Genomic DNA, 115,343 nt, shown 5'->3' on the forward strand with positions numbered 1-115,343 from the left:
GATAGTATTGGTTAGAGGTGGAAGGGTAAAAGATTTACCAGGAGTTAGATATCACATTGTACGTGGTGCTTTAGACACAGCAGGTGTTTCTGGCAGAACGCAACGTAGATCTAAGTATGGTGCAAAACGCCCTAAAAAGTAATTAAAAAACTTTAAGAAGAAGACATGAGAAAAAGAGCAGCAAAAAAGAGACCGCTTTTACCGGATCCACGATTTAACGACCAGTTAGTAACACGTTTCGTTAATATGATGATGTGGGACGGAAAAAAGTCTGTCGCTTTTAAAGTATTCTACGATGCAATTGATATTGTAGATTCGAAAAAAACTGACGAAGAAAAAACAGCTTTGGAAATCTGGAAAGACGCTTTATCAAATGTGATGCCTCACGTAGAAGTACGTAGCCGTCGTGTTGGTGGTGCCACATTCCAAATCCCAATGCAAATTCGTCCAGATCGCAAAGTATCTACAGCCATGAAATGGTTAATAACCTATTCGAGAAAAAGAAACGAAAAATCAATGGCTTTACGCTTAGCTTCAGAGGTTTTGGCAGCAGCTAAAGAAGAAGGGGCAGCAGTTAAGAAAAGAGTAGATACTCATAAAATGGCTGAAGCTAACAAAGCATTCTCTCACTTTAGATTCTAATTTACGATATGGCAAGAGATTTAAAACTTACAAGAAACATAGGAATTGCAGCTCATATTGATGCTGGTAAAACAACCACAACAGAGCGAATTCTATTTTATACGGGAGTCTCACACAAAATTGGAGAAGTTCACGATGGTGCTTCTACAATGGACTGGATGGAGCAAGAAGCAGAAAGAGGTATTACTATTACTTCGGCAGCTACAACTTGCGATTGGACCTTCCCTAAAGAAAATGGTGAGCCAACCGCAGATGCTCAAGATTACCATTTTAATATTATTGACACCCCTGGTCACGTTGATTTTACGGTTGAAGTTAACCGTTCGTTACGTGTATTAGATGGTTTAGTATTCTTATTTAGTGCGGTTGATGGTGTTGAGCCACAATCTGAAACTAACTGGAGACTTGCAGACAACTATAAAGTACCAAGAATTGGTTTTGTTAATAAAATGGATCGTCAAGGATCTAACTTTTTAGGTGTTTGTCAGCAAGTAAAAGATATGTTGAAGTCCAACGCAGTACCAATTGTATTGAACATTGGTGATGAGATGGATTTTAAGGGTATCGTAGATTTAGTTAAAAACAGAGCTATTGTATGGCATGATGACAATTTCGGATCTACTTTCGATGTTGTGCCAATTCCGGAAGACATGAAAGATGAGGTGCGTAAGTATCGTGCTTTATTAATCGAGGAAGTAGCTAGCTACGATGAGGATTTATTAGAAAAATTTATGGAAGATGAAGATTCTATTACAGAAGATGAAGTGCATGCTGCACTTAGGGCTGCTGTAATGGATATGGCCATTATACCAATGGTATGTGGTTCTTCATTTAAAAATAAAGGAGTGCAGTTCTTATTAGATGCCGTGTGTCGTTATTTGCCTTCTCCAATGGATAGAGAAAGTATAATAGGTACAAATCCAGATACAGGAGCAGAAGAAATACGTAAGCCTAGTGTTAAAGACCCATTTGCAGCATTAGCTTTTAAAATTGCTACCGATCCTTTCGTAGGGCGTTTGGCATTTTTTAGAGCATACTCGGGTCGTTTAGACGCAGGGTCTTACATCTTGAATAACCGTTCAGGTAAAAAAGAACGTATTTCCCGTATCTACCAAATGCACTCTAATAAGCAAAACGCTATCGATTTTATCGAAGCAGGAGATATTGGAGCAGCAGTAGGGTTTAAAGACATCAAGACTGGTGACACCATGTCTGATGAAAAACACCCAATTGTTTTAGAGTCTATGGACTTCCCAGATCCGGTAATTGGTATCGCGGTGGAGCCTAAAACCAAAGCAGATGTTGATAAATTAGGTATGGCCTTAGCCAAATTATCTGAAGAAGATCCAACATTTACAGCGAGAACCGATGAAGCTTCAGGGCAGACTATTATTTCTGGAATGGGAGAGCTTCACTTAGATATTATTGTTGACCGTTTGAAGCGTGAGTTTAAAGTTGAAGTAAACCAAGGTCAGCCGCAAGTAGAGTACAAAGAAGCTATTACACAACGCGCTGATCACCGAGAGGTTTACAAAAAGCAATCTGGTGGACGTGGTAAATTTGCCGATATCGTATTTACTTTAGAGCCAGCAGAAGAAGGCAAAGTTGGGTTGGATTTTGTATCTGAAATTAAAGGTGGTAACGTTCCTAAAGAATTTATCCCTTCAATTGAAAAAGGATTCAAAATGGCCATGGTAAATGGACCATTGGCAGGATACGAAGTTGATGCTATGAAAGTAACATTAACAGATGGATCTTACCACGATGTGGATTCTGATCAGTTATCTTTCGAATTAGCTGCAAAAATAGGATTTAAAAATGCCGCTAAAGCTGCCAAAGCTGTAATCATGGAACCAATTATGAAACTTGAGGTAATTACACCTGAAGAAAACATGGGTGACATTGTTGGAGATTTGAACAGACGAAGAGGGCAAGTAAGTGATATGGGCGATAGAGCCGGAGCAAAAACAGTGAAAGCAACTGTGCCATTATCAGAAATGTTTGGTTATGTAACTACATTAAGAACATTGTCTTCTGGTCGTGCAACATCAACAATGGAATTTTCACACTATGCTGAAACGCCTTCAAACATATCTGAAGAAGTAATTAAAGCAGCAAAAGGCGTTGAATCGTAAATCTTAAGAAAATGAGTCAAAAAATCAGAATAAAATTAAAATCTTACGATCACAACTTAGTGGATAAGTCTGCTGAAAAGATTGTAAAAACAGTAAAAAGTACTGGCGCTGTTGTAACGGGACCAATACCATTACCAACACACAAGAAAATTTTCACTGTATTGCGTTCGCCACACGTAAACAAGAAATCAAGAGAACAATTTCAATTATCGTCTTATAAGAGGTTATTGGATATTTACTCGTCGTCATCAAAAACCATTGATGCGTTAATGAAGCTTGAATTACCAAGTGGTGTTGAAGTAGAGATAAAGGTGTAATTCCAAATTCAGGATTCTGCATTCAGAATTGCAAACATGTCCCACCGATGCGGTCGCGGGAAAAACGGTAAAAATACATTCAGGGTTGAACGTATTTCGACCCTGAGTTTTTTTAAATAAGTATGTTGAATTTTTTTTCAACGAAATAGTAATAATTAATAAATAATAAATATGTCTGGGTTAATTGGAAAAAAAATCGGTATGACCAGCATCTTCGATGAAAACGGGAAAAATATTCCTTGTACAGTAATCGAAGCTGGACCATGTATCGTTACCCAAGTCAGAACTAAAGAGGTTGACGGTTATAAAGCTGTTCAATTAGGTTTCGATGACGCGACAGAAAAAAGCGCTACTAAAGCAGACTTAGGTCATGCTAAAAAAGCGGGTACTTCTGTAAAACGCAAAATCGTCGAATTCAAAGGTTTTGATGAGGAGTACAAATTAGGAGATGCAATCACTGTTGAGCATTTCAACGAAGGAGAATTCGTTGATATCGCAGGAACTTCTAAAGGAAAAGGATTTCAAGGGGTTGTTAAACGTCATGGTTTCGGTGGTGTAGGTCAAGCTACCCACGGTCAGCATAACCGTTTAAGAGCACCGGGATCTATTGGAGCTGCATCGTACCCTGCTCGTGTTTTTAAAGGCATGAAAATGGCAGGACGCATGGGCGGTGAAAAAGTGAAAGTTCAAAATTTAAGAGTTTTAAAAGTAGTTGCTGAAAAGAATCTACTTGTGGTTAAAGGATGTGTTCCTGGTCACAAAAACGCTTATGTAATTATTAGAAAATAATGAAAGTAGCAGTTTTAGATATAAACGGAAAAGACACAGGTAGAAAGGCAGACCTTTCTAACGAAGTGTTCGCTATTGAGCCTAATAATCACGCTGTGTATTTGGATGTTAAACAATATTTGGCAAACCAACGTCAGGGAACTCACAAATCGAAAGAACGTGCTGAGATTTCTGGAAGTACACGTAAGATTAAAAAGCAAAAAGGAACTGGTACGGCAAGAGCAGGTAGTATTAAGTCTGGTATTTTTAAGGGCGGTGGTCGTATGTTCGGTCCAAGACCAAGAAATTACAGCATAAAACTTAATAAAAACCTAAAGCGTTTAGCACGTAAATCTGCCTTAAGTATCAAAGCAGGAGAGAAATCAATTACGGTTTTAGAAGACTTTAATTTTGATGCTCCAAAGACCAAGAATTTTACAGCCGTTTTAAAAGCTTTAGAGCTTGAAAAGAAAAAAACGCTGTTTGTGTTGGGTGGCTCAAATAATAACGTATATTTGTCATCGCGCAATTTAAAAACTTCAGAAGTTATAACAGCTTCAGAATTAAGCACTTACAAAATTTTAAACGCCAATCAAGTGGTGCTTTTAGAAAGTGCTTTAGAAGGAATTGAAACAAATTTAAGTAAATAGAAACCATGAGTATCTTAATTAAACCTATAATCACAGAAAAAGCGACAGCTCAAAGCGAGTTGAGAAACTGCTATACATTCTCAGTGAATACGAAGGCGAACAAGATAGAAATCAAAAAAGCGGTTGAAGCTGCTTATGGCGTTTCTGTTGAAAAAGTTCGTACTATAAATGTCCGTCCAGATCGTAATACCAAGCACACAAAAACAGGTATTCAAAATGGTAAAACAAATGCTGTTAAAAAAGCAATTGTACAGCTGGCGGAAGGTGAAATGATTGATTTATACAGTAACATGTAATTAAAGACAAATGTCAGTAAGAAAATTAAAACCAATCACACCAGGACAGCGATTTAGAGTAGTAAATGGGTATGACGCCATAACTACTGATAAGCCGGAAAAGAGTTTACTCGTTCCGAACAAAAGGTCTGGTGGTAGAAACAGTCAGGGAAAAATGACCATGCGCTACATAGGTGGCGGTCATAAGAAAAAGTATCGTATTATCGATTTTAAAAGAGACAAAGCGGGTATTCCTGCTGAAGTAGCTTCAATAGAATACGATCCAAACAGAACCGCTTTTATCGCATTATTGAATTATCAAGATGGTGAGAAAAGATACATTATCGCTCAAAATGGACTTCAGGTTGGGCAAAATGTAGTATCTGGTGCAACAGATGTGGCTCCAGAAATTGGGAACGCGATGCCGTTAAGTGAAATTCCATTAGGAACCATTATTTCTTGTGTAGAGTTACGTCCGGGACAAGGTGCCATTATGGCGCGTAGTGCAGGTGCTTTTGCACAGTTAATGGCAAGAGACGGAAAGTTTGCATCTATCAAATTACCTTCAGGAGAAACAAGATTAATTCTTGTTAACTGTATGGCTACAATAGGTGTAGTATCTAACTCAGACCACCAATTATTAGTTGGCGGTAAAGCAGGTAGAACACGCTGGTTAGGAAGAAGACCACGTACAAGACCGGTAGTAATGAATCCAGTTGATCACCCAATGGGTGGTGGTGAAGGTAAATCTTCAGGTGGACATCCTCGTTCTAGAAACGGTATTCCAGCTAAAGGCTACAGAACCCGTTCTAGAAACAAAGCGAGTAATAAATATATTGTAGAACGTAGAAAGAAATAAGACATGGCAAGATCATTAAAAAAAGGACCTTACGTTCATTATAAATTAGAAAGAAAAGTAGCTGCAAATGTTGAAGCTAACAAAAAAACGGTAATCAAAACTTGGTCTCGTGCCAGTATGATTACACCAGATTTTGTTGGACAAACCATAGCGGTACACAATGGCCGACAATTTGTTCCAGTATATGTTACTGAAAACATGGTAGGCCATAAATTAGGAGAATTTTCACCAACACGTTCATTCCGTGGACATGCAGGTGCTAAAAACAAAGGTAAAAAGTAGTAAGCTATGGGAAGTCGTAAAAAACAAATGGCAGACGCTATTAAGGAAGCAAAAAAGCACGTTGCTTTTGCAAAACTTAATAACTGTCCTACATCACCAAGAAAAATGCGTTTAGTAGCCGATTTAGTAAGAGGCGAAAAGGTAGAACATGCACTTAATATCTTAAAGTTTAACAATAAGGAAGCATCTGGCCGTTTAGAGAAGTTGTTATTATCAGCTATCGCTAACTGGCAAGCAAAAAACGAAGATGCCGATGTTGAAACTGCAGAATTATTTGTAAAAGAGATAAGAGTTGATGGCGGATCTATGTTAAAAAGATTGCGTCCAGCACCTCAAGGTCGTGCACACAGAATTAGAAAACGTTCAAACCACGTAACATTAGTGGTAGGAGCCAACAATAACACACAAGCTTAATAAGAGTATGGGACAAAAAACAAATCCAATCGGAAATCGCTTAGGAATTATCAGAGGATGGGAGTCTAACTGGTACGGAGGAAACGATTATGGTGACAAACTTGCCGAAGACGATAAGATTAGAAAATACGTTCACGCGCGTTTATCTAAAGCTAGTGTAAGTAGAGTAATCATCGAGAGAACTTTAAAACTTGTAACCGTTACTATCACTACTGCAAGACCAGGTATTATTATCGGGAAAGGCGGGCAAGAGGTAGACAAGTTAAAAGAAGAGCTTAAAAAGATTACCGGAAAAGAAGTTCAGATTAACATCTTTGAAATTAAAAGACCTGAACTGGATGCATTTTTAGTAGCATCAAGCATCGCTCGTCAAATTGAAAACAGAATTTCATACCGTCGTGCAATCAAGATGGCTATTGCTGCAACAATGCGAATGAATGCTGAAGGCATTAAAATTCAAATTAGTGGTCGTTTAAACGGGGCAGAAATGGCACGTAGCGAACATTACAAAGAAGGACGTATTCCTTTATCAACCTTTAGAGCCGATATTGATTATGCTTTAGTTGAGGCACACACTACTTACGGTAGATTGGGTGTTAAAGTATGGATCATGAAAGGTGAAGTATATGGTAAAAGAGAGCTTTCTCCGCTTGTTGGATTGTCCAAAAAGCAAGGAAAAGGTGGCCCCGGAAGAGGTGGCAACAAAGGACCTCGTCGTAGAAAGTAATTTTTTATAAAGTAAAGAAAAATGTTACAGCCTAAAAGAACAAAATTTCGTAAGCAACAAAAAGGACGTATGAAGGGGAACTCAGGTAGAGGTCACCAATTATCAAACGGAACTTTTGGAATAAAAGCATTGGACTCGAATTTTTTAACATCGCGTCAAATAGAAGCAGCACGTATTGCCGCTACACGTTACATGAAAAGAGAAGGACAACTTTGGATTAAAATTTTTCCAGACAAGCCTATTACAAAAAAGCCTCTTGAAGTACGTATGGGTAAAGGTAAAGGTGCCGTAGAATATTGGGTGGCCGTTGTTAAACCAGGACGGGTTTTATTTGAAATTGGTGGTGTGCCATTAGACGTTGCAAAAGAAGCATTGCGTTTAGCAGCACAAAAGCTACCGGTAAAAACTAAGTTTTTAATCGCTAGAGATTACGAAGCATAATTTATTTGATATTATGAAACAATCAGAAATTAAAGAATTATCTGTAGCTGAGTTACAAGAAAAACTTGGTGAAACAAAAAAGAGTTATTCAGACCTAAAATTGGCTCATGCAATATCTCCTTTAGAAAATCCAATTCAATTACGTTCAATAAGAAGAACCGTAGCCAGAATTGCGACCGAATTAACTAAAAGAGAATTACAATAATTCTGCTGAAAGATGGAAACAAGAAATTTAAGAAAAGAACGTATAGGAGTTGTTACTAGTAACAAAATGCAAAAATCAATAGTTGTTGCAGAAGTTAAAAAAGTAAAACATCCTATGTATGGAAAATTCGTATTAAAAACGAAAAAGTACGTAGCACACGACGAAACAAACGATTGCAACATTGGCGATAAGGTAAAGATCATGGAAACACGACCTTTAAGTAAATCTAAATGTTGGAGATTAGTAGAAATCCTAGAAAGAGCTAAGTAATTATGGTACAACAAGAATCAAGATTAAAAGTAGCAGACAACACTGGGGCAAAGGAAGTTTTAACTATCCGTGTTTTAGGTGGTACTAAAAGAAGGTATGCTTCTGTAGGAGACAAAATAGTTGTTTCTGTTAAAGACGCAACACCTAATGGAAGCATTAAAAAAGGTGCGGTTTCAACTGCAGTTGTTGTGCGTACTAAAAAAGAAGTAAGACGACCAGACGGATCTTATATAAGATTTGACGATAACGCCTGTGTTTTGTTAAACCCAACCGGTGAGATGAGAGGTACACGTGTATTTGGTCCTGTTGCTAGAGAACTTCGTGACAAACAATTCATGAAGATTGTATCATTAGCACCAGAGGTGCTTTAATACATAAATATTAAGATGGGAAAGCTTAAAATAAAAACTGGAGATACTGTAAAGGTAATTGCTGGAGACCACAAAGGGTCTGAAGGCAAGGTGCAAAAGGTATTTATAGCAAAGAACAAAGCGATTGTTGAGGGTGTAAACATGGTTAAGAAACATACTAAACCAAGTGCACAAAATCCTCAAGGAGGAATCGTAGAGAAAGAAGCTGCTATTCACATATCCAATTTATCGTTGTTAACCTCAAAAGGCGAAACAACAAGAATTGGCTATAGAATGGAAGGCGATAAAAAAGTAAGATTTTCAACAAAATCTAATGAAGTAATATAGTTATGGCATATTCACCAAGACTTAAAGAAGAGTATAAAAGCAGAGTAATTGCAGCTCTTACAGACGAATTTGGATATAAGAATGTAATGCAAGTTCCTAAACTTACCAAGATAGTAATATCTAAAGGTGTAGGGGCGGCAGTTGCAGACAAAAAGTTAATCGATCACGCTGTGGAAGAATTAACAACTATATCTGGACAAAAAGCTATTTCAACATTGTCTAAAAAAGACGTTGCATCGTTTAAATTGCGTAAAGGCATGCCAATTGGGGCAAAAGTAACTTTACGTGGCGAGCGCATGTACGAGTTTTTAGATCGATTGGTTACTTCGGCACTTCCACGTGTTAGGGATTTTAACGGAATTAAAGCTACAGGATTTGATGGTAGAGGTAATTACAATTTAGGAATTACCGAACAAATTATATTCCCGGAAATCAACATTGATAAAGTGAACAAGATTTCTGGTATGGATATTACATTTGTAACAACCGCAGATACCGATAAAGAAGCAAAATCATTATTAACTGAACTAGGGTTACCTTTTCAAAAGAACTAAGATATGGCTAAAGAATCAATGAAAGCCCGCGAGGTGAAAAGAGCAAAAACAGTAGCTAAATATGCCGAAAAACGCAAAGCTTTAAAAGAAGCCGGCGATTACGAAGCATTACAAAAGTTACCTAAAAACGCTTCTCCCGTACGTATGCATAACAGATGTAAACTTACTGGAAGACCTAAAGGTTATATGAGAACTTTCGGAGTGTCTCGTGTAACATTCAGAGAATTGGCTAACCAAGGTTTAATACCAGGTGTTAGAAAAGCAAGTTGGTAAAAAAAAAAGAATTATAAATTGGTATTAGGTTCAAAGGAAGAGTTCGTTTGAAAACCATTACCGCAAATTAATAAATATGTATACAGATCCAATAGCGGATTATCTTACAAGAATTAGAAACGCAGTGCGTGCCAACCATAGGGTTGTTGAGATACCGGCATCTAATTTAAAGAAAGACATCACTAAAATATTATTCGAACAAGGATATATTTTAAGCTACAAGTTCGACGATTCAACGGTACAGGGCACCATAAAAATAGCGCTTAAGTACAACAAAGAAACCAAAGAACCTGTAATTAAGAAATTGCAAAGAATTAGTAAACCAGGTTTACGTAAGTATGCTGGTTCTAACGAGTTACCTAGAATCCTTAACGGCCTTGGTATTGCCATAGTTTCTACTTCTCACGGAGTAATGACTGGTAAACAAGCCAAAAGAGATAATGTAGGTGGCGAAGTATTGTGTTACGTTTACTAATCTAAAAAGAAGAAAAACATGTCAAGAATAGGTAATAACCCAGTAGTAATTCCAGAAGGCGTTACAGTTGATATAAAAGACGGCGTAGTTACAGTAAAAGGAAAATTGGGAGAATTAACCCAAAATTTCGATTCTGTAGATATTAAAGTCGAGGATGGTAATGTAATGGTAACACGTTCTTCAGATTCTAAAGATCAAAAAGCAAAACATGGTTTATACAGATCATTAATGCACAATATGATTGAAGGTGTATCAAAGGGATGGACAAAAGAACTGGAATTGGTTGGTGTAGGTTATAGAGCATCAAACCAAGGACAAAAATTGGATTTGGCTTTAGGCTTTTCCCATAATATAGTTTTAGATGTTGCTCCAGAAGTAAAAGTGGAAACTATTTCTGAAAAAGGAAAAAATCCAATCGTAAAATTAACATCATTCGATAAACAACTTGTTGGTCAAGTAGCCGCAAAAATCCGTGGTTTTAGAAGACCAGAACCTTATAAAGGAAAAGGAATTAAGTTTGTTGGTGAAGAATTAAGAAGAAAAGCAGGTAAATCAGCTTAATAATTAAGTTATGGCATTAACAAAGAACCAAAGAAGAACAAGAATAAAAAACAGAATCCGTAAGGTTGTTTCTGGTACAGAAGCAAGACCACGATTAACTGTTTTTAGAAGTAATAAAGAAATTTATGCTCAAGTTGTCGATGATGTAAATGGTAAAACCATTAGCGCAGCATCTTCAAGAGATAAAGATATTAGTTCTGCAAAAGGAAACAAATCAGAAGTAGCAAACCTAGTAGGTAAAGCTGTTGCTGAAAAAGCTTTAAAAGCAGGCGTTGAAACTATTGCTTTCGATAGAGGTGGATATTTATACCACGGTAGAGTAAAATCATTAGCCGAAGGCGCTAGAGAAGCAGGACTTAAATTCTAAGAAATTATGTTTAAAAAATATAAAAGTGCAGAATTAGTAAAACCAGGTGGATTAGATCTTAAAGATCGTTTGGTTGGTGTACAAAGAGTTACAAAAGTAACTAAAGGTGGTAGAGCATTTGGTTTTTCGGCAATCGTTGTGGTTGGTGATGAAGCTGGTGTTGTAGGACAAGGTTTAGGAAAATCTAAAGACGTTGCTAGTGCAATTGCAAAAGCTGTTGAAGATGCCAAGAAAAACCTAGTGCGCATTCCTATTATAAAAGGAACATTGCCACACGAACAAAAAGGTAAATACGGTGGTGCAAGAGTAAACATTATTCCTGCTGCTCCCGGTACCGGAGTTATTGCTGGTGGAGCAGTGAGAACGGTTTTAGAGGCTGTTGGTGTACACGATGTATTATCAAAATCCCAAGGCTCTTCAAACCCTCATAACGTGGTTAAAGCAACCTTTGATGCTTTATTGCAATTAAGAGATGCCAACGCCATAGCAAGAGATAGAGGAATTACACTTGAACAAGTTTTTAACGCTTAAAATTGTTAAGACGTTAGTCTTTAGAGATTAGACGATAAATTATTAAAATATAAAATTTTACTTTTTAGAGTTCTAACGACTAAAAACTAACAACTAAAAACTAGAAAAAAATGGCAAAAATTAAAGTAACAAAAGTTAAAAGCGCAATCAATCGTACGCAAAGACAAAAAAGAACTTTAGAAGCTCTGGGTCTTAAAAAGATTGGTCAAGTAAAAGAGCACGAAGCTACACCTAACATATTAGGTATGGTTGCTAAAGTTTCACATTTAGTTTCTGTTGAAGAAGCTTAAAAATATAAACTGAAAAATGGATTTAAGTAATTTAAAACCTGCAGAAGGTTCAGTAAAAAACCAAGGAAAACGAGTAGGTCGCGGACAAGGTTCTGGTAAAGGTGGTACGGCAACCCGTGGTCACAAAGGAGCTAAGTCGCGTTCTGGTTATTCTAAGAAACTAGGATTTGAAGGTGGGCAAATGCCACTTCAAAGACGTGTGCCTAAATTTGGTTTTACTAACATTAACCGCGTGGAGTACCAAGGTATCAATTTAGATACGTTGCAACAATTGGTTGATGATAAGAAAATAAAAGATACCGTAGATTTTGAAACGCTATTTGCTAACCGTTTAGCTGGAAAGAACGATCTAGTTAAAATTATGGGCCGTGGCGAATTAAAAGCAAAATTAAAAGTATCTGCTCATAAGTTTACTGCTTCAGCAAAAGCTGCTATTGAAGCTGCAGGCGGAGAAGCTGTAACATTATAATATTTTATTATAAGTATGAAATTTATAGAATCAATAAAAAATGTTTGGAAAATAGAGGAACTAAGAAACCGGATCATAGTTACGCTGGGTCTGTTATTAGTTTATCGTTTTGGTGCACAAGTGGTTTTACCAGGTATTGACGCTAGCCAATTAGGAGGTTTAGCCGATTCAGCCGATGGTGGTTTATTAGGTTTACTTAATGCCTTTACCGGTGGAGCTTTTGCTAATGCCTCGGTATTTGCGTTGGGTATCATGCCATATATTTCTGCTTCTATTGTGGTACAATTAATGGGTATTGCCATTCCTTACCTTCAAAAATTACAGAAAGAAGGCGCTAGTGGACAAAAGAAAATAACTCAGATTACACGTTGGTTAACCATCGCCATCTGTTTATTGCAAGCACCAGGATACTTAGCTGCTTTACCTCAGTTGGGCATTCCACCAAGTGCATTTTTACTAGGCACTGGCTTTTTGTTCTATTTCTCATCGGTTACTATTTTGGTAACAGGTTGTATTTTTGCGATGTGGTTAGGTGAAAAAATTACCGATAAAGGTATTGGTAATGGTATTTCATTATTAATCATGGTAGGTATTATCGCTACATTACCACAGTCGTTTATACAAAATGCAGCAACTAGATTAGAAGGTAATAACGTGATGTTAATTCTTTTTGAATTGGTAATTTGGTTTGTAATTATTTTAGCTTCAATTATGTTGGTAATGGGCGTTAGAAGAATTGCAGTACAATACGCAAGACGTACAGCATCTGGTGGTTACGAGAAAAGTGCCATGGCAGGTTCAAGACAATACATTCCATTAAAGCTTAACGCTTCTGGGGTAATGCCAATTATATTTGCACAAGCTATTATGTTTGTACCGAGTTGGATTGGAGGCTCAGCCTTGTTAAAAGACTCAACGGTTGGCGCTTGGATGCAAGCAAATTATTCCGATTTATTTGGATTTTGGTACAACGTAACTTTTGCATTGTTGATTATTGTATTTACTTATTTTTATACGGCAATCACGGTACCAACCAATAAAATGGCAGACGATCTAAAACGTAGTGGTGGTTTTATACCTGGTATTCGTCCCGGTTCTGAAACCTCAGAATACCTCGATAAAATCATGTCTCAAATTACCTTACCAGGTTCTATATTTTTAGCGCTTATTGCTGTTTTTCCAGCATTTATAGTTAAGCTTATGGGCGTAAGTCAAGGTTGGGCATTGTTTTTTGGAGGAACATCACTATTAATTATGGTTGGTGTAGCAATTGATACCATGCAACAGATAAATTCTTATCTGTTAAATAGGCATTATGATGGCTTGATGAAAACAGGTAAAAATAGAAAAGCGGTAGCTTAATATTATAAACTATGGCAAAACAAGCAGCAATAGAACAAGACGGAACCATTATTGAAGCATTATCAAATGCGATGTTTCGTGTAGAATTAGAAAACGGTCACATAGTGACAGCACATATTTCTGGTAAAATGCGTATGCATTACATTAAATTATTGCCAGGAGATAAGGTTAAATTAGAAATGAGTCCTTACGATTTAACGAAGGCTCGAATAACTTATAGATATTAAAAGTTCAAAGTTCAAAGTTAGAAATTCAAAGTTTAAAGTTAAACTGAACTTGAATTTTGAATCTTGAATATTGAACCTTGAATTTAAAACTGAATAAAGATGAAAGTAAGAGCATCAGTTAAAAAAAGAAGTGCAGATTGTAAAATCGTGCGCAGAAAAGGTAGACTTTACGTAATTAACAAAAAGAATCCTAGATTCAAACAAAGACAAGGATAAGCTATGGCAAGAATTGCAGGTGTAGACATACCAAAAAACAAAAGAGGAGTTATCTCTTTAACTTATATCTACGGAGTAGGTAGAAGTAGAGCAAAAGAAATTTTAGCTGAAGCTAAAGTTGATGAAAGTATTAAAGTTCAAGATTGGACAGACGATCAAATAGCGGGCATTCGTGAAGCTGTTGGAGCATTTACCATTGAAGGTGAATTACGTTCTGAAACACAATTAAACATTAAGCGATTAATGGATATTGGATGTTACAGAGGTATTCGTCACAGATCTAGTCTTCCGTTAAGAGGGCAACGTACTAAAAACAACTCCAGAACAAGAAAAGGTAGAAGAAAAACAGTTGCCAACAAAAAGAAAGCAACTAAATAATTAATTAGTCTTTAGTATTTAGACGTTGGAAGGAATCTGTTTGAAATTTAAAAGGTTTAGGATTCTAGCGACTATCAACTAATAACTGAGAACTAAAACAATATGGCAAAAACAAGCACAAAAAAACGTAAAGTTATTGTAGATGCTGTTGGAGAAGCTCACGTAACCGCTTCTTTTAACAACATCATTATTTCACTTACCAACAAAAAAGGCGACGTAATTTCATGGTCGTCTGCGGGTAAAATGGGATTTAGAGGTTCAAAAAAGAACACACCTTACGCTGCACAATTAGCCGCTGAAGATGCTGCTGCAGTAGCGTTAGAGGCTGGATTAAAGAAAGTAAAAGTATACGTAAAAGGACCAGGAAACGGTAGGGAATCTGCTATCCGTTCTATCCACAACGCAGGTATCGAAGTAACAGAAATTATTGATGTTACACCATTACCGCACAATGGTTGTCGTCCTCCAAAACGTAGAAGGGTTTAATAGTTCTAAATTCAGAATTTTGAATTTAAAAATTAATGCCATTAGAAACTCTAATGGTGTTAATTTTTTGCATACATTTGCAAACTGAAAAAAAATAATAATCAAGTATCAATCAAGAGATAAAATGATTATCGAAGGATAAGATTAAGACCTTAATTCATAATCACTCTTAAAAACAATTTAAAATGGCAAGATATACTGGTCCTAAAACTAAAATAGCCCGAAAGTTCGGTGAAGCTATTTTTGGAGAAGATAAATCTTTCGAGAAAAGAAATTATCCTCCAGGTCAACACGGAAACGCAAGACGTCGTGGAAAAAAATCTGAATACGCAATCCAGTTAATGGAAAAACAAAAAGCTAAATATACCTATGGTATTTTAGAGCGTCAATTTAGAGGTTTGTTTAAAAAAGCAAGAGCAGCACAAGGCATTACAGGTGAGGTTTTATTACAACTTTGCGAGTCTAGATTAGACAATGTAGTTTACAGAATGGGAATTTCTCCTTCTAGAAGTGGTGCAAGACAATTGGTATCTCACAGACACATTACGGTAAACGGCGAGTTGGTAAACATACCTTCTTACCAATTAAAAGCCGGTGATGTAGTTGCTGTAAGGGAAAAATCAAAATCACTTGATGCTATTGAAAGATCGCTTTCAAACTCAAGTGCCGTTTACGAATGGATTACCTGGAACAACGAAACTAAATCTGGAACATACGTTTCTGTTCCTGCTAGAATCCAAATCCCGGAAAACATAAACGAACAATTCATCGTAGAATTATATTCTAAATAATAAATTAATCACATTGGTATTTGGCCAAAGGGTTTATTAGTCTTCTTCAAACTTATAAACCGCGCAACCAAATAACAATTAAAACGAAGAACAATATGGCAGTATTTAATTTTCAAAAGCCTGATAAGGTAATCATGATTGATTCTACTGATTTCGAAGGAAAATTCGAATTCAGACCACTAGAACCTGGTTACGGATTAACAGTTGGTAATGCATTAAGAAGAGTTTTATTATCTTCTTTAGAAGGATTTGCTATTACATCGGTTAGGATAGAAGGTGTAGATCATGAGTTTTCAGCAATCGCTGGAGTGGTTGAAGATGTAACGGAAATCATCTTAAACCTAAAACAAGTTCGTTTTAAAAGACAGATTGAAGATATTGATAACGAATCAATTTCAATTTCAATTTCTGGACAAGAACAAATTACAGCTGGCGATTTCCAAAAATTCATCTCAGGATTCCAAGTGTTAAATACAGAGTTGGTTATCTGTAACTTAGATCCTAAGGTTAACTTTAACATGGAAATTACAATTGAAAAAGGTAGAGGTTACGTGCCTGCCGAAGAAAATAAAAAGTCTTCTGCACCAATAGGCACCATCTTTACAGATTCAATTTACACACCAATAAAAAACGTAAAGTACAGTATTGAGAACTACCGTGTTGAGCAAAAAACCGATTACGAAAAATTGGTTTTTGAAATCATTACCGATGGTTCAATTACACCACAAGATGCTTTAACCGAAGGCGCTAAAACGTTAATTCACCACTTCATGTTATTCTCTGATGAGCGTATCACGCTTGAAGCTGATGAAATTGCACAAACCGAAACGTATGATGAAGAATCATTACACATGCGTCAGTTGTTAAAAACGAAATTGATCGATATGGATTTATCGGTACGTGCACTTAACTGTTTAAAAGCTGCAGAGGTTGATACTTTAGGCGACTTGGTATCATTTAACAAAAACGATTTAATGAAGTTCCGTAACTTTGGTAAAAAATCATTAACAGAGCTTGAAGAGCTTGTAAACGTTAAAGGTTTAAACTTCGGAATGGACTTATCAAAATACAAATTAGATAAAGATTAATTAATCATATTTTGCTCCTCGCTAGTCGAGTATGGTAGCAAGATGATAAAACAAATGTCATGAGACACGGAAAAAAAATCAATCACTTAGGCAGAAAAACTGCACACAGAAAATCAATGTTGGCAAATATGGCTTGCTCTTTAATCGAGCATAAGCGTATTAACACAACAGTAGCTAAAGCAAAAGCATTAAAGCAATTTGTTGAGCCCATGATTACTAAATCTAAAGAAGATACAACACATAACAGACGTATTGTTATGGCTCGCTTAAGACAAAAAGACGCTGTAGCGGAATTGTTTAGAGATGTAGCGACTAAGGTTGGTGACAGACCGGGAGGTTACACAAGAATTATAAAGCTTGGTAATCGTTTAGGTGATAATGCTGATATGGCTATGATTGAACTTGTAGATTATAACGAAATTTATAACGCTGGCAAGAAAGAGAAGAAAACAACTCGTAGAAGCAGAAGAGGAGGTTCAAAACCTGTTGTTGCTCCAGTTGCAGAAAATAAAACAACAAACGAGGAAGAAGAATAAATGTTAATAAGCATTTTAAATATAAAGGATAAACTATTTTAGTTTATCCTTTTTTTTATGCAATTTTGTAAAACCCTGTTTCCGCGCAGGCGGAAATCTTATGAATTTAAGTATTAGATGAAATATCAAAAAAGACAAAAAGCCATCGTACTTCTGGCCGATGGTACTATTTTTTACGGTAAAGCTGTAGGTAACAAACAAGGCACTGCATTTGGCGAAGTATGTTTTAATACGGGCATGACGGGCTATCAAGAAATTTTTACAGACCCGTCGTACTACGGTCAGCTTATGGTGGCCACTAATGCGCATATTGGCAACTATGGCACGAATAAAGATGAAGTAGAATCCGACTCCATAAAAATTGCAGGTTTAATCGTAAAAAACTTTAGTTACGAATACTCAAGGGACATCGCAGATAAATCGTTGGAAGAATTTTTAGACGACAATAATTTACTGGCTATTTCAGATGTAGACACCAGAGCTTTGGTGAGTTATATTAGAGACCACGGCGCTATGAACGCTGTTATTTCAACAGAGGTTGATAATATTGAAGGCTTAAAAAAGCAGTTGAGTGAAGTGCCCGAAATGAACGGACTGGAACTGGCATCAAAAGTATCCACTAAAGAACCTTATTATTTTGGTGATGAAAACGCCACATATAAAGTAGCGGCTTTGGATATTGGAATTAAAAAGAATATTCTCAGAAACATTGCCAAACGCGATGCATACATAAAAGTATTTCCGTACAATGCAAAGTTTGAAGATTTAGAAGCCTTTAAACCCGACGGATATTTCTTGTCAAACGGCCCTGGAGATCCCGAGCCATTGGTTGAAGCCCAAGAAGTCGCTAAAGAAATCATTAAAAGGGATTTGCCGCTTTTCGGCATCTGTTTGGGGCATCAAGTTATTGCCTTGGCAAATGGCGTATCTACTTATAAAATGCACAATGGGCATCGAGGTATTAATCACCCGGTAAAAAACCTAAAAACAGGAAAGGGCGAAATAACGTCGCAAAACCACGGATTTGCAGTAAACCGGGAAGAGGCCGAAGCAAACCCAGATTTGGAAATAACCCATGTGCACTTAAACGACCATACGGTTGCTGGTTTGGCCATGAAAAACAAAAACTGTTTTTCGGTACAGTACCATCCCGAAGCCAGTCCTGGGCCACATGACTCATCCTATCTTTTCGATCAGTTTATCGAAAACATAAAGAAATAAAACCTAGATAAACCCCAAAAACAAAACGCTGTTTTTGGGGTTTATTATAAGTGAATTCCCCGATGTTTAACATCGCGGTTTCATTTGTCCCGAAGCATCGGGAGCCTTTCCCGTAAATACGGGAATCCACTAAAACGTTATAGATGTAATTTTGTGAAATTCTTCAAAAACATCTAAAATAAGACGATATTTAAACGTAAATTTGAAATAGTTAAACGATTAAAAGTAAACCAATTATGAGTATAATAATTAATATCCACGCAAGACAAATTCTAGATTCTAGAGGAAATCCAACAGTAGAAGTTGATGTAGTAACAGAAAATAACATATTAGGTAGAGCTGCCGTACCTTCAGGCGCATCAACCGGAGAGCACGAAGCAGTTGAGTTACGTGATGGCGGAAATACTTATATGGGTAAAGGTGTTTTAAAAGCGGTTGAAAACGTGAATACCAGTATTGCTGAAGAGCTTATAGGGGTTTCGGTTTTTGAGCAAAACCTTATTGATAAAATAATGATTGATTTAGATGGTACACCAAACAAATCTAAATTAGGCGCTAATGCTATTTTAGGCGTGTCTTTGGCGGTTGCAAAAGCTGCTGCCAACGAATTGAATATGCCTTTGTATCGTTATGTGGGCGGGGTTTCTGCAAACACCTTGCCTTTGCCAATGATGAATATCATTAACGGTGGATCGCATAGTGATGCACCCATTGCATTTCAAGAGTTTATGATTATGCCGGTAAAAGCTAAAAGCTTTTCACATGCGATGCAAATGGGAACCGAGATTTTCCATAACCTTAAAAAAGTATTGCACGACAGAAATTTAAGTACGGCCGTAGGCGATGAAGGTGGATTTGCACCAAACTTACCGGGAGGGACTGAAGATGCTTTGGATACAATCGCAAAAGCGGTTGAAAACGCGGGTTATAAATTTGGAGACGAAGTAAAAATCGCTTTAGATTGTGCCGCTGCTGAGTTTTACGAAAACGGACAATACGATTATAAAAAGTTTGAAGGCGATTCGGGTGTTGTAAGAACATCAAAAGAACAAGCTGAATACTTAGCTGAATTAGCTTCTAAATACCCAATCATCTCAATTGAAGATGGTATGGACGAAAACGATTGGGATGGCTGGAAACACTTAACCGATTTGGTTGGAGATACAGTGCAATTGGTAGGCGACGATTTATTTGTAACCAACGTAGAGCGTTTATCAAGAGGTATAAATGAAGGCATAGCCAATTCAATCCTTATTAAGGTAAACCAAATTGGTACTTTAACCGAAACCATTGCAGCCGTTAATATGGCCCATAATGCAGGTTACACTTCGGTAATGTCCCACCGTTCTGGAGAGACTGAAGATAATACCATTGCAGATTTGGCCGTAGCTTTAAATACGGGGCAAATTAAAACAGGTTCGGCATCGCGTAGCGATCGTATGGCAAAATACAATCAATTACTTCGTATAGAAGAAGAGTTGGGCGAAGTTGCGTATTTTCCTCAAGAAAAGGCTTTTAAAATAAAATAAATACAATTTAAATATTTTAAAAGGGCGGTTATTATTTTTAATAACCGCCCTTTTTTTGTTGCCATCAATTTTAATAATTCCCATATCAGCGAAATCGTTTGCAATAAGCTTTAAAAATAAGGAGATATTTTGTAAATTCGTGGAGTCGGTTTCGATTACAATTCAATAAGAAAAATTTACTATATGTCAGATAAAGCTACGTTAGAAATTAACGGTAATAAACACGAATTCCCAATTGTTATTGGAACAGAAAATGAAGTTGCAATAGATATTGAAACATTACGAAATACAACGGGTGGAGTAATCACATTAGATCCGGGTTATAAAAATACAGGAAGTTGTGAAAGCGCAATTACCTTTCTAGATGGCGAAAAAGGCATTTTAAGATATAGAGGATATGCCATTGAAGAATTGGCCGAAAAAGCAAGCTTTTTAGAAGTATCGTATCTTTTGATATTTGGAGAATTGCCAACAAAAGAGCAATTGGATAAGTTTAGAAACGATATTAGGTCGCATTCTGTTGTCGATGATGATATTAAAAAGATTTTAGATGCATTTCCAAAATCGGCACACCCCATGGGTGTTTTGTCTTCGTTAACCAGTGCACTTACAGCATTTTACCCATCTTCTGTAGATGTAAATTCAGAAGAACAAATGTACAATGCTATCGTTAGGATAATGGCGAAATTCCCGGTATTGGTGGCTTGGACTTTACGTAAAAAAAATGGCTTGCCTTTAGATTATGGGAGCAATAAATTGGGCTACGTAGAGAATTTATTGAAGATGATGTTTAAAAGCCCAAGTGATGACTACGAACAAAACCCAATTTTGGTTAACGCATTAGACAAACTTTTAATTTTACATGCCGATCATGAGCAAAACTGTTCAACCTCAACCGTAAGGATTGCAGGGTCATCCCATGTAGGTTTATTTGTGTCGCTGGCCTCTGGTATTTCGGCACTATGGGGACCACTTCATGGCGGTGCAAACCAAGCCGTTTTAGAAATGCTTGAAGCCATAAGGGCAGATGGTGGAGATACTAAAAAATACATGGCGAAAGCCAAAGATAAAAACGACCCTTTCCGTTTAATGGGCTTTGGGCACAGGGTTTACAAAAATTTTGACCCAAGAGCACTTATAATTAAACAAGCGGCCAACGAAGTTTTAGCCGATTTGGGAATAGACGATCCAATTTTGGACATCGCCAAAGGTTTAGCCAAAGAAGCCTTGGAAGATCCGTATTTTGTGGAGAGAAAGCTGTATCCAAACGTCGATTTTTACTCCGGTATTATTTATAGGGCTATGGGCATTCCAGTAGAAATGTTTACGGTTATGTTTGCCATGGGACGTTTACCGGGTTGGATTGCACAATGGCGCGAAATGCGATTGAGAAAAGAGCCCATTGGCAGGCCAAGGCAATTGTATATTGGCGAAACGCACAGGCCTTTTAAAACTATTGATAACAGATAGATACACATATTTTATTACATTAAAGCTTCATAATTTTTTATGGAGCTTTTTTGTTTTTTTTGAAGAATAGATAATAGAATAATATTTTTGATGGGAATATCGAAAAAAAAGAATATATTTTTTACGTTTGCATCATGTTGAAACTGAATATTAAAAATGAAACCTCTCGATTGCACGCCGTTGTTTTAGGAACGGCAGAAAGCAACGGGCCAACACCTAAAGTTGAGGATTGTTACGACCCTAAAAGCATCGAGCATGTTTTGGCGGGCACCTATCCCAAGGAAGCTGATATGCTTAAGGAAATGGAAGCTGTAGCTGCCGTTTTTAAAAAATACGACGTACAGGTATACCGACCAAAAGTCATAAAAAACTGCAATCAAATATTCTCGCGCGATATCGCCTTTGTTATTGAAGATAAAATGATACGCGCCAATATTCTTCCAAATCGGGAAGAGGAAGTACACGCCATTGATTATATCTGGGATCAAGTTCCGGAAAAAAACAGAATCATTTTACCCGAAGCATGCCATGTGGAAGGTGGCGATGTTATGCCTTGGAACGACTATATTTTTATAGGCACGTATTCGGGTGCCGATTACCCGGATTATATCACGGCCCGCACCAATACGGATGCTGTAACGACGATACAAGAATTGTTTCCAAACAAGATGGTGAAGTCTTTCGAACTCAGAAAATCAAATACCAATCCCAAAGAAAACGCATTGCATTTAGATTGCTGTTTTCAGCCCATTGGAACCAATAAAGCCATTTTACATAAAAACGGGTTTTTAGTAGAAAGCGAATACGAATGGTTATTGAATTTTTTCGGAAAAGAAAATGTGTTTGAAATTACCAAAGACGAAATGTACCACATGAACAGTAACGTGTTTTCAATTTCTGAAAAGGTTATTATTTCCGAACAAAACTTTACCCGATTAAATACCTGGTTGCGCCAACAAGGGTTTACGGTTGAAGAAGTCCCCTATGCCGAAATAGCAAAACAGGAAGGTCTACTGCGATGCTCTACATTGCCTTTAATTCGGGATTGAATTTTTGAAATGTTCGTTTAACGCTTGAGCTTTGAACAGTAAGGGGGCAAACTAGCGTTTGTTTTCCGCCACGCACATAGCAAAATCTTTGTGTTTTATTTATTCTTTTTTTTGTTCTAAAGCAATCCCGACGGTTCGTGACAAAAGATTTTGCGGTCTTCATAAAAATACACAAACCTTTCGATTTAGCACGAAGCTCGTATTGTTTATAGGTTGTGTTACAGGACGTTATTCTTTTTTATCATAAGGTAGACAATTAATGCCATATAGTTTCGCTATCTTTAATAAAAATAAAAATGACAATAAACTCGAAAGCCAGCTATCAAGCAATTCAACTGTTAATTATGTTCTGCTTTTCATTTCTCAGCTCACAAACCAGCGCCCAATATAGTGAAGCAAAAAGTATTAATGAAAAGCTTGATGAGATACGCAACAATCCATTTGATATGCCGTTCGAGCGAAGTGATATTAATCTCCTTAATTGGCAGTATTGGCCTTATAGTCGTTATGCAAGTCATCACCCACGAGAGTTTATACCAATGGCTACCATCCATGCTGACCCTGAAGCAGCAGCACTTGAAGAAATAAAAAATGATCCATTCAATCTCATGGAGTTAAAAGTTTCTGTTGATACAGAAAAAGATGTTCTATTGCCAGACCTTCTGAAGTCAATACAAATGAAAGGTTTTGCTGTAATGCATGCGGGAAAATTAGTTTTTGAAACCTACGACCAAGGCATGCAAAAACATGATATTCAAATTTTACAATCTAGTTCAAAAACGTTCACCGGTATGTTAATCCATAAGTTAGCAAGCGAGGGCTTATTAGATTTAGGCGCTAATGTGATTGAATATTTACCTGACTTGAATGCCGATGTTTTTAAAGGTTCTACGCTGCAAAATATACTTGATATGGAAGTGGGTTTTCCTAACTTTGGTAGTTACCACAACGCATATGATTTTGGCTTTATGAGTGAAGTTCATATGGGCCTAAAGCCAAAGGCGCTAGGTGTTGAACATCGTTCAACTTTGTCATTTATTCAGCAGTTTCAAAAACCATCTTTCGTTGCGGGCAACAAATTTTCATATAATGATATGAATACTCAGGTCTTGGCTATGGTTGCTGAACAGGTCACAGGTAAGCAATATGCCCAGTTGATAGAAGAAAATTTCTGGCGCCCCTTACAAGCCCGTTATGATGCAGCTGTTTCAATTGATGAAGACGGCAATGCAGGCGCTAGCTGGGGTATGGCAATAACATTAAGGGATGCTGCTAGATTTGGCCAAATGATGTTAAATAGAGGCAGTTTTAAAGGTAAGAGGGTAATCCCTGAGGGTTATTTTGAATCAACTTTTGACCAACCACCTACAGAGCCCCTATCGCCTTATTTTGTACTTGGACAACAAGAGGATTACAGAAATCAAGTCTGGATGCTGCGAGACGATGGGTTGATGCATACGATAGGTTCATTTGGCCAGTTTATTTTTGCGGATTACAAGAACGAAATCGCCATAGTTTTCATGGCAAATTGGAAGCATACCAGTCACTTAGAAAGCAAAGAGCATTTGCTGCGAATTGTCCGTGCAATAGGCAAACAGATAAATCGTTAACCATTTTATTGATACATGCTCTATAGCAGGGTTTTCACCGCTTTATTAAGTTCTATTTTTTCTTTGTTCTTACCTTAAGAAAAAAGAGATACGAATAAGAAATACTAATTGCTCTGATGTAATTTAGTGTTTTTTTAATGACCTGTAATGCAAAGATAAAGTTCCGTTTTAATGAACTTTATCGGTTGTTAAACGAAGGTGTCGTTTTTTTTCTGACAAAATCCAGTTTTTTTGGTGGCTTAAATATTATTCAAATGGTATACTATAATGTAAAATAGTTATACTTTTACAACGAAAATGACTAAGCAAATGCAACAAACCACAAATACCATATTAATGATTCGTCCTATAAATTTTAGGATGAACGAGCAAACGGCTGTAAACAATTATTATCAAGAACCCATTGATGGTGTTTTGCCCGAAACTATTAATACCAAAGCGCAAAAAGAGTTTGATGCCTATGTTGATAAACTAAGAGGCATTGGTGTGCATGTGGTGGTGGTAAACGATACTGCAGAGTTTGATACACCAGACTCCATTTTTCCGAACAACTGGATCTCGTTTCATGAAAATGGAAACGTAGGGCTATATCCCATGTTTGCAGAAAACAGGCGTTTGGAACGACGCGAAGATGTTTTAACAGAGCTTGAAAAGGAAGGTTTTGTAATCAATCACATAGTGGATTATACGAGTGCCGAAGAAGAAAATGTGTTTCTTGAAGGCACTGGTAGCGTGATTTTGGACCGTGCAAACCGTAAAGCCTATTGTGCGCTATCGCCTCGTGCCGATGAAGATTTGTTAATAGAATTTTGTGAGGATTTTGAATATACACCGGTAATTTTTACAGCATACCAAACCGTTGATAATAAGCGTAAGGCCATTTATCATACCAATGTTATGATGTGTTTGGGTGAAACTTTTGCCGTAATTTGCTTAGCTAGTATTGATGATAAAAAAGAACGTAAAAACGTCATTAAGCACTTAAAGGAAAACGGCAAAGAGATTGTAGATATTAGCGAAGAGCAAGTTGCCAATTTTGCGGGTAATATGCTGCAGGTAAAAGGAACTGACGATGTGTTATATTTAATAATGAGCCAATCGGCTTATGATTCGCTAACAAAATCCCAAATTGAAAAGTTGGAAAAGCATACTAAAATATTGTCGAGTTCTTTAAACACTATTGAGGCTTGTGGTGGCGGTAGTGCCCGTTGCATGATGGCCGAGGTGTTTTTGCCTAAAAAGTAATTGGGCAAAGAGATGCGTTAGGGATTGCAGTGGAAATCCTTTTTGTAAGGCACGAACAAAAAGATTGTAATGTAAAGCCCGACGCCGCTTCGAGAGCCTCAGCGAACAAGTGGGGTAACGCCCAAATACTTAAAAATGTTTGCTTTGCTAAATTTAAGCTGTTGGTTTCGATTTTGGTAATTTTACATAAAATGTGCTGCCAACATCTGGGGTGCTTTCTACCCAAATTTTTCCATTGTTGAGTTCTATTAGCTCTTTACAAATTGAAAGCCCTAAACCTGTTCCTTTTTCGTTATTTGTGCCCAAGGTTGTAAAGGTGTTGCTTTTAAAAAGCTTGTCTAGGTTTTGTTTAGAAATACCAACGCCGGTATCGGCAATGCTAATAATGCAACTGCCATTGCTAATGCGGTTTGAAATGGTAATGGTATCGCCGGTATTACTGAATTTTAGGGCATTTGCCAGCAAATTTTGGACAACAATTTCGAACATGCTTCTATCGGCATAAGCAAAGTCGCGCATGGAACGGTCTACGAGTGTGATGCCTTTGTTTTCCATGCGTTGCTCGATGAGCTTAATTTTGTCCTCAAAAACCTCCTGCACATCAAACAAGCTTGGTTTGGGCTCCAATGAATGCATTTGGGATTTAGACCAATTTAGCAAATTGAACAGTAATAAGGACGCGCTATTGGCGTTTTCGCTTAACTCTGGAATTAAATTATCGAACTCTTCGCGGGATAGCGAGCCGTCTTTTAGTAAATCTATAAAGCCGTTGATTGAGGATAGCGAATCTTTTAAATCGTGCGATACAATGGAGAATAGTTTGTCTTTTACATTGTTTACGTTTTCAAGATGCTTTGTTTGTTCTTGAAAAGCTTCGTTTTGCAATTGGATTTTTATGTTTTTTTCCTCAAGTTCTTGGGTGTATTTTATTCTGCTATTTCGTTTTAAATAAATTAATATTAAAAAAGTGGATACTATAGCTAATGCGGCCAATAAGGCATAAAAAATGAGTTTAAACCTATCGAACTTTTGTTTGCTCTCTGAAACGACAGCGTTGTTTGTGGGTTCGGGTTTTATGTCGTTTTTGGATTTTGTTTCTTCTCTATCAAAATCCGGATCCAATTCAAGTTTGGCGACGTTATTGGTTTTTAAGTTAACATTTGCACTGTTTTTGCTTAACTCGTTTTTTAATGTATAGTATTCGCGTTGCCACTCAAAAGCCCTATCAAATCTTTTTTTGATGGAGTCCAGAACCTTCATTAGTTTATAATGCCTTAACAGTTCTTTTTTGTTGTTGAGCTCTTTGGCAATGTCGCCCGCTTCCGTTAGTTGTTTTTCGGCTAAAACCAACCGCCCCTGTTGTAAATTTAATTCTCCCAAATTGTTTAGTACGGTTAAAAAACTGGACTTATCTTTATTTCGGAAGTTTAAATTATAACCTTTTACCAGATATTTTTCAGCTTTGTCAAAATCATTGAATTTTAGGTATTCGCCGCCTAATTTGGGGTAGACCATTCTTCGGATGGAATCGCTGTTTGCATTCTTGCTATTTAGTATTTTTTCGTAATATTCAATAGCTTTTCTGTGTTCTTTTCTAGATGAAAACAATTCAGCCAAATAACTGTTGGATTCGTTAATACCTTTCGTGTCATTTAACTGTTCCTGTATTTCTGCCGCTTTAAGGCAGTATTCAATGGCCTTGTCTACGGCATTAATGTTGTAATACGCTTTGGCTAAATTGCTGTACGACAGTTTAAGCTCGTTGGTAAGGTTTCGTTTTTCCAGCTCTTCTATAGCCGATAGTGCATATTGCAAGCCCAAGGCATAATTACCGCGTTTAATTTCCAGTAAACCAATACTGTTGTTAACTTTTGCAACACCAACTACATCGTTTAACTGCCGATACAGCGCTTTCGATTTGTTGTAGCCGTTAACCGCATTTATATAATCGTTTTTGTTCGCATAAATTAAGGCTTTGTAATATGCCACTTCGGCAATACCTTTATGGTAGTTAAGTTGGTTTGATAGTTTTTCGCTTTCAATAATATATTTAATAGCGCGATCAAAATCGTTTGTTTCGTAAAGTAGTTTTATAAGCTTAAGGGAAGTGTCAACTTTTAAACTGTCTTGATTTTGGAAAGCCAATTGTATGGAAAGACTATCCAACTCTTCGGATTGAGAAAACCCAGAGCAGACAGACATAAATAAAAATAACGTAATTATTTTCCTCATACAATATCTAAATTACACCAATAACAAAGCAGTGATAATGATATAAAGGTGCCTTATTTGAGGGAAATAAAGATTACTCTATTAAGTTGTAATATTTGTTTTAAATTGTCTTTTAATGTTGAATTTAATAGCTTTACAAAACAAAAGTTGTAAAAAGAGATGCATAATGCTAATTTCTGCGTTTTAATACCAAAAAATCAGATAAAAAGAACACTGAAAATTATTGTTAAAATCGACGAATAGATTAACGGCAAAAAAAATAGAAAAACGGTGTGTTTGTCGACGAAATGCATCCTTTGTTTTTTGTGTTATCAAAGGTATTTAAATTGCCAATTATATTTTAAGATTAAATTTTTTGTTATATTACTAGATAATTAAACTAATGGGCGTATGAACAAAAGTGTAAAAATGATTCTTTTAATAGTGGGTATTGTGCTAATTGGTTACGGTATTTATACGTTAATTGCTCCTGAAGCATCTGTAAGCATTGGCGGGTTTAGTTTAGAAGCACAAGACAATACAAATTCTTATATTACAATAGCCCTAGGTTTGGTTGCAATAGCATTAAATTTTGTAGGAGGAAAAAAGTAATTTAGGTTATAAATAATTGGATATAGGTTTAATTGCTCTAAACGTAATTAAACTTTTTATTTATTGGAATTATTTTGAACTTTAAAAATTAATAAATATCCTATCTTTGCTCACTTAAAAAGTTATAGTAAATGAGCCTTCAGGAGATATTATCCAAGCACGTAAAACAAGCCATACAAACAGCATATAGTTTAGAAATTGATGCTGTAGAATTTCAAGCCACCAGAAAAGAATTTGCCGGCGATATTACCGTTGTCATTTTTCCCATGCTGCGTTTTATTAAAGGAAACCCCGTGCAAATTGGTGAGACCGTTGGTAACTATTTGGTTGAACATGTTGATAATGTTAAAGCATTTAATGTTGTGAAAGGCTTTTTGAATATAGAAATTAGCGATGTGTATTTTACGCGTTTTTTTAACGCTATTCTTGAAGATGAAACTTACGGATTTTCAGCTATAAATAAAGATGAAAAAGCGGTAATGGTTGAGTATTCTTCGCCAAACACCAACAAGCCGTTGCACTTAGGGCACGTACGAAACAATTTATTGGGTTACAGCGTTGCCGAAATCTTAAAAGCATCGGGCAAAAAAGTGTATAAAACACAAATTATAAACGATAGAGGCATCCATATTTGTAAAAGTATGTTGGCTTGGAAACGTTTGGGTATTGGTGAAACGCCAGAAAGCACAGGTTTAAAAGGTGATAAACTGGTAGGTAATTACTATGTAAAATTCGATCAAGAATATAAGAAAGAGGTCGAAAAACTAATAGCCAATGGCATAAGTGCCGAGGAAGCAAAAAAGAATGCGCCAATTTTATTGGAAGCCCAAAACATGCTGTTAAAATGGGAAGCCGGTGATGCAGAAACCGTTGCACTTTGGAAAAAAATGAACGGCTGGGTTTATGATGGGTTTGATGTAACCTATAAAAATTTAGGCGTCGATTTTGATACTTTGTACTACGAAAGCAACACCTATTTATTGGGTAAGGAATTTGTTGAAGAAGGTTTAAGAACTGGTGTTTTTGAAGAAGAAGAGGATGGCTCGGTTTGGTGTGATTTAACCGAAGATGGTTTAGATAAAAAAATAGTGCAACGTGCTGATGGTACTGCGGTTTACATGACGCAGGATATTGGTACGGCCATACAACGTATTAAGGATTTTCCAGATGTTGGCGGTATGGTTTACACCGTTGGTAACGAGCAAGATTACCATTTTCAAGTCTTGTTTTTAATTCTGAAAAAACTAGGGTTCGATTGGGCAAAAAACCTCTACCATTTAAGCTACGGCATGGTAGATTTACCTTCGGGGAAAATGAAAAGTAGGGAAGGCACTGTTGTTGATGCCGACGATTTAATCGATGACATGGCAAAAACTGCTGGCGAGATTTCAGAAGAATTGGGGAAACTCGATGGCTATTCCGAAACCGAGAAACAAGAGCTTTACAAAATCATTGGTTTGGGCGCATTAAAATATTACATTTTAAAGGTAGACCCTAAAAAGCGTATTTTATTCGACCCAAAGGAATCTATAGATTTTCAAGGCAATACGGGGCCGTTTATTCAATATACCTATGCCAGAATTCAATCAATAATAAGAAAAGCAAATTTTGATTATTCAAAACCAAAAAACGATATTATTGAAAGACCTTTGCACAGCAAAGAAAAAGAGCTTTTAAAGCAACTTCAGTTATTTCCGGAAGTAATCCAAAATGCCGCAACACAGCATAGTCCGGCATTGGTTGCCAATTACACCTACGAGTTGGTAAAGTCGTTCAATTCGTTCTACCAAAACGTGTCCATTTTAGGCGCAGATAATGCGTTGGATAAACTATTTAGGGTGCAGCTTTCAAACAAAGTCGCTTTAACCATTAAAAATGCCTTTCGTGTTTTAGGGATTGAGGTTCCGGAAAGGATGTGATAAATTCATTTGAAAAAAGGAAAACCAATAAAATTAATTGCATAAGATTTAACTATTTTCGTATAATGCAAAATCAGTTAAAAGATTACATTCCACAAGGGGCGATACCGCAAGTTATAAAACTTTTGGAGCACGATAATCTAACGGTAAAAATTAAAAACGAGCGTAAAACCCGCCATGGCGATTATAAGCAATTGCCAAACGGGAAGCATCAAATTACAATAAACTCCAATTTAAATGCCTACCGATTTTTAATTACCTTATTACACGAAATTGCCCATTTTGAAGCCTACAACACACATGGCAGATTTATTAAACCACACGGTTTGGAGTGGAAACGTAGTTTTCAGCATTTAATGTTACCCTTTTTAAATCCTGATATTTTCCCGAATGACTTGTTGCCCCTTTTGGCAAATCATTTTAAAAACCCAAAAGCATCGAGCGATACCGATGTAAAATTAGCTTTGGCATTAAAGCAATTTGACGCGCCAAATAATAAAACCTATGTATTTGAAGTGCCTTTGGGACAAGCCTTTAAATTGTATAACGGAAAAATATTTAAAAAAGGGAATAAACGTGTAAAACGCTATGAATGCGTTGAGCTTAAAACAGGAAAGTTGTATCTTTTCAACCCGAATGCAGAGGTAGAATTATTAAATTGATTATCATTTCTGCGAAGGCAGGAATCACATAAATAAAAACTAAATTTTAATGAACAAAAATTATTATGCCATATTGATGGCTGGAGGTGTAGGCTCAAGATTTTGGCCCGTAAGTACAGAAGCGTTCCCCAAACAATTTCACGATATGTTGGGCACCGGTGATACGCTCATTCAAAAAACATTTAATCGCTTAGCGCATTTAATTCCAAAGGAAAATATTTTCATTTTAACAAACGAACGCTATAACGATTTGGTTTTCGAACAGCTTCCAGAGGTAACAAAACGCCAAGTGGTTTTAGAACCGGCAATGCGAAACACGGCACCTTGTATTTTGTACGCTTCGTTAAAAATCCAAAAAGAAAACCCAGACGCGGTAATGATTGTGGCACCAAGCGATCATTGGATTGAGGACGAAAATATTTTTGCTAAAAACGTACAACAGGCCTTCGATTATTGTGCCGAAAATAACGCATTAATGACGTTGGGCATCACGCCAACATTCCCCAATACCGGCTATGGATATATTGAGTTTGATAAGGTTTCCGCGGAAGCGATAAAAACGGTAAATCAGTTTAGGGAAAAACCAGATTACGAAACCGCAAAAACCTTTATTGCACAGGGCAATTTTTTATGGAATGCCGGTATTTTTATGTGGAGCGTTAAAAGCGTTGTTGAAGCATTTAAAAACAACCAACCTGCGTTATATGCCTTATTTGAAAGTGGAATAAGCGCTTATAATACTGATTCTGAAGACGATTTTATTAGAATCAATTACGAAAAAGCCGAAAACATTTCGGTTGATTATGCCATTATGGAAAAATCCAATAATGTATTTGTAATTGCGGCGGAATTTGATTGGAACGATTTAGGAACCTGGGGCAGTTTGTATGATAAATTAGATAAAGACAAGGCAGGAAATGCCGTTGTAAACTCCAGGACTTTAACCGAAGAAGCCTCGGGAAATATGATACGCACCAAAAATGATAAAGTGGTTGTGGTTGATGGTTTACAGGATTACATTATAGTTGATAAAGATGAGGTTTTGCTCATTTATCCAAAATCGAAAGAGCAGGATATTAAAAAAGTACTTCAAAAAGTAAAACATAAATTTGGCAATCATTTGGGCTAAAAAATACGGTTTTAAATTTGTTCTTGTTTTTTTAAAATAAATAGCCTAGAAATTTTTATATATTCGTGTAATATTGATTTCTATTTTCTGAAAAAGAGAATTTGGAATTTCAATTTTGGAATTTAAAGCGTATGGAAGAAAATAAATTTAACTTTTCGGAGGAAGAAAACAACAAAGAGAAAGCCGTAGAGCAATCTAAAGATGCGGTTAGAAAAGATGCTAAAGGGCTATGGCAAAGCATTAATACCTTTTTTAGCGAGCTACTGGATTTTCGTGAGGATACCGATAGAGATGCTACCGTTAATGCCATAAAAGGCGACATTTCGTTTAAAGGCGCAACGGCTTGGATTTTAATTTGTTCCATTTTTGTGGCATCGGTTGGATTAAATGCCAACTCGACAGCTGTGGTAATTGGTGCCATGTTAATTTCGCCGTTAATGGGGCCTATTTTAGGCGTGGGACTTTCTATTGCCATTAACGATATTGATACCCTAAAGAGGTCGCTTATAAATTTGGCGATTATGATTGCGCTAAGTTTAATAACCGCATTTTTGTTTTTTAGGTTTTTCCCATTAAGCGAAGATACTTCAGAGCTTTTAGGTAGGGTGCAACCCGACATTCGCGATGTTTTAATAGCCTTTTTTGGTGGTTTGGCACTTATTATTGCACGTACCAAACGTGGCACCATAGCCTCGGTAATATTTGGCGTTGCCATTGCCACGGCATTAATGCCACCATTGTGTACTGCGGGTTACGGTTTGGCAAAAGGCAATTGGGAGTACTTTTTCGGAGCTATGTACTTGTTTACCATCAACACAATATTTATTGCTTTGGCAACCTTTTTGGTGCTGAAAGTGTTGCGGTTTCCTATGCTTAAATACGCCAATTCAAAAAAGCGTCGGTTTATTTCAAGAATGGCGATGCTGTTGGCCATAGTAGTTATGGTTCCTGCTGGCTTTACCTTTTTTAGCGTCTATCAAGAAAGTACTTTTGAGGTTGATGCACAGGCATTTATAAACAAGGAATTGGATGCGCTTCCGCATTCAGAATATATCAAGAAAAACTCCTTGTATAAATACGGAGGTGCTGAAAATAGTGTGATTGAGTTGAATTCTTTTGGATTGGATGAAATTCCGGAAAGCACCATTTCAGTCTTACAAAACCGAATGGCATCGTATCCGGCATTAAGCAAGTATAATACCAAGCTTAAGTTTAACCAGAGCAGAAGCCAAGGTTTGGACAACTTTAAATACATGGAAGAGCTCCGCACACGGGATTCTTTGGATTTATTATCCCAATCTGAAAAAATAAGGTATTTAGAAAATAAAGTAAAACAGCTCTCTCAATATGAACAAAATTATATTCCGTTTGAAGGCTTAACGAATGAAGTGGAAATTAATTATGAAAACATAGATGAGTTTTCGTATGCCAAGGTTATAAACACCAACTTTAAAAAAACGGATACCTTATCGGTGTTTTCAGTAAAGTGGATCGATTCTTTGACCAATGAATCTGTGAGGGCAAAAGAACGGGAAAAACTAGAAAAATGGTTGAAACTAAAATTGAATACCAATAAATTGGAAGTTAAACGAGTGAATTAATTTTGAACACGGAACACGGAACACGGAATACGGAATACTGGAATCACTCGTTCTCCTCAATATACATTTTACGCACTTTTTTAAACAATTCTGAAGAGTAAACAAAATTTGTAACGGCTTCGTTATCGGTTTTAAAAATGGTTTTATTTGAGCCTTCCCAAGCTTTTACGCCGTCTTTTAAAAACACGATTTTTTCGCCAATTTCCATAACTGAGTTCATATCGTGGGAATTGATAACCGTAATGATTTGGTATTCGTCTGTAATCTCCTGGATTAAATTATCAATAACAATGGCTGTTTTAGGGTCTAATCCAGAATTTGGTTCGTCGCAAAACAAATATTTTGGCTTGTTTACAATAGCACGAGCAATGGCAACACGTTTTTGCATACCACCAGAAGCTTCACTCGGCATTTTGTTATGTGCACCATCAAGGTTTACGCGTTTTAATACAAAGTCTACACGGTCTTCCATTTCGCTTTTACTCTGGTTGGTAAACATGCGTAACGGAAACATGACGTTCTGTGCAATGGTCATCGAATCAAACAAAGCACTGCCTTGAAAAACCATGCCAATTTCGGCACGTAAATTACGTTTTTGGTCTTCGGTTAATTGAGAAAATATTTTGCCCCCATAAGCTATTGTGCCTTCTTCGTAATCAAACAGTCCTAATAAACACTTTAAAAACACCGTTTTACCCGAGCCACTTTGCCCAATTATAAGATTGGTTATGCCTTTTTCAAAAGTGGTGCTAATGCCTTTTAAAACTTTAACATCACCAAACGATTTATGTAAATTTTTAACTTCTATCATTGTCCTAACATCATATCCGTTAATATATAATTCAATAAAATAATAACTACGGCAGTCCATACAAACGAGGTTGTACTCGCTTTACCAACTTCCAGTGCGCCGCCTTTCATATAATAACCATGAAACGACGGAATGGTTGCCAAAACAAAAGCAAAAATAAAAGTTTTAACAAACGAATAGGCCACATGAAAGGTGTCGAAATCTGTTTGCAGCCCAAGTATGTAATCTGCCAACGAGGTGTAGCCACCAAAAACACAAGCGGCCATACCGCCTAAAATGCCCAAAAACATACCAATGGCAATGGCAAAAGGGTACAGCAATAAAGCTACTGTTTTAGGGAAAACCAAATAGTTAAGTGAATTTATTCCCATAACCTCCAAGGCATCAATTTGCTCTGTAACACGCATTGTGCCTATGCTTGATGTAATAAACGAACCTACTTTACCCGCCATAATAATAGAGGTGAAAGTTGGTGCAAATTCTAAGATAACAGATTGCCTAGTAGCAAAACCTACCAAGTATTTTGGAATTAAGGGATTGTCTATATTCAATGCCGTTTGAATGGTAATTACCCCACCAACAAAAAACGAGATAAAAGCAATAATACCGAGTGATCCAATAATTAAATCGTCAATATCCTTAAGGATCAATGTTTTCATTACAGACCATTTAGTTGGCTTGCGAAACATCTCAACAATCATCAAAAAATATAATCCAATATTATGAAGGTAAGTCATATAAAATTTTGTAACTGCTAAAGTAAAAAAAGTTATAGAATTTAACCTTAATTTTAAAATATCATATTTTAAAATATGTATTTTTGAGCTTATAAATAATTTATCATGCTAAAAAACACAGTCCCTTTTCTTTTAATTATTTTTTTGTTCAATATTTCCCAAGCCCAAAGACCGCAAGTAAAAAGGCAACAAGCTAAAACAGAAACGCTTAGCGCAAAACCTAAATTGGTGGTTGGTATTGTAGTCGACCAAATGCGTTATGATTATTTAACCCGTTTTGAAAACAAGTTTGGAACTGGCGGATTTATGCGCATGATTAACGAGGGTTTTAACTGTAAAAACAATCACTTCAATTACGTGCCAACCTACACGGGACCTGGTCATGCTTCGGTTTATACGGGCACAACGCCCAAATATCACGGTATTATTGGCAATAACTGGTACGATAAAGAAATTAAAACAAGTGTGTATTGTGCTGGCGATGATGAGGTGCAATCTGTTGGAACTTCGGCCAGCTCGGGGCAAATGTCTCCGCACCGCATGAAAACCACAACTTTTGGAGACGAGAATAGGCTTTTTACGCAAATGCGCGGAAAAACCATTGGAGTTTCCATTAAAGACAGAGGGGCGGTTTTACCTGCGGGACATACGGCAAATGCAGCTTATTGGTTTCAAGGAAAAGATGAAGGCAACTGGATTTCCAGTACGTTTTATATGAATGATTTGCCAAAATGGGTAAAGGATTTTAATGCTGAAAAATCGGTTTCAAAATATTTAACCGAATGGAATACCCTTTACGATATTAACACGTACACCGAAAGCGGTAGCGATTTAAATACCTTCGAAGGTGGCTTTAAAGGAAAGGAAACCGCAACGTTTCCGTATCAATTGGATGTTTTAAAAGATGAAAACGGAGGTTACGATTTATTAAAAGCTACGGCTTATGGAAACAGCTTAACTACCGATTTTGCCCTGGCAGCTTTACAAGGCGAGCAATTAGGACAAGACAACGATACCGATGTGTTAGCCGTAAGCTATTCAAGTACCGATTATGTGGGGCATAATTTTGGGGTAAACTCTAAAGAGGTTCAAGACACTTATATTCGATTGGATAAAGATTTAGAGCGTTTGTTTAATGCTTTAGATGCTCAGGTTGGTAAAGGAAATTACACCGTGTTTTTAACCGCCGATCATGCCGCCATTGATGTGCCTGCCTATTTAAAATCGGTGAAAATTCCAGCAGGTTATTTAGATAATAAAAAAACTAAAAAACAGTTTGAAGCCTTTATGGAGTCCACTTTTAAAGATTCCAATTTAATTGAAAACGTAAGCAACAATCAAATTTTCTTGAACCGCGAAAAGATTAAAGCATTGGGATTGAATTTAACTGATGTGCAAAACGCTATTGTAAACGAGCTTATTACTTACGACCATATCGATAAGGTTTACACCGCAACTACAATGCGCTCAACACAATTTACCAAGGGTATTGAAGCCTTATTGCAAAAAGGGTTTAACCAAAAACGCTCGGGCGATGTTATTATAGTTCCAGAACCCGCTTTTATTTCCTATCATAAAACAGGTTCAACCCACGGCAGCGGCTTGAATTACGATACCCATGTGCCTCTATTGTTTTTTGGAAACGGGATTAAGCATGGGCAAACATTGCAAAAAACAGAAATCACCGATATTGCACCAACCATGTCGGCATTGTTAGGTATTAGTTTCCCAAACGGCGCCATTGGTAAACCATTGGAAATTGTTTTAGAATAATTTGAACAAGCGCACATTATATTCCATCATAGCCATCTTAATTTTATTGGGTGTTTATGGCTATGAATATTTTTTAAATGAAGAAGAAAAAGCCGAGGTAGTTTCTGAAGGTAAATCAGCTAAAAACGATACCAACGCCTATTTTTTACCAACAAGTACCACGGGGCAAATCGTTCATCACGAAGGCTATTCGTTATCGTATAGCGAACCCCACGAACAAGCGGAATGGGTGGCTTACGAGTTGAAGAAATCACATCTTTCAAATTCGAATTTTATCCGCCCTTATTTTGAGATTGACAAAGCTGTAAAAACCGGAGCAGCCCATTGGCGCAACTATAAAAATTCGGGTTACGACCGCGGACATTTGTGTCCTGCGGGCGATAGACAATACAGTAAAGCGGCGCACGACGAAACGTTTTTAACCAGTAATATTAGTCCGCAAAAACACGATTTCAATGCGGGTATTTGGAATACTTTAGAGCAGAAAGTACGCTATTGGGCAAGCAAGTACGATGGCGTTTTTGTAATTACGGGTGGCGTTTTAAACGGTGAAATGAAAACCATTGGTGACGAGGCTGTTTCAGTACCCAATCAATTTTACAAAGTGTTGATTGATTACAATAGCGGCAAGCCAAAAATGATAGCTTTTTTGATGCCACACGAAGATTCCGATAAACCACTATATGAGTTTGTGGTTTCTGTGGATACTATTGAAAACCTAACGGGCATTGACTTTTTTCCAGAATTGGATGATGCCATTGAAAACCAATTAGAAGCGTCGAGCACTTATAAAGGTTGGAGTTTTAATTAGCAGGATATTTTTGTAGGGTTAGATTGTCATTCGGTGTTGGCAAAGACAAACTCTTAGCCTGTGGGTCGGTAGGTACGACTTGGCAATGTGTATGACTTTAGCATTGGCTTAAACTCCTGAATTTATTATCGCTTTTCCAATCGCTTCCGCATATTTTGGTGGTACGGCATTACCAATCATTCGGGCCGTTTTTGCGATACTCGTTGTTTTGAATATATAATTTTTTGGAAAAGATTGTAATGTAGCTCCTTCCCTAACGGACAGGGCTCTATCTTCTTCCGGGTGTACAAAGCGTCCGTTTGAAATGCTGAAAAATTTAGTCGTGATTGTTGGCGAAGGCCTGTTCCACCACAAGCGACCGAAAGTATCTTTAAATGAATCGTCTCTGCCAATAAAACAATCTAACTGTAATTCAGGGTCGTTTGCAAAACCAAACCTGTTTCCACCGTCCTTTTTTACTTTTTTGAGACGTTTTTTATTTATGTCATTAATATTTGGAACACTATGATAGAATTCTGTCTTGTCTTTATTTCCCGGTTCAATTTTCGGGAATCCGTTTTCTTCACCCAATACATCTTTTACGGCAAGTTTTTTTTCCTCAACTTCGAGAGGTTTGATTTCGTCTTCAGATAATCGTGTAGCTATTAAAGTAAATCGCTTTCTGCTTTGGGGGACACCGTAATTGTTTACATTGTGTACTTTAAAATGAGGGTTTTCATAACCATTGGCTTTTAGCCATTCAATAAACTCGTCTAACCCACTTTCCTCTTTTCTTCTCAAAACACCTGGCACGTTTTCAACAACTACATATCCAGGACGAAAATGTTTTACAAAGCGTGAGAATTCAATAAGAAGATTTTTAGATTCGGATGATTTTGTTTTATCGGTATTGATGATGCTCCAAAATTGACAAGGACTGCACCCGATAAGGACTAATTCATCATCGTTTTTCTTTAGGGAAAGTTTGTTTTCTAAATCTTTTTCATTTAATTCAAAAACATCAGCGTGGATAAATTCAGCTCCTTTTATATTGGATTCGTAAGTTTCCTTGCAACTTTCGTCAAAATCAATTCCTGCAAGAATTTTTATGCCTGCTTGTTGCATTCCGTAGATTATATTATTTGATGAAAATATTCTTATAATGATATTCTAAAAATTCTTTTGACGGCAAAAACCTATCAGGCAAATCAATTTTGTGGTCTTGATATTTGAAAAAGAAATCGTTAACAGCTTGTTCTTTTGAATAGTCTATAAAAAAATCAGAGACCAATAATTTGTATTCAGGCGTAACAGTAATAAATCCTTTATCGAAAGCTTTGTCGTGAATTGAATTAAGACATAAACCATTATGCGGATTAATTCTGTTTTCTTTATCTTTTGCCCAAGGTTTAATATGACTTGCCACCAAAAAATCAGGAATTGATAGTCCTGTTATGCAACATTTTAAATTGTAAGATGAAAGTATTGTACTTCTGAAAAAGTTCTGATTAACTCTTGTTTTTACAATCGTTTCCCGTTCTTTTCCTTCGGGTAAATCATCTAAATTTATTTCTTCATTTTCTTCAATGGTTTTGTTTTGAAACTTAGCGATCAATTCTTCGCTTTCAAAAGCAAGCTTTTCCCAATTTCCATTAAATTCATTCCAAACATCTTCTTCAAGTTTGCTTCCATTTACCAAACCTGTAATTCCTTGTTTTTTTAATTCCGGGTCAAGTCTTCCAAAATTTCCAACTTTCATATTCAATGCTGATGGAGACCGACCAATAATATTTGCATATTTTATAATGGTTGGATTGGTTTTACTACTACTCTTAAATGGTATTTTACAATACACATTAAAAGCAATAATAGTTTCTTCTTTTGACCAATTGTTTCTCACCATTTCACAAAGTTAATTAAATGTAATTTATCTAAAACTAACTGTAAAAAGAAATACTCAGAGTTCATATTTGGTTTTGGAAAAGGAGCATACTATGTGCCTTCGAAGATTAAAACAGTAGTTGTAAGTACTAAAACGGACGAAGGCAACGTATATTTTGAAAGAAAAACAAGACTTGCAACACATAAGTTGGAAGATAAAACCTATACAAAGGACGGTTTTTTTAATATAAATTATGAACATCCTGTGAGTAGTACGGAAGATATACCAGATTTTTTTAAGCGTTCTGAAAGCGGAACGGATATTTATATTATAGGATTGATTAAATCTGAAAATCGAAAAGAACAGATGATAAGGTCGGTTCTTAACAACTTCTGGTTAGCGGTTTATGAAAAAAAGCTAATTGTAACTGTTGATAATCTCAGAATAGATTGTGATAATCTGCAACAAATTATTGACGATTATTTTCCTGATGAAATTGAACTAAGTACAGATATTGAGAATTGGAATCCAAAGCCATATTTCAAAGCAGTTAAATATGCGGGTAATAATGAACAGTATCAGGTGTTTCCTGGAAAACTTCCAAGTCTTGGGAATGTTAAGCTATACGTTTACTTGAACAAAGGGTTGCCAAATCGTACTTGTTATTTACGTAATCCTAAAATGGTCGTTTACAAAGGAAGAAGGCGAAACATCATTAACGGATATGCTGCTGTGTTTGTATGTGATGAGGATCCTGGAAACACAATTTTGAAGGAAATGGAAAACCCAGCTCATAATGAGTGGAAAAAAGGTAATTATAAAGACGAAAATGATGAAATTCATACAGATGCAACTAATGCGGAAAAAGAGTTGAGACAATTTGTAAATGAAACCTTAAAACAACTCTCGAAATCAAAAATTGGCGATAGCACGTTTGTTTCTGGCTTGGAAGATTACTTGTACAGTACGGAAGAATTACTGGAAAAATATGAGGAACAACAAATGCAAGGCAATTCCCCTAGCAGTATGAACGGTCAGCAGAGTGATGAAGCTGTCGATGATGAAACAGGATTGCAAACTACGGAAATAGAAAAACCACCGGTTAAAATTGAATTAAAAAGAACCGAATCACAAGAGATAAAAGAAGATGAAGTCCAAGTTGAGCCGGATGAAGATGGTGGAGAAGAGGGCACAGGAGGTGGCGGAAGAGGAGGAGAAGATCCTGGTCCAACTCCACTAGGACCGAATGGCAAACTAAGGGTATGCCCAACTGATGAAGAGGTTAATAGTAAGCTATTTTTGGATGTCATTCTTAGAGTTGTTGCACAGCGTGAAGAAGGAAAATTATACCATTCACTCATAATAAATTCTCCAAGAGATATTCAAAATGCTGAAATCGAACTTATGGTAGGTTCAGATAATGAGCGGGATGATGGGATTAGTTTGGTTACTACTGATAATGGGAACATTGACGATAATGCCTTAAATCAAGTTCAATTGGTAAAAGGTAGAAATATTGTCAAAGTCAGTTTTTCAGATAATATAAAGCACTCTATAAAAGCAAAAGCGTATGAAATTCAATAATATCAGTTTTCCCCATCCCGTGTTAGGTATAGCTGACACTATTTCTGGAAACATAGAATTTTTTGATGAAGTCCTTTCGGAAAAAGGCAATTACAGAATAAAATTTGAACTAAATCAAAGCAATGGCGATATAAACCAATTATTACGGGAAGCTAAGGCTGAATATTTCTGTGAAGTAACCTGTACCAATACACTTTACAGAGAAATTTTTACAAGTTCAGATAACTATATTTCTTTTGAACTTCCAAAAAAGCACGTAAAGGGAAAAGTTGAATTTACCTGCCTTTTAATTTCAAAAACTGCCATTCCACAATATGTTAATACTGATGCTCATTCCGATTATGACGGTTTTTATTTTGATATTGAAAAGGGGGACGTTCTTGTTGTTTTTGGTAAAACTTCTTTCAATGCTGATATAAAATATGAAAGATTAAAGGCGGTGTCTCAAATATTGGTTGTTAAACCGACTAAAGAATTTGATATTGTGAACGTCAATTTGGAAGAATCCAAAATAACTGTTGAAATTCCTGAAGAAGATTACGAGAACTTTGCAAGTAACTATGCTGATGATAAAAAATATGATCCTGTATTTCATTCTTCAATAGTATTAAATGCTTTGTTGATTGCCTTATATAATATTAAAAAACATAAAGATAAATTTTGGGCTGAAGCAATAATGTATCGAATAGAAAATGAAAAAGATACATTTCAAAATTTGGGTATTGATGAACCCGAGAATGTTCCTGAAATTGCCCAAAGATTGTTGGGAAAACCGTTAAGCAGACTTTTTACAGGATTAAATGAATTGGAAGAGCAATTTGAAAATTAAGAACAAATGAAGCAAAAAATATTTAGAGACAGGTATGTCAACGAACTTAAGAAAAAAGTTCAATCAGGAGAGATTGTTAATCACTACAAGAGTACAGAATTTGTTTATGATAAGAACGAAGTTCTTCCTGTCCAAAATATTGACACTCCGACAGGCTTATTGAGTAATTTAGATGTCAAAAATGATTTAAAAACTGCAATTGCAATCTATAAAACCTATGAAAATTTAGAACCAATACAAGCATCAGATGAAAGATTGTGGACATATCTTGCACACGTTGATTTATATCCATATATGATTGAGCGCTGGCCAGAGGTTTATAACGGAGATTCAAATAATCCATCAAAATATATTTTAGACCATTGGTTTTTGAGCTCTTCGGCACAAAACAACCTGCTTCGGCACGCATTAGCCGGATTATGGTGGTCGGTACATTTATCCGTTGATGAAGAAAGAGAGAATAAATATGAACTAACAGAAATATTCTTTCGGAATTTAGATTTTCCTACTCGAACTATGGGTACCTATAAGTTTGGCCGCCATAAAGAAGCCGTTCTTGGTATTTTAGAATTTATTCAAGAGAATGAAGATTTGTTCAAATCAAAATTCCAGGATAAGACTCGATTTGTCACTAAACATTTAAACGTGGTTGGTGGGGTTAAGCCATTATCTTATTTCAAACGAGATTTTTTTAAGTCCGAGTTAGAGAAAGTGTCGGATTCAATTTCTGCGATTTAGTTTTGGTTTGTTTCTTTGCGCGGTTGTCTTTTACTATGGGGCATAACTCGCAAATATGCGTCGTTTCAAATGCCAAAACAATCCCAATTTTTATCGGGACAACACAAGTAAACGAAACTAGCGTTTTTTTTCTGACAAAGTCAAGTTTCGAGATGGTGCTTATTTTAGTTTATTAAGCATGCCTTTCCACCGTAAATCCCTAATAAATTTTCCTTCTTTTTCAGAAACCAAATGCTCTAATTTTTGCTTTTTAGCTTTAAAATAACCCGCTAAATAGTCTATAAATAATCCGAAACTTTTCTTTTTTAAAGCCAGTTTTAAAGCCGAAATAAATGTGATTACAAAACCATAACGCATTTTATACATGGCTTCGCCTTGCAAATATTTTGAGGCTTTATTATAGCTTATTCCAGTGGGTTTTAAGTGTTTTACTTTTAGGGATTCGTCGGTTAAAATTTGCCATCCGTAAAATTGTGCCAATAGCTCATCAACCGTATCCCAACCCATGGATGGTTTAAGTTTGCCAATATCTAAAAAACACTGTTTTCTATATGCTTTTAATGCGCCGCGAATGTGATCTTTATTGGTTAGATTTTCCAATACCCATGCATAGTTTTTTTTGATGTAGCAAAATCCCGAAGCTATTCCTAGTTTTTCATTATTGTTAAAATGAAAAGTGAGTTGTTCTAAGTAATTTTCGGGAAAAATTAAATCTGCATCAAATTTGCAAATCACATCGTAATCGGCATCTAAAGTTTCATAACCCTTGTAAAAGGCATTGATGATTTTTGAACCCGGTAAATGCTGATTTGAAGACTTTGAATTTACCAATGAAATCCAACTATGTTTTTCAGCGAAAGCTTCAACAATATTTTGGGTGGTATCGGTGGAATTATCATTAACAACCACCACTTTTTTGGGTAAATGGGTTTGGTTTACCAACGAATCTAAAGTCAGCTTTATTGAAGACGCTTCGTTGTGTGCTGGAATAATGATGTAGAAATTCAAAGTTTAAAGTTTAATAGTCAAAGTTAAGATATTTCTAATTTTATAAAATAAGAGTGAGATTGCCACACTTCGACTGCGCTCAGTGCAGGCACTTCGACTGCGCTCAGTGCAGGCACTTCGACTGCGCTCAGTGCAGGCTCTTCGACTGCGCTCAGTGCAGGCTAATAAATTTTTTGCAATGACGTTCATTATTTTACCCGTTCGGCATAAACGATGTAATATCTTGGTGTAAACCAACGTAAAATAGGTCGGATGCCAATTTTTTTTGTTGGATTGGTCCATTTTTGAGTATCTATAATTTTCCAACCGGCTTTTTCCAATAGCCAATCGAATTGCCAATCTTCAAACTCGTGGTAATGTCTGTCCAACATATCGGTTTTGCTTCGGTATGCCGAAGAAAACCATAATTTAAGCGGCACACTGGCAACCAATTTGTCGGCTTTTATAGATTTTAAAACGGTGAAAGGGGAGAGCAGATGTTCGAATATTTCAAACGCGGTGACAACTTCTGCTTCAGAATTTGTAATGGTTGATGTGTCAAAATCCAAATCCTCGCCTTTGGTGTTTTCAACCTTATAACCATGATCCTGCATGATTTTGGTAAACGGGTTTACAACGCCTAAATCTAAAATAGATTCAGTCGTTGAAACGTGTTTTTTTAAAAATTCAATGGTGTGCTTAAAGCGTTTGTTTGGGTAGCTTTTCTCGTACATTATTAATGTTTGTAAACAATAGCATTAATATTCATGCCCGCACCAACACTAGCAAACATAATAATATCACCTTTATTTATTTCCTGATTTTCCAAATCGCCCTTCAATATCATATCGTATAACGTAGGTACAGTTGCAACGCTGGAATTGCCTAATTTGCCAATGGTCATGGGCATTATGTTTTCTGGCATTTGCATATTGTACAGCTTGTAAAAACGTTTTACAATGGCTTCATCCATTTTTTCGTTGGCTTGATGGATAAGGATTTTCTTTAGGTCTTTAATGTCCACGCCGCTTTTATCCAAACAGGATTTCATGGCTTTGGGGACGTTGCTTATGGCAAACTCGTAAATTTTTCTACCATACATTTTGATGTAGCGCCGTTTATCATTGATCTCAGGTTTATTGGTTTCCCCGAAAAAGATAAAATGGGCTTCATCGAAAGCAAAGGTTGCTGTTTCGTGGGCTATTATACCGCCGTCTTCATTTGAAGATTCTACAATAACCGCACCTGCGCCATCACTGTAAATCATGGAATCCCTATCGTGCGGATCGATAACACGAGACAAGGTTTCGGCACCGATAACCAAACATTTTTTTGCAATTCCGGATTTTATAAACGCATTGGCTTGAATAACACCTTCTATCCAACCTGGGCATCCAAAAAGCACATCGTAACCCACACATTTTGGATTTTGAATTTTTAAAAGATGCTTGACTCTGGAGGCTATACTTGGTACGGTATCGCTTTGTTCGGTGTTGTGCTTAACATCGCCGTAGTTATGGGCAACAATAATGTAATCTATATCTTCGCGATTGATTTTTGCATTTTCAATGGCTTTTTCGGCAGCAAAAAAAGCGATATCCGAAGTGTTTAATTTTTTTTCGGCATACCTACGTTCACCAATTCCTGTAATGGCTTTAAATTTTTCTACAATAACTTCATTGGGAGCATTTATAGTTGAGCCATCACTGTTTAAAAATTCATGTTGATAAAAATCTTCATTCTTTTCAATATTACTTGGAATGTAACTTCCAGTTCCTGTGATTCTTATAGTCATAAAATAAAAAATTGTCTTTAATTAAAAACTAAAAAACAAGATACTATTTTGTAATTAAAAAGCAATCTCAGTTTTGTTTTAATTTACGATGTTCAAAAGCTTAATTACGCTTCGGCATAGGCTTCAATAGGTGTACATGAACAAATTAAGTTTCTGTCGCCGTAAGCATCATCAACGCGCCTTACACTCGGCCAAAACTTGTTGTCTTTAACATATTCCAATGGAAATGCCGCTTCTTGTCTTGTGTACGGAAAATGCCACTCATCATTTGTAATCATATCTAAAGTATGCGGTGCATTTTTAAGTACGTTATTAACATCGTCTTTTGAGGAATTGTCGATTTCCTTTTTAATTGAAATCATAGCATCACAAAAACGATCCATTTCTGCTTTACTCTCACTTTCGGTAGGCTCAATCATCAAGGTTCCAGCTACAGGGAATGAAACTGTTGGCGCATGAAAACCATAATCTATGAGTCGCTTTGCAATGTCGCTCACTTCTATGCCATGCTCTTTAAAAGCCCTACAATCTACAATCATCTCATGTGCTGCACGACCGCGCTCGCCAGAGTATAACGTATCAAAACTACCTTGTAAACGTTGCTTTATATAATTGGCATTTAATATGGCGATTTTAGTGGCTTGTGTTAAACCTTCTGCACCGAGCATTTTAATGTAACCATAGGAAATTAAGCACACCAAGGCAGAGCCAAATGGCGCTGCTGAAATGGCCGTAATGGCTTTATCCCCACCGGTTTTTACGATTGGATTTCCGGGTAAAAACGGAACGAGTTGTTTGGCAACACAGATAGGGCCAACACCGGGACCACCGCCACCATGTGGAATAGCAAAGGTTTTATGTAAGTTTAAATGACAAACATCTGCTCCAATATTGCCCGGGTTTGTTAGGCCCACTTGCGCATTCATATTGGCGCCGTCCATATAAACCTGTCCGCCATTATCGTGAATAATCTGAGTGATTTCTTTAATAGCCGATTCGTAAACCCCGTGCGTTGATGGATAGGTTACCATGATACAAGATAAATTATCTTTGTGCAATTCGGCTTTTTCGCGTAAATCGTCTACATCAATATTGCCTTCTTCGGTCGATTTGGTTACTACCACTTTCATGCCCGCCATAACAGCACTTGCAGGGTTTGTACCGTGAGCGGACGACGGAATTAAACAAATATTCCTATGATGGTCGCCGCGCGATTCATGGTACGCTTTTATAACCATGAGTCCTGCAAACTCGCCTTGTGCACCAGAATTTGGTTGTAATGACGTTGCTGCAAAACCGGTGATTTCGGTTAATTGGTCTTCCAATTCCTTTAAAACCGTTAAGTATCCTTTGGCCTGTTTTAATGGTGCAAACGGATGGATATTCCCCCATTTAAACCAACTTAATGGCAACAATTCCGCAGCAGCGTTTAGCTTCATGGTACAAGACCCTAAAGAAATCATGGAGTGGTTTAATGATAAATCTTTGCGTTCTAAGGATTTTATGTAACGCATCAATTCGGTTTCAGAATGATAGGTGTTAAACACGACATCGGTTAAAAACTCTGAATCTCTTTGAACTGATTGCTCGATATTATTGGCTTTTTCAACCGAAGAAATTTCAATAGTTTCTTTTTGAGCCGCTTCAGCAAAAATGGAAATTAAATAGTTAATATCCCTAGTGGCTGTAGTTTCATTGATGGAAATGGTAACGGTGTTTTTATCCGGGTAATATAGATTTACTTTTTTCTCCGAAGCAATTTTCTTTATTTTTTTGGCTTTCGTTTTAATTTGAAGCGTATCAAAATAAGAAGTGTTTACTTGTTCGTAGCCTAATTTCGTTAAGGCATTGGATAAAGTTGCCGCTTTGTTATGTACATTATTAGCAATAAACTTTAAGCCTTTTGGTCCGTGATACACCGCGTACATACTAGCCATTACGGCTAAAAGAACTTGCGCTGTGCAAATATTTGATGTGGCTTTGTCTCGTTTTATATGCTGCTCGCGTGTTTGCAATGCCATACGTAAGGCTCTGTTGCCGTTGGCATCTTTTGTAACGCCAATAATACGCCCAGGAAGATCACGTTTGTAAGCTTCTTTTGTAGCGAAAAATGCGGCATGAGGCCCGCCATATCCCATTGGTATTCCAAATCGTTGTGTCGTTCCAACCACGACATCGGCACCAAATTTACCTGGAGCTTCTAATTTTACCAAACTTAAAATATCGGCAGCTACTGCCACTTTAATATCGGCATTATTGGCTTTACCGATAAAAGTTTTGATGTCTGTAATTTGACCATCTTTACCGGGATACTGCAATAAAGCCCCGAAAAATTCCTTTGAAAAATCGAAGGTGTCTTCATTCCCAACTACTAATTCAATACCAATTGGGGCAGATCTTGTTTGTAATAATGACAAGGTTTGGGGCAGTATATTTTCAGAAACAAAAAACTTGTTAATACCATCTTTTTTCTGACTGCGTTCACGAACGGCGAATAATAAGCTCATCGCTTCCGCAGCAGCAGTGCTTTCGTCCAATAAAGAAGCGTTTGCAATTTCCATGCCCGTTAAGTCGATAACCATGGTTTGGAAGTTTAAAAGGGCTTCCAATCTGCCTTGGGCAATTTCGGCTTGATACGGCGTGTATGCTGTGTACCAACCTGGATTTTCAAGAATATTTCGTTGAATAACCGCTGGCATAACCGTAGGGTGATAGCCCAAACCAATATAGGTTTTGCGCGCTTTGTTTAATTTAGATAAATCGTGAATATGAAGTAAATACTCATGTTCAGTCATAGGTTCGTCTAGATTTAGTCCGATTTTTAATCGGATATCGTCTGGAACCGTTTCGTAAATTAATTGGTCTAAAGAGTCGACACCTATAGTTTTTAACATCAAGTTTTGGTCGTCTTCTCTCGGACCAATATGGCGCAGTGCAAAAGCTTTTGTATTCATTGAAAGAATTTTGAAAATATAAAATGCAAAAATACGTAATAAAAAGGATGGATAAATGGTTAAAACCGAAAGTTTTTAACCATTTAAAAACGTTATTAACAGTTTGCTTATTTTTGTGCCATGAAGCTGGCAAAGCAACTTTTTAATTTTTATCTTAATAGCAGTATTCATGTGGCATTATCGGTGTTTTCGTTAACATGGATTACCTTAATTGAACATCAGGTTTTGTTTGATAAACAGGTATTGTGCTTTGTGTTTTTTGCTAGCATTGTAGGCTACAATTTTGTTAAGTATTTTGGGCTTGCGAAATTTCATCATTGGAGTTTGGTATTCCCGAAAGCTATCAGGAAGCTAAAAGCCATCGAAATACTCTCGTTTTTCTGCTTTATTTTAATGTGCTATTACGCGTTTCAGTTAGAAGAAAACACATTGATTTGCATCGCTGTTTTTGGCGGGATAACGTTTTTGTACGCTATTCCTTTTTTACCCAGACACTTGTTTTTGGATAAACACCAAAACCTAAGAAGTATTGGGGGTTTAAAAATTTATTTAATAGCATTGGTTTGGGCTGGCGTAACTGTTTTTTTGCCGTTAGTAAATCAGCATTTTACGATTGATATCAATGTGGTGTTAACAGGCATTCAGCGCTATATGTTCATTATTGTTTTAATGTTGCCTTTTGAAATTAGGGATTTGCAATACGATAGTTTGAAACTCTCCACAATTCCCCAAAAAATAGGAGTAAAACAAACTAAAGCCATCGGTGTTTTGCTGTTGTTTGCATTCTTTTTTATCGAGTTTTTTAAAGATGAAATCGCTTCAGTACATACGATTATACTACTGGTAATAACCATAATTACCAGCGTTTTTTTAGTATGCTCGAAAGTAGAACAAAAACCGTATTACAGTGCTTTTTGGGTTGAAGCTGTGCCTATTTTATGGCTCGTACTCATGCTCTTAAATACCTAGTTTGAATCCTGATTTATAGCGTTGTTTAACTCTTTTTTCATGGATTCTTTACATTTTCTGTCCAAGCACTCTACCTTCGATTCTTTTATTTTTTTGGTAAGTTTGCTATTGTTTTTTGTGTATTTTCTACAGGCTCTGCAATATATTAAATGGATATTAAGTATTATCTTTTCCCATAAGGTAGCCTCTTTATATTGTGTTTTGTCGCACACGTGGTTTGCTTCATCGCAAGGCATTACAATCTTCATCTTCTTAGTACTCATATTTAAAACCAATTTTCTTTTAAGCAATCTGCCATAGCCGTACGTGCTCTATGAATGATTACCCAAAGGTTAGACGCTGTAATGTTAAGTTCATTACAAATAACTTCAGTTTCAAAACCCTGAATGGTTTTCATTTTAAAAACTTCGGCTTGTTTTGGTGGCAACTTGCCCAAACAGTTGTGTATCGCATTGCCCAATTCGGCATTTTGCAGGGTGTCTTCGGCTGTTTTATCATAAGGGTCGGCTACGCGTTCTTCTAACCAATCGCCTTCGGTTTCGGAGTCGTCATTATAGGTAATACGCACTTCAGCCTTTCCTTTTTTAGAATTAATTTTACGATAGTGATCAATAATTTTTCGTTTTAAAATTGAAATTAGCCATGTGCGTTCGCTCGCTTCACCTTTAAAGTTTTTCATCGATTTTAAAGCTGCCAAAAAAGTATCCTGCACCAAGTCTTGAGCAATTTCCCGGTCGCTAACTCTAGTAATGGTGTAGTTAAATAAGTAGTCTGCGTATAAGTCAATCCACTTATTTGGATCTATTTGGTGGTTGGGCATTATTGATGCAATTGTTTTTTTTGAATACCAAAAATAAGGTAAATTATTTTAATAATCCAGCGCGTCTTAATAACGCTTCGGGTTCCGGTGCTTTTCCGCGAAAGCGTTTGTAAAGTGTCATGGGGTTTTCGGTTCCGCCTTTGCTCAACACATGGTCTTTAAATTTGGTAGCCACCGTTTTATTGAAAATACCGGCTTCTTCAAAATACTCAAAAGCATCGGCATCTAAAACTTCTGCCCATTTGTAACTGTAATAACCAGAGGAATAACCGCCTTGAAAAATATGCGAAAACGATGTGCTCATACAATTTTCTGCAACGTCAGGAAACAAATTGGTGTTTTTAAAAGCTTTGGTTTCGTGGGCTTTTACATCTGTTATGGACTTTGGCGACTCGACAGCATGCCAACTCATATCCAATAAACCAAAACTAATTTGGCGCAGCGTTTGCATGCCTTCGTGAAAGGTTGCCGATGCTTTTATTTTTTCCACTAAATCCATCGGAATCACTTTGCCCGTTTCATAATGTTTTGCAAATAATTCTAGGGCTTCTTTTTGGTAGCACCAATTTTCTAAAATCTGGCTTGGTAATTCAACAAAATCCCAATACACACTGGTACCCGATAAACTAGGGTATGTTGTGTTGGCAAGCATGCCGTGTAGCGCGTGCCCAAACTCATGGAACAGCGTCGTGACTTCGTTAAAAGTTAACAGTGATGGCTTGCTTTTGGTAGGTTTTGTAAAGTTACAAACTATGGATATGTGCGGTCTTTCATTAACACCATTTTTTATAGACTGGGGTTTAAAGGATGTCATCCACGCACCGTTGCGTTTTCCTTTTCTTGGGAAGAAATCGGCATAAAATATTGAGACTAAATCGCCTTTGTTATCGGTTACTTTATAGGTTAAAACATCGTTGTGATACGTATCGATGTTATGAATTTCTTCAAAATGTAAATCGAATAATTTATTGGCCACCATAAAAGCGCCGTTTATAACATTTTCTAATTTGAAATACGGTTTTAGTTTTTCATCATCTAAATCAAACAATTTTTGTTTTAGTTTTTCTGAATAATATGAGGAATCCCATTTTTGCAATTTATCAATAGCGTCTAGTTTTTTAGCAAAATCTTCAAGATTATCAAACTCGCTTTTGGCAGCAGGTTTAGCTTTTTCTAAAAGTTCGTTTAAAAATTGTTCTACCTTTTCCGGTGTTTCTGCCATGCGTTCTTCTAAAACAAAATGGGCATGGGTTTTGTATCCTAAAAGATTAGCGCGTTCGTGCCTTAATTTTACAATTTTTAAAACGTTATTTTGATTGTCTAAAGCATCATTTTTAAAGGCTTTGGCGCCCGAGGCAATGGCCAGTTTTTTTCTGAGTTTTCGGTTGTCGGCATACGTCATAAAGGGGATATAACTGGGGTAATCTAAAGTAAACAGCCAACCTTTTTTGTTTTTGGATTCCGCCAATTGAGCAGCAGCTTCTTTTGCGCCTTCCGGCAATCCGGACAAATCATCTTCGTTGGCAATTAGCATTTCGAAGGTATTGGTTTCGGCTAAAACATTTTCTCCGAATTTTAATTTTAACTGACTTAATTGCTTGTCAATATCTCGAAGTTTTTCTTTTTTGTCTTCTGATAAATTAGCGCCATTGCGCGAAAAACTTTTGTATTTTTTTTCTAAAAGTGTTTGCTGTTCAACGTTTAAATCGAGTTCGTCTTTTTTATCATAAACCGTTTTTACACTTTTGAATAACGCCTTGTTTAAAGTAATGTCGTTGCTAAACTCAGACAATAATGGCGATACTTCTTGGGCTATTTTTTGAATATCGTCGTTGGTTTCGGCAGAATTCAAATTAAAAAAAAGGCTCGAAATTCTATCTAATTGTTCACCCGAAAAATCGAGAGCTTCAATGGTGTTTTTAAAATTGGGAGCTTCTGTGTTTTTAGTAATCGCATCAATTTCTGCTTTAGCATTTTTAATGGCTGTTTTAAAAGCTGGAAGAAAATCGTGGTCGTTTATTTCAGAAAAAGGAGCTGTATTATACGGGGTGTCAAAAACGTTGTTTAGTATATTTTTACGCATTCTTTAATTTTATGTTAAAAAGTAAGAATTATTATGCATACATAATAAAATTTTTATATGTTTGCACCAGATTTTTCAAGTGAGTTATCTTTAACTCGTAAGAATTATTGTTAATAGCTGTAAAAACCTCGGATTTATTCGAGGTTTTTTTACTTTATACCTTTGGCAGATTCGTGAACCATTTGTTTTAATCCTTCTTTGTAGGCTATAATTTTATCTAAAACACAGGTATCGTTAGAGCCTATTATTTGAGCGGCCAGTATGCCAGCATTTTTGGCGCCATTTAAAGCTACCGTTGCCACGGGTACGCCACCGGGCATTTGAAGAATGGATAAAACAGAGTCCCAGCCATCAATGGAATTACTGCTTTTAATGGGAACGCCAATAACGGGAAGCGGCGATAAAGATGCAATCATTCCCGGTAAATGAGCGGCACCACCGGCACCGGCAATTATTACGGCAAATCCTTTGGTGTGTGCATTTTTGCCATAATCGAATAGTTTTTCGGGCGTGCGGTGTGCCGAAACAATATCGACTTCAATTGCTATATCGAATTCTTTTAAAATATCAATGGCTTGCTGCATAACAGGAAGATCGCTTTTACTTCCCATAATTATTCCTACTTTCATATTAAATTCCAAATTATAAAATCCAAATTCCAAAACATTTATTTGGTTTTTTTGGATATGATTATTGTGATTTATTTACTTACTACTTTAATCGTTTTCTTAACGTTTTCAGCAACTCTACGTGCTTCACTTAAATCTGCGTTAACAATGGTTACATGTCCCATTTTTCGGAATGGTCTGGTTTGTTTTTTACCGTAAATATGGGGTGTAACACCATCCATTTGCATAATGGTTTCAATGTTTTGGTAAATCACGTTACCCGTATGTCCTTCGGCACCAACCAAATTCACCATAACACCACCTACTTTACTATCGGTTCTTCCCAAAGGTAAATTTAAAATCGCCCTGAGATGCTGTTCAAATTGCGATGTGTAGCTTGCCTCAATGGTTTGATGCCCTGAATTGTGCGGCCTCGGAGCTACTTCATTAACTAAAATGTCGTCTTCTTTAGTCTGAAACATTTCAACGGCTAAAAGCCCTACGTGGTTAAAAGCTTTTGATACTTTTAAAGCAACAGCTTCTGCTTTTTTTGCAACCTGCCCATCGATTCTTGCGGGGCAAATTACGTATTCAACCTGATTGGCTTCGGGGTGGAATTCCATTTCAACCACCGGAAATGTTTTGGTTTCGCCCGATGCGTTTCTGGCTACAATAACCGCCAATTCGTTTTTAAAAGGCACTAAGGTTTCTGCAATGCATTCCCCTTTTGGTAAGTCCTCTAAATCGGATAGTGTTCTCACTACTTTTACACCATTGCCATCATAACCAAATTGAGCCGCTTTCCAAACAAACGGAAAATCTAAACCGCCATTGCTAATGGCATCTTCAATTTCTGAGAGATAGGCAAAACGGGAAAACGTCGCCGTTGGTAAATCGTTATCTACATAAAACAGTTTTTGTACGGCTTTATTTTGAATAGTGCGCAATGTTTGTGAAGAAGGATATACTTTTACGCCTTCTTTTTCAAGCGTTTCAAGCGCATCAACATTTACGTTTTCAATTTCAATAGTTAAAACATCAACCTGCTTTCCAAAATTATAAACGGCATTATAATCCATTAAATCGCCCAAATGGAACTCGTTACTGGCAATTTTACAAGGCGCTTCGTCGCTCGCATCTAAAACACAAGTGTAAATATCAAACTTTCGGGTATCGTTGAGCAGCATTTTACCTAATTGTCCGCCACCAAGAATACCGAGTTTAAAATTTGAAGAAAAATAATTCATGTTGTTTTATTTCTTATAATGCATTCAATTTTAGGCAAAAATACATTTTAATATCAAATTACTTTGCAAATCGTAAATCAAAAAATCGATAATCGGTAATCTATTGATTATCTTTGCAACTTTAAAAAATAAAATAACCGTGATAAAGCTACACGATAAATATTTTAAACCCTTTATTTCTGCTAAAGAAATTGATGCTGCCATTGCCCGATTAGTTGATGAAATTTCCAATGATTTAGGAGACGAAATACCCGTGTTTGTAGGTATTTTAAATGGCTCATTTATGGTAGTGAGCGATTTTGTAAAAAAATACCCGAAACCCTGCGAGGTTACGTTTATAAAATTGGCGTCGTACGAAGGTGTTAAATCTACCGAAGATATTCAGCGTTTAATTGGGTTAACCCAAGATTTGTCGGGACGAACCGTGGTTATTTTGGAAGATATAATTGATTCGGGAAATACCTTGGCAGAAGTGCACCGCATTTTTAAAAACGAAAACGTAAAGACACTTAAAATAGCAACGTTATTTTATAAACCCGAAGCGTATAAAAAGGATTTTAAATTACATTATGTTGGTATAGAAATACCCAATAAATTTATAGTGGGCTATGGGCTCGATTACGATGGATTAGGGAGAGACATACCAGAAGTATATCAAATAAAAGAAACCCAACACATGACAAATTTAGTGCTATTTGGCCCACCGGGAGCAGGAAAAGGGACGCAAGCAGAATTTTTAAAAGAGAAATATCAATTGGTACATATTTCTACTGGCGATGTTTTTAGATTTAATATCAAAAACGAAACCGCTTTAGGTATGCTTGCTAAATCTTACATGGATAAAGGCGAATTGGTTCCAGATCAAATTACCATAGATATGTTGGAGGCCGAGGTTGAAAAAAATGCCGACGCACATGGTTTTATTTTTGATGGATTTCCAAGAACGGATGCGCAAGCCGAAGCATTGGATAAATTAATGGATAGTAAAGATTCGCAAATTAATGCCATGGTAGCTTTAGAAGTAGATGATGAAGTTTTGGTAGAACGTTTACTGAAAAGAGGTAAAACTAGCGGAAGAGCAGACGATGCCGATGAATCCATTATTAGAAATAGAATTACGGAGTACTACAAAAAAACGGCTATTTTAAAAGATTACTATTCTGCGCAAAATAAATATTTTGGTGTTGATGGTGTAGGAAGTATTGGGGAGATTACAGTGAGGTTATCTTCTGTAATAGATAATTTGTAATTTAATTTATGGAAACTGAAATAGTAGAAACTAGCACGTTTTTAGGTTTTTGGCCATTGTTATTGATATTAGTAGCTCTTTCGATGTTGCTCTTTCCAGTTTTAGCAATAATAAGTATTCTTAAAAATGATTTTAAGGGTAATGATAAATTAATTTGGATTTTAGTTGCTCTTCTTCTTCCATTTTTCGGTTCTATGCTATATTTTATAATTGGCAGACCTAAACGAATAAAGAATTAAATTTATAAATGAAGTTTTGAAGATAAAGTTAGTACGATTTTCTAACTTCTAACTTCTAACTTCTAACTTCTAATATGACTGAAGGAAATTTTGTTGACTACGTAAAAATGTATGTATCTTCTGGAAACGGAGGCAAAGGTTCTGCGCACTTACATCGCGAAAAATACATCACCAAAGGTGGTCCAGATGGTGGCGATGGCGGTCGTGGTGGTCATGTTATTCTTAGAGGCAATTCCAACCTATGGACCCTATTGCCATTAAAGTTTAAAAGACACATTAGGGCAGGCCATGGCGCACATGGTAGCAAAAGCCGAAGCACGGGTGCCGATGGCGAAGACATGTATGTTGATGTGCCCTTAGGAACTGTTGTTCGAGATACCGAAACGAACGATATCATTTTTGAAATTACCGAACATGGTGAAGAAAAGATTATCGTAAAAGGCGGAAAAGGCGGACTGGGAAACTGGCACTTTAAATCGTCTACAAATCAAACACCACGATATGCACAACCCGGACTTCCTTTAGAAGAAAAACACATTACCTTAGAGTTAAAAATACTGGCCGATGTTGGTTTGGTGGGTTTCCCGAATGCTGGAAAATCTACTTTATTATCGGTTGTAACTTCGGCAAAACCTAAAATTGCCGATTACGAGTTTACTACTTTAAAACCCAATTTAGGTATAGTTGAATATCGCGATTTTCAAACTTTTGTCATGGCAGATATTCCCGGAATTATTGAGGGTGCCGCCGAAGGCAAAGGGCTTGGACATTACTTTTTACGCCACATTGAACGCAACTCTATTTTGTTGTTTTTAATTCCGGCCGATGCCGATGATATTAAAAAACAATACGATATTCTGTTGGACGAATTGCGCAGGTACAACCCCGAAATGTTGGATAAAGAGCGCATAATTGCCATATCGAAAAGTGATTTGCTCGATGATGAATTAAAGGCAGAACTTAAAACCGAGTTAGATAACGAACTTCCCATTCCTTATTTATTTATATCATCTGTGGCGCAACAAGGCATTACCCAGCTTAAAGATGTGCTTTGGAAAATGTTAAATGATTAATTTCAAAAAAGCTTCAAATTTTTTTAAATTTATTTCTTTTTCAAAAGACGATTAAAAAATCAAGATGAAACTTCCGTAACCAAAAAGTTCAATTCCCGGTAAAAAAAAGTTATGCGGAAGCTACATGTGACCATAATAAAACCATAAATACATGCACATGAAAAAACAAATTAAAAGTATTGTTGAAATAAACGACAATAAACTAAGCCGGTATTTTGCTTTTTTTATTCAAGCCATAATCCTTTTATCCGTTGTTACATTTTCAGTTGAAACCATCCCCAATTTAAAACCTGAAACAAGAATTATTCTTCAATCCATCGAATGGTTTAGCGTTATTGTATTTACGGTAGAATATATTTTAAGAATTTATGTAGCCGATAGCAAACCTAGGTTTGTATTTAGTTTTTTTGGAATTATAGATTTGTTGGCTATTCTTCCGTTCTATTTATCCTTCGGAGTTGATTTACGCTCACTAAGGGCATTGCGTTTTTTACGGTTATTCAGAATTTTAAAACTGGTGCGCTACAATCGAGCCATGAATCATTTTACAGATGCCATAAAATCGGCTAAAGAAGAAATTCTACTTTTTATATTTGTCACACTTATTTTAATATATTTTTCTGCCGTTGGGATTTATTATTTCGAAAACGAGGCACAACCGCAGCATTTTTCATCAATTTTCGATAGTTTATGGTGGGCCATAATCACGCTTACCACAGTTGGTTATGGCGATGTGTATCCCATTACGGTTGGCGGTAAAGTGTTTACTTTTTTTATATTAATGATTGGTTTGGGCATTGTGGCAATTCCAACGGGAATCATATCTTCTGCTTTAACAAAATCGGTTGACCATAAAGAAGAGCAATAAAAAGCATTCGATTTGTTAAAAGTTTTCCGGTTAAATGGTGTGGAATATTTTTTGATTAACTTTAATGAAAAATCAATGTTATGAAATATCTTAAAGTATTTGTTTTGGCGTTAGTCATGGTGTCTTGCGCACCTATCCGTGTTAATTACGATTTTGACAGAACAACGGATTTCACAAAATATAAAACCTACAATTATTACGCCGATATGAAAACCGGTTTAAGCGAGTTGGATACCAAACGTTTTTTAGACGCATTAGATGAAAAAATGCAAGCCAGAGGGTTTAGTTTGGCCGAAAAACCAGATTTTTTTATCGATATTAAAAGTAGCGCATTTCAGGCCGCTCGACGCAATACCGTTGGTGTTGGTTTAGGTGGCGGCGGACGAAACGTTGGCGGTGGTGTATCAATTGGTATTCCCGTTGGGCAATCGAATGTTAACCGAAAAATAACAATTGATTTTGTAGACGAAAACGGTAAAGGCCTTTTTTGGCAAGCCGTTAGCGAATCTAGTTTTAACCCCAATGCCTCACCGGAAAACAGAACAGCGCGTTTAAATGCTATTTTGGATAAAGTATTGGCAAATTATCCGCCAAAACAATAACTCAATTTTTTACAAAACGCTTGCTTGTTAATAGTGTGCTATCCGAATAAATTTGGGCTAAATACACGCCTTGGCTCAAGCGGCTAATATCTATTTGATTGTTTTCGTAATTGGATATTTTGGTTGATGTTAGCCTTTTTCCATCAAAACTAATAATGTCCACTTTTAAGCTTGTGGTATTTTTACTTTCCACTTTTAAATTTAAAATGCTATGTGATGGATTTGGAAATAATGAAATAATAAAATCATTTTGTTTGGAGCTAATGTCGTCAATTCCTAAAGCCGATTTTGTAATCGTCCAAGTTACCGTATAAACATGGGTGGTTTCGTGGTTGTCGATTTTTAGCATGGGCGAATCATCGTGTACCACAACGGTTAAATCATTGGTACCGGTATTCAAATCGGTTTCAACAATAGAAATATCGTCTACATCATTGGTGAAATTCGAAGCGTTTAAAGTCCACGTATTTTTTAAAGTATTCGGAATGGGTTTTATTAAATTCAATTGAAAATCTATTGGATATGCCGTGGGGTTTACGGTATTTGAAGCAGGTAAATACGAGTCAATTGGCCCAACTAAACTGTGTATTTTTTCAATGATGCCTTCTTTACAAACCGAACAAAAAGGCACGCCCAAATAGCGCATTTTACAACTTTGGTGTGGCCTATACCAAGTGGCGGACTGACCGGAATTGCCATAAGGATAAATGTTTACGGCATCGATACCTATCCAGTTTTTCCATTTTATTAAAGCAGGATTGCTTTCCTGTGTGGCATTTATAGCTTCAAAAAGGTTGCCATCTCCCGGATAGTATTCGTCTTTTAAATTAAAAAGCGAATGCCCCAATTCGTGTATTACTATTTCATTGGCACTTGTTCCGGTTGACGAAACCGCATAGGGGCCACCGGCACCTCCGTATTCGGGAGAGTTTACCAGAATTATTGGCTGGTCGTATTCAGGGAAATTATTGGCCAAAACATTATAAACTATGCCTGAATTATAGGTGTAAAGTAATCTGTGATAGCCGGAAGTGTCAAAGGAAGTGTTAAAATAAGTGTCGGCTGTAGCCGCCGGAAAAACAGGTTCCGTTACATCGGTTGCGGTTGCGGGGTGATCTGTCCCACTTTCGTTTGACGGGACTTTTATGGCATACACATTAAAATAATCGGCATATTCTTTAAACGGTGATTGAACGAACATGGCGTTTGAAAAGCTCGTGGCATCGGTAATGAATTTTGAAAACTCACTCGCTTGATAACCTTCACTTAAAAGGACTAGGTTTATTCTTTTATCCTTGTCACCCGATTGTTTAATCGTGTCAACATCAAAAATTTGAGCATTAACAAATCCTATGTTTAGCAGGCAAAAAACATAAAGTAATCGATGCTTCATAATGAGTTGATTTTGGTGTTAATAAGCGGCTTTGTTTCTGATGAAGGCGTTGCAATTTCGCTAATACTAACGTATTTTGTGCTTGGGTCCAACTTTAGTTTTAATGAAAATTCCACCTCTTTTAATACGACTTGTTTTCTTTGGAATTGTTTTGAATCGCCAATATATTCAAAAGTTTTTATAAGTGGGTTTTTAATAGTAATGCTTTGCAATACATTCGAGTTTTTATCAAGTTGATGGCATACTAAATCGCCAGAAACCCCTTCGATTAAAGGTGTGCTTACTTTTAATTTTCCGTCGGTAATTATTTTGTTTAAAAACTTGATGTTCTTTTTGCCTTTTGAATCTTCAGAAATCGTGTAATTCAAAAAAATGAGTTTGGGGTTGCTCTCTTCAACAGCAGACTGTTGAATAACTTCTTTTTTTGGAGCGCAGGAATTTATTGTTGTACAAACAAATACCATTATAAGTAAAGCAATATTTTGGGGTGTTGCTTTTTTCAAATTAAAAAAAGGTTAAATCTCTAAACTAGAGCGTAAAGTTAATCATTTAAAATATTTTGAAAAACGGATTGATTTCGGACATATGTAAAAACCAAAAAGGAGACTAATAAATCTCTTTTTTTATTTAATCAACCTTTATTCTCACGCCTTCACTATGGCTGCTAAATTCCGGCGCATACATGCTTTGTATGGTTGTAATGCCGTTGCTCATGTTGCCTGCATGGTTTACCCTTAAATCGTATTCAAACACATAAACGCCTTTTGGCAGATAATCAAAAAAGAAGTTGGTCGAGGCGTCTTTGGTGCTTTCATAATAGCCCAAACCATCTTGCCATTTGTATTTTGAGAGTACGTTTACAGGCTCTAAACCTGCGGCGCGCATATCTTTCATGTGTACAAATTCCATGGCTCTGTCGCTGCGTAATTCTATGCGCACACGAACCAAATCGCCGACGTTGACTTTGGTGTCATTCGTGATTTCAGAAATGTCCTCTCCGGTATCCGTATTCTTTTTAAGGAATAGTTTTTTATTCAATTTTAAAGGTGTTTCTGCGGATGTGATGTTGTCCAAATCTTCAAAATACTGCCAATATAAAGCGCCCCAAGCTATGCCATTTCCTTTTTTGGTAATTTGCACATCTGCCATTTCTAGTTTAATTTCTGAAGCATTCCAAGAGGTTTTAAAGTAACCGGTTCCAGCTTCAACTTTTACTGCTTCCAACTTTGAAGGCTCTATTTTTTGTCCGCCTAAAACCACATCAACCATATCGGTTACACTTAACCAATCGCTACCTTGCAACAATAAAGCGTAAACAGCCTCGGTGGTTGCTTTGGTAGTTTTCCAGCGGTTTGTTTGCTTGTTTTTAAGTAACCAAATTTTAAGATTGTCAATGGTTTCGGTGTCGTTTTCAATTTCGGCGAAAGCCTCAATTAACAAGGCTTGTGTTTCAATGGGCGCTTGATACCAGTACCATGAGTTGGTGTTGGATTTCCAATACATGCCCAATTCTTCACTCGTAATACTGTTTTCTTTTAAGGACTTTAAAATTTTAACCGACGTCTTTTTATCGCCCATTCTATCAACAACCAAAGCCATTAAACCTTTGGCGTACAGCGAGCGTTTTAACCAATATTTCTGAATTTGCGTGTGATAGTATTTGGTAATTTCTTCAACGTCATCAGATTTTTTAATTTCCGGAAAAAAGCTTCGCATGTACAAATAATGCAATTGTGTATAGCTTAAATGATCTTTATTTAAATCGACTTTTGAATCGTATTTTCTAATGTCATTGTATTCTTTTACAAATTCGGTATCGAGATAATTGATGGCTTTTTGAATCATCGAATCTTCACCGTCAATTTGCGTAACATTCAGTTTTTTAAGATGCCCAAAACCGGTAATAATATGTTGTGTGATGTATCGATTTTCGCGTCCGCCTTTAAACCAAGCCCATCCGCCAGAATGCATTTGGTTGTGTTCCAGTTTGCGTTTGGCGGATTGCAATTCGTTATTCATTTTGTTTAAATCGAATAATAAAGCGATGCGTTTTTTTTGTTCGGTTTCACTTTGTGCATCACGCAACCAAGGGGTTTCTTGAATTAAAATGGATTTGAGTTCTTCATTTTTTTCAAGATTTGAGATAAGAGCGTCTTGATACGCCCATTGGTTGAAGACCTCTTGAATTCTTGGGTTTGAATTCGCAATATGGCTCGCCAAAGCATTGGCATAATACCTACTAAAAGTTTGCTCGTTACAATCGTACGGGTATTCCATTAAATACGGTAAAGCTTGTACCGCATACCACGCCGGATTGGAGGTCATTTCCAAAGTTAATTTGTGGTTTTTTAAAGTTGAAGACGTGTTGGTTTTCAGCTTATCCAACGTGAATGTTTTGGTTTGGTTACTTCTTATCCACATCGGAAGTGTTTCGGTAACCAACATGCGGTTACTTAAAACGGGCAACGCATTTTGTTCGCCATCGCTAAAATCTCCAGCTTTAGCAATGATTTTATATTGAACCGCTTGCACATCATCAGGAATGGATAAATACCATGACACTTGGGTGTTGTTTTGTTTTTCTACTGAAAAGGCTTGGACGCTGAGGTCGCTCGAAGCGTCTTTGTTATTGTTGTTTTTGAGTGCTTCAGACACCAAGATGTTCGTGATGTCTTTCCCGGAAATAGCATCGGTTAATATTAAAACGGCTTGCCCCGAAAGTGGCTTATCCGTTAAATTTGCAATTTTAGTGCTAATGGTAATGTTGTCGCCTTCGCGTAAAAAACGAGGCGCGTTTGGTATCACCATCAGTTCTTTTTGCGTGATGGTTGTTAATGTTTTAGTAGCACTTTCCAAAGTTTTGGTGTGCGCCAATAATTGCAACTTCCATTGGGTTAAAGCTTCTGGTGTGGTAAAACTGAAACTTACGTTGCCAGCTTCATCGGTTTTTAACTGCGGAAAGAAAAACGCGGTTTCATTGAAGTTTTTACGGATTTTGATGTTGTCGAAGTTTGGTTTTTCTTCTTCAGCTTTATCTAAGTTCTCATTTGGTACCCCTGCAATTGATTCTTTTTTCTCTTGAGTGCCAAAACCAACAACCACAGGTTCATCTAATTCAGCTTCAGAATTAAACATTACACTTTCTTCAACGTCATTTTGGTTTTCCACTATTTGCACACCTGCAATACGTCCACTTAATGCTTTAGAAATAGTAGAATTACCTCTAATCATTATGTTTCTATTCCCAAAATGAAACCCAAACCAATCCAATTGGTCATAACTTTGGTATTGATAATATGAACGCGATCTGTCGTTATAAACTCTAAAATTTCGGGTGCCAAAACTTTGTCGCGCATTGCTGTTATTATACGAATAAAAGGTTGGATTGTTGATGGGGTTAAAACTCCAAGTGTGTGGTTTAAATTGGTCTAAACTGGCATCGTACATGCTTGCCAATAATTCGGCAGAAACTTTATCGCCTAGTGGCCCTTTAATTTTAAAGCTCCAGGTTTCATCGGTTCCAGGTTGTAATTTATCCCTAAAAGTTGTGGTTTCAATCTCTAAATCGGTTTTAGGGTAAGGCACGGCAATATGTAAACTACCCGATTGAAAACTGTTAAACGCTGCATAACTATAGTTAACCGAAAACCCACCAATATCATTGCTTGTTATAGGAATACTAATGGTTTTTTTGTTGTTGTTCAGTGGAATGATTTGCGTTTTTATTAACCCATTTTGTTTTTCAATGGTAACGGTTACGTTTAAATTATTCGCTGCCGAGGCTAAAGTTATCATAGCTGTATCGCCAGCTTTATAACTAGATTTGTCACTTGTTATAGTAAACAGTTGGTGGTCTGCCAACGTTTTATCGGCATCGCTATACAATGTGGTTTTAATTTCGTCTTTTACAATTTGTCCAAACTTATCTTTACTTTCTAAAGTGATGATATATTGACCAGATGGCCATTTTTTAGTTTTCCCAAGATTGAGTTTTTTCGTGTTTTCGGTATTAAAAGACGCAATAAAAACAAGCTTGCCTTTCTCCCAATTATTTGGGTTTTGTTCATTGTTATAAGCATCGTGCGGAAATAAATTTTTAAAAGCCTCTTGGGTAAAATCCTGATAATCTGGCGCAGGCCATGGACGCACGCGTAACACCGTATTTGGTGCTTTCAATTTGTAAATTTTAACCGTGCCTTTGGCGGGCACAAACTCGCCATTTAGGTTTTTGGTATCGATGTTAATCGCGTGGTCTTTTTTTGATTTATCCAATAGATTGGCGATAGACATGTTTGCTGTTAACGCATGATAGCCCACATTTACTGTGGTGGTTGCACTTCGGGTCTCGCCGTTTAAATCGGTAACATCGGCAGTCACTTCGTATTTAAAAATGGGCAGGCTGCTTTTGTCGACACTTTGGTCGGGTTGTGCTTTAAAGGTAATTTCAAATTCACCCTTGTCGTTTGTTGTGCTTTCGCCATGTGTAATTTCCTGTGGCTCGCTGTTAAACCATGGGCGGTACCAAAAATACCAATGCGGATATTCCACTTTGCGATGTACGCGATACACCACTTTGGCATCGGTAATATTGCTGCCTGCGTAAGCCAAAGCGTTGCCTTTTATGGTTACTGAATCGTTAACTTTATAGGTTTCGGTTACCGGGTTGAATTTGGTTTCGAACTTTGGGCGTTTGTATTCTTCAACCGAAAAATAGGTGATGCTTTCTGCATCTGGTCCAGATTCGGCATCAAATTCAATATAATGCTGTCCGTTTAAACCCGAATTTGGTAAGATAAACTCGCCTGAAACGGACCCAAAATCATTCGTTTTTAAGTTCAATACTTTTAATTCTTCGCCATTTGCGTTGTATAAAATGGCATAAACCTTTTCATTCTCTAAAACTTCAGATTTGTTGGCTTCGGTTTTCATGGCAATGCCTTTAAAATAAACGGTTTGCCCGGGCCGGTAAATGCTTCTGTCGGTAAATAAAAAAGATTTGTAGGTTACTTTTTCTTGCTGGTTTTTATAATATTGATAGATGTAATAATCTCCAAAATAAGCCACGTCGTTACCGTATTTAACTTTTAAATTGATATCCCGATAACGATTTTTCGATTTGTTGATTTTTATCTGTCCATGCAAATCCGTGGTGTAGTTCTCGGTTTGTTCATTTCTGTTATTGTTTTTTATATAACTAAGCTCAACCTGAGCGTCTACAACGGGTTTGCCGTTGTTTCTGTCAATAATTTGAAAGGTTTTATAATCCGTTTTGTCGGTTTCAACCAAAGCCAAATCGGTAACTTGAATGGTGCTAAACGCAAACGTGTTTTCCTCATTTTCTGGTGAAGTAAAAATCAAATAACTGCCGTTGTTGAGTTTTGGTAAAAGGATCTCGGTGGTATGTGTTTGAAAATCGTTTTCATCGCGCAAACCAGTGTTCCATTGGGTTGTGGCTTTTAAGGATTTAATAAAGGCTAATTGCTCGTCTTTTCTATAGGTTTTATTGAATTTTTCAAACTGACTTCTAGAAATTTTATAAATTTTAAATTGAAGCTGATTTAGGTTTTTGTAACGAATCAACAAGCGTGCATCTTTAAGAATGGGCAAGAAATTTTCTGTGGTAATTTGAAGCGATTGCTGCTCAATGAGTTGCTTTAAAACCGCACATTTTTCGGCGCCATTGCTTTTTGGGAATTTAGCAATAACGTTATTACAGATGTCAATGGCGTCTTTAGTTTTCCAACGGTTTTCTTCTTTGTTTTTAGGTTGATATTCTAAACCTTGTTGGTAGTAAATAGTCGCAATTTCGTAATCATAAAGCCCAGAAACCTCATGTGATTTTAATCGCTCGCTTTCTGTTTTTAAGGCGTTTAATAAAATGGTTTGTTTATCGCTAAAAGTAGCATGCTGAAGTACAAACTTTAACCGGTTGATATTAACATCGGCCAATGCCAAAGGCGACTTGTCTTTTAAATGAAATCGAATTAAATCTTGATAGATTTTTAATGCGTTCAATTGTAACGACGTAGAATCTTTTGATGCTAATTTTAGGTTTGAAAACGTACTCGTGTCACCTAAAAAATCAGGATTGTCAATCTCAAATTTATAAGCAGGTTTGGTAATTTGTGTTTCGTCGGTTTTATAAAAAAGCAAAGCATTATGGCTTAAAATATCGAACAAGGTCGGTCGGTAAATTTTAGAATTTTTTTGTTCGTTTAAAAGCACGCTGTAGTTACTTAGCGGCTCCAACTGGAGCATCAATCCGTTTTCTAAAGATTTTTGATAATGCACATGAATCTCGTTAAAAAGGGTTTGCAGGTCCCAAGTTCTAAAATCAATGGGGTCTACTTTTTCAAAGGTTTTTGTCCGGTTGTAAAATTGCCATCGGTGTTCGTTAAAGTATTGCCAGTACAAATTGGCCAAAATATTTTCAAGGATGTTTTTAGTAGGAAACGAGCTCTGTTCAATTTCATTTTTAAAATCATTGATGATTTTAAGTTGCGCATCTTCCTCTAAAACCAAAGCGAACTTGCTTTTAAAAAGCATGGTTTTAATAAGTTGTGGATGGTTTTTATCTTTTTTGGCTTTCACCGAAATGTCTTCAACAATTTTTAATGCCGATTTTGGCAAGCCTTCAACCTCCAGCTTTTCAACTTTGGTCCATAATTCTTGGTAATCCGGATTTTGGGCTTGTGTGAAATTTGAAAAAAGAATAATCATTAATATAGATAGTGTATGTTTCATTGGTGCTGAATTCATTTCAGTAGGTGTTTTAAATTGTCTCTAAATGTACTTTCAAAAGTTATTCCAAAAAACAATAAATTAGTAATTACTTTTGTTGGTTGAGTGAAGTTAACCATTTTTCAAGTAAAGTGTAATGTTTAACTTTGTATTTTCGACCCAAATGCTATGAACAAGTTTTTGCTTCTACTTTTTTTTCCAACACTCATATTTGGTCAACCCGAATTAGCAGATGTGGATGCCCTTTTCCAAAAAAAACAATTTCAAAAAGCCGAAGAAGTCGTTTCAGATTATTTACAAAACAATCCCAACAACATAAAAGCCATTGAGTTTTTAGGCGATGCGTACGGGCATCAAAAAAAATGGGACGATGCCATAAATCAATATCAAAAACTTGTAAATAGTAATAAAAACAACGCCAATTACCATTATAAATACGGTGGCGCCTTGGGCATGAAAGCGTTATCGGTAAGTAAATTAAAGGCATTGGGCATTATTGGCGATGTAAAAACAGCCTTTTTAAAAGCGGCCGAATTGGATAAAAACCACATCAACGCGCGTTGGGCATTGGTAGAATTGTACATGCAATTGCCAGGGATTTTAGGTGGCAGTAAAAGCAAATCACTAAAGTATGCGCAGCAACTGGAAAACCTCTCGAAAGTAGATGGTTACTTAGCAAAAGGCTATGTTTACGAGTATGACAACGCCCCGGAATTAGCCGAAAAATATTATAAAATGGCCATTGCCGAGGGCGGCTCCTTAACCTGTTTTAACAAGTTGACCACCCTTTACGAAAACCAAAATCAGCCCCAAAAAGCCATTCAAAATATTGAGGCTGCCCAACAAAAACACCAGCGCAACGCCCTGCATTATCAAATAGGCAAAGTGGCCGCCGAATACAACATACAACTTAAAAAAGGCGAGCAATGTCTGCTCACTTACATAACAAATTACACCGCCAGCGATGCCGTTCCAAAAGCTTGGGCACACTACCGTTTAGCGCAGATTAACGTGCATAAAAACAACAAACCCGAAGCTTTAAAGTATATCAATTTGGCCATTGCGGAATTGCCAAACATCCCATCGTTTAAAAAGCAAAAAGAAGCTATTTTAAAACTTTAAAGTTTGGGCGTTACCCTGCGCTTCGAGTACCTCAGCGACCGTCGGGTCGGGCTTTACGTTACAAGTCCTCGCACCAAAATAGGTGCTGTGGGCTTTCCACTGCAATCCCTAACGCGAGCTTGTTTGCAAAATTTGGTTTTAGCAAAAAGGTTAGTCTTTTTTCGCCATCAAAAACCTGGTTTCTAATTTAAAAAACATTCGTGTATTCGTAGCAAAAAAAGTATCTTTGGAGCTTCTTCAAAACCATGAAAATGAATGTACATTTTATTGCTATAGGTGGTTCTGCCATGCACAACTTAGCCATAGCATTACAACATAAAGACTACAAAGTAACAGGAAGCGACGATGTTATTTACGAGCCGTCAAAATCAAGATTGGAGGCCCACGGATTGTTGCCAAAAACCTTTGGTTGGTTTCCTGAAAAAATAACAACAAATTTAGACGCCATTGTTTTGGGCATGCACGCCAAAGCCGATAATCCAGAGTTGTTAAAAGCTCAGGAATTAGGGTTGAAAATATACAGCTATCCCGAATTTTTGTACGAACAATCCAAACAGAAAACACGCGTTGTTATTGGCGGAAGCCACGGAAAAACAACCATTACTTCCATGATTCTTCACGTGATGCATTATCACGATAAAGATGTCGATTACATGGTGGGCGCGCAGTTGGAAGGTTTCGATGTAATGGTAAAACTTACCGAAGACAATGATTTTATGGTTTTAGAAGGCGATGAGTATTTAAGTTCGCCCATAGACAGACGACCAAAATTTCATCTATACAAACCCAATATTGCGCTGTTAAGTGGTATTGCTTGGGATCATATCAACGTATTTCCAACTTACGAAAACTATGTGGAGCAGTTCCGTGTTTTTGTCGATTCAATCGTTAGCGGCGGAAGTATTAATTACAACGAAGAAGATGCCGAAGTAAAACGAATAGTGGAAACCAGCGAAAACACCATTCGTAAAATTGCTTATCAAACTCCAAAATATACCGTAGAAAACGGACAAACACTTTTAGAAACCCCAGAAGGCGATTTGCCTATCGCTATTTTTGGCAAACACAACCTTAATAATTTGTCGGGTGCCAAATGGATTTGCCAGCACATGGGTGTTGATGAAGACGATTTTTACGAAGCCGTTTCTACATTTAAAGGTGCCAGCAAACGCCTGGAAAAAATAGCCGAAACCAAAACCAGTGTTGCTTTTAAAGACTTTGCGCATTCGCCAAGTAAAGTAGAAGCCACAACCAACGCCGTAAAAGAGCAATATGCAAATCGTACGTTAATCGCTTGTTTGGAGCTGCATACCTACAGCAGTTTAAATGCCGAATTTTTAAAGGAATACAAAGGCGCTTTAAATGCAGCCGATGTTGCCGTGGTGTTTTATTCGCCACATGCCGTTGAAATTAAAAAATTAGACGCCGTAACCCACGAGCAAATTGCCAATGCTTTTCAACGGGACGATTTAATTATCTATACTAATCCAGATGATTTCAAGAAATTTTTGTTCTCGCAAAATTTTGATGACAAAGCGTTGCTTTTAATGAGTTCGGGTGATTATGGCGGGTTGGATTTTGGTGAAGTCACCAATTTGATTAATTAGATTTGGCAAACTAAATAGGTTTTAATGTTCATGCCTCATTAAAACTAAATCGATAATAAAACGTATGGTTTTTTAAAAACTGCGTTAATAAATCCTGCTTCATATTTTAATGAAACCGTTTCAGTTTTAAAATATTACTTTACTTTTGCATTTCAACCATATATTATGAGTCAAGAAGTTTCAAAACGATATGCACAGCGAGGTGTGTCGGCGTCAAAAGAAGATGTGCACAATGCTATAAAAAACATCGATAAAGGATTGTTTCCAAAGGCATTCTGTAAAATTGTGCCGGATTATTTAACCAACGACGACGATTATTGCTTGATTATGCATGCCGATGGCGCCGGAACAAAATCGTCGTTAGCATATATGTATTGGAAAGAAACAGGTGATATTTCAGTATGGAAAGGCATTGCGCAAGATGCTTTAATAATGAATATCGACGATTTATTGTGTGTTGGTGCGACCGATAACATTATGCTATCGTCTACCATTGGCAGAAATAAAAATTTAATTCCAGGAGAAGTGCTTTCGGCAATTATTAACGGCACCGAAGAGTTGCTTGAAGATTTAAAATCCTTTGGCGTTACCATTCATTCCACAGGTGGCGAAACTGCAGATGTTGGCGATTTGGTGCGTACCATTATCGTAGATTCTACGGTAACGGCTAGAATGAAACGAAGCGATGTTATTGATAATGCCAACATAAAAGCGGGCGATGTTATTGTAGGTTTGGAAAGCTTCGGGCAAGCCACCTACGAGAAAGCCTATAATGGCGGTATGGGAAGCAATGGTTTAACCTCGGCACGACACGATGTGTTCAGTAAATATTTAGCCGAAAAATATCCAGAAAGTTTTGATCCTTCGGTACCAAAAGATTTGGTGTATTCAGGAAGCGTTAAACTAACCGATGCTGTTAAAGATGCGCCATTAGATGCCGGTAAATTGGTGCTGTCTCCAACGCGAACCTATGCGCCCATTATCAAAGAGATTTTATCTAAATTTAATGCCGAAACAGTGCACGGAATGGTGCATTGCTCTGGAGGTGCGCAGACCAAAATTCTTCATTTTGTTGATGAATTCCATATTATAAAAGATAACATGTTTCCTATTCCGCCACTGTTTAAACTCATACAAGAGCAGAGTAAAACCGATTGGAAGGAAATGTATCAAGTGTTTAATTGCGGACACAGAATGGAGCTTTATGTAACGCCCGAAATTGCTGAAGATATTATCGCAATTTCAAAAACCTTTAATGTTGATGCGCAAATAATTGGTAGGGTAGAAGCCTCTAATTATAAAAAACTTACAATAAAATCCGAGTATGGAGAGTTTAAGTATTGATTTTAATTATTTATATTAAATTGGAATGGTTTTTGATGAAAACCGTATTTAATTATATCCAACCCTAATTATGAAAAATACGCTTTTAGCTATAATTTTTTTGTGTGTTCAATTTGCATTTTCCCAACCCGATTCGCTATTCATTAAAACCCCTAAGCCTAAAGACGAGCTCAAGGAGTTGAGACCGGAATGGAAACAAATAAACAAAGCTACTTTCGATTTAAGCGAAGTGGCGTTTGTTAACTGGAATGCTGGTGGTAGTAACTCTATATCTGGCTTGGTTGGAATGCGGTCTGAAGCCAATTATAAGGATAAATATTTTTTTTGGAACAATAACATATCTGCGCGGTACGGTATAAACAAGCAAGAAAGCAGGGAGATTAGGAAAACCGACGATTTGTTCGAGATGAATTCCAATATTGGTTACAAACCCGACGAATCATCTAACTGGTTTTATTCAGCGCGACTAAATTTTAAAACACAGTTTACAAACGGTTATAAGTATCCAAACACAGACGACCCCATTTCCAGGTTTATGGCACCTGGATATTTGTTTTTTGGTGGCGGAATGGAATACGGGAAAGATATCGAGGAGTTGTCTTTTTATTTCTCGCCATTAACGCTGAAAGCTACTTTTGTTTTTGATGAAGACCTTGCCAATGCCGGATCCTTTGGTGTTACTCCAGCGGTTTTGGATGTAGACGGAAACGTAATTATTGAAGGCGAGCGCACAAGACAAGAAGTAGGTATTTTATTGACAAATAGCTATAAAATGCAAGTGGTTGAAAATGTAGCCATGGTACATCAGGTTAATTTGTATACCGATTATATAAATAATTTTGGTAACGTTGATTTGGATTGGAGGGTAGACTTCGATTTTAAAGTAAATAGTTTTATGAGGGCTACTTTAGGCTCGCATTTAAAGTACGATGACGATATAAAAACTTCTGTACCTTCAGATATTGAAGGTGAGTTTGATGAGGCCGGTGCGAAAATACAATGGAAACAGTTCTTAGGTATTGGTTTCGCAATAGATTTTTAAAAAATAGGCTTTGCTCTTATTTTAAAAACTTGTTAACTTTTTATTGTTGATAAATTTTTAAATGATTGATAATCAATTATTTAAATGTTTTTACTTGTAAACCTTATGATTTTTATCATGTTCCAAGTTGAAAATTTTTAGTTAATTTATGGTTTGAAAATTAATCCATACTGAACTAAAAACTAAAACCGACTCATGAAAGCAAACCTTACCAAAAACCTACCTAAAACTTACACCCAAGACGAAGCGTTCAATGCCGCCTTAAAATACTTTAAAAACGATGATTTGGCAGCCCGCGTTTGGCTAAATAAATATGCCTTAAAAGATTCTGAAGGTAATATTTATGAGTTGACACCAAACGACATGCATCGCAGAATAGCTAAAGAAATAGCTCGGGTAGAAACTAAATATGCCAATCCTTTAAATGAAGACGACATCTTTAACCTGATTAAAGATTTTAAGTATGTCGTACCACAAGGCAGCCCGATGGCAGGTATTGGTAACCCGTTTCAAATTGCATCACTGTCAAATTGTTTTGTAATAGGGAATTCTGGCGATTCGGATTCGTACGGTGGCATCATGAAAATTGATCAAGAGCAAGTGCAGCTCATGAAACGTCGTGGAGGTGTGGGTCACGATTTATCACATATTCGCCCTAAAGGTTCTGGGGTTAAAAATTCGGCTTTAACCTCAACGGGAATTGTGCCATTTATGGAGCGCTATTCAAACTCTACAAGAGAGGTGGCGCAAGATGGTAGACGCGGTGCGCTTATGTTGTCGGTATCTATCAATCATCCGGATTCCGAAGATTTTATCAATGCAAAACTAGAGCAAGGCAAGGTTACCGGCGCCAATGTATCGGTTAGAATTGACGATCAGTTTATGAAAGCCGTAAAAAACGGAACGCAGTACACCCAAAAATATCCTATATTTTCTGAGAATCCAAAAGTGTCAAAATCAATTGAAGCGAATTCCCTTTGGAAAAAAATAGTACATAATGCGTGGAAATCTGCCGAACCTGGAATTTTGTTTTGGGATACCATAATCAATGAGTCTGTGCCGGATTGTTATGCCGATTTAGGCTATAAAACGGTATCAACCAATCCTTGTGGTGAAATCCCGTTATGCCCTTATGATTCTTGCCGATTGTTGGCCATCAACCTGTTTTCTTATGTGGAAAATCCGTTTACAGAAAAGGCTTCATTCAATTTCGATTTATTTAAAAAACACGTCGCTTTTGCACAGCGAATTATGGATGATATAATTGATTTGGAACTTGAAAAAATCGATAATATCTTAAGGAAGATTGATGCCGATCCAGAATTGGATGAGGTGAAAGGCACCGAGCGTAATTTGTGGATTAACATAAAAAGAAAAGCTGAAGAAGGCAGAAGAACCGGCGTTGGCATTACCGCCGAGGGCGATATGTTGGCGGCTTTGGGTATTAAATACGGCAGCGAAGAAGGTAACGCATTTTCTTTAGAAGTACACAAAACCATTGCTATTGAGGCTTACCGAGCATCGGTGCATTTGGCTAAAGACCGCGGCCCATTTACGATTTTCGATGCCGAACGCGAAAAAAACAATCCGTTTATACAGCGTTTAAAAGAGGCCGATAGCAAATTGTATTACGAAATGCTGGAATACGGCAGGCGCAATATTGCCTTATTAACCATTGCCCCAACGGGAACAACCAGTTTAATGACGCAAACCACCTCGGGCATCGAGCCGGTATTTATGCCGGTTTATAAACGCAGAAGAAAAGTGAACCCCAACGATAAAGACGTGCGCGTGGATTTTGTTGACGAGGTTGGCGATTCTTGGGAAGAATACGTGGTATTCCACCGTCGTTTTAAACAATGGATGGAAGTTAATGGCATCGATATATCAAAAAACTTTTCGCAAAGCGAATTGGATGAGTTGGTTAAAAAATCGCCGTATTATCAAGCGACATCAAACGATGTGGATTGGTTGAGTAAAGTGAGCATGCAAGGTGCCATTCAAAAATGGGTAGACCACTCCATTAGTGTTACCATCAATTTGCCAAATGATGTGAGCGAAGAATTGGTGGGCGAATTATATCTAAAAGCATGGGAGGTTGGCTGTAAGGGCGTTACCGTTTATAGAGACGGGTCGCGCTCGGGTGTTTTGATTTCGAATGAAGAAAAGAAAGATGAATCCGATGATAAGTTAACGGCATTTCCTGTAAAACGCCCTGGAATTTTAGAAGCCGATGTGGTTCGTTTTCAGAATAATAAAGAAAAATGGATTGCCTTTATTGGTTTGATAGAGGATAAGCCCTATGAAGTGTTTACGGGTCTTGTTGATGATGAAGATGGTATTTTAATTCCGCGTTGGGTTAACCAAGGATTGATCATTAAAAACAGAAACGACGATGGCACATCGCGATACGATTTTCAGTATAAAAACAAAAGAGGCTATAAAACCACTATTGAAGGCTTGTCGCATAAATTCAATCCGGAATTTTGGAACTATGCAAAATTGATTTCCAGTACACTGCGCCACGGTATGCCCATCGATAAAATTGTCGATTTAATTAATAGTTTACAATTAGATAGCGAGTCTATTAACACCTGGAAAAACGGTGTGGTACGTGCGTTAAAGCGCTATGTTGAAGATGGTACACAGGCCAAAGGGCAAAAGTGCGATAACTGTAAATCGCAAAATCTAATTTATCAAGAAGGTTGTTTAACCTGTAAAGATTGCGGATCTTCTAAATGCGGATAGAATAGAGTTTTTACTTGTAAAAAAGGAAGCCTATTTTGGCTTCCTTTTTGTTATGCAAATTCTTTCAAAATTAAAAGAAACGGGATACTAAAAAACAAGTCAATAAGATATAAAAAAGAGAACAGTTTTAAGGTTGAAATGCCCAAATTCTTATAAAAAATAAGTTTTCGTTTGGCACGGGTTTCATTTAAAAGATACCATAAAAAGGCAACCAAAAACAATTTTACGATGGCAATAGGTACGATTTCATATTGTAAAAAAGATAAAAATGTATTTATGCCAAAAGACCATAAAATGAGTGGTCTGTAAAAAACGAATATGGAAAATAATTGCTGCACAAGTACTTAAATAACGCACTTGGTAAAAAAATATTTTAATAATTCAATTATATGAACTGTAGGATAGTACTAAAAATTCATAAATTATCGTATTTTTGGCTACCAATAAAATAGGCAGATGTTAGAGAAATTACAAATAGTAAAACAACGTTTTGATGAGGTTAGCGATTTAATTATCCAACCCGATATTATTACCGACCAAAAGCGTTATGTCGAGCTAAATAGAGAGTACAAAGACTTGCGAATTCTTATGGATAAGCGCGAGCAGTATATAGAATTTACCAATAATTTAGCTGAAGCTGAAGAGATTATTTCTGATGGAAGTGATGTAGAAATGGTTGATATGGCCAAAATGCAATATGATGAAGCCAAGGAAGGCATCGCGAGGTTAGAGGAAGAAATTAAAGTTCTTTTAATACCTAAAGACCCTGAAGATGCTAAAAATGCCGTAGTAGAATTACGTGCGGGTACGGGCGGTGACGAAGCCAGTATTTTTGCGGGCGATTTGTTTAGAATGTACACCAAATATTGCGAAAGTAAAGGATGGAAGGTTGATACCGTTGATTTTAGCGAAGGCACCAACGGTGGTTTTAAGGAAATCCAATTTGAGGTTTCTGGCGATGATGTTTACGGTACGCTTAAATTTGAAGCCGGTGTGCACCGCGTACAACGTGTACCGCAAACCGAAACCCAAGGGCGCGTGCATACCAGTGCCGCTACCGTAATGGTATTTCCGGAGGCCGAGGAGTTTGATGTAGAGATTGACCCAAAAGATGTGCGCATCGATTTTTTCTGTTCGTCCGGTCCAGGTGGGCAATCGGTAAACACAACCTATTCTGCGGTACGTTTAACGCACGAACCCACAGGATTGGTGGCCCAATGTCAAGACCAAAAATCGCAGCATAAAAACAAGGAGAAAGCATTTAAAGTGTTGCGTTCGCGTTTATACGAAATGGAGTTGGCAAAAAAGAATGCTGAAGATGCCGAAAAGCGAGGTAGCATGGTGTCTTCGGGCGATAGATCTGCTAAAATTAGAACCTATAATTATTCACAGGGGCGTGTAACAGACCACAGAATTGGTTTAACACTTTACGATTTAAGCAATATTATGAATGGTGATATTCAAAAAATAATAGACGAATTGATGTTGGCTGAAAACACAGAGAAGTTAAAGGCCAATGATGATGTTATTTAAAACTAATTTAGCAACTAATACACTAATAAGTTCTATTGCTTTTCGTTTGAGTAAGTAAATGCAAACTATTTGTGAATTCGTGGCAAGAAAAACATGACTACACTACAGCTAACTAACCAAATCAAAAAAAAGCAATCCTTTCTTTGCATAGGATTGGATGTCGATTTGAATAAAATCCCACCGCATCTTTTAAAAGTAGACGACCCCATTTTTGCATTCAATAAAGCCATTATCGATGCGACGCATCATTTATGCGTAGCCTACAAACCCAATACGGCGTTTTATGAGGCTTACGGATTGAAAGGTTGGAAATCTTTAGAGAAGACCATTCGTTATTTAAACGAAAAACACCCCGAAATTTTTACCATTGCCGATGCCAAACGCGGCGATATCGGAAACACAAGCACCATGTACGCCAAAGCTTTTTTAGAGGATTTAGCCTTCGATTCTGTTACGGTTGCGCCTTATATGGGTAAAGATTCTGTGGAACCCTTTTTAGCTTTTAAGGATAAACATACTATTCTTTTAGCTTTAACCTCAAATCAAGGGGCGTTCGATTTTCAAACCAAATCAATTGATGGAAAGGAGTTGTACAAACAGGTTTTGGAAACCTCGAAAACTTGGGAGAATTCTCAGAATTTAATGTACGTTGTTGGCGCTACTAAAGCTGAATATTTAGCAGATATTAGACAAATTATTCCAGATAGTTTTTTGTTGGTTCCCGGTGTTGGGGCGCAAGGAGGCAGTCTTCAAGCCGTTTGTAAATACGGCATGAATGCGCAAGTGGGATTGCTTATTAATTCTTCCCGTGGGATTATCTATGCTTCAAATGAAAGCGATTTTGCCGAAGCCGCTGCTTTAAAAGCCTTGGAGCTTCAAAAGGAAATGGCTGTTGAATTGAACCGTTATTCCGAGGCATGATAAAAGCCTGCATTGAGTGCAGTCGAAATGTGGGAGTCTCTATAAATAATAGAAAGATTGCCACAGAAAATTATAAATTTTCTTCGCAATGACGAAACAAATTCAAGACCAACTCCAACGTAAACTTCAATTAAAAACAACACCAAGGCGCATCGTATCTTTAGTGCCAAGTCAAACCGAATTGCTGGTCGATTTGGGTTTAGAAGCCAATATTGTTGGGGTAACTAAATTCTGCGTTCACCCCGTTCACTTAAAAAAAACGAAAGCCATAGTTGGTGGTACAAAGCAGATACATATTGATAAAATAAGAAGTTTAAACCCAGATATTATTCTTTGTAACAAAGAAGAAAACACAAAAGAAATTGTTGAGGCTTGCGCCCAAATATGCAATACACATGTGTCTGATATTTTTACGATTGAAGACAGTTTGGAGTTGATTCATCAATACGGAACACTTTTCAACAAAAATGAAGATGCTCAAAAAATTGTAAACCACATTAAAAAAGAAACGGACGATTTTAAAACCTTCATTCAAAAAAAACCCACTTTAAAAGTGGCTTATTTTATTTGGAAAAATCCGTGGATGGTGGCTGCAAACAATACGTTTATTAATTATTTGCTGGAGTTAAATCATTTAAAAAACGTTTACGAAACCCAAAATCGTTACCCGGAAATAGAACTTCACAACACAGCAATAAACAAAGAAGTAGATGTGGTTTTATTATCCACCGAACCCTTTCCGTTTAACCATTCGCATAAAAAAGAGGTGCAAGCATTCTATCCCAATGCTAAAGTTGTTATAGCAGACGGAGAAATGTTTTCATGGTACGGCTCAAGACTTACAAAAGCATTTGCATATTTTAAAAACTTGCGCTTAAATCTTGAGGCGTTTCAAGCTTTGTAGTATCCTCTACAAAATTTGCAATTTTAGTTTCCAATTCCTTTAAACTAATTAATTTACTGAGGTTGGGTTTAATTTTTCCAACTCGACAAAACTGTGGTTTCATAACGTTCTTTGTTTATATATAAAGTACGTGAAAATCAGTTTTTTAGATGTCATCTAAAAGTTAAAAAATTGTAAAATTTTTGGTCTTAAATTAAGAGGAATTTCGGGTTAAATCCCTGGACAGATATTTTAATCTGTTAAGTTTGTTTAGAAGTTTAATGGCTCTGTATTCAGAAATATCGCTTAAAGCGCAATCTGTTTGACGAAAATTATAAGCTTGCTCAACAAGTTCCTTATAGCGTTTATTAAGCTTTGTTTGATTGCTTTTTATGATATCGATTCTATTCATTTTTTACTGTTCTGGAAATCAAGCTATTAAATATACATTTTTTATTTTGAACTATGAAGAAGCTAACTGTTATTTTTTAAGTGAAATGAAAATAATACACATATTGCAATGATTTGTTAATACAGATTATTCATATTTAGTAATTTTGATACACGATTTGTCGTTCAATACGTTACTTAAATCAAAATATAATTTGGTTGAGGGTACACAGATAAACAAACGAGGAGGAATCTTATAAATATAAGATTTCCCCCTTGTTCATTTCGAATTATTTATAAACTGATTGAACCATTAAAAACAATAAAAATATTTCCGTGGCTTTTGATGGTGTATAAACGAGTTGCGTAGATTTATTCAATATTCAATATTCAATATTCAATATTCAATAACCAATAGAATGTTATTAATCCTGCAAAGCAAAAACTTTCTTCAACAAATCTGTTGTTCTCGACGATAGTTTGGTACGTATGTCTTTTTCTTCAACAGCAATCATAGTGTAAACGCCTTTTAAAGCTTCGCCGGTAACATAATCGGTTAAATCGGGGTTTACATTATTAGTAAACGGAATGTTGTTGTATTTGTTTATCAGGTTGTTCCAAATCTCATCGGCACCAACTTTACTAAACGAATTTTTTATCACCGGATTGAACTTATGGTATAAAGCGGTTTGCGTTTTATTGGTTAAATATTGGGTTGCGGCATCGTCGTTTCCCAATAAAATGGTTTTGGCATCAGCAAACGTAATGTCTTTCACCGCACTCACAAAAATAGGCGTGGCTTCTTTAACGGCGTCTTCGGCAGCTCTGTTAAGTACTTTTAAACCTTCGTCGGCTAGTTTGCTCAAACCAATATCACGAAGCGCTTTGTCGACCTTTTGTAATTCTTCGGGCAACAAAATCTTAACCAATTCATTTTTATAAAAACCATCGGTTTGGGTTAATTTGGTAACTTGTTTGTCTATTCCAAAATCCAGGGTTTGTCGTAATCCAGACGCTATTTCGGCATTTCCAAGGCTTCCGTTTTGCGGTAATTGTTTGGCTATTTCTTGTAATTCTGCACAAGCCGTTAGGTTGATAATTAATAAGACTGCTAATAATTTACGAATCATAATTATTGTTTTATATATTTAACAAAGATATATTTTTACAGATGAAGTTATTCCAAATACAATGCCTAATATTTTGTGTTGCACTGTTTAATTGTGAAGCCATAAAAAAGAAAGACGTCGAGAAACCAATCGAAAAACCAACACAATTTATTACGGTTTTGGGCATTGCACAAGATGCTGGGTTTCCTCAAATTAATTGCGATAAAGCCTGTTGTAAAGCCTTTTATGATGGCGAAGAGCCAAAGAAATTAATTTCGTGCTTAGGTTTGGTGGATTTAGATGCCAACAAAAAATGGCTGTTTGATGCCACACCGGATATTGCAGCGCAAACGCAGTTGCTTAAAGCACATTTAGATAATGATAAGGTGATTGATGGCGTGTTTTTAACCCATGCGCATATTGGGCATTACACGGGATTGATGCATTTTGGAAGAGAGGCTTTGGGCGGAAATCACATTCCGGTTTATGCGATGCCAAAAATGAAAACATATTTGGAAAATAACGGTCCGTGGAGCCAATTGGTAAGTTTGAATAATATTGAATTAAAACCGCTTCAGCATGATTCCACAGTTGTATTGCATTCAAAATTAAAAGTAACGCCCTTTTTGGTGCCGCATCGCGATGAATATTCCGAAACGGTAGGCTATAAAATTGAAGGACAAAATAAATCGGCATTATTTATTCCCGATATTAATAAGTGGGAACAATGGAAACGTCATATTATTGAAGAAGTTAAGAAAGTAGATTATGCATTTTTAGATGCTTCCTTTTTTAGAGATGGCGAATTGGAAAGGGATATGAGCAAAATTCCGCATCCGTTTACCACCGAAACCACAACGCTGTTTGAAAACGAATCAAAAGAAACGAAAAACAAAATACAGTTTATTCATTTTAACCATACCAATCCCACTTTAAAAGATAATCACAGATTAAAGGATAGCATTCAAAATTTAGGGTTCCGTTTTGCCAAACAAGGTGCGGTTTACGGGTTGTAGCTTTAAAAAAGATGCCATTAAAAAAGGCATCTAGGGAGCAGATGCCTTTGGGTAAAACTTCAATGGCCTAATTAGTTGCTTAGGTTTTATTGATGTTTTATGTTAAGACACCGCCAAAATAAAAAAGTCACATTTTAAAGGTGAATAGCAAAATATTTGGACCTTTAAGCTTTAGATAATTCAATATAAATGACCTAATTTTTTGAATATTCCGTAAATTTGCCACTCAAAACCCAAGATTCTTTAAGAATGATACAAGCGACTCCATATAAACCAAAACATAAAGTTAGAATTGTAACCGCGGCATCGCTTTTTGATGGGCACGATGCCTCCATAAATATCATGCGGCGCATTATTCAGGCAACTGGTGTTGAAGTGATTCATTTAGGTCACGATCGCAGCGTTGAAGAAGTTGTAAACACGGCCATTCAAGAAGATGCCAACGCCATTTGTTTAACCTCATATCAAGGTGGGCACAACGAGTATTTTAAGTATATGTTTGATTTGCTCAAAGAACGAGGCGCAGGACACATCAAGATTTTTGGCGGCGGCGGCGGTGTTATTCTTCCTAGCGAAATCAAGGATTTGATGGACTATGGCATTACGCGTATTTATTCGCCCGATGATGGTCGTGAAATGGGCTTGCAAGGCATGATTAACGATTTGGTAAAGGAGTCAGATAGCCCCACTCCAGCTCTCCCCCAAGGGGAGGGGGTTAAAGAATCTCTTAAAAACAAAAAAGTCAATACAATTGCTCGTTTGATTTCTTTAGCAGAAAATAGACATTCGGAGTTTGAGGAAGTTTTTAGCTCGGTAAATTCCTCCCCTACGGGGAGGTTAGGTGGGGCTTCTCCCATTTTGGGAATTACAGGAACCGGTGGTGCAGGAAAATCATCTTTGGTTGATGAATTGGTACGTCGTTTTTTAATCGATTTTCCAGAGAAAACCGTGGGACTGATTTCTGTCGACCCTTCAAAACGCAAAACTGGAGGCGCGCTTTTAGGCGATAGAATTAGAATGAATGCCATTAACTCGCCACGCGTTTATATGCGCAGTTTGGCAACCCGCCAGTCTAACCTATCCATATCGAAACACGTTAATGAAGCCGTTGAGGTTTTAAAAGCGGCCGAATACGATTTGATTGTTTTGGAAACCTCAGGAATCGGGCAATCCGATACCGAAATTATTGAACATTCCGATGTGTCGTTGTATGTGATGACGCCAGAATTTGGTGCTGCCACGCAATTGGAGAAAATCGATATGTTGGATTTTGCGGATTTAGTTGCTATCAATAAATTTGATAAACGAGGTTCGCTTGATGCCCTGCGCGATGTGAAAAAGCAATACATGCGTAACCATCAACTTTGGGAAGTCAATAAAGACGATTTACCTGTTTTTGGAACCATCGCATCTCAGTTTAACGACCCGGGAATGAACACGCTTTATAAAGCTGTTATGGATAAATTGGTTGAAAAGACGGATGCCAATTTAAAGTCGACATTCGCGATTTCTCAAGAAATGAGCGAAAAGATTTTTGTCATTCCTCCTTCACGAACACGTTATTTATCTGAAATTGCAGAGAGTAATCGCGCCTATGATAATAAAGCAAAAAAGCAAGTTGAGGTAGCCCAAAAACTCTACGGTATTTATAAAACGATTTGTAGCGTTGCTCTTATTTCGAACGAAAGTGAGAAATCTCATTTGAATAAATTTGGAATCAATCAGGATGAGATTCTTCAAGCTGTTCAAGATGATAAAAAAGATTTTATTAAACTGCTTTTCGCAGAATTCGATAGCGTAAAATTAAATTTAGATCCATACAATTGGGAAGTGATTACTGGCTGGGATGGAAAAGTAAACAAATACAAGAATCCCATCTATTCGTTCAAGGTAAGAGATAAGGAAATTAAAATTGAAACACATACCGAGTCGCTTTCGCATGTGCAAATCCCTAAAGTAGCTTTACCAAAATACCAGGCTTGGGGCGATATTTTACAGTGGTGTTTACAAGAAAATGTTCCGGGTGAATTTCCGTATACCTCAGGTCTGTATCCGTTTAAAAGAACAGGAGAAGATCCTGCCAGAATGTTTGCTGGCGAAGGTGGTCCGGAACGTACCAACAGGCGTTTTCATTATGTAAGTGCAGGTTTGCCAGCCAAACGTTTGTCCACCGCTTTTGATAGTGTAACGCTTTATGGCAACGACCCGGATTTGCGTCCGGATATTTATGGTAAAATTGGAAATGCGGGCGTTTCTATTTGCTGTTTAGACGATGCTAAAAAACTCTATTCTGGTTTTGATTTAGCACATGTGATGACATCCGTAAGTATGACCATTAATGGTCCCGCACCTATGTTGTTGGGCTTTTTTATGAATGCTGCCATCGATCAACAATGTGAACTTTATATTAAAGAGCATGGTTTGGAAACCGAGGTTGAAGCTAAAATAGCTAAGATTTATAAAGGCAAAGAAAGACCTAAATACAATGGCCAATTACCCGAAGGAAACAATGGTTTAGGTTTAATGCTTTTGGGTGTTACCGGAGATCAAGTGTTAGCAGCAGATGTTTATGCAGAAATTAAAAAGAACACGATTGCTCAAGTTCGCGGTACCGTTCAAGCCGATATTTTAAAAGAAGACCAAGCACAAAACACCTGTATTTTTTCTACGGAATTCGCGCTGCGATTAATGGGTGATGTACAAGAATATTTTATTGAGAATAACGTGCGTAATTTTTATTCGGTCTCCATTTCCGGGTACCATATTGCCGAAGCGGGTGCAAACCCCATTACCCAATTGGCATTAACCTTATCCAACGGATTCACTTACGTGGAATATTATTTAAGCCGAGGCATGGACATCAATAAGTTTGGTCCGAACCTATCGTTTTTCTTTTCAAACGGTATCGACCCAGAATACGCGGTAATTGGTCGTGTTGCCCGTAAAATTTGGGCCAAAGCCATGAAGCATAAATATGGCGCCAATGCCAGGGCACAAATGTTAAAATACCACATTCAAACCTCCGGACGAAGTTTGCACGCCCAGGAAATTGATTTTAACGATATCCGTACCACACTTCAAGCGCTTTATGCGATTTACGACAACTGTAATTCGTTGCATACCAATGCCTACGATGAGGCGATAACCACACCAACCGAAGAATCGGTTCGTCGTGCTATGGCCATTCAGTTGATTATTAATAAAGAATTAGGACTGGCTAAAAACGAAAACCCCATACAAGGCTCTTTTATTATTGAAGAATTAACCGATTTGGTTGAAGAAGCAGTGCTTTTGGAATTTGATAGAATTACGGAACGCGGTGGCGTTTTAGGAGCTATGGAAACCATGTACCAACGCAGTAAAATACAGGAAGAGAGCTTGTATTATGAAACCTTGAAGCACAATGGCGATTTTCCGATTATTGGGGTAAATACGTTTTTAAGTTCAAAAGGATCACCAACCATTATTCCCAAAGAAGTGATTCGTGCCACTGAAGATGAAAAGCAATTTCAAATTAAAACCTTAGAGAATTTACATAAGGCCAATGATACAAAAGCGTTATTAAAAGACCTTCAAAACAAGGCCATAAATAATGAAAATATTTTTGAAGCTTTAATGGATGTTTGTAAAGTGTGCTCTTTAGGTGAAATTACTTCAGCCCTATTTGAAGTGGGTGGGCAGTACAGACGCAATATGTAAGCAGAGAACCACTTTTCGTTTTTTTACGAAAAGTGCGTGAATCGCTTATACTGAGCGCAGTCGAAGTATCCCGTTAATTGAACTCTTTTTAGAAGAACCACTTTTCGTTTTTTCGCGAAAAGTGCGTGAATCGCTTATACTGAGCGCAGTCGAAGTATCTCAGAGAACCACTTTTCGTTTTTTTACGAAAAGTGCGTGAATCGCTTATGCTGAGCGCAGTCGAAGTATCCTTTTAACAAAACTCTTTTTAATAACTTTTCGTTTTTTATGAAAGGTAGGTGCATTGTTTTGTAGTTGCTAATTATATCAAAAAATAAAAAAGTCCCACCGAAGCAGGACTCAAGATTTTCATCTACGGCATATAGCCTTATTGTGATAAGATTAAAGATTAGAAATTTTAATCTAAAACAAATGTAATAAAAAGATTTCTTTTTTACAAAGATGAAATCGTAGTATTTTCTTTCGTTTTTTTGTAGTTTTAGTTTTTTTAAAATTGTTGAAAAATGAGTAAAATATTAGGATTGGATTTGGGGACGAACTCGATTGGTTGGGCGATTGTCGATGATGAAAAACAAGATATTTTGGGAATGGGAAGTCGAATATTTCCGGAAGGTGTTGTGAATTTGGGGGAAGGCGAAGGTAGAGAAGCTTCAAAAAATGCAAGTAGGACTGATAATAGAGGTACACGCCGGCAATTTTTTAGGCGTCGTTTACGTAAACGCTATCTGTTAAGAGAACTTGCGAAGAACAATATGTGTCCAATTGATTATTCTTTAGTCAAAATTTGGAATCAAAAAGAAATTTATGAGGATAAAAATCTTCAAGAGTGGCTAAAATTAAATCCTTATAAATTAAGGGCAAAAGCTCTCGCAGAAAAAGTGAATTTAGAAGAGTTGGGAAGAATCTTTTATCATATAATTCAGCGTCGTGGATTTCAAAGCAACAGCAGAAGTGCTGGCGCAGAAAACAATGAAAAAAGCGTGATTTTTAAAGGCGATGCAAAGTCTGGTAAGATAGGTATAGCTGAAACGGCTGATAATATTAAAAACAACCAAACGCTTGGTACGTACCTTCATAACATTTATCCAAAAGATAACGAGCCATATTCTGGCGATAGAGAGCGCATTAGGAATAGGTATACAACACGACAGATGTATATTGATGAGTTTGAGGCCATTTGGGAACAGCAAAAACAATTTCACAATACGCTTACTTACCAATTAAAAACCATTTTAGGAGGTCGGAAAACGGATGGTTATTCAGAAGATGGCGTGTTGTTTCACCAGCGACCATTACGTTCTCAAAAGCATTTGATTGGTCATTGTACTTTTGAACCCAATAAAACAAAATGCCAAATTAGTGCCATACCTAATGAGAAACGGCGTATTTACGAGTGGCTCAACACCTTAAAATGTGATTTGGCTGGCGAGCAAGTAAAAATTTCTGACGACGACCGAGAAAGGATTGTTTCGCTTTTGTTTTCAAAAGAAAAAGTAAATTTCAAAGAGATAAGAAAAACTATTGGGAAGTTAGATGGTCACTACCAATTCAATTATAAAGACGATGACAAAATATACGGAAGCCATTCCATAAGTAACCTTTCAAACAAAAAGTTTTTTGGGAAACAATGGTTTGAATTTTTAGAAAAAGAACAAGAAGATATTTGGCATGTGCTTTACAGTTTTGACGATAGAGACAAACTAAAACAATATGCTATTGATAAATGGAATTTCACTGAAGATAAAGCAGAGAAAATATCAAAATTCAATTTAAAGGATGGTTATGCCAATTTAAGTAGAAAAGCTATCAATAACATCCTTCCATTCTTAAAATTGGGTTTTGCCTACGATGTAGCAGTTGGATTGGGAGGTGTTAAAAATGCTTTAGGAGATAAATGGGAATTGTACGACCAATTTATATTAGACAATGTTCCAGAAATCGTTCGTTCCAATCTTAAAGGCGGTTATATAGAGCCTTTAAAAAATATGTTAAAAAAGGAGTGCCAATTAACAGAAAAGGAATTGGCTAAACTTTATCACCATAGTAGTAATATAGAAACTAATAAAATTTTAGATAGGCTTCCAGTAAATCCTAATGCAGATAAAGAAATACAAAGTGTTAAAAACCCAGTAGTGATTACGGCACTTTTTGAAATCAGGAAATTAGTAAATGAGATTATTGATGACTATGGAAAACTAGATGAAATAAAAGTAGAGCTTGCTCGCGATTTAAAATCATCTAAAAAAAATAGATATGAAACACGAAGAAAACAGCAGTTTTTAGAAAAGCAAAACGATAGAATAAAGGCTGAGTTAGATTATATTGGTCAACGCCCAACTCATGTTAATATTTTAAAATATAAACTATGGGAAGAATGTAACAGAACTTGTCCGTATACAGGGAAGCTCATTGAGGTAAACCAATTATTTAGTGGCGAAGTTCAGATTGAGCATATTTATCCATGGAGTCGTTCGTTAAACGATAGCTTTATGAACAAAACTTTATGTTTTGCTAATGAAAACAGAGCTAAAGGAGATTTAACACCTTATGAGTTTTATAGCAAACAAGGCGAACAAAAATGGAACGACATCAAACTACAAGCGTTAAGCTGTTTTAAAAACAAGACCAATTATCCAAATGCCTATATTAAGTTTAAACAATTTGTGAGGCAAAAACATGATTCAGATTTTATTACCAGACAACTAAATGATACACGTTACATAAGTAAAGAAGCTAAAAATTATTTATCAAAAATATGTGATAATGTGATGGTGGCACCAGGGCAAATGACTTCAAATTTGCGCCATCATTGGGGGCTTAATACTGTTTTAAATAAAGAAGATGATGCAAAAACAAGAGAAGACCATCGCCATCATGCCATTGATGCTTTGGTCATGGCATGTGCTACCAGGAGTCATTTGCAAGAATTGAGTAAATGGAATAGGTATGATAGAAGTTACGATCTTGATAATTTCACTAAACCATGGAAAACTTTTAGAGAAGATGCTGAAAAAGCAGTTGAGCAAATATTGGTTTCGCATAAAAAAACAAAATCTATTCTAACGGTTAGAACACATACTACCAAGAAAAATGGTGTCACGCATAAAAATAGTGGTGTTGCAGCTCGTGGGCAATTGCATAAAGAGACTGTTTTTGGCAAAAGACAATCACCACATAGAGAAGAAGCATTTCATGTTAGAAAACCAATTGATAATCTGACAACAGAAAAACAATTAGATAAAGTTGTAGATCAAACCATTAAACAAATAATTTTCAAACGTATTCATTTTCTTGGGGGTTTTGTAAAAGGTAAAATACCACCAGAAACATTTTTTGTTATTGATGAAAATGGAACAAAACAACCTCAAATATTCCTTCCAAATAAAAACGGCAAACCAGTTCCTGTTTTAAAGATAAGAATGCGAGAGAATATAGGTGGGGCCGAAAAACTAAAAGATGATGTAAACCAATGGGTAAACCCAAGAAATAACCACCATGTATTAATTTATAAAGATGAAAAAGACAATTTAAAAGAAGACGTTGTAACGTTTTGGACAGTTGTAGAACGAAAGCGAAAAGGTTTTCCAGTTTATCAATTACCAGCAGATGGAAAAGAAATAGTTACCACCATGCAAATTAATGATATGTTTCTGTTAGGATTAAATGAAGATGAAATTGATTGGGAAAATTTAGATTATAAATTATTAAAAGAGCATTTGTTCAAAGTTCAAACATTATCATCTGGTTTTTATGAATTTAGATTAAATAGTGATTCCACCCAGATAAAAGATACTAATTCCAAAGTTTTCAAAAGAGTTCAAAGTTTTGGAGAAGGTAAAACGGGTTGGTTAACATTTAATCCTATAAAAGTAAAAGTTTCTGTTTCAGGGAACATAAAAAAATTATAATAGTAATTCAAAAAAAGTTCTTTGACATAAGAATAATCTTAAACATCTGAAAAAACCACAACAAAATTGAGCGAAGCGAGATTTTGTTGTGGTTTGATTAAAGATTAGAAAACACGATATTTACCGCTTCAAGCACCGCACTTCGTGATGTGTTGTGGTTTGATTAAAGATTAGAAAACACGATATTCGGCTGTCGAGTAGAGTTCCGCGTTCATTAGTTGTGGTTTGATTAAAGATTAGAAAACACGATATTTTCTTTCTGAGTTCCCTTACGGCCTCGTTGTTGTGGTTTGATTAAAGATTAGAAAACACGATATTCCAAAACAGATACTTATATTATCCATAATGTTGTGGTTTGATTAAAGATTAGAAAACACGATATTGGTACTACACCTATTAATAAAGTGTTTGCGTTGTGGTTTGATTAAAGATTAGAAAACACGATATTAGCCATGTAAATTAAGCACTTCAATTGCCGGTTGTGGTTTGATTAAAGATTAGAAAACACGATATTGACGCTTTAAACGGTGCTATAATTCGAAGTTGTGGTTTGATTAAAGATTAGAAAACACGATATTTTCCAAACTGTTTGGGTTTTGTGTTTGCATGTTGTGGTTTGATTAAAGATTAGAAAACACGATATTTGCTATTGGTCACACTGCGAACACACAGCAGTTGTGGTTTGATTAAAGATTAGAAAACACGATATTTGACGCTTTAAACGGTGCTATTATTCGTAAGTTGTGGTTTGATTAAAGATTAGAAAACACGATATTAAATATACATCCTATCTATGGCGTATCTCGTTGTGGTTTGATTAAAGATTAGAAAACACGATATTATAAATTATTATGGGCATCCGCGACTTCTGTTGTGGTTTGATTAAAGATTAGAAAACACGATATTTACCTAAAAAAATATACCTACAAATTGGTGTTGTGGTTTGATTAAAGATTAGAAAACACGATATTGTATAGGTTAAAGATGTTTTGGTCTTTGCTGTTGTGGTTTGATTAAAGATTAGAAAACACGATATTCATTATCATATTGTTACGGATACCTACCTCGTTGTGGTTTGATTAAAGATTAGAAAACACGATATTGATTAAGTTTTGAAGCGTCACTAATTACTCGTTGTGGTTTGATTAAAGATTAGAAAACACGATATTATCAGGTGTTTTTGAAGTTTCAGTATCTATGTTGTGGTTTGATTAAAGATTAGAAAACACGATATTATTGAGTTTGATAACATACCAGGTTTATTTGTTGTGGTTTGATTAAAGATTAGAAAACACGATATTTTAGCCACCTAACTTCAGCATAGCCGTTGTGTTGTGGTTTGATTAAAGATTAGAAAACACGATATTAAACCAAAAACCACCATGCAACAAAAAGTGTTGTGGTTTGATTAAAGATTAGAAAACACGATATTAAACCCACCACCGATAACACCGATTGCTTTGTTGTGGTTTGATTAAAGATTAGAAAACACGATATTAGCTAAATGATTGTTTTGAAAGGTTTGCTTGTTGTGGTTTGATTAAAGATTAGAAAACACGATATTTAACGCTTTACGTAACATCATCCCGTCGTTGTTGTGGTTTGATTAAAGATTAGAAAACACGATATTATATGCCGTGGGTTTGAAACGCAATCACATGTTGTGGTTTGATTAAAGATTAGAAAACACGATATTTTGGTTTCCTCTTTTTGAGTTTCTCGCTCGTTGTGGTTTGATTAAAGATTAGAAAACACGATATTTTAGTTCAGCCGCACCACCTTTAACATCTGTTGTGGTTTGATTAAAGATTAGAAAACACGATATTCGGCTCGAATTCCAAAAAAACGGTAACGCTGTTGTGGTTTGATTAAAGATTAGAAAACACGATATTAACAAAGTATTTTTTATTGAAATTATAGTTGTTGTGGTTTGATTAAAGATTAGAAAACACGATATTAACGCCAATAACGCCAGTATATGAGCCGCCGTTGTGGTTTGATTAAAGATTAGAAAACACGATATTAGTTGGCTTGTTGTCTTCTGGCATCCAATAAATTAAAGGTAATTATCGTTTAAAAAAATGCTTCTTTTTTGCGGTGATAAGGCAAGATTGAAGCGTTTTTTTTTGTTTTAAAACTTTAGAGAAAGGAAAAAGGGAGATATATAAATTATACAGAGCACCCTTTTAAGTGAGGGCCATCCTCAGACAGCCAAATCAAATTTACTGAAATTTTTTAAAAATTAAAACAGTTCCAATTGCGTTGGTGGCGGTTCTTTGGGAGCTTCGGTTCGCCCCCAAAAGTTCATGATATTTCCAAACTGTTTATCGGTTATTCTTAATATACTCACTTTTCCTAACGGGGGCAACAGACGTTTAATGCGTTTTTCGTGTGCATCGGCACTTTCGCTACTGGCACAGTGGCGCATATACACCGAGTATTGCATCATATTAAAACCATCTTTGAGCAAGTTTTTTCTAAAACCTGCTGCATTTTTACGGTCTTTTGCCGTATCGGTGGGTAAATCAAAAAAAACAAATAGCCACATAATTCTATAACCGTTTAATTCCATAGTTTAGGATACTTAATTTTTTTTCTTTCTCCAGTAAAACATTGTTGCAGTGAGCTAGTTGTTTTTTGTAGCGCAACCATTAATGGGCTTTTTTCATCTTTAAAATAAACAGTGCGCGTTAGTATTTGAAGGAGAACAGATTTTATTTCGGTATTAAGTTCTTGCTCGTCATAATGCTGCATGATGGTATAAACGGCTTCATCGACAATGGGTCTAAAAGGCTCCATAATATCGTCTGCTAAAGCAAAGGCGTTGTATTTGCTTTTATGATGAATACCCAATGTGTTTAACAAACCGCTTCCAGACAGTGCCCTAGCTGTTGCGGCTCTTAAAATGGCATAACCATAATTTAAAAAGTTGTTGGGGTAATTGCCAAAACGCTCGCGTTTAAAATCAGTCTTAAAAAATGATTTCCAATAAAAGTTGGCTGCAACGCCTTCCATATTGCTAGTGTCACCACTTAAAACTTTACTTGCTAAAAATTCAAGTTTGTTTTTGTTTTGTGTTATTTTTTCTAGTAGCAGACCTTGGTTTTTAATTTTTTCAACTATAGTTTGTTGCCATAGTTTTTTCTTTAAAGGCACACTGGCTTGTATTTGATATTTAAATAATTCTTGTTGTATATGGTGGCTGTTTAGGTTTAAAAACAGCCCGTTCGGTAAATGAGTTTTACCACAAATAATAACAGCACTATTGTTTTCTACTAATAGATTTAAAGCCGTTATGCTTATATAAATCTCTGGGTTATCAATAACGACAAAGCCAATATCTTCAATAGGAATACTTGATTCTCGTAAATCATTTTTAATAACCAATTGAAGGTTTTTCGTTGTTACACTACTTTTGTTTTCAATTAAAATTGATTTTTTTAACATATTTACGCATTTAAAAAAGTAAGCTAAAGATTACTTTTTGAATATAAAAATTATAAACAAGTTAATTTTCATAAAGTAATAAATTACACCAAAAAAAATCCCAGATTACATATGTAATCTGGGATTTTTTATTTGCGTCGTTTATAAGAACCTTACAATAAGTGCTTTTTTCTAAGCTCTTAAAGGTTGATTGGTAATCAAATCGATATATTGATTAACCTTGTTTTTAAGTTCTTTTCTGTGGGTAATAAAATCTAAAAATCCGTGTTCCAATAAAAATTCGGAGGTTTGGAAACCTTCAGGCAATTCTTTTCCTGTGGTGTCTCTTACAATACGCGGTCCTGCAAAACCTATTAAAGCACCGGGTTCGGCAATGTTGATATCGCCCAACATGGCAAATGAGGCTGTTGTGCCTCCCGTTGTGGGGTCGGTACAAAGCGAAATATAGGGTATGCCGGCATCGGCTAATTGGGCCAGTTTTACCGATGTTTTTGCCAACTGCATTAATGATAAAGCAGCTTCCATCATACGTGCGCCTCCAGATTTAGAAATTATCATAAAAGGCAGTTTGTTTTTTAAGGCATAGTCTGCTGCACGTGCAATTTTTTCGCCAACAACGCTACCCATTGAGCCTCCAATAAAAGCAAAATCCATACAGGAAACCACTAAATCTTTTCCTTTTGATTTACCTACCGCACTTCGTACGGCATCCTTTAATTTGGTTTTATTCTGTGCTGCTTTTAAACGGTCGGGGTATTTTTTGGTGTCGACGAATTTAAGGGGGTCTTTAGATTCTAAATTGGCATCTAATTCTTTAAACTTATTGTCGTCGAAAAGAATTTCGAAGTATTCTTTACTGCCAATTCTAACATGGTAACCATCTTCTGGACTTACGTAAAAATTCTGTTCTAACTCTTTGGTATCGACAATTTTGCCCGTTGGCGATTTGTACCAAAGTCCTTTTGGGGTGTCTTTTTTTTCTTGAGTGCTGGTATGTATTCCTTTATCTTTTCTTTTAAACCAAGACATAATGACTTACGATTTTAGATTTATGATTGCAAATTTTGATGTATTTGCAAACTGCGTTAGGGATTGAGGCATTTGTTGAAGCTCTCCCAATTTTTATTGGGAAGCGACTGCCGAAAGCCCGACCACAAAATTAAACCTTTATTTTAATTTTGTGGTAACGCCATGGTAATTTTATTAACTAAATTCCAATAATAGGTTTGTAATATAATGTTTTTGTGTGATATAAATAAAAAAAGATCTTGTAGCAATACAAGACCTTTTGTGTGTTATGTAACAATTGACCTGGGTTATAAGGTGTTTACGTTATTTAAATCTTCGAATGCCTTTTTTAAACGTGCTACAAATGTTTTTTCGCCTTCGCGCAGCCAAACTCTTGGGTCGTAATATTTTTTGTTTGGTACATCGTCGCCATCGGGATTGCCTATTTGCGATTTTAAATACTCGGATTTTTCGCCCATATAGTCGCGGATGCCACTCATAAATGCGTATTGTAAATCGGTATCGATATTCATTTTTATAACACCGTAGCTGATGCCTTCGCGAATTTCCTCAACCGTTGAACCTGAGCCACCGTGGAAGACAAAATCGATATGATTATGCTCTACACCGTATTTTTTAGAAACATATTCTTGCGAATTCTTTAATATTTTTGGTGTTAGCTTAACGTTTCCTGGTTTGTAAACCCCGTGTACGTTACCAAATGCCGCAGCAATGGTAAACTGGTCGCTTACTTTGCTCAACTCCTCGTAAGCGTAAGCCACTTCTTCGGGCTGTGTGTATAGTTTAGAATCGTCTACATCGGTGTTGTCTACACCGTCTTCTTCACCACCTGTAATACCTAATTCAATTTCCAAGGTCATGCCCATTTTAGACATGCGCTTTAAATAGGTTTTACAAATTTCAATGTTTTCTTCTAAAGGTTCTTCGGAAAGGTCGATCATGTGCGAACTGAACAATGATTTCCCGGTTTCCTTAAAATGTACCTCGCTGGCATCCAATAAACCATCAATCCAAGGCAATAGTTTTTTTGCACAGTGATCGGTATGTAAAATTACAGGAACACCATAAGCCTCTGCCAATGTATGTACATGTTTTGCACCGGCAACGGCACCGGCGATGGCCGCTTTTTGCCCATCGTTACTTAGTCCTTTGCCTGCATTAAATTGTGCGCCACCATTTGAAAATTGAATGATTACCGGAGCGTTTAAGTCCCTAGCAGTTTCCAAAACACCATTTATAGTATCCGAACCAATAACGTTAACAGCAGGAAGTGCATAATTATTAGCTTTTGCGTGGTTAAAAATAGCTTGTACTTCTAAGCCTGTTGCAACACCTGGTTTTATATTGTGTCCCATATTTTTTTATTTAATTGATTAATAATTAGTATTTTCAAAAGTAATCAATTTTTAAATAATTTGCTTTGTTTTTGATGAGTTAAACGGCTATTATAACACTAAAACGTTATAGTTTATTTGATGAATCTGGTTTCCGCTTTAGCGAGAACAACAGTTTGATTCGCAACTTTAACACAGGATTTTGGGGCGTGATTTTGAGAATTAAAACGGATAGTTGATACCAATATTATACACGGCATTGGCAAAGTTGTAATCGTTAAACCAACGGTTTTGGGCTCTGTAAGAAGGGTCGTAAGTTTTAAAGCCGATATCGAAACGGAACACAAAAAAACTAAAGTCGTAACGAAAACCAAAACCAGAACCAATGGCGATATCCTTTAGGGAACTGAAACCGGTAAAGGTTGCGTTGTCGTCATTTACATCGTCGAGGGCATTCCAAATGTTTCCCGTATCAATAAAAACAGCCCCGTTTAATTTTTCGAATATATTAAAACGCTGCTCTACACTAAAAGCCAGTTTTAGGTTGGCCTCGTTAAACTCGTCTGAGGTTTCGGAGCTTCCCGGACCTAAGCCATAAGCGGTCCAAGCCCGATTATCGTTGGCACCACCGGCAAAGAAACTTTTGGAAAAAGGAATGCTGGACGAGTTGCCGTAAGGTATGGCAATACCAAAAAAACCGCGCAATGCCAACACGTTTTTTCTGCCTAAATCCCAGTGTTTAACATAGTCAAATTCCGTTTTAATGTATTGCGAATAGGCCACGTTAAAAAGCTCATAGCGATTGTTGGCATTTTTATTTAGTCCCAAAAGCTTTGAAGCGTTGGCAAGTAAATTTCCTGCGGCTTCTACCTTAAAACGGAAAATTGAAAAATCTTCGTCAAATAGGTTTTGGCGTTTATCTTGTATAAAACTAAAACTCGATGAAAAAATCAGGTTGTTTTCGGTGAGTCGCTTTTTGCGTTCGTCAATACTGTTTACGGTTTTGTAATCGGTTGGATTACTGGTTTCAAAACTGTTGTCGTTAATAACCAAATCGATAAAATCATCGGCGCTTTCCTGAATTAAAATTTCGTTACCGTTATCGTCTAAAGTGATAAATTCGGGTGGGGTATTATACGAGTCTAAAGCGATATTTTCTAAAGTTCTATACGCGTTTTGATAGATGCCAAAATAATTCCCAACATTGAGGTTTCTAACATACTGCACATTAAATAAATCGAGCCTGTTGGTGCCGATACTGGTAGGATTCCATTTGTAATTAAATGTTCCCGTAAAGGTTTGTTTGTCTAAACCTATGTTGGTTTGACTGGTTGCCGATAAACTAATCCTGGTTTTTGGCAACATGTATTTCGGGATGATATTTTCGGTATAAAACGGTGAAAATAACCGTGGAATAGTCAGTTTTAAATCGACACCAATTTCATTAATGTCAAAAAACTGTTTGCTATTGTTGCTTGCATCATCTGAGGCACCAATGGCACCAATGGCCGAAATTTCAAAAGTTTCCGCACCTCTAAAAATATTTCTTATAAGCAAACTAGGGTTTAACGAAAACCCGATGGCTTGAATGTTGCTTTTAGAAACTTCGGCGCTAAAGCCCAAACCGAATTTTTTTAAAGGCGTTAAATGAATGTTTGCGGTTAGGGTAGAGTCGAGGTTTTCAATATAATTTATATCCGGATATTTAAAGGTGCGCAATTCGCTAATGTGCCTGTACGAGCGGGTGCGGTCCAAATCTTTAAAAATAGTTCCCGGATTAATAAATACAGCATCTGTTAATGCTTTTGGCCGGTACCGCATTTTGTTGAAACTGTATAGTTTGTAACTATTATAGGATATGGAATCCTGAAATGGTTCGTTTCTGTTTTCAAACGTGTAGTCGGTAAAAATATTAACGTCTTTTATTTTATAAACCTTAAAAGGCCTGCGTATAACGGTATCTTGTGTTCTAATGGCTCGATTTTGAATGATAACATCGATGTTGGCTTTTTTATTGGTATTAATCGTATCAACATTAAACATAATATAATCTTGATTGAAATGAAACACACCAGAATTGCGCATTTGGGTGGCAATACGGTTGCGCTCAAGCCCTAAATTAGCATACACCAATTGGTTGTTTTGTTTTAATATAGCGCGTTGCTTACCATGTTTGTACAACGAATCTATAATAGGCGATTTAATGTTTTTTGTAATGGAATCAATAATATAGGGTTTGCCGTGTTTAACAAAATAATCAATACTTGCGCGCTGGTTGTCTTTTTTGCTTATTTCGTAATCTACTTCCACATTGCTCCAACCGTTAAACTTATAATAAGACTCTAATCGCTTTGTGCTTTTTAGGGTTTTTTCCTCGTTGACAATTACCGGTGGCTCTCCTGTGTTTTTTAGCCAATTATTAAATCCTAAAGCCGAGGCTTTAATTTTGTCAACTTGTTTTTGTGAGTATGCTTTTTTTAAACGCTCTCTTCTTTTTGGTTTTTTATCTAACCAAGCTTCAAAAATAGAATCTCGGTTTGGGCGTGCTAGATTGTAAATGTTCAGTCTTAAATTACCAATTAACGGAAGCCTGCTGTTTGGTTTTTGGTGCAGTAAATTGGTTATTGTTTCGGTATTGTTTTTTTTGTCGTTTACGTAAACGGTGTTTTCTACAAGTAGGTGCTCGTCATCTGCAACTCTTTTAACCGTATTACAAGAGGTGATATATCCTGCAAGAAAAAATAATAGTAGTATTTTTAAGAATTGTTGTTGCAAACGAAATTATATTTAATTTAAATTATAGTTTAAAAGTTTGTTTCGATTAAAAGAATTAATAAATGCTTATTGTAAGCTCAAAAATACATTATTTCCTTAGAAAAACACCTAAATAATTTAAGTGAGATGTAACCTTAATAATATTTTTCATTTCTTTATAAAATTAAAATGAATCCAGCTTATTTAAGCGTTTTTTTGCCCATTGAAAAACGAGAAATAGGTTTATAAAACTAATGATTGATATGCTCTCAAAAAACCAGATAAAATTAATAACGCGTTTAAAGCAAAAAAAATATAGATTGCAACATGGTTTTTTTGTTGTTGAGGGTATAAAAACAATCCAAGAACTATTGCAGTCTGAATTCGGGCTTTACGCCTTATTTACGACTGAAACCTTCAATATTGATGCCAAAGGCGAAGTTTTAATTACCGAAACGGAATTAAAGCGTATTAGTTTTTTAACCACGCCCAATAAAGCCCTGGCCGTTTTTAAAATACCAACACCAAAACCTATAAATACAAACGGATTAATTGTGGCACTTGACGCTATAAGGGACCCCGGAAATTTGGGTACTATTATAAGACTTTGCGATTGGTTTGGCATTACCGATTTGGTTTGTAGCAACGAAACGGTTGATTGTTTTAATCCCAAAGTGATACAGGCCACCATGGGTTCAATAAGCAGGGTAAATATAAATTATGTGGATTTGGCTGCGTTTTTAAACGAAACAAATTTACCTGTTTTTGGTGCTTTTATGGAAGGCGAAAGCGTTTACACTAAGCAATTGCCAGATTCCGCAATTCTTGTTATGGGCAATGAAGCCAACGGTGTTTCAAAAGAAGTTGAGGCAATAATAACCGAAAAAATTTCTATCCCAAGATTTGGCGATTTACAAGCTACCGAAAGCTTAAACGTTGCCACCGCAACCGCTATTTTATTGAGTGAATTTAGAAGAGGGGAAAACTGATTTTATTGAAACGTAAAATTAATAAAAACCCCACGTGTTTTCATGCTGGCAATATTACCGGTCCATGGGCTATTGGGGTCAGAATCCCTAATAAGCTCATCGTTTATGGCAAAAAGCCCACGAATGGAAGGGGTGAATTTAAAATTGTACAAATACAAATCGATGCCAAAACCAAGTTCGTAAAACAGCATGTTTTTCTTGGTTCTAAATTGCCCGTTGCTATTGTCGTTCGGGTTGGTTTCGTTACTCGAAAGATTTAAAGCCGTTGAAAACCCGCCAACAATAAACGGTTTAAAATTATTAATGCGCTTGGTTGAAAATTTTACCAATAACGGAATATGGATGTATGTGGATTTTACTTCTCTCGTTAAATCGGAGTTATTCAAATCTGGAACACCTTCAAAATAGGTTTGACTGTAATACAGCTCTCGGGTTGTAATTAATAAACCGGGTTCCAATCGTAAATCGATAAACTTGTTTATACGTAAGTTTCCTATTAAACCCACACTAAAACCTGGGCTTCTTTTTACATAGATATCACGTAAATCTTCGTTGTAATCAAAATTAAAATCGTAATTGTTGATGCCTAAAAAATAGCCCCAACGCAATAAATTGTTATCTGTTGAACCTCTTCCTTGATTAGCATCATAAGTCACCTTTTCTTTTTTAAACAGCTGTGCATTAGAAGTTTGAGCTACTAAAAGGAATGCTAATAACAGAAAAAGGTGTTTCATTTTTATTGTTTTGATGCTGTATAGATTGTCGCTACCCCAAAGGTTTGCGGGAAATCTTCAACATTAATAAACCCAATTTCCCGTAAAATATTGTTTAAAGCTTCACCATAAGGAAAAACCGATGCCGATTCGCACAAGTATTTATAGGCGCTTCTATCTTTAGAAAAAACTCTACCAATTAGCGGTAAAATATTTTTGGTATAAAAATTATAGCCTTGTTTGTAGGGTGTCTTATCGGGCATTGAAGTTTCTAAAATCACAAAAATACCATTGGGTTTTAATACGCGCAGTATTTCCTTTAACCCATTTTCCAAGGTTTCAAAATTACGTACACCAAAGGCAACGGTAATGGCATCAAAGGTATTGTCTTTAAAAGGCATGTTTTCAGAATCGCCCAAAACCATTTCTATTTTTTGCTCTAAGCCTTTCTTTTTAATTTTTTCTTTACCAATATCCAGCATGCCACTGCTTATATCTAAACCAACAATTTTTGTGGCATTGGTTTCTGCAAGATTTATGGCTAAATCGCCGGTTCCGGTGGCAATATCCAATATGGTTTCAGGTTGTTTTTCTTTGACCAATTTAACCACTTTTTTGCGCCATTTAATATCAATTCCAAAAGAAATGACACGATTTAACCCGTCGTAATCACCAGAAATGGTATCAAACATTTTGGTAACCTGTTCCTTTTTACCTAATTCGCTGTTTTTGTATGGCTTTATTTTTGACAAATCTGTAAATTTTGGACAAACGTACATAATTTATTTTAACTTTAATATATTCGGATAAAGTCAAAATAAATTATGTAGGTTATCGCAGTCAAAATTATTAAAATAAATACAACTTGGGAAAATATAAACTTTTACAAAGTCAATATGCAATAGGTTTGCAAATATTATATTGACTATAAGTGAGGTAGCAATATTTATTTTATAGTATATTTGTAGTACTTTTTATGATAAATAAATAATGAAAATAATTATTGCTGGAGCTGGTGAAGTTGGATTTCATTTAGCAAAATTATTGTCTTACGAATCTCAAGAGATTACCTTAATAGACACCAATAAAGAATGTCTTGCCTACGCCGATACCCATTTAGATATAAAAGTTCTTAAAGGCGATGCCACATCAATTGCTATTTTAAAGGAAGCACGAGTTGAATCGAGCGACCTGTTAATTGGTGTAACAGCCTCTGAAACCACAAATATTACCATTTGTGTTTTGGCCAAACAATTGGGCTCAAAACGTACTATTGCCAGAATTTCCAATACCGAATTTATAAACCATAAAGATGAAGTTGGCTTTATACGATTTGGAATCGATGAACTTATTTCCCCTGAAGCTTTGGCGGCTTCGGAAATTGAGCTTTCACTGAAGCAATCTTCATTTAACGATAATTACGAGTTTGAAGAAGGCGCACTTACCATGGCGGGTTTAACTTTGTCTAAAGAAGCGTCCTTTGTTGGGAAAAAAGTAAAACAAGCGGCTAAAATATTTCCGGAAATCCACTTTGTGCCTATTGCCATTCAGCGTGCAGGCACCCAGTTTACTATCATTCCGCGCGGAGACACCTTATTTAAAGAAGGCGATAACGTGGTGTTTGTAACCTCTGAAGGTGGCGCTGAAGAACTGTGTAAACTAACCGGAAAAGAAAATACCGAGATAAAAAATGTGATGATTCTGGGAGGAACCCAAATAGGATATAAATCGGCAAGGGATTTGTCTGAAAAAGGGTATAAAGTTAAACTTTTGGAAAAAAATAAAGAACGTGCTTTTGATATTGCAGATGCATTGCCCAATGTATTGGTGATTAATAGTGACGGTAGAAATGTTGATGTTTTAGATGAAGAAAACCTAAGCGATATGGATGCCTTTATTGCCGTTGGCGATAATTCTGAAACCAATATCATGTCGTGCTTGGTCGCCAAATCAAAAGGTGTAAAAAAGTCTATTGCCTTGGTTGAAAATATGGATTATTTCGAGTTGTCCCAATCCATAGGCATCGACACCCTTATTAACAAAAAACTATTGGCGGCCAATAATATTTTTAGATACATACGCAAGGGCGAAGTGGTGGCCATGACTAAATTGAACAACATGAATGCCGAATTGTTGGAGTTTGAAGTTAAGGCAACATCGGCAATTTGTAATAAGGTTATCAAACAAATAGACTTTCCACGGTCGGCCATTATAGCCGGAGTTATTAGAGATGGCGTGGGCTTAATTGCCCTAGGCGATTTTAAAATACAAAAAGGCGACCGTGTAGTGGTTTGCAGCTTGCTTAAATCTATAAAAGGCGTTGAAAAGTTATTCCTTTAAAACATGAAACTTAATTACAAAATCATCTTTCATTTTTTCGGGCTCCTATTATTGTTCAATGGTGGTTTTGTTTTACTGGCAGCGCTTATTAGTTTAATTTATAAAGACGGCGTTACATGGCAGCTGTTTTTAGCCGGTGTTTTAACATTGATTGTCGGTGTGTTGGGTATGCTTTTTACCAGGCACCATAAAAAAGAAATGAACAAACGCGAAGGTTATATTGTAGTAACCTTTGGCTGGATTATTATGGCGCTTGTAGGCACATTGCCTTATATTTTTACGGGAAGTATTCCCAGTTTTACCAATGCTTTTTTCGAGACGATGTCTGGTTTTACAACTACGGGAGCCAGTATTTTAAACGACATTGAAGCGGTTCCCAAAGGCGTTTTATTTTGGCGCAGTTTAACACATTGGATTGGTGGCATGGGTATAATTGTGTTGGCCATTGCCATTTTACCACTACTGGGAATTGGCGGTATGCAGCTGTTTGCTGCCGAAGCTCCAGGACCCAGTACCGATAAACTACACCCAAGAATTACCGATACCGCCAAACGTTTGTGGCTTATTTATTTTGGATATACCGCCGCCGAAACCATATTATTACAAGTTGCGGGCATGTCTTTTTTTGATGCCATTAATCATGCGTTGTGTACCTTGTCCACGGGTGGGTTTTCAACTAAAAACGCCAGTGTAGCTTATTGGAACGATCAACCTGTTATTCAATACATCATCATTGTTTTTATGTTTTTGGCCGGTACAAATTTTGTGCTGAGCTATTTTGCATTTAAAGGAAAAGTCCAGAAAATAATTAACGACGAAGAGTTTAAACTCTATTTTAAATTTATAGCTGTTTTTACGATTATTGCATCACTTATTATATATTTCAGGGCAGATATATCGGCATCGTCTATTGCGCATCCCATGGTTTGGGGCGAAGCCGAAAGTGCCTTTAGGCACGGATTGTTTCAGGTTATATCGGTGATAACAACTACGGGGTTTGTTACTGCAGATTTCACCATGTGGACGCCGTTTTTGGTCGTGTTCTTTTTCGGGCTCATGTTTTTGGGCGGATCCTCGGGTAGTACCTCTGGTGGGGTAAAAGTGGTGCGGCACTTGATATTGATAAAAAACGGTTTTTTGGAATTTAAGCGCACATTACACCCAAATGCCATAATACCGGTGCGCTACAACACAAAATCTATTTCTGGCGATATTGTTTTTAATATACTCGCTTTTTTTATTCTATATATGTTATCGTTTATAGTTGGTGCCTTAGGGTTTTCGATGATGGAAATAGATTTTAAATCTTCCGTTGGTTTGGCAGCCTCAAGTTTAGGGAACGTAGGTCCCGCCTTAGGCGATTTCGGGCCTGTAAACAATTTTGCCAATTTACCAAGTATAGGTAAATGGTGGTGTAGTTTTTTAATGCTTATTGGGCGTTTGGAACTCTTTACGGTGCTTATCTTATTTACGCCTTTCTTTTGGCGAAACAGGTAAGTTTTTTTTGAATTTTTAACAATTTATTTTGTAGGATTACGTTTATGTATTAGATAATTATTACTATTATTGTAGTGATTTTATTACCCCTATCGGTATAATGGCCAAATGCATCATTCTTTATGGTGGGTTAATTTTGGTATAAATATTGATACATACAAGAATCAAAAAAATACTTAACCTAAAAAATTAATGCTTTGAAAAAACTTGTAGCATTTACGTCGGTTGTTGTGGTTATATTACTTGTTAATATAGACCGAGTAGTCATTATTGACGACTATATTAAAGCCACAATTCTTTTTATAATAGCCGGTCTTCTATCGGTTTATGAATATAAAAGAAAAGAGAAATTGGATTAAGGTGAATCTTTTTTGTTTTTAAAACATTCAAAATAGTTGTGACGCTTTTAAATATGCCAAGGTTTAATTTTGCGGTACATTAGTTGTTAAATAATTTAATACGATTGGTTTGTTCGGTGGCAATATATTTACCAGTCTTTAATTATTGTTTCACTTTTAAATTTTAGAAATCATGGGTGGAGAAGGGTCTATGGCAGCAGCTAATAATTCTTTAAAGAATAACAGAAATCTTTTAAAAAAGAAAAGGAAAGGTTCTTTAGCGGGAAGCTATGGTAATTTGGAAATGGCTGAGTTTCCAGAAGCAACTCCGCAACAATTACTAGAAATTGAGAAAAAAATTAGAAATAAAAATAAGCAAGCCAGAATAAAGCAGTTAATCATATTTGCAATATTCATGCTGGTATTCCTGTCCTTTATTTATTATTTAATAAACTAAAAAAGTCACTAAATTATAGTGACTTTTTTTTGAATTATCTTAAAGCAAAGGTTTTAACTAACCACTTCCTTAATACGTTTTATAGCCTCAATAATTTGCTCTTGCGACGCTGCATACGAAATACGGATACAATCAGGATTTCCAAATGCTTCACCGGTTACGGTTGCCACAAGTGCTTCTTCCAATAAATACAATGAAAAATCGGTAGCGTTGTTTATGGTTTTGCCTCGAAGTGTTTTTCCGAAGTAATACGATACATTTGGGAATACATAAAATGCGCCTTCTGGTGTATTGGTTTTAAAGCCTTCAATATCATTTATTAAATTTAATATTAAATCGCGACGCACTTTAAACTCGTCAATCATAAATTGCACACGCGAAGGCGGTTCGTTTAAAGCCGTAATTACGGCACGTTGTGCAATACAGTTGGTACCGCTTGTAATTTGCCCTTGCATTTTGTTGCAGGCACGCGCAATTTTTTGAGGCGCACCAATATAACCTATACGCCAGCCCGTCATCGCAAATGCTTTTGAAACACCGTTTACGGTAATCGTACGGTCGTACATATCTTCAAACTGCGCCATACTCGCATGGCCACCAACATAGTTTATATGTTCGTAAATTTCATCTGAAACCACATAAATATTTGGGTGTTTAACCAACACATCGGCTAAAGCCCTTAATTCGTCTTTACTGTAAATAGAGCCGCTTGGGTTACAAGGCGAACTAAACCAAATCATTTTTGTTTTTGGGGTAATAGCCGCTTCAAGTTGTGCCGGTGTCATTTTAAAATCGGTATTGATAGTGGTTTTAACTTCCACCGGAATACCATCATTTAACTTAACAATATCAGCATAACTTACCCAATACGGGCATGGTAAAATAACTTCGTCGCCAGCATTTAGCATAACCGCCGCTACATTTGCCAAACATTGTTTTGCACCTGTAGATACTACAATTTGCGGTAGGGTATACGTAAGGTTGTTGTCGCGTTTAAATTTAGTGATGATGGCCTCTTTAAGCTCAACGTAACCGTCAACCGGGGTATACGAATTGTAATTATCGTTTATGGCTTGTATGGCGGCCTCTTTAATATAATCGGGTGTGTTAAAATCAGGTTCACCAAGGCTTAAGCCAATAATATCTTTTCCTTCACCTCTTAATTCCCTTGCTTTTGCAGCCATTTCCAAGGTTGCAGACGTAGCCATGTTTAAAATTCTGTCGGATAATAATTGCATATAATTGTTAAGTATAAATTTAGGCTAAATTGGGTTTTTGTCCCAGTACTTTTAATTGGTTGTAATGTTCGGCTATGGCTTTCCAAAACGTATTGTATTCGTTGTACGGTAAGCTAAATTCCTTAGCAGTTTCTTTAACAATTTTGGCTATTTTTCCGTAGTGAATATGACTTATGTTGGCAAATAAATGATGCTCGACTTGTCTGTTTAATCCACCGGTATAAAATCCAACCAACCAACTTTTAGGTGAGAAATTAGATGTTGTAAATAGTTGGTGAATGGCCCAAGTGTTTTTCATGTTGCCATCGTCGTCCGGTAAAGGCATTTCTGTATTGGGCATAACGTGTGCCAATTGAAAAATAACACTTAAAATAACTCCGGCCGTGTAATGCATAACCAAAAAGCCAATTAAAACTTGCCACCATGCAAAGCCTAACGATATGGGTAAAACGATCCAAATTGCGTAATAAATTATTTTACCAATAATGAGCTTTGTCCATTGGGTTGCCGGATGTGGCATTTTACCGTAAGCCAATTTTCTTTTTAAATATTGATAAGTTTGAATAAAATCGGTAGTAATGGCCCAATTTACCGTTAGCAATCCATATAAGAAGAAAGCGTAATATTTTTGATATTTATGAATTCTAAACCATTTCGCATGTTTTGAAAAACGGATGATTCGTCCGGCATCAATATCTTCATCGTGCCCTTGTATATTGGTATATGTATGGTGCAGTACGTTGTGCTGTACTTTCCAATTGTAGTCGTTTCCGGCTAAAATATAAATACTGCTTCCCATTAATTTGTTAACCCATTTTTTGCTAGAAAAAGAACCGTGATTGGCATCGTGCATAACGTTCATGCCAACACCAGCCATACCAACGCCAACTATCATCATTAAAATAATCTGTACCCAACCAGGTAAATCTATGGTTAATATTAAAACTACGGGAACAATCAATAAAGCAAACATTACAATTGCTTTTAAATATAATTTCCAGTTTCCTGTGCGTTTTATGTTGTTCTCCTTAAAATAATCGTTAACACGTTTGTTTAGCGTTTTAAAAAATTTCGTTGAGTCTTTTCTTGAAAAAGAAAGGGTTTGTTTTGTCATGCTATTAATTTTAATATGATTAATAATAAAAATTCTCGATCATACCTGCGGCAAAGATAGGTATAAACCAACTTAAGTAATAACGTTTTTTTATAAAAATATGCACATAAAAAGTATATTTTTGTTGAAAATTTAACATAAATGGATCTGATTTTAAAATATTTCCCAAACCTTAGCGACGACCAAATTGAAAAGTTTTCAAGGTTAGAATCGCTTTATAAAGACTGGAATTTAAAGATTAATGTGGTATCTCGAAAAGATATCGATGAGCTTTATTTGCGCCATGTACTGCACGCTTTGGCCATTGCTAAATTGATACAGTTTAAAGATGGCTCTAAGCTTTTAGATGTGGGCACAGGTGGTGGTTTCCCTGGAATTCCGTTGGCAATTTTATTTCCGGAATGCTCTTTTCATTTGGTGGATAGCATCGCCAAAAAGTTAAAAGTAGTCGATGAGGTTGTTGCAGGATTGGAATTAACCAATGTAAAAACAACGCACTCCAGGGTTGAAGCGATTAACGATACTTACGATTTTATAATAAGTCGTGCCGTTGCTGCAATGCCAACCTTTGTGCATTGGGTAAAAGGCAAGATTGCAAAGCAGCAGAATAACGATTTAAAAAATGGCATTTTATATTTAAAAGGAGGCGATTTAACCGAAGAACTTAAAACCTACAAAACGGCAACCGTTTATAATTTAAGTGATTATTATACCGAGGATTTTTTCGAAACTAAAAAACTGGTGCATTTGCCTTTGAAGTTTAGAGGCTAATATCAAATTTCATTAAGTTCGTTAAAATTTTGCTTAAAGAAATAAAACTGATTTTTATACCAATATGTATTGGCAAAGGATTCAAATGTAAGGGGTTTGTCTGTGTCCACATACAAAAGGTTTTCAGCCTTTTTAAGGTTTAATTTCGCGTTTTTTAAGTCGTTTACTTTGTAATAGGTTAAAGCCAATCCCAAAAGAGCCTCGTAATCAGAAGGGTTGTATTTTAGGGTAGTTTTAAAATCGGAAATCGCTTCAATATATTCTCCCAAAAGTAAATGCGATGCCCCTCTAAAAAAATAAGACGACGCATTGTTCTTGTCAAAATCTAAGGATTTATCAAAATCTATTTTTGCTTGTTTGTAGTAATTTATGTTTAAATGTGCTACACCTCGGTTGTAATAGGTCTCTGTGTTTGGGGCGATTAAAACAGCTAACGAAAAATCCTTTAGGGCGAGTTTGTGTTTTTCAAGCATTAAAAGCGCATTGGCGCGTTGGGTATAAAATTTATATTCCGTAGGTGCAACTTCAATAATTTCACTTAAATCTGTAATAGCGCCAATATAATCTTCTAAGTAGTATTTGGTATTTGCCAAATTGTATTGTGCATCAATAAATTGCGGATCGAGTTTTAATGCATTTTCGTAATCGTTTTTTGCGCCTAAATAATCCTGTAAATTGTATTTTGAATTGCCTCTGTTGTAATAAGAATCGGCATCTGGTTTATAAATAATTATTTTCGTGTAGTCCAATATGGCGCCATAATAGTCACCCAAATTATTTTTGGCGATACCTCTATAAAAATAGGCGTCAAAATGCTTTGGTTCTAAGGCAATTACTTGGGTAAGCAACTCTATTTTCTGTTTGTCGTCTGTTGCTCTATAGGCTTGTCTATATAGCTTTTTTGCTTGTCCAGAGCTTAATAGGGGGAAGATTGCTAGTAGTAGTATGGCGATTTTTTTCATTTTATAAAACAGTTGAAAAATGTGAAATTACAGTTCATTACAATCAATAAAGTTAGTAATATTTTGTGTATAAATAGGTTTTTCTTTTAGAAGAAAAAAATCGAATAAAATGTATTTTGTCGAAGTTTTTTTGCATTTCATACGAATTATAACTAGCTTTGTATGTTTAGTTTATAAAACTATAGCCCCAAAAATATGAAAAGAAACCTACCTTCATTTGGCATTAAACCTGCCCTATATTTAATTTTGTTTTTACTAATAAATTTTGTTGGTAACGCCCAGATAATTCAAGTTGAAATCGTAGGAGGAGCTGTGGTTACCCAAGGTTCTACTATAACGATTAATGCTGGTAATAGTTTGGATTTCAGAATTACAAATATTGAAACTGGCAATTGTGGTAATTTGAGAATTCAGGATATAGATATTACCAATACTACCGATTTTGATATATCGCCAAATAATCCAAGGGATAGGATAAAACCAGCCGGCTGTAGAGGGGATCACGATCTTTATTTTGAGGTTGAAAACCTAAGCCCAACTTGTACAACTGCGATTACGGAGGTTGTTATAGAAATTAGAAATCAACCAGATTTTAGTTTTTTTTTAGAAGTAAATTCCTCACCTATTATGTCTATAGTTGGGGGTAGCCCTCCTGCCGATGTAATGCACGGAGATACTACAACATCGGATGTAAATGGAACGTATTTTGGAGTGGTAGAAGAAGGTGCTGTTGTGATTAGAAATTTTTTCATTACTAATACGGGAAGTTGTCCACTTGAAATTTCTTCTATAACATCTTCATTATCGGATTTTGTATTAGATGGGTTTCTGTTCTCTCCAACTCTAACACCTTTGCCATATACAGCTAGCATTGATCCTGGAGACTATGCCATTTTTAGGGTTTCATTTATTGGACCAGTTGGGGGTTCTGGAACACTTACCTCAACTATAAGTATTTCAAACACTGATAACACTACTTATACATTTAATGTTAGCGCCGAAATGTTCAATTTTAATATTCCTGGACCTGGAGGTATTACAGCGGATTTTCGACTTTGGTTAAAATCAACTAGAGGGATAGTTAAATCGGGATCTAATATAACGGATTGGATAGATTTAGGAACAAATGGGAAAGATGCCACAACAGACCCAGGAAAAGAGCCAACATATATGGATACCGCAGCAGAGAATATCAATTTTAATCCGGTGATTAAATTTGAAAATGATGGTGCAGGTATAGAGCAATACATGTATAATGCTACAAATGGCTTTTATAGTCAGGATATGTTTATTGTTATGATTCCTGATGCTACTATGACAAGTGCGTCTCCTAGAAACACTATTTTTTCTGGGGTGTCTTCAGGTAATGCAGGAGATATAACTGGTGTAGGATTTGGCGATTATTCATCTGCATTTCCTAATGAAACCTTATCATATAACCAAAATATACCTGGAGGAGGAAGCTATAATGGTGTTGCAGAAAGTGGTACATCTTACTCTAATGCTGGAATTATTAATGTAAGAAATGATTCCGATATAGTACTGGGTGGGCAAGAAATTTTATATAATTCATCTGTATTAACAGCAACATCTGTTGATGATATTCCATATGCAAATGTTGGAGACCCGGGGCCGCCAACTGTTTTAGGTACAGAGTATTGGATTGGTAGAAATTTTGATGTCGTTGGTAGTTTAAATGGTCGTGTGGCTGAGATTTTTACATTTGCTGAGCGCGTAGCGGATGCTGATAGACAAAAAATAGAATCTTATTTAGCCATCAAATACGGCATTACTTTGGGAACTTCAACTCAGGTTGAAAAAGACTATATCAATTCATTTAATACTTCCATTTGGGATATTTCTGCAAACACCGGCTATAATTACCATGTGGCTGGAATTGGTAGAGATTCTATATCGGATTTAAACCAAAAGCAATCAAAAACATTAAATATAGCAAATGAAGTAACTATTGGTTTAAACGGAATTTTCGCTACGAATAGTGCTAATACAAATGAATTTAAAAAAGATGGCGATTTCTTGGTTTGGGGTAGTAATGATGCAGCGTATACAGCTAGTGGCTCGAATACAGTAACTGTTGCCACTGGAATAACAACCTCTTTGACAAGAATTTTAAGACAATGGAAAATTGTTGAATCCATTGAAGATGCAGGTGGCGATGTAGAAAACGTGTTTGTTTCTATACCTTCTGCGGTATTTAGTAGTTTTACTCTTGGAGCCGATGAAGAATATGCACTTGTTGTAGCTGATAATGATAATTTTGCAAATGGAGATATTATTGATGTTGTTCCTTTAGTGTCCGATGGTGCTGGGAATTTACAAACATGGTACGATTTTGATGGAACAAAATATTTTACGTTCGCAAAAGTGTCTAAATTTTCTGGAAATCACTCGGTAAGTATTGATGCAGATGGCTATTTGATAGGAGAATATGCAATTAATTTAAATATTGATGCCTTTACAATTTCGGCATGGGTTAAAAGTGCTTCTAGTGCCAACACCAGAACAATTATGGCTAAAGGAAGCAAATTGCAATTAAGGTTAAACCCTTCTGATCAAATTGAAGTGATGCTTGATGATGATGTAACACCAAGGTTTACATCCACAATGGTTTTAAATGATGGAAAATGGCATCAAGTAACCTTTGTGTATAAAAGTGGTTCTATCTTTTTATATGTCGATGGTGTTTTAGATAAATCGGAACAGGACGTTGAACCACCAACACCTAACTTTAATAGATTTTCCGTAGGTGCTGTATATATAGATAAAAACAATATTATCAATCCGTTTTTAGGCGAGATTGACGAAGTGTATATATGGGATCAAGGGCTTACACAAGACCAAGTGCGTTACCTTATGAATCAAGAAGTTGAACGATTTGATATTAGCGGTACAGATTATGTTAACGGAGAAGTATTACCTCAAGCCTCATCAAGCAATGAGGTTACGACTATTCCTTGGGGTGACTTAAGGACGTATTACGATTTTAATTCATTTTATGGCTCGACAGTTGAAGGTAGAGCAGATGTAAGGTATTTTTTGCGACTAAAATATTTAGATAAAGATAAGGAGTTGGTTGATGCACAAACAATACCAGTGCCTTATGTTTCTGTAGCAAATGGTGCTTGGGATATGCCTGCAACTTGGAGAAATAATGCTGATCAAGTTTTGCCAAATTCTTTAAGTTTAGATGGGGTTACAATGGTTAATTGGAATATTGTAGAAATAGGACACGACATTACTTCCGGAGATAGAGATATTGCCCTGTTGGGATTAAAGCAAACCGCAGGAAAACTTACCATAGCAGACCCCGTAGACCCTCAGGATGAAACTAATTCTGGCCAAGCGTTAACCGTAACCAATTATTTGGAAATAGACGGGATAATCGATTTGGTTGGCGAATCGCAATTCATTCAAACAGAAGGCAGTGTATTAGATGCCGATAGTGGAGGTTTTATAGAACGCGACCAACAAGGTACCGCCAATGGATTTAATTATAATTATTGGTCATCTTCGGTAGGCCCAATAACAGGTAGTACAATCACGAGAGGCACAGGGGTTTCTTATCTGAACAATAACCATACTATAGATGGTGTTTTAAATGACGGAACAGACACAGATCTTTACCTAGGCATAGATTTTATCACGAACCAAAATACCGGAAGTGGCCCACCGCCGCCACCGGGTTCAGCAAAGGAAATAAGCTCGTATTGGTTGTATAAGTTCTATGGTCCAGAAGATGATTATTTTTCTTGGGAAAGCATAGATCAAAACACAAGTCTACAAGCCGGAGAAGGCTTTACCATGAAAGGTACTTTAGGGGCTGTTGCGATTACAGATCAGCAAAACTATGTGTTTACAGGATTGCCAAATAATGGCGATATTACATTGCCTCTTGATAAAAGTTCTGGTGATGTAGACCGATTGATAGGTAACCCATATCCGTCGGCCATTGATGCCACAGAGTTTATTTTAGACAACATGAGCATTGCTAATGGCGGAAACAATGCAAGCGGAACCATATTTAATGGCGCCTTATATTTTTGGGATCATTTTGGTGAACAAAACACCCACGTCTTAAAAGGCTACGTTGGTGGTTATGCAACCTATAATTTAACAGGAGGAGCCGCGGCAATTTCCAATGATGTTAGAATTAATAATGATATGTCTTCGGGTTCAAAAATACCAGGGCAATACATCCCGGTAAATCAAGGGTTTTTTGTATCGACAGCCATAGATGGTTTTACAGACGATAATGGCGCCGTAATTTCAGTAGTAGATGGCGGCGATATTGTATTTAAAAACAGCCAGCGCGTTTTTGCTACCGAACAGGCAGCCTCATCTATCTTTTTTCGAGATTCTAATAAAAATAAAACGACAGGCGACCCACAAAATAAAACAAGTAATCTTACAAAATCGTCTTCAATTAGATTAATGTATAGTTCCCCAAAAGGCTATCATAGGCAATTATTGTTAGGGAGAAATACAAATGCGTCAAAAGGTTTTGATTTAGGATACGATGCTTTTATGATTGATGTCAATGAAGAGGATATGTTTTGGAATATTGCACAGCACAAATTTGTGATTCAAGGGGTCGGTAATTTTGATGATACCAATGAATTTCCACTGGGGTTAATCGTTAAAAATTCTGGAATAGTAAAGATTAAATTGGAAGCTGTTGAAAATTTAGAGACAGCCAAAACACTATATATAAAAGACAATGTAACCAATGAAACGGTATTAATAAACAACAAACCGTTTGAAATGTTTTTAGACGCCGGAACTTACCATGATAGGTTTTCATTAGTGTTTCAGTCGCAATCCTTAACAACTGAAGATGTTGAAGTAGCCGATAATGTGTCTGTTTACTTTGATAAATCAATATCGGAATTAAAAGTAAGAGGATTGAATGATAGCGAGATTTTAAGCATTACGTTATTTAATATTATTGGTCAAGAAATAAAGTTTATAGATTATACATCCAATAAAACATCAAAACAAGTTCATGTAAATACCGGTGCTTATATTGTGCAGTTAAACACTGATAAAGGAACAATCAATAAAAAAATTATTATTGAATAGCGTTTTATTTATGGTTGAGTAGTTTTAATTTCTTTTTCTGTAAATAGTCCTTTTCCAACTGGTTATTTACCGTATTTAAAGCCAAATCAAGATACTTAATGGCATCGTTACATTTATTAACGGCCAAAAAATATTCTGCTTTAGCACCATAAAACAGATAAGCGCGTTGTTCAAAATCTTCAGGTTTAATATCGTCTAAATAGGCTTTTGCAATTTCTAAATCTTGATTTTGTATGCACACCACAGCCATGTTTAGCACATGAATTGGCATAGGTTGTAAAGCATTTAGGCATTGATACCAATAGTGGATTTTTCCCCAATCGGTAGTCTCAAAGGTTTTGGCGCGCAAATGTTCGGCAGCAATGGCGGCTTCGTAATGGTAACACGAAAACCCCGTTTGATCAACCACCGCTTTATTCATCATGGAATTGCCCATTTTTATAAGTGGAATATACCATTCTGCTCTGTCCTGGTTTTTTAAATCCAAAAGTTCGTTTCCGGCATTGGTTTTGGTTTCCAAACGTGCCGAATGAAAACACATCAACGCACACAAAGCATAAACCTCAGGCGTTCGGGTCAATTCATTTTTTAAAAGCATTTGGGTTAAACGCATGGCTTCACCACACAATTCTTTGCGGATAAGTATGTTGCGATTATTGGAGTGAAACCCTTCGTTAAATATAAGATACAATACTTCCATAACACTTTCTAAACGCTGCGGTAAGGCTTTGCCTTGCGGAATTTGAAATTTTAATTGCGATTGCTCAATCGCTTTCCGTGCTCGCAACAAGCGTTTTTTAATAGTGTCTTCTTTGGTGAGCAATGCCGATGAAATTTCCTTGATGCTAAACCCGGAAACGGTTTTTAAGGCGAACGATATGCGGTCTCTCGCATCCAATTTGGGGTGGCAAGCCGTAAAAATCATGCGCAGTTGTGCATCTTCAATTTCCGAATCTAAAAAGAGCTCGTTTATGGCAATAGCGTCTGTTCCAAGATTGATGTTCGGCAGGTGTTTGCGCTCCGTTTTTAGTTTTCTAAAAATATCCAATACCCTGTTTTTGGCCGCTTGGGTTAACCACGCTTCGGGGTACTCCGGCTGTTTGTTCCGCCAACTAATGCTGGCTTTTATAAAGGTGTCTTGCACGGCATCTTCAATAATTTCCAGATGTTTAATACCAAAAATTCGTGTTAAAACAGAAACCATCTTTCCGCTGTGGTGGCGAAAAAGATGGTCTATAAGTTTGGGTTCCATTATTGGTCAAAAACCATAATTTCACGAATTTCAACCGTGCCGCCCAAATCGTAATCCGGATAATCCTCGGCAATTTTTTCAACCGCATCAAAATCTTTAGCCTTAACAATGTAATAGCCGCCAACAATCTCCTTAACCTCGGCCGAAGTTAAATCGGTAACCGTCCTGTTTTTACCAACCACACGACGTATTTGCGGCGTTAATGCGTTGCCATGGCTCACAATTCCAGCCTGCGTCATTTTATCGTGCCATGCAAACCATTGGCCCATTCTGCTTTGTAAATCTTCTGGCGAAAGCCCCAATTCGGTGTAATCTGCCCCAATAAAAATCATCATAAATTCTTTCATAATTATATATTTTAAAGTTTATATAGTTAAGACGTTTGCTAGATTGGAAAAGGGGACAGCATTTTCAAATTTATTAAAATTCCTTTGAAAAAAGGAATCTCATTTTATAAAGATAGTGTTATCGGGCTTGACGATTATTTCAAGAAGTTGGGCGTTACCCACTTTTGCTTTTAATGGCAAAAGTGCGTCAGGCTTGAAGTTTATCTTGAGCGAATTCGAAAGGCTATGTCTTTTTAAACCGTCATCGCGAGGAGGTAACGACGTGGCAATCTATTAAATATTAGTTCCCAAGCAAAATCAATACCTTCCACATTTTAAAAAGGATGCCGCTGCAATCCTTAACGCGGAAAAAAACGGATTGAAAATTATCTTTTTTTTTAACTCAGTTTCTTGGGTTAGGCGTGCTTTCTTGTTCTTTTTCCATTTGTGAACTTATAAAAGGTATTCTAGGGGCTAAAAAGTATCCTGTCAAACTCGCAAATAATATAGGGATGAAATGTCCAAATCCTGTTAAAGTAGCGAGTAAAATTGTAGTACTCATTGGAGTTCGAGTAACGCAAGCATTAATTGCCGCCATACAACTAACAATTGCTAACGTCAGGTTAATAGTTGGAAATAATTGATGGATTATTAGTCCTAAAGTTGCTCCAACAAAAAAAAGTGGAATAATAAATCCACCCCTCCAACCTGATGTCACGGTTATTGAAATAGCCACTATTTTAAAAACCAATATTACAAACAGCAAAGTTAAAGAGTAATTTCCTAAAAGCAGGTCGTTAATTTCGTGATGTCCGAAGTATCGGGTTATTGGGATATAAAATGCTATGATACCAAGCAAAATACCACCAATTAGTGTTTTGATATAAATAGGTATTGGATTTATTTCAAAAATAGATTTGAAAAATTTTGCACAAAAAATAAAAGCCCATCCAAAGGTTGCTCCTATTATTGCAAAAAGAACGGCGTAGCCAAAATCGAATATCCCGGAATATTCATAAGCAGATAAATCCCATATTGGGCCAAGACCCAAATGAATAATCAAAGCGAATACCAAATAACTAAAGCAACTAGCAACAAATGCAGGAATTATGGCTTTGTAGTATTCAACCGCGTGTTTGTGGTGTAGTATTTCTAAAGAAAATAAACTACCGCCCAAAGGAGCTCCAAATAATGCAGTAAACCCTGAAGCCATTCCTGCTATACTTAAAGACCTTAACTCTTCACCTTTAAGTCGGAATAATTTACCTAACCAGGTGCCTATCGAACCTGTTACTTGTACCAAGGGTGCTTCTGGCCCGAGACTTCCACCCGACGTAACACACAATAAGGATGAAAGTACCATTGAAGGATTGTTTTTGGGGTCAAGTTTGCCCTTGTTAAATCTAATGTTGTTTACAATTAAATTTATTTCTCCTGGGTCACCAATAAAGTGAATTATTAAGCCTGCTAAAAAACCACAAATTGCCATTACAGGAATTACTTGCCAACCACTAAAAAAGGTTAGTTGGTGAGTCAGAAATTCAAGCCCAACCCAATAAGCGCCTGCTGTTATCCCACCTACTAATCCAAGTAGAGCCCATAATAAAAAAGTCCGACTGAAAACGAAAGGATTAAATCGAACCGGTTGGTCTAAAATATTTAAATACGTTACTAATTTTCTTCTTCGTTTTAATTTCACTTTTTCGTTTTATAAGGCATACAATGCAAAGATAAAATTCTGTTTCATTAATGAAATAAACCTGACAGCTTTTGAGACAACACAAGTGAATAATATGGGTTACTAAACGAATTTAGCTAATATTTCTGACAAATTTAAATACCCTAAATACAAAACCTCATATAACAAAAAAGAGATTGTCTAATAAGTTTAGACAACCTCTTTTTTTAAATAATTTAGGTTTCTCTATTATGAGATTCCTGCGTCCGCAGGAATTTGTTACTCACCCAAAAACGGATAGCGATAATCCACAGGCGTAACAAAGGTTTCTTTAATCATTCTAGGCGATACCCAACGCAATAAGT

The 115,343-nt window shown here is 36.4% G+C and carries 103 protein-coding genes, 1 pseudogene and 1 CRISPR repeat array (1 of these 105 only partly in view); of the genes and pseudogenes, 71 read left to right on the top strand and 33 right to left on the bottom strand.

What is annotated here, in order from left to right:
• The 38 genes and pseudogenes from RNZ47_RS09380 to ctlX form a co-directional block, all read left to right on the top strand.
• Positions 1 to 142 (top strand): annotated as a pseudogene (locus RNZ47_RS09380) (30S ribosomal protein S12); the annotation flags it as partial.
• 23 nt (positions 143 to 165) lie between these two features.
• The gene (gene rpsG / locus RNZ47_RS09385; protein ID WP_311939173.1) at positions 166 to 642 is read left to right on the top strand and encodes a 30S ribosomal protein S7; all 477 of its coding nucleotides are present in this window, start codon (positions 166 to 168) and stop codon (positions 640 to 642) included.
• Between the two features lie 8 nt (positions 643 to 650).
• The gene (fusA, locus tag RNZ47_RS09390; protein WP_311939175.1) at positions 651 to 2,777 is read left to right on the top strand and encodes an elongation factor G; all 2,127 of its coding nucleotides are present in this window, start codon (positions 651 to 653) and stop codon (positions 2,775 to 2,777) included.
• An 11-nt stretch (positions 2,778 to 2,788) separates the two neighbouring features.
• Positions 2,789 to 3,094: a 30S ribosomal protein S10 gene (rpsJ, locus tag RNZ47_RS09395; protein WP_010181931.1), complete on the top strand. Its 306-nt coding sequence runs from the start codon at positions 2,789 to 2,791 to the stop codon at positions 3,092 to 3,094.
• 171 nt (positions 3,095 to 3,265) lie between these two features.
• On the top strand, positions 3,266 to 3,883 hold the full coding sequence (gene rplC / locus RNZ47_RS09400) for a 50S ribosomal protein L3 (RefSeq protein ID WP_311939189.1): 618 nt from the start codon (positions 3,266 to 3,268) through the stop codon (positions 3,881 to 3,883).
• Positions 3,883 to 4,512, top strand: coding sequence for a 50S ribosomal protein L4 (rplD, locus tag RNZ47_RS09405; RefSeq protein ID WP_311939192.1), 630 nt, complete (start codon positions 3,883 to 3,885; stop codon positions 4,510 to 4,512). Before rplC ends, rplD begins: the two co-directional genes overlap by 1 nt.
• A 5-nt stretch (positions 4,513 to 4,517) precedes the next feature.
• Positions 4,518 to 4,808: a 50S ribosomal protein L23 gene (gene rplW, locus RNZ47_RS09410; RefSeq protein ID WP_311939194.1), complete on the top strand. Its 291-nt coding sequence runs from the start codon at positions 4,518 to 4,520 to the stop codon at positions 4,806 to 4,808.
• Positions 4,809 to 4,818: 10 nt separating this feature from the next.
• Positions 4,819 to 5,646 carry a 50S ribosomal protein L2 gene (rplB, locus tag RNZ47_RS09415; RefSeq protein ID WP_311939197.1) on the top strand — a complete coding sequence of 276 codons (828 nt, stop codon included), beginning with the start codon at positions 4,819 to 4,821 and terminating at the stop codon, positions 5,644 to 5,646.
• A gap of 3 nt (positions 5,647 to 5,649) precedes the next feature.
• Positions 5,650 to 5,928 carry a 30S ribosomal protein S19 gene (rpsS, locus tag RNZ47_RS09420; protein ID WP_013869040.1) on the top strand — a complete coding sequence of 93 codons (279 nt, stop codon included), beginning with the start codon at positions 5,650 to 5,652 and terminating at the stop codon, positions 5,926 to 5,928.
• Positions 5,929 to 5,934: 6 nt separating this feature from the next.
• The gene (gene rplV / locus RNZ47_RS09425; RefSeq protein ID WP_311939202.1) at positions 5,935 to 6,342 is read left to right on the top strand and encodes a 50S ribosomal protein L22; all 408 of its coding nucleotides are present in this window, start codon (positions 5,935 to 5,937) and stop codon (positions 6,340 to 6,342) included.
• 7 nt (positions 6,343 to 6,349) lie between these two features.
• Positions 6,350 to 7,069, top strand: coding sequence for a 30S ribosomal protein S3 (rpsC, locus tag RNZ47_RS09430; RefSeq protein ID WP_311939205.1), 720 nt, complete (start codon positions 6,350 to 6,352; stop codon positions 7,067 to 7,069).
• Positions 7,070 to 7,090: 21 nt separating this feature from the next.
• Positions 7,091 to 7,510: a 50S ribosomal protein L16 gene (rplP, locus tag RNZ47_RS09435; protein WP_034043306.1), complete on the top strand. Its 420-nt coding sequence runs from the start codon at positions 7,091 to 7,093 to the stop codon at positions 7,508 to 7,510.
• A gap of 13 nt (positions 7,511 to 7,523) precedes the next feature.
• Positions 7,524 to 7,715 (top strand): 50S ribosomal protein L29, encoded by a 192-nt coding sequence (gene rpmC, locus RNZ47_RS09440; RefSeq protein WP_034043309.1) that lies wholly within the window; start codon positions 7,524 to 7,526, stop codon positions 7,713 to 7,715.
• 12 nt (positions 7,716 to 7,727) lie between these two features.
• The gene (gene rpsQ, locus RNZ47_RS09445) at positions 7,728 to 7,985 is read left to right on the top strand and encodes a 30S ribosomal protein S17 (protein ID WP_034043311.1); all 258 of its coding nucleotides are present in this window, start codon (positions 7,728 to 7,730) and stop codon (positions 7,983 to 7,985) included.
• Between the two features lie 2 nt (positions 7,986 to 7,987).
• The gene (rplN, locus tag RNZ47_RS09450; protein WP_311939213.1) at positions 7,988 to 8,356 is read left to right on the top strand and encodes a 50S ribosomal protein L14; all 369 of its coding nucleotides are present in this window, start codon (positions 7,988 to 7,990) and stop codon (positions 8,354 to 8,356) included.
• 15 nt (positions 8,357 to 8,371) lie between these two features.
• Positions 8,372 to 8,683 (top strand): 50S ribosomal protein L24, encoded by a 312-nt coding sequence (rplX, locus tag RNZ47_RS09455; RefSeq protein ID WP_311939216.1) that lies wholly within the window; start codon positions 8,372 to 8,374, stop codon positions 8,681 to 8,683.
• Between the two features lie 2 nt (positions 8,684 to 8,685).
• Positions 8,686 to 9,237 (top strand): 50S ribosomal protein L5, encoded by a 552-nt coding sequence (gene rplE / locus RNZ47_RS09460; RefSeq protein ID WP_311939219.1) that lies wholly within the window; start codon positions 8,686 to 8,688, stop codon positions 9,235 to 9,237.
• 3 nt (positions 9,238 to 9,240) lie between these two features.
• A complete protein-coding gene (rpsN, locus tag RNZ47_RS09465; RefSeq protein ID WP_311939222.1) occupies positions 9,241 to 9,510 on the top strand; it encodes a 30S ribosomal protein S14 in 270 nt (89 codons plus the stop codon).
• 76 nt (positions 9,511 to 9,586) lie between these two features.
• Entirely contained in the window at positions 9,587 to 9,985 is a 399-nt protein-coding gene (rpsH, locus tag RNZ47_RS09470) for a 30S ribosomal protein S8 (RefSeq protein ID WP_311939225.1), read from the top strand.
• Between the two features lie 18 nt (positions 9,986 to 10,003).
• Positions 10,004 to 10,546: a 50S ribosomal protein L6 gene (rplF, locus tag RNZ47_RS09475; RefSeq protein WP_311939227.1), complete on the top strand. Its 543-nt coding sequence runs from the start codon at positions 10,004 to 10,006 to the stop codon at positions 10,544 to 10,546.
• Positions 10,547 to 10,556: 10 nt separating this feature from the next.
• Positions 10,557 to 10,913, top strand: coding sequence for a 50S ribosomal protein L18 (gene rplR / locus RNZ47_RS09480; RefSeq protein WP_311939229.1), 357 nt, complete (start codon positions 10,557 to 10,559; stop codon positions 10,911 to 10,913).
• A gap of 6 nt (positions 10,914 to 10,919) precedes the next feature.
• Positions 10,920 to 11,444, top strand: coding sequence for a 30S ribosomal protein S5 (rpsE, locus tag RNZ47_RS09485; RefSeq protein WP_092847729.1), 525 nt, complete (start codon positions 10,920 to 10,922; stop codon positions 11,442 to 11,444).
• A 110-nt stretch (positions 11,445 to 11,554) separates the two neighbouring features.
• On the top strand, positions 11,555 to 11,734 hold the full coding sequence (gene rpmD / locus RNZ47_RS09490) for a 50S ribosomal protein L30 (protein WP_099563536.1): 180 nt from the start codon (positions 11,555 to 11,557) through the stop codon (positions 11,732 to 11,734).
• Positions 11,735 to 11,750: 16 nt separating this feature from the next.
• Positions 11,751 to 12,203 (top strand): 50S ribosomal protein L15, encoded by a 453-nt coding sequence (gene rplO, locus RNZ47_RS09495; protein ID WP_311939237.1) that lies wholly within the window; start codon positions 11,751 to 11,753, stop codon positions 12,201 to 12,203.
• 15 nt (positions 12,204 to 12,218) lie between these two features.
• A complete protein-coding gene (secY, locus tag RNZ47_RS09500) occupies positions 12,219 to 13,565 on the top strand; it encodes a preprotein translocase subunit SecY (RefSeq protein WP_311939240.1) in 1,347 nt (448 codons plus the stop codon).
• A gap of 11 nt (positions 13,566 to 13,576) precedes the next feature.
• Positions 13,577 to 13,792, top strand: coding sequence for a translation initiation factor IF-1 (gene infA, locus RNZ47_RS09505; protein ID WP_007094967.1), 216 nt, complete (start codon positions 13,577 to 13,579; stop codon positions 13,790 to 13,792).
• A 99-nt stretch (positions 13,793 to 13,891) separates the two neighbouring features.
• Complete coding sequence (ykgO, locus tag RNZ47_RS09510; RefSeq protein ID WP_013305171.1) at positions 13,892 to 14,008, top strand: type B 50S ribosomal protein L36; 117 nt, start codon at positions 13,892 to 13,894, stop codon at positions 14,006 to 14,008.
• 3 nt (positions 14,009 to 14,011) lie between these two features.
• Positions 14,012 to 14,386, top strand: coding sequence for a 30S ribosomal protein S13 (rpsM, locus tag RNZ47_RS09515; protein WP_311939262.1), 375 nt, complete (start codon positions 14,012 to 14,014; stop codon positions 14,384 to 14,386).
• A 102-nt stretch (positions 14,387 to 14,488) separates the two neighbouring features.
• Complete coding sequence (gene rpsK, locus RNZ47_RS09520; RefSeq protein ID WP_311939263.1) at positions 14,489 to 14,872, top strand: 30S ribosomal protein S11; 384 nt, start codon at positions 14,489 to 14,491, stop codon at positions 14,870 to 14,872.
• 185 nt (positions 14,873 to 15,057) lie between these two features.
• A complete protein-coding gene (gene rpsD, locus RNZ47_RS09525) occupies positions 15,058 to 15,663 on the top strand; it encodes a 30S ribosomal protein S4 (protein ID WP_311939266.1) in 606 nt (201 codons plus the stop codon).
• Between the two features lie 95 nt (positions 15,664 to 15,758).
• Entirely contained in the window at positions 15,759 to 16,751 is a 993-nt protein-coding gene (locus RNZ47_RS09530; protein WP_311939269.1) for a DNA-directed RNA polymerase subunit alpha, read from the top strand.
• A 59-nt stretch (positions 16,752 to 16,810) separates the two neighbouring features.
• Positions 16,811 to 17,287: a 50S ribosomal protein L17 gene (gene rplQ / locus RNZ47_RS09535; protein ID WP_311939274.1), complete on the top strand. Its 477-nt coding sequence runs from the start codon at positions 16,811 to 16,813 to the stop codon at positions 17,285 to 17,287.
• 117 nt (positions 17,288 to 17,404) lie between these two features.
• The gene (gene carA / locus RNZ47_RS09540; RefSeq protein WP_311939277.1) at positions 17,405 to 18,508 is read left to right on the top strand and encodes a glutamine-hydrolyzing carbamoyl-phosphate synthase small subunit; all 1,104 of its coding nucleotides are present in this window, start codon (positions 17,405 to 17,407) and stop codon (positions 18,506 to 18,508) included.
• Between the two features lie 236 nt (positions 18,509 to 18,744).
• Positions 18,745 to 20,037 carry a phosphopyruvate hydratase gene (gene eno, locus RNZ47_RS09545; RefSeq protein ID WP_311939280.1) on the top strand — a complete coding sequence of 431 codons (1,293 nt, stop codon included), beginning with the start codon at positions 18,745 to 18,747 and terminating at the stop codon, positions 20,035 to 20,037.
• Between the two features lie 183 nt (positions 20,038 to 20,220).
• Positions 20,221 to 21,507 (top strand): citrate synthase, encoded by a 1,287-nt coding sequence (locus RNZ47_RS09550; protein WP_311939283.1) that lies wholly within the window; start codon positions 20,221 to 20,223, stop codon positions 21,505 to 21,507.
• A 134-nt stretch (positions 21,508 to 21,641) separates the two neighbouring features.
• Positions 21,642 to 22,556 (top strand): dimethylarginine dimethylaminohydrolase family protein, encoded by a 915-nt coding sequence (locus tag RNZ47_RS09555; RefSeq protein WP_311939286.1) that lies wholly within the window; start codon positions 21,642 to 21,644, stop codon positions 22,554 to 22,556.
• Between the two features lie 296 nt (positions 22,557 to 22,852).
• Positions 22,853 to 24,166: a serine hydrolase domain-containing protein gene (locus RNZ47_RS09560; protein WP_311939288.1), complete on the top strand. Its 1,314-nt coding sequence runs from the start codon at positions 22,853 to 22,855 to the stop codon at positions 24,164 to 24,166.
• Between the two features lie 309 nt (positions 24,167 to 24,475).
• Entirely contained in the window at positions 24,476 to 25,411 is a 936-nt protein-coding gene (gene ctlX / locus RNZ47_RS09565) for a citrulline utilization hydrolase CtlX (protein ID WP_311939291.1), read from the top strand.
• A gap of 153 nt (positions 25,412 to 25,564) precedes the next feature.
• On the opposite strand, the gene RNZ47_RS09570 is transcribed toward ctlX, so the two are convergent.
• The gene (locus tag RNZ47_RS09570) at positions 25,565 to 27,643 is read right to left on the bottom strand and encodes a tetratricopeptide repeat-containing sensor histidine kinase (RefSeq protein WP_311939293.1); all 2,079 of its coding nucleotides are present in this window, start codon (positions 27,641 to 27,643) and stop codon (positions 25,565 to 25,567) included.
• Between the two features lie 390 nt (positions 27,644 to 28,033).
• Here RNZ47_RS09570 and RNZ47_RS09575 point away from each other — a divergent pair, with 390 nt between their 5' ends.
• The 5 genes from RNZ47_RS09575 (at position 28,034) to RNZ47_RS09595 (ending at position 33,545) form a co-directional block, all read left to right on the top strand.
• A complete protein-coding gene (locus RNZ47_RS09575; protein ID WP_311939295.1) occupies positions 28,034 to 28,234 on the top strand; it encodes a hypothetical protein in 201 nt (66 codons plus the stop codon).
• 131 nt (positions 28,235 to 28,365) lie between these two features.
• Entirely contained in the window at positions 28,366 to 30,153 is a 1,788-nt protein-coding gene (argS, locus tag RNZ47_RS09580) for an arginine--tRNA ligase (protein ID WP_311939297.1), read from the top strand.
• Positions 30,154 to 30,218: 65 nt separating this feature from the next.
• A complete protein-coding gene (locus RNZ47_RS09585; protein ID WP_311939302.1) occupies positions 30,219 to 30,815 on the top strand; it encodes a SprT-like domain-containing protein in 597 nt (198 codons plus the stop codon).
• A 49-nt stretch (positions 30,816 to 30,864) separates the two neighbouring features.
• Positions 30,865 to 31,944 carry a mannose-1-phosphate guanylyltransferase gene (locus RNZ47_RS09590; protein WP_311939305.1) on the top strand — a complete coding sequence of 360 codons (1,080 nt, stop codon included), beginning with the start codon at positions 30,865 to 30,867 and terminating at the stop codon, positions 31,942 to 31,944.
• Between the two features lie 131 nt (positions 31,945 to 32,075).
• Complete coding sequence (locus RNZ47_RS09595; RefSeq protein ID WP_311940561.1) at positions 32,076 to 33,545, top strand: TIGR00341 family protein; 1,470 nt, start codon at positions 32,076 to 32,078, stop codon at positions 33,543 to 33,545.
• A gap of 43 nt (positions 33,546 to 33,588) precedes the next feature.
• Here RNZ47_RS09595 and RNZ47_RS09600 read toward each other — a convergent pair whose 3' ends face one another.
• Complete coding sequence (locus RNZ47_RS09600; RefSeq protein ID WP_311939307.1) at positions 33,589 to 34,356, bottom strand: ABC transporter ATP-binding protein; 768 nt, start codon at positions 34,354 to 34,356, stop codon at positions 33,589 to 33,591.
• Positions 34,353 to 35,093 (bottom strand): MlaE family ABC transporter permease, encoded by a 741-nt coding sequence (locus RNZ47_RS09605; protein ID WP_311939310.1) that lies wholly within the window; start codon positions 35,091 to 35,093, stop codon positions 34,353 to 34,355. Before RNZ47_RS09605 ends, RNZ47_RS09600 begins: the two co-directional genes overlap by 4 nt.
• Positions 35,094 to 35,198: 105 nt before the next feature.
• Between RNZ47_RS09605 and pafA the strand changes: the two genes are divergently transcribed.
• Positions 35,199 to 36,866, top strand: coding sequence for an alkaline phosphatase PafA (gene pafA / locus RNZ47_RS09610; protein ID WP_311939312.1), 1,668 nt, complete (start codon positions 35,199 to 35,201; stop codon positions 36,864 to 36,866).
• Between the two features lies 1 nt (position 36,867).
• Positions 36,868 to 37,677, top strand: coding sequence for a DNA/RNA non-specific endonuclease (locus RNZ47_RS09615; protein WP_311939315.1), 810 nt, complete (start codon positions 36,868 to 36,870; stop codon positions 37,675 to 37,677).
• 108 nt (positions 37,678 to 37,785) lie between these two features.
• Here the strand turns inward: RNZ47_RS09615 and RNZ47_RS09620 are convergent, their stop codons facing one another.
• Positions 37,786 to 38,823 (bottom strand): DNA cytosine methyltransferase, encoded by a 1,038-nt coding sequence (locus tag RNZ47_RS09620; RefSeq protein ID WP_311940564.1) that lies wholly within the window; start codon positions 38,821 to 38,823, stop codon positions 37,786 to 37,788.
• Complete coding sequence (locus RNZ47_RS09625; protein ID WP_311939318.1) at positions 38,795 to 39,559, bottom strand: HNH endonuclease; 765 nt, start codon at positions 39,557 to 39,559, stop codon at positions 38,795 to 38,797. The genes RNZ47_RS09620 and RNZ47_RS09625 overlap by 29 nt, the downstream gene beginning before the upstream one ends.
• Before the next feature lie 186 nt (positions 39,560 to 39,745).
• Here RNZ47_RS09625 and RNZ47_RS09630 point away from each other — a divergent pair, with 186 nt between their 5' ends.
• From RNZ47_RS09630 to RNZ47_RS09640, 3 genes are read left to right on the top strand one after another with little or no spacing between them, the layout of a single operon-like run.
• Positions 39,746 to 41,122 (top strand): hypothetical protein, encoded by a 1,377-nt coding sequence (locus RNZ47_RS09630; protein WP_311939320.1) that lies wholly within the window; start codon positions 39,746 to 39,748, stop codon positions 41,120 to 41,122.
• Positions 41,109 to 41,951 (top strand): hypothetical protein, encoded by an 843-nt coding sequence (locus RNZ47_RS09635; RefSeq protein WP_311939323.1) that lies wholly within the window; start codon positions 41,109 to 41,111, stop codon positions 41,949 to 41,951. The genes RNZ47_RS09630 and RNZ47_RS09635 overlap by 14 nt, the downstream gene beginning before the upstream one ends.
• 6 nt (positions 41,952 to 41,957) lie before the next feature.
• Positions 41,958 to 42,689, top strand: a complete 732-nt coding sequence (locus tag RNZ47_RS09640) for a DUF6339 family protein (RefSeq protein ID WP_311939326.1) — start codon at positions 41,958 to 41,960, stop codon at positions 42,687 to 42,689.
• Positions 42,690 to 42,848: 159 nt separating this feature from the next.
• Here the strand turns inward: RNZ47_RS09640 and RNZ47_RS09645 are convergent, their stop codons facing one another.
• From RNZ47_RS09645 to gcvP, 4 genes are all read right to left on the bottom strand, one after another.
• On the bottom strand, positions 42,849 to 43,697 hold the full coding sequence (locus RNZ47_RS09645) for a glycosyltransferase family 2 protein (protein WP_311939329.1): 849 nt from the start codon (positions 43,695 to 43,697) through the stop codon (positions 42,849 to 42,851).
• A gap of 188 nt (positions 43,698 to 43,885) precedes the next feature.
• Positions 43,886 to 44,410, bottom strand: a complete 525-nt coding sequence (locus RNZ47_RS09650; RefSeq protein WP_311939332.1) for a class I SAM-dependent methyltransferase — start codon at positions 44,408 to 44,410, stop codon at positions 43,886 to 43,888.
• A gap of 2 nt (positions 44,411 to 44,412) precedes the next feature.
• Positions 44,413 to 45,471 carry a 3-oxoacyl-ACP synthase III family protein gene (locus RNZ47_RS09655; RefSeq protein ID WP_311939334.1) on the bottom strand — a complete coding sequence of 353 codons (1,059 nt, stop codon included), beginning with the start codon at positions 45,469 to 45,471 and terminating at the stop codon, positions 44,413 to 44,415.
• A 104-nt stretch (positions 45,472 to 45,575) separates the two neighbouring features.
• A complete protein-coding gene (gcvP, locus tag RNZ47_RS09660) occupies positions 45,576 to 48,425 on the bottom strand; it encodes an aminomethyl-transferring glycine dehydrogenase (RefSeq protein WP_311939337.1) in 2,850 nt (949 codons plus the stop codon).
• 120 nt (positions 48,426 to 48,545) lie between these two features.
• Here gcvP and RNZ47_RS09665 point away from each other — a divergent pair, with 120 nt between their 5' ends.
• On the top strand, positions 48,546 to 49,394 hold the full coding sequence (locus tag RNZ47_RS09665) for a UbiA prenyltransferase family protein (protein ID WP_311939339.1): 849 nt from the start codon (positions 48,546 to 48,548) through the stop codon (positions 49,392 to 49,394).
• Here the strand turns inward: RNZ47_RS09665 and RNZ47_RS09670 are convergent.
• The 5 genes from RNZ47_RS09670 to RNZ47_RS09690 all read right to left on the bottom strand — a co-directional run bounded on the left by RNZ47_RS09670 (position 49,391) and on the right by RNZ47_RS09690 (position 54,152).
• Positions 49,391 to 49,657, bottom strand: a complete 267-nt coding sequence (locus RNZ47_RS09670) for a hypothetical protein (protein WP_311939341.1) — start codon at positions 49,655 to 49,657, stop codon at positions 49,391 to 49,393. The genes RNZ47_RS09665 and RNZ47_RS09670 overlap by 4 nt on opposite strands.
• Positions 49,658 to 49,659: 2 nt before the next feature.
• A complete protein-coding gene (locus RNZ47_RS09675) occupies positions 49,660 to 50,214 on the bottom strand; it encodes a sigma-70 family RNA polymerase sigma factor (RefSeq protein WP_311939344.1) in 555 nt (184 codons plus the stop codon).
• Positions 50,215 to 50,257: 43 nt separating this feature from the next.
• Positions 50,258 to 52,297 carry a M3 family metallopeptidase gene (locus RNZ47_RS09680; protein WP_311939346.1) on the bottom strand — a complete coding sequence of 680 codons (2,040 nt, stop codon included), beginning with the start codon at positions 52,295 to 52,297 and terminating at the stop codon, positions 50,258 to 50,260.
• A gap of 149 nt (positions 52,298 to 52,446) precedes the next feature.
• Positions 52,447 to 52,926: a 5-(carboxyamino)imidazole ribonucleotide mutase gene (gene purE / locus RNZ47_RS09685; RefSeq protein WP_311939349.1), complete on the bottom strand. Its 480-nt coding sequence runs from the start codon at positions 52,924 to 52,926 to the stop codon at positions 52,447 to 52,449.
• A 71-nt stretch (positions 52,927 to 52,997) separates the two neighbouring features.
• Positions 52,998 to 54,152, bottom strand: a complete 1,155-nt coding sequence (locus RNZ47_RS09690) for a 5-(carboxyamino)imidazole ribonucleotide synthase (RefSeq protein WP_311939352.1) — start codon at positions 54,150 to 54,152, stop codon at positions 52,998 to 53,000.
• Between the two features lie 139 nt (positions 54,153 to 54,291).
• Here RNZ47_RS09690 and RNZ47_RS09695 point away from each other — a divergent pair, with 139 nt between their 5' ends.
• From RNZ47_RS09695 to RNZ47_RS09715, 5 genes are all read left to right on the top strand, one after another.
• Complete coding sequence (locus RNZ47_RS09695) at positions 54,292 to 55,401, top strand: adenylate kinase (protein WP_311939354.1); 1,110 nt, start codon at positions 54,292 to 54,294, stop codon at positions 55,399 to 55,401.
• Between the two features lie 8 nt (positions 55,402 to 55,409).
• On the top strand, positions 55,410 to 55,640 hold the full coding sequence (locus tag RNZ47_RS09700) for a PLD nuclease N-terminal domain-containing protein (protein WP_311939357.1): 231 nt from the start codon (positions 55,410 to 55,412) through the stop codon (positions 55,638 to 55,640).
• A 74-nt stretch (positions 55,641 to 55,714) separates the two neighbouring features.
• A complete protein-coding gene (obgE, locus tag RNZ47_RS09705; protein ID WP_311939359.1) occupies positions 55,715 to 56,713 on the top strand; it encodes a GTPase ObgE in 999 nt (332 codons plus the stop codon).
• A 157-nt stretch (positions 56,714 to 56,870) separates the two neighbouring features.
• Positions 56,871 to 57,581 (top strand): ion transporter, encoded by a 711-nt coding sequence (locus RNZ47_RS09710; protein WP_311939360.1) that lies wholly within the window; start codon positions 56,871 to 56,873, stop codon positions 57,579 to 57,581.
• An 80-nt stretch (positions 57,582 to 57,661) separates the two neighbouring features.
• On the top strand, positions 57,662 to 58,183 hold the full coding sequence (locus tag RNZ47_RS09715; protein ID WP_311939363.1) for a DUF4136 domain-containing protein: 522 nt from the start codon (positions 57,662 to 57,664) through the stop codon (positions 58,181 to 58,183).
• 1 nt (position 58,184) lies between these two features.
• Here RNZ47_RS09715 and RNZ47_RS09720 read toward each other — a convergent pair whose 3' ends face one another.
• From RNZ47_RS09720 to RNZ47_RS09730, 3 genes are all read right to left on the bottom strand, one after another.
• Positions 58,185 to 59,576: a T9SS type A sorting domain-containing protein gene (locus RNZ47_RS09720; protein ID WP_311939366.1), complete on the bottom strand. Its 1,392-nt coding sequence runs from the start codon at positions 59,574 to 59,576 to the stop codon at positions 58,185 to 58,187.
• Positions 59,573 to 60,079, bottom strand: coding sequence for a hypothetical protein (locus RNZ47_RS09725; protein ID WP_311939368.1), 507 nt, complete (start codon positions 60,077 to 60,079; stop codon positions 59,573 to 59,575). Before RNZ47_RS09725 ends, RNZ47_RS09720 begins: the two co-directional genes overlap by 4 nt.
• A gap of 124 nt (positions 60,080 to 60,203) precedes the next feature.
• Entirely contained in the window at positions 60,204 to 66,320 is a 6,117-nt protein-coding gene (locus tag RNZ47_RS09730) for an alpha-2-macroglobulin family protein (protein ID WP_376717823.1), read from the bottom strand.
• A 165-nt stretch (positions 66,321 to 66,485) separates the two neighbouring features.
• Here RNZ47_RS09730 and RNZ47_RS09735 point away from each other — a divergent pair, with 165 nt between their 5' ends.
• The 8 genes from RNZ47_RS09735 to RNZ47_RS09770 all read left to right on the top strand — a co-directional run bounded on the left by RNZ47_RS09735 (position 66,486) and on the right by RNZ47_RS09770 (position 77,538).
• Positions 66,486 to 67,439 carry a tetratricopeptide repeat protein gene (locus RNZ47_RS09735; RefSeq protein ID WP_311939375.1) on the top strand — a complete coding sequence of 318 codons (954 nt, stop codon included), beginning with the start codon at positions 66,486 to 66,488 and terminating at the stop codon, positions 67,437 to 67,439.
• A 251-nt stretch (positions 67,440 to 67,690) separates the two neighbouring features.
• A complete protein-coding gene (locus tag RNZ47_RS09740) occupies positions 67,691 to 69,046 on the top strand; it encodes a UDP-N-acetylmuramate--L-alanine ligase (protein ID WP_311939379.1) in 1,356 nt (451 codons plus the stop codon).
• Positions 69,047 to 69,211: 165 nt separating this feature from the next.
• Positions 69,212 to 70,390 carry an AIR synthase related protein gene (locus RNZ47_RS09745; protein WP_311939382.1) on the top strand — a complete coding sequence of 393 codons (1,179 nt, stop codon included), beginning with the start codon at positions 69,212 to 69,214 and terminating at the stop codon, positions 70,388 to 70,390.
• Positions 70,391 to 70,460: 70 nt separating this feature from the next.
• Complete coding sequence (locus tag RNZ47_RS09750) at positions 70,461 to 71,432, top strand: DUF3078 domain-containing protein (protein WP_311939384.1); 972 nt, start codon at positions 70,461 to 70,463, stop codon at positions 71,430 to 71,432.
• Between the two features lie 195 nt (positions 71,433 to 71,627).
• Positions 71,628 to 74,180 (top strand): adenosylcobalamin-dependent ribonucleoside-diphosphate reductase, encoded by a 2,553-nt coding sequence (locus tag RNZ47_RS09755; RefSeq protein ID WP_311939387.1) that lies wholly within the window; start codon positions 71,628 to 71,630, stop codon positions 74,178 to 74,180.
• Between the two features lie 456 nt (positions 74,181 to 74,636).
• Positions 74,637 to 75,713: a peptide chain release factor 1 gene (gene prfA, locus RNZ47_RS09760; RefSeq protein WP_311939390.1), complete on the top strand. Its 1,077-nt coding sequence runs from the start codon at positions 74,637 to 74,639 to the stop codon at positions 75,711 to 75,713.
• A gap of 93 nt (positions 75,714 to 75,806) precedes the next feature.
• Positions 75,807 to 76,634 carry an orotidine-5'-phosphate decarboxylase gene (gene pyrF, locus RNZ47_RS09765; protein ID WP_311939392.1) on the top strand — a complete coding sequence of 276 codons (828 nt, stop codon included), beginning with the start codon at positions 75,807 to 75,809 and terminating at the stop codon, positions 76,632 to 76,634.
• Positions 76,635 to 76,722: 88 nt separating this feature from the next.
• Positions 76,723 to 77,538, top strand: a complete 816-nt coding sequence (locus RNZ47_RS09770) for an ABC transporter substrate-binding protein (protein WP_311939395.1) — start codon at positions 76,723 to 76,725, stop codon at positions 77,536 to 77,538.
• A gap of 193 nt (positions 77,539 to 77,731) precedes the next feature.
• On the opposite strand, the gene RNZ47_RS09775 is transcribed toward RNZ47_RS09770, so the two are convergent.
• Together RNZ47_RS09775 and RNZ47_RS09780 are read right to left on the bottom strand one after the other, a co-directional pair.
• The gene (locus tag RNZ47_RS09775; RefSeq protein WP_311939397.1) at positions 77,732 to 77,929 is read right to left on the bottom strand and encodes a Lacal_2735 family protein; all 198 of its coding nucleotides are present in this window, start codon (positions 77,927 to 77,929) and stop codon (positions 77,732 to 77,734) included.
• A 403-nt stretch (positions 77,930 to 78,332) separates the two neighbouring features.
• Positions 78,333 to 79,037 carry a DUF4197 domain-containing protein gene (locus RNZ47_RS09780; protein ID WP_311939399.1) on the bottom strand — a complete coding sequence of 235 codons (705 nt, stop codon included), beginning with the start codon at positions 79,035 to 79,037 and terminating at the stop codon, positions 78,333 to 78,335.
• 41 nt (positions 79,038 to 79,078) lie between these two features.
• Between RNZ47_RS09780 and RNZ47_RS09785 the strand changes: the two genes are divergently transcribed.
• The 3 genes from RNZ47_RS09785 (at position 79,079) to cas9 (ending at position 87,639) form a co-directional block, all read left to right on the top strand.
• Positions 79,079 to 80,032 (top strand): MBL fold metallo-hydrolase, encoded by a 954-nt coding sequence (locus RNZ47_RS09785; RefSeq protein WP_311939401.1) that lies wholly within the window; start codon positions 79,079 to 79,081, stop codon positions 80,030 to 80,032.
• Positions 80,033 to 80,281: 249 nt separating this feature from the next.
• Positions 80,282 to 83,731 carry a methylmalonyl-CoA mutase family protein gene (locus tag RNZ47_RS09790; RefSeq protein ID WP_311939403.1) on the top strand — a complete coding sequence of 1,150 codons (3,450 nt, stop codon included), beginning with the start codon at positions 80,282 to 80,284 and terminating at the stop codon, positions 83,729 to 83,731.
• Positions 83,732 to 84,234: 503 nt separating this feature from the next.
• The gene (cas9, locus tag RNZ47_RS09795) at positions 84,235 to 87,639 is read left to right on the top strand and encodes a type II CRISPR RNA-guided endonuclease Cas9 (RefSeq protein ID WP_311939405.1); all 3,405 of its coding nucleotides are present in this window, start codon (positions 84,235 to 84,237) and stop codon (positions 87,637 to 87,639) included.
• Positions 87,640 to 87,724: 85 nt separating this feature from the next.
• Positions 87,725 to 89,663: direct repeats of the CRISPR family, unit length 36 nt; unit sequence GTTGTGGTTTGATTAAAGATTAGAAAACACGATATT.
• A gap of 218 nt (positions 89,664 to 89,881) precedes the next feature.
• Here the strand turns inward: cas9 and cas2 are convergent.
• The 5 genes from cas2 to tamL form a co-directional block, all read right to left on the bottom strand.
• The gene (gene cas2 / locus RNZ47_RS09800; protein WP_311939406.1) at positions 89,882 to 90,211 is read right to left on the bottom strand and encodes a CRISPR-associated endonuclease Cas2; all 330 of its coding nucleotides are present in this window, start codon (positions 90,209 to 90,211) and stop codon (positions 89,882 to 89,884) included.
• Complete coding sequence (cas1, locus tag RNZ47_RS09805; protein ID WP_311939410.1) at positions 90,202 to 91,086, bottom strand: type II CRISPR-associated endonuclease Cas1; 885 nt, start codon at positions 91,084 to 91,086, stop codon at positions 90,202 to 90,204. Before cas1 ends, cas2 begins: the two co-directional genes overlap by 10 nt.
• Positions 91,087 to 91,257: 171 nt before the next feature.
• Positions 91,258 to 92,115, bottom strand: coding sequence for an acetyl-CoA carboxylase, carboxyltransferase subunit beta (accD, locus tag RNZ47_RS09810; RefSeq protein ID WP_311939413.1), 858 nt, complete (start codon positions 92,113 to 92,115; stop codon positions 91,258 to 91,260).
• A gap of 287 nt (positions 92,116 to 92,402) precedes the next feature.
• Positions 92,403 to 93,470 (bottom strand): class II fructose-bisphosphate aldolase, encoded by a 1,068-nt coding sequence (fbaA, locus tag RNZ47_RS09815; protein WP_311939416.1) that lies wholly within the window; start codon positions 93,468 to 93,470, stop codon positions 92,403 to 92,405.
• Positions 93,471 to 93,671: 201 nt separating this feature from the next.
• Positions 93,672 to 96,224 carry a translocation and assembly module lipoprotein TamL gene (gene tamL, locus RNZ47_RS09820; RefSeq protein WP_311939419.1) on the bottom strand — a complete coding sequence of 851 codons (2,553 nt, stop codon included), beginning with the start codon at positions 96,222 to 96,224 and terminating at the stop codon, positions 93,672 to 93,674.
• A gap of 242 nt (positions 96,225 to 96,466) precedes the next feature.
• Between tamL and RNZ47_RS09825 the strand changes: the two genes are divergently transcribed.
• A complete protein-coding gene (locus tag RNZ47_RS09825) occupies positions 96,467 to 97,192 on the top strand; it encodes a TrmH family RNA methyltransferase (RefSeq protein ID WP_311939422.1) in 726 nt (241 codons plus the stop codon).
• Between the two features lie 2 nt (positions 97,193 to 97,194).
• On the opposite strand, the gene porT is transcribed toward RNZ47_RS09825, so the two are convergent.
• Together porT and ubiE are read right to left on the bottom strand one after the other, a co-directional pair.
• Entirely contained in the window at positions 97,195 to 97,926 is a 732-nt protein-coding gene (gene porT / locus RNZ47_RS09830) for a type IX secretion/gliding motility protein PorT/SprT (protein ID WP_311939425.1), read from the bottom strand.
• 2 nt (positions 97,927 to 97,928) lie between these two features.
• Complete coding sequence (gene ubiE, locus RNZ47_RS09835; RefSeq protein WP_311939428.1) at positions 97,929 to 98,657, bottom strand: bifunctional demethylmenaquinone methyltransferase/2-methoxy-6-polyprenyl-1,4-benzoquinol methylase UbiE; 729 nt, start codon at positions 98,655 to 98,657, stop codon at positions 97,929 to 97,931.
• A gap of 238 nt (positions 98,658 to 98,895) precedes the next feature.
• Between ubiE and trkA the strand changes: the two genes are divergently transcribed.
• The 3 genes from trkA to RNZ47_RS09850 all read left to right on the top strand — a co-directional run bounded on the left by trkA (position 98,896) and on the right by RNZ47_RS09850 (position 102,537).
• The gene (trkA, locus tag RNZ47_RS09840; protein ID WP_311939430.1) at positions 98,896 to 100,245 is read left to right on the top strand and encodes a Trk system potassium transporter TrkA; all 1,350 of its coding nucleotides are present in this window, start codon (positions 98,896 to 98,898) and stop codon (positions 100,243 to 100,245) included.
• Between the two features lie 3 nt (positions 100,246 to 100,248).
• Positions 100,249 to 101,742, top strand: a complete 1,494-nt coding sequence (locus RNZ47_RS09845) for a TrkH family potassium uptake protein (protein ID WP_311939433.1) — start codon at positions 100,249 to 100,251, stop codon at positions 101,740 to 101,742.
• A 531-nt stretch (positions 101,743 to 102,273) separates the two neighbouring features.
• A complete protein-coding gene (locus tag RNZ47_RS09850; protein WP_311939436.1) occupies positions 102,274 to 102,537 on the top strand; it encodes a hypothetical protein in 264 nt (87 codons plus the stop codon).
• 53 nt (positions 102,538 to 102,590) lie between these two features.
• Here the strand turns inward: RNZ47_RS09850 and RNZ47_RS09855 are convergent, their stop codons facing one another.
• Both RNZ47_RS09855 and RNZ47_RS09860 read right to left on the bottom strand, forming a co-directional pair.
• Positions 102,591 to 103,775: a pyridoxal phosphate-dependent aminotransferase gene (locus RNZ47_RS09855; RefSeq protein WP_311939439.1), complete on the bottom strand. Its 1,185-nt coding sequence runs from the start codon at positions 103,773 to 103,775 to the stop codon at positions 102,591 to 102,593.
• Positions 103,776 to 103,794: 19 nt separating this feature from the next.
• Complete coding sequence (locus tag RNZ47_RS09860; RefSeq protein WP_311939442.1) at positions 103,795 to 104,889, bottom strand: fatty acid desaturase family protein; 1,095 nt, start codon at positions 104,887 to 104,889, stop codon at positions 103,795 to 103,797.
• A 141-nt stretch (positions 104,890 to 105,030) separates the two neighbouring features.
• Here RNZ47_RS09860 and rsmG point away from each other — a divergent pair, with 141 nt between their 5' ends.
• Entirely contained in the window at positions 105,031 to 105,660 is a 630-nt protein-coding gene (gene rsmG / locus RNZ47_RS09865; RefSeq protein WP_311939444.1) for a 16S rRNA (guanine(527)-N(7))-methyltransferase RsmG, read from the top strand.
• A 2-nt stretch (positions 105,661 to 105,662) separates the two neighbouring features.
• Here the strand turns inward: rsmG and RNZ47_RS09870 are convergent, their stop codons facing one another.
• Positions 105,663 to 106,622 carry a tetratricopeptide repeat protein gene (locus RNZ47_RS09870; protein ID WP_311939447.1) on the bottom strand — a complete coding sequence of 320 codons (960 nt, stop codon included), beginning with the start codon at positions 106,620 to 106,622 and terminating at the stop codon, positions 105,663 to 105,665.
• A 195-nt stretch (positions 106,623 to 106,817) separates the two neighbouring features.
• Between RNZ47_RS09870 and RNZ47_RS09875 the strand changes: the two genes are divergently transcribed.
• A complete protein-coding gene (locus tag RNZ47_RS09875; protein ID WP_311939451.1) occupies positions 106,818 to 111,722 on the top strand; it encodes a DUF8202 domain-containing protein in 4,905 nt (1,634 codons plus the stop codon).
• 4 nt (positions 111,723 to 111,726) lie between these two features.
• Here the strand turns inward: RNZ47_RS09875 and RNZ47_RS09880 are convergent, their stop codons facing one another.
• The 4 genes from RNZ47_RS09880 to pruA form a co-directional block, all read right to left on the bottom strand.
• On the bottom strand, positions 111,727 to 112,974 hold the full coding sequence (locus RNZ47_RS09880; RefSeq protein ID WP_311939454.1) for an RNA polymerase sigma factor: 1,248 nt from the start codon (positions 112,972 to 112,974) through the stop codon (positions 111,727 to 111,729).
• A complete protein-coding gene (locus RNZ47_RS09885; RefSeq protein WP_311939457.1) occupies positions 112,974 to 113,321 on the bottom strand; it encodes a YciI family protein in 348 nt (115 codons plus the stop codon). The genes RNZ47_RS09880 and RNZ47_RS09885 overlap by 1 nt, the downstream gene beginning before the upstream one ends.
• 382 nt (positions 113,322 to 113,703) lie before the next feature.
• Positions 113,704 to 114,999: a chloride channel protein gene (locus tag RNZ47_RS09890; protein ID WP_311939459.1), complete on the bottom strand. Its 1,296-nt coding sequence runs from the start codon at positions 114,997 to 114,999 to the stop codon at positions 113,704 to 113,706.
• Between the two features lie 258 nt (positions 115,000 to 115,257).
• A protein-coding gene (pruA, locus tag RNZ47_RS09895; protein WP_311939462.1) for an L-glutamate gamma-semialdehyde dehydrogenase crosses the window boundary here: on the bottom strand, positions 115,258 to 115,343 show its final stretch. 1,543 nt of this gene lie beyond the right edge of the window; 86 of the gene's 1,629 nt are visible here — the last part of the coding sequence; the start codon falls outside the window, past its right edge; its stop codon occupies positions 115,258 to 115,260.

The sequence above is a fragment of the Hwangdonia seohaensis genome, assembly GCF_031932625.1.
Classification (GTDB): Bacteria; Bacteroidota; Bacteroidia; order Flavobacteriales; family Flavobacteriaceae; genus Hwangdonia; species Hwangdonia seohaensis.

Bases quoted from the DNA above. Each gene is read 5' to 3' on its own strand.
- rpsG (WP_311939173.1), top strand. From the start codon at position 166: ATGAGAAAAAGAGCAGCAAAAAAGAGACCGCTTTTACCGGATCCACGA.
- fusA (WP_311939175.1), top strand. From the start codon at position 651: ATGGCAAGAGATTTAAAACTTACAAGAAACATAGGAATTGCAGCTCAT.
- rpsJ (WP_010181931.1), top strand. From the start codon at position 2,789: ATGAGTCAAAAAATCAGAATAAAATTAAAATCTTACGATCACAACTTA.
- rplC (WP_311939189.1), top strand. From the start codon at position 3,266: ATGTCTGGGTTAATTGGAAAAAAAATCGGTATGACCAGCATCTTCGAT.
- rplD (WP_311939192.1), top strand. From the start codon at position 3,883: ATGAAAGTAGCAGTTTTAGATATAAACGGAAAAGACACAGGTAGAAAG.
- rplW (WP_311939194.1), top strand. From the start codon at position 4,518: ATGAGTATCTTAATTAAACCTATAATCACAGAAAAAGCGACAGCTCAA.
- rplB (WP_311939197.1), top strand. From the start codon at position 4,819: ATGTCAGTAAGAAAATTAAAACCAATCACACCAGGACAGCGATTTAGA.
- rpsS (WP_013869040.1), top strand. From the start codon at position 5,650: ATGGCAAGATCATTAAAAAAAGGACCTTACGTTCATTATAAATTAGAA.
- rplV (WP_311939202.1), top strand. From the start codon at position 5,935: ATGGGAAGTCGTAAAAAACAAATGGCAGACGCTATTAAGGAAGCAAAA.
- rpsC (WP_311939205.1), top strand. From the start codon at position 6,350: ATGGGACAAAAAACAAATCCAATCGGAAATCGCTTAGGAATTATCAGA.
- rplP (WP_034043306.1), top strand. From the start codon at position 7,091: ATGTTACAGCCTAAAAGAACAAAATTTCGTAAGCAACAAAAAGGACGT.
- rpmC (WP_034043309.1), top strand. From the start codon at position 7,524: ATGAAACAATCAGAAATTAAAGAATTATCTGTAGCTGAGTTACAAGAA.
- rpsQ (WP_034043311.1), top strand. From the start codon at position 7,728: ATGGAAACAAGAAATTTAAGAAAAGAACGTATAGGAGTTGTTACTAGT.
- rplN (WP_311939213.1), top strand. From the start codon at position 7,988: ATGGTACAACAAGAATCAAGATTAAAAGTAGCAGACAACACTGGGGCA.
- rplX (WP_311939216.1), top strand. From the start codon at position 8,372: ATGGGAAAGCTTAAAATAAAAACTGGAGATACTGTAAAGGTAATTGCT.
- rplE (WP_311939219.1), top strand. From the start codon at position 8,686: ATGGCATATTCACCAAGACTTAAAGAAGAGTATAAAAGCAGAGTAATT.
- rpsN (WP_311939222.1), top strand. From the start codon at position 9,241: ATGGCTAAAGAATCAATGAAAGCCCGCGAGGTGAAAAGAGCAAAAACA.
- rpsH (WP_311939225.1), top strand. From the start codon at position 9,587: ATGTATACAGATCCAATAGCGGATTATCTTACAAGAATTAGAAACGCA.
- rplF (WP_311939227.1), top strand. From the start codon at position 10,004: ATGTCAAGAATAGGTAATAACCCAGTAGTAATTCCAGAAGGCGTTACA.
- rplR (WP_311939229.1), top strand. From the start codon at position 10,557: ATGGCATTAACAAAGAACCAAAGAAGAACAAGAATAAAAAACAGAATC.
- rpsE (WP_092847729.1), top strand. From the start codon at position 10,920: ATGTTTAAAAAATATAAAAGTGCAGAATTAGTAAAACCAGGTGGATTA.
- rpmD (WP_099563536.1), top strand. From the start codon at position 11,555: ATGGCAAAAATTAAAGTAACAAAAGTTAAAAGCGCAATCAATCGTACG.
- rplO (WP_311939237.1), top strand. From the start codon at position 11,751: ATGGATTTAAGTAATTTAAAACCTGCAGAAGGTTCAGTAAAAAACCAA.
- secY (WP_311939240.1), top strand. From the start codon at position 12,219: ATGAAATTTATAGAATCAATAAAAAATGTTTGGAAAATAGAGGAACTA.
- infA (WP_007094967.1), top strand. From the start codon at position 13,577: ATGGCAAAACAAGCAGCAATAGAACAAGACGGAACCATTATTGAAGCA.
- ykgO (WP_013305171.1), top strand. From the start codon at position 13,892: ATGAAAGTAAGAGCATCAGTTAAAAAAAGAAGTGCAGATTGTAAAATC.
- rpsM (WP_311939262.1), top strand. From the start codon at position 14,012: ATGGCAAGAATTGCAGGTGTAGACATACCAAAAAACAAAAGAGGAGTT.
- rpsK (WP_311939263.1), top strand. From the start codon at position 14,489: ATGGCAAAAACAAGCACAAAAAAACGTAAAGTTATTGTAGATGCTGTT.
- rpsD (WP_311939266.1), top strand. From the start codon at position 15,058: ATGGCAAGATATACTGGTCCTAAAACTAAAATAGCCCGAAAGTTCGGT.
- RNZ47_RS09530 (WP_311939269.1), top strand. From the start codon at position 15,759: ATGGCAGTATTTAATTTTCAAAAGCCTGATAAGGTAATCATGATTGAT.
- rplQ (WP_311939274.1), top strand. From the start codon at position 16,811: ATGAGACACGGAAAAAAAATCAATCACTTAGGCAGAAAAACTGCACAC.
- carA (WP_311939277.1), top strand. From the start codon at position 17,405: ATGAAATATCAAAAAAGACAAAAAGCCATCGTACTTCTGGCCGATGGT.
- eno (WP_311939280.1), top strand. From the start codon at position 18,745: ATGAGTATAATAATTAATATCCACGCAAGACAAATTCTAGATTCTAGA.
- RNZ47_RS09550 (WP_311939283.1), top strand. From the start codon at position 20,221: ATGTCAGATAAAGCTACGTTAGAAATTAACGGTAATAAACACGAATTC.
- RNZ47_RS09555 (WP_311939286.1), top strand. From the start codon at position 21,642: ATGTTGAAACTGAATATTAAAAATGAAACCTCTCGATTGCACGCCGTT.
- RNZ47_RS09560 (WP_311939288.1), top strand. From the start codon at position 22,853: ATGACAATAAACTCGAAAGCCAGCTATCAAGCAATTCAACTGTTAATT.
- ctlX (WP_311939291.1), top strand. From the start codon at position 24,476: ATGCAACAAACCACAAATACCATATTAATGATTCGTCCTATAAATTTT.
- RNZ47_RS09570 (WP_311939293.1), bottom strand. From the start codon at position 27,643: ATGAGGAAAATAATTACGTTATTTTTATTTATGTCTGTCTGCTCTGGG.
- RNZ47_RS09575 (WP_311939295.1), top strand. From the start codon at position 28,034: ATGAACAAAAGTGTAAAAATGATTCTTTTAATAGTGGGTATTGTGCTA.
- argS (WP_311939297.1), top strand. From the start codon at position 28,366: ATGAGCCTTCAGGAGATATTATCCAAGCACGTAAAACAAGCCATACAA.
- RNZ47_RS09585 (WP_311939302.1), top strand. From the start codon at position 30,219: ATGCAAAATCAGTTAAAAGATTACATTCCACAAGGGGCGATACCGCAA.
- RNZ47_RS09590 (WP_311939305.1), top strand. From the start codon at position 30,865: ATGAACAAAAATTATTATGCCATATTGATGGCTGGAGGTGTAGGCTCA.
- RNZ47_RS09595 (WP_311940561.1), top strand. From the start codon at position 32,076: ATGGAAGAAAATAAATTTAACTTTTCGGAGGAAGAAAACAACAAAGAG.
- RNZ47_RS09600 (WP_311939307.1), bottom strand. From the start codon at position 34,356: ATGATAGAAGTTAAAAATTTACATAAATCGTTTGGTGATGTTAAAGTT.
- RNZ47_RS09605 (WP_311939310.1), bottom strand. From the start codon at position 35,093: ATGACTTACCTTCATAATATTGGATTATATTTTTTGATGATTGTTGAG.
- pafA (WP_311939312.1), top strand. From the start codon at position 35,199: ATGCTAAAAAACACAGTCCCTTTTCTTTTAATTATTTTTTTGTTCAAT.
- RNZ47_RS09625 (WP_311939318.1), bottom strand. From the start codon at position 39,559: ATGGTGAGAAACAATTGGTCAAAAGAAGAAACTATTATTGCTTTTAAT.
- RNZ47_RS09635 (WP_311939323.1), top strand. From the start codon at position 41,109: ATGAAATTCAATAATATCAGTTTTCCCCATCCCGTGTTAGGTATAGCT.
- RNZ47_RS09640 (WP_311939326.1), top strand. From the start codon at position 41,958: ATGAAGCAAAAAATATTTAGAGACAGGTATGTCAACGAACTTAAGAAA.
- RNZ47_RS09650 (WP_311939332.1), bottom strand. From the start codon at position 44,410: ATGTACGAGAAAAGCTACCCAAACAAACGCTTTAAGCACACCATTGAA.
- RNZ47_RS09655 (WP_311939334.1), bottom strand. From the start codon at position 45,471: ATGACTATAAGAATCACAGGAACTGGAAGTTACATTCCAAGTAATATT.
- gcvP (WP_311939337.1), bottom strand. From the start codon at position 48,425: ATGAATACAAAAGCTTTTGCACTGCGCCATATTGGTCCGAGAGAAGAC.
- RNZ47_RS09665 (WP_311939339.1), top strand. From the start codon at position 48,546: ATGAAGCTGGCAAAGCAACTTTTTAATTTTTATCTTAATAGCAGTATT.
- RNZ47_RS09670 (WP_311939341.1), bottom strand. From the start codon at position 49,657: ATGAGTACTAAGAAGATGAAGATTGTAATGCCTTGCGATGAAGCAAAC.
- RNZ47_RS09675 (WP_311939344.1), bottom strand. From the start codon at position 50,214: ATGCCCAACCACCAAATAGATCCAAATAAGTGGATTGACTTATACGCA.
- RNZ47_RS09680 (WP_311939346.1), bottom strand. From the start codon at position 52,297: ATGCGTAAAAATATACTAAACAACGTTTTTGACACCCCGTATAATACA.
- purE (WP_311939349.1), bottom strand. From the start codon at position 52,926: ATGAAAGTAGGAATAATTATGGGAAGTAAAAGCGATCTTCCTGTTATG.
- RNZ47_RS09690 (WP_311939352.1), bottom strand. From the start codon at position 54,152: ATGAATTATTTTTCTTCAAATTTTAAACTCGGTATTCTTGGTGGCGGA.
- RNZ47_RS09700 (WP_311939357.1), top strand. From the start codon at position 55,410: ATGGAAACTGAAATAGTAGAAACTAGCACGTTTTTAGGTTTTTGGCCA.
- obgE (WP_311939359.1), top strand. From the start codon at position 55,715: ATGACTGAAGGAAATTTTGTTGACTACGTAAAAATGTATGTATCTTCT.
- RNZ47_RS09710 (WP_311939360.1), top strand. From the start codon at position 56,871: ATGAAAAAACAAATTAAAAGTATTGTTGAAATAAACGACAATAAACTA.
- RNZ47_RS09715 (WP_311939363.1), top strand. From the start codon at position 57,662: ATGAAATATCTTAAAGTATTTGTTTTGGCGTTAGTCATGGTGTCTTGC.
- RNZ47_RS09720 (WP_311939366.1), bottom strand. From the start codon at position 59,576: ATGAAGCATCGATTACTTTATGTTTTTTGCCTGCTAAACATAGGATTT.
- RNZ47_RS09730 (WP_376717823.1), bottom strand. From the start codon at position 66,320: ATGAAACATACACTATCTATATTAATGATTATTCTTTTTTCAAATTTC.
- RNZ47_RS09735 (WP_311939375.1), top strand. From the start codon at position 66,486: ATGAACAAGTTTTTGCTTCTACTTTTTTTTCCAACACTCATATTTGGT.
- RNZ47_RS09740 (WP_311939379.1), top strand. From the start codon at position 67,691: ATGAATGTACATTTTATTGCTATAGGTGGTTCTGCCATGCACAACTTA.
- RNZ47_RS09745 (WP_311939382.1), top strand. From the start codon at position 69,212: ATGAGTCAAGAAGTTTCAAAACGATATGCACAGCGAGGTGTGTCGGCG.
- RNZ47_RS09750 (WP_311939384.1), top strand. From the start codon at position 70,461: ATGAAAAATACGCTTTTAGCTATAATTTTTTTGTGTGTTCAATTTGCA.
- RNZ47_RS09755 (WP_311939387.1), top strand. From the start codon at position 71,628: ATGAAAGCAAACCTTACCAAAAACCTACCTAAAACTTACACCCAAGAC.
- prfA (WP_311939390.1), top strand. From the start codon at position 74,637: ATGTTAGAGAAATTACAAATAGTAAAACAACGTTTTGATGAGGTTAGC.
- pyrF (WP_311939392.1), top strand. From the start codon at position 75,807: ATGACTACACTACAGCTAACTAACCAAATCAAAAAAAAGCAATCCTTT.
- RNZ47_RS09770 (WP_311939395.1), top strand. From the start codon at position 76,723: ATGACGAAACAAATTCAAGACCAACTCCAACGTAAACTTCAATTAAAA.
- RNZ47_RS09775 (WP_311939397.1), bottom strand. From the start codon at position 77,929: ATGAATAGAATCGATATCATAAAAAGCAATCAAACAAAGCTTAATAAA.
- RNZ47_RS09780 (WP_311939399.1), bottom strand. From the start codon at position 79,037: ATGATTCGTAAATTATTAGCAGTCTTATTAATTATCAACCTAACGGCT.
- RNZ47_RS09785 (WP_311939401.1), top strand. From the start codon at position 79,079: ATGAAGTTATTCCAAATACAATGCCTAATATTTTGTGTTGCACTGTTT.
- RNZ47_RS09790 (WP_311939403.1), top strand. From the start codon at position 80,282: ATGATACAAGCGACTCCATATAAACCAAAACATAAAGTTAGAATTGTA.
- cas9 (WP_311939405.1), top strand. From the start codon at position 84,235: ATGAGTAAAATATTAGGATTGGATTTGGGGACGAACTCGATTGGTTGG.
- cas2 (WP_311939406.1), bottom strand. From the start codon at position 90,211: ATGGAATTAAACGGTTATAGAATTATGTGGCTATTTGTTTTTTTTGAT.
- cas1 (WP_311939410.1), bottom strand. From the start codon at position 91,086: ATGTTAAAAAAATCAATTTTAATTGAAAACAAAAGTAGTGTAACAACG.
- accD (WP_311939413.1), bottom strand. From the start codon at position 92,115: ATGTCTTGGTTTAAAAGAAAAGATAAAGGAATACATACCAGCACTCAA.
- fbaA (WP_311939416.1), bottom strand. From the start codon at position 93,470: ATGGGACACAATATAAAACCAGGTGTTGCAACAGGCTTAGAAGTACAA.
- RNZ47_RS09825 (WP_311939422.1), top strand. From the start codon at position 96,467: ATGCTCTCAAAAAACCAGATAAAATTAATAACGCGTTTAAAGCAAAAA.
- porT (WP_311939425.1), bottom strand. From the start codon at position 97,926: ATGAAACACCTTTTTCTGTTATTAGCATTCCTTTTAGTAGCTCAAACT.
- trkA (WP_311939430.1), top strand. From the start codon at position 98,896: ATGAAAATAATTATTGCTGGAGCTGGTGAAGTTGGATTTCATTTAGCA.
- RNZ47_RS09845 (WP_311939433.1), top strand. From the start codon at position 100,249: ATGAAACTTAATTACAAAATCATCTTTCATTTTTTCGGGCTCCTATTA.
- RNZ47_RS09850 (WP_311939436.1), top strand. From the start codon at position 102,274: ATGGGTGGAGAAGGGTCTATGGCAGCAGCTAATAATTCTTTAAAGAAT.
- RNZ47_RS09855 (WP_311939439.1), bottom strand. From the start codon at position 103,775: ATGCAATTATTATCCGACAGAATTTTAAACATGGCTACGTCTGCAACC.
- RNZ47_RS09860 (WP_311939442.1), bottom strand. From the start codon at position 104,889: ATGACAAAACAAACCCTTTCTTTTTCAAGAAAAGACTCAACGAAATTT.
- rsmG (WP_311939444.1), top strand. From the start codon at position 105,031: ATGGATCTGATTTTAAAATATTTCCCAAACCTTAGCGACGACCAAATT.
- RNZ47_RS09870 (WP_311939447.1), bottom strand. From the start codon at position 106,622: ATGAAAAAAATCGCCATACTACTACTAGCAATCTTCCCCCTATTAAGC.
- RNZ47_RS09875 (WP_311939451.1), top strand. From the start codon at position 106,818: ATGAAAAGAAACCTACCTTCATTTGGCATTAAACCTGCCCTATATTTA.
- RNZ47_RS09880 (WP_311939454.1), bottom strand. From the start codon at position 112,974: ATGGAACCCAAACTTATAGACCATCTTTTTCGCCACCACAGCGGAAAG.
- RNZ47_RS09885 (WP_311939457.1), bottom strand. From the start codon at position 113,321: ATGAAAGAATTTATGATGATTTTTATTGGGGCAGATTACACCGAATTG.